The organism is Bradyrhizobium sp. LTSP849 (assembly GCF_000938255.1).
Lineage (GTDB): Bacteria > Pseudomonadota > Alphaproteobacteria > Rhizobiales > Xanthobacteraceae > Bradyrhizobium.
On record NZ_JYMR01000038.1, the window covers coordinates 1 to 112,667 of the forward strand.

Below are 112,667 nucleotides of genomic sequence, written 5' to 3' on the forward strand. Positions count from 1 at the left end.
GCGAGGGCTTTGCTTAATTGGCCGTGCGGGAGTGAGGCTCGATGTGGGGCATTTTTTTGTGTGGCCTCGGATGGCGAGCGAACGCAGACGGCCTTGTTTTCGTGGCCGATCGATGGCGTTGGGCTACGGCAGTCACGCCACACCTCCCGCGGGACACAGCACCGCCCATCGTTTGAGGTTCATGGCCAAGCAGAGAAGACGCAGATGGGTATGGTTGCGTGCCAAGCCCAGATAGCGAGCGCGCGCCCAGCCGTAAACGCCCTTGAGGCGCGCAAAGACCTGCTCGACCGGCGCGCGGCGGCGTCCCACGGCGTCGTTGAAGCGCTTCTTCCGCTCGGTCAGGGGATGATGCTTGTTGGGCCGGAACATCAGCCGCGGCTTGATGCCCCGGGCAGCCAGCCCGGCGCGGCGCTCGTGCTTGTCATAGGCCTGGTCGGCGTAGACCGCCTTCTCGTCGCCGCTGATCAATTCATCGGCCGGCACCGTATCGTTGACCGCAGCGTCGGTCAGCTTACTGCGACGGATGATCGCCGAGCACTGGTCGACACCGACATGCGCCTTGTAGCCGAAGTATCGCTTGCCACCCTTCTTGGTCCATCGCGCATCCGCATCGCGCTCGCTGTTGACCAGCTTGCTCGGCGCGCGCCCGTCTGGGCCGGGCGGCAGCGGGTCCTTTGGCGGCTTCGGCGGCTTCACCGCCGCCGGGATCAGGCTGGCGTCGATCAATGTGCCTCGACGCAGCACCAGCCCGCGCGCGTCGATCTGGCGCAGCATCTCGGCAAACAGCGTCTCGTCCAGACCGGCCTGCTGCAAAGCTTCGCGGAAGCGCCAGATCGTCGTATGGTCGGGCGTCTCGTCGCCCAGCGCAAAGCCGCAGAAGTCGCGGAAAGAGGCCCGGTCATCGAGCGCTTCTTCCAGTTCCGGATCGGACAGCCCGTACCATTGCTGCAACAGCACAGCCTTGAACATCACCAGCCGAGGATAGGCCGGCGCGCCACGCTCAGGTTCCGGAAGGCCGCACAGCACGCGCTCCACAGCCCCCCAATCGACCAGTTCGCAAATCCGCCTCAGCACCGCACCGCCTTTCCCACGCCGCGACGCCAGCGCATCTGCGAAGCTCGGTTGCCCAACCTGCCGATATGCCATCCCAAGACCCTCTTCAGATCTCTCTTAGTGAATCGCAGATTCGCGATTTGTGCAAAGCCCTCGCTTGCGGGAGAGGTCGGCGCGTTGCGCCGGGTGAGGGCTTTGTCCTCTTGGGGAGTCTTACTGCGGCGACACCCCCTCCCCAGCCCTCCCCCGCAAGCGGGAGAGGGAGCGCACCCTTGTCCTGGCGACGATTGAATCCAGTCTCATCACGCTCCATCACGCCCATTCACCACGCCCAAAATTCCTGATCCGGGCCCTCGCGAATTCGGCTATTGAAGAGCGCGGCAATCGTTCTGCCCTTCCTCCCGAGCATTCCGCGAAATCGATCCGTCTCGCCGGAGCGTGGTCCGATGCAGCTTTATCTTCCGATTGCCGATCTGCCGGTCAACGTGTTCCTGGTGCTGGCGATGGGCGCCGCGGTCGGCTTCGTCTCCGGCATGTTCGGGATCGGCGGCGGATTTCTGATGACGCCGCTGCTGATCTTCATCGGCATCACGCCGGCGGTCGCGGTCGCGTCCGTTGCGAGCCATATCGCGGCCTCGTCCTTCTCCGGCGCGCTGTCCTATTGGCGACGGCGCGCGATCGATCCGGCGCTGGCGAGCGTGCTGTTGTGTGGCGGGGTGACCGGCACGGCGCTGGGCGTGTGGACATTCACGCAGCTCCGCGCACTCGGCCAGCTCGATTTGATGATTGCGCTGTCCTACGTGGTCCTGCTCGGCACGGTCGGCAGCCTGATGTTCTCCGAGGGCCTGCGCGCGCTGATGCGAACCCGCCGTGGCGCCATTCCGCCACGGCGCACGCACAACTGGATCCACGGACTGCCGCTGAAAATGCGGTTCAAGCGCTCGAAGATCTATCTGTCGGTGATTCCCGTCGTGATCGTCGGCCTCGTGATCGGCTTCATCGGCGCCATCATGGGCATCGGTGGCGGCTTCATCCTGGTGCCGATCATGATCTATCTGCTGCGGGTGCCGACCTCGACGGTGATTGGAACCTCGATGGTCCTGACGCTGGTCACGATGCTGTTCGCGACCCTGCTGCATGCCGTGACCAATCACCTGGTCGATGCCGTGCTGGCGCTGATCCTGATGGTCGGCGGCGTCACCGGCGCGCAGTTCGGCGCGCGCGCGGGCCAGAAAATCCGCGGCGAGCAGTTGCGGCTGCTGCTGGGCCTGCTGATCCTCTCGGTCGGCATCCGCTTCGCGGTCGAGCTGGTGATCCGGCCCGAGGATCTCTTCACCATCCGCGAGATGGGAGCGAGCGGATGATGCGCGCGCTGTTAGCGGCTCTCCTCGTCCTGCTGTTCGGCTCCGCCGCGCGGGCCGAACGGCTGATCGTGTCGGTCTCCAACCACCGCGTCACGGTGACGCCGAACTATTCCGGCGAGGAGCTGGTGCTGTTCGGCTCGGTGGAGAAGGACGCCACGACACCCGCGGACCGCTCGAGCTATGACCTCGTGGTCACCGTGATGGGCCCGCGCGCCGACATGGTGACGCGGCGAAAGGAGCGCACCTTCGGGATCTGGATCAATACCGACTACCGGCAGTTCTTGCAGGTCCCGAGCTATCTCGCGCTGTTCGCCAACCGTCCGTTCGACCGCATCACCTCGCCCGAGATCGCGCGGCGGCAGCAGATCGGTCTCAACAACGTGTTGCTGACCCAACGCGTCAGCGGCGATTTTGCCGACGTGGTGCCGAACGACGCGTTCCGCTCCGCCTTCATCCGGCTGCGCACCCAGCGCGGACTCTACCGCGAAGATGCGAGTGCAGTGACGTTCTTGACGCCAACACTGTTCCGCACCGGCATTCCGCTGCCGGCGGAGGTGCCGATCGGCACCTATGAGGTCGAGATCAAGCTGTTCGCGAATGGCGCGTTCGTCGGCAAGACCGCGACGACATTCGAGATCGTCAAGGTCGGCTTCGAGCAATTCGTCGCGACGACCGCGCGGCAGAACGGACTGGTCTACGGACTCGTCACGGCGGCGATGGCGTTGATGACGGGGTGGATGGCGTCGATCGTGTTTCGGAAGGATTGAGGGAGCTCCACTCGCCCCTCTCGTCATCGCCCGGCTTGACCGGGCGATCCAGTATCCAGAGGCTTGCGTTGGAGGGCTCGCTCTCACCATTTCCGCCGCGGCGTACTGGATGCCCGCCTTCGCGGGGCATGACAGCTGAGGCTACGGCGCCTCCACCACCGTCGGCACGCCCGGCTCCAGCAATCGCAGCCGCGGCCCGAAGCCCAGCACGTCAAACGTCTTGCGCAGATCCTCGCTGTTCTGGCGGAAATGCGCCCAGCCTTCGGTGTGCAGGGGCACGATCATCGCATCGGGAAAGGCGCGCGCGGTCTCGATGGTGTCGTTGGTGTCCATGGTGAGATGGAACGGCCCGCGCGTTTGCGCAGCACCTGCGAACGGCAGCACCACGCCGCATTTGAAGCGGCGCGCGACTTCGGCGACGCCGTCGAACCAGGTGGTGTCGCCGCTGATATAGACCGGGCGCGTGTCCTTGCGGCTCGACGCCACCACGAAGCCGATGACGTCACCTGACAACGGCTCGATGCCGGCCGGGCCGTGGCGCGCGGGCGTTGCGGTGATCGTCAGCGCATTGCCGTCTCGGTCTTTGACGTGGGCGGTGGCCCAGGGCGGGAGGCCCTCGACATGGCCGCCGAGGCGCTTGGCGCCGGCCTCCGTCGTCAGCACACGCTTCGCGTGTTTGAGAAACTCGCGACCGGAATTGTCGAGATTGTCCGAATGCTGGTCGTGGCTGAGCAGGACCGCATCGATCGGACCGATCGCGTCAGCTTTCAACGCGGGCCCGATCGTCTTCTCCAGCTTCACGTGCGGCAGCTCATAGGCACCGGGCGCATCGAACGTCGGGTCGGTGAGCAGGCGAAAGCCGTCGATCTCGATCAGCGCGGTGGGACCGCCGATCAGGGTGATGGAAATGGGCATGATCAACTCCTCTTAAGAGATCGATTTGGCGGGCCGCGTCACCAGATAGATGCCGAGCGCGACCGGGATGATGCCGAGCAGATCGCGCGCCTCGACATGCTCGCCGAGCACGAGGAAGGCGAACAGCATGCCGAGCGGCGGCATGACGAAATGATAGGCACTTGCCGTGGTCGCGCCACACACTTTCAGGAGATGAAACCAGAGCCAATAGGCCAGGATCGAACCGCCAAGCACGAGGAAGGCGAAGGCGCCGATCAGGCCTGGTGTGACATCGATCGCATGGACGTCGGCGAAGGTGAGCGCAACCGGTGTCAGCACGATTCCGGCGGCGAGGTTCTGCACGCCATTGCCGATCCACAGAGAGCCCTTCGGCGCGAGCAGCTTGAATAGGATGGTGCCGGCGACGATGGAGGCGAGCGAAGCCAGCGTGAACAGGATGCCGTGCAATGAGTCGGTGCCGACCGACAGGCGGTGCCAAACAATCGCCGTCACGCCGATGATGCCGAGCAGGAGGCCGCTCGCCTTGCGCCAGGTCATGCCTTCGCCCAGCAGCAGGGCTGCGAGCGCGGCCGTGAAAACTGGATTGGCCGAGACGATCAGGCCACCGAGGCCGGCGGAGACCGATTGCAGGCCGGTGTAGCCGAGCCCGAGATAGAGCGCGTTGTTGGCAATCCCGAGCACGGCAAAGATCGCGGCATCACGCCACGACAGCGACCAGTCGCCGCGAATCAGCGTGGCACCGAGGATCAGGATGCCTGCGAGCGAGAAGCGCGCGGCGAGCAGGATCAGCGGCGGGCAATGGGTGACGCCGATCTTGCCGGCGACGAAGGCGTAGCTCCAGAGCAGGCAGAACACACCGATAGCGAGCGGCAGCGTGTTAAAGCGGCTGCGGGGAGCGGGAAGCGAGGTGGCGAGCGACATGAGGGCATTCTCCTGAGCCTTCGATCTAGTGACCCGGCTTGCCATTTGGAAATTAAATGATTAACTCACCACCAGTGGATTTTCGAATGGAGGCGCCCATGCTCGATCTGGAGCTCCTGCGCAGCTTCGTCTCGGTGGTCGATGCCGGCGGCTTCACCCGCGCCGGCGAACGCGTCCACCGCACGCAATCGACCGTCAGTCAGCAGATCAAGCGGCTGGAAGAGGATGTCGGCCAGGTGCTGCTGCATCGTGACGGCAAGGACGTGCGCCCGACCGAGGCCGGCGAGCGGCTGCTGTCTTATGCGCGGCGGCTGCTCACGCTCGCCGAGGAGGCGCGCGACGTGCTGCGCGAACCCGACAGCGAAGGCGCGATCCGGCTCGGCATTCCCGAGGATTTTGCCGCGTATCAACTGGCGAAACTGCTGGGGACGTTCGCGCGTTCGCATCCGGGCCTGCGGCTCGATGTGCGCGCCGACCAGAGCAAGAACCTCGCCCGCGATCTCGAGCGCGGCGAGCTCGACCTTGCGCTTTACAAGCGTGGGGCGGGCGAGAAGGGCGCGATTGCGGTGTGGCCCGAGCAGGTGCATTGGGTCACCAGCAAGAGCCATCCGATCCACGCGGATGTCGCCTCCGTGCCGCTGATCGGTTTTCCGCTCGGCTGTCTCTACCGCGCCGGCGCCATCCACGCGCTGGAAAGCGCGGGGCGCATTTGGCACATGTCCTACACCTCATCGAGCCTCGCCGGCATCCAGGCCGCGGTCGCCGCCGGCATGGGTCTGAGCATTCTGTCGGAGATGTCGATCCAGGCCGATCACCGCGTGCTGACGGCGAAGGATGGATTTGCGCCGATCAACCGGACGGAGGTGGCGCTGATGGCTGCGCCGGGCGCCAGCCCCGCAACGCTGCGGCTTGCGGATCGGCTCGCTGAGTTTTGCGATGATGTGCAGGCGAAGGCGGCGTAGTCGCCACTAGCTCGGTCTGTTCCCTCCCCCCTTGCGGGGGAGGGCTAGGGAGAGGGGTGCCACACAGGGACTCTCTCGATTCAAGCGAATGTCCGGCCGCCTAACGCGCACCTTTTCCTTGGCTACCCCTCTCCCCCGCCCTCCCCCGCAAGGGGGGAGGGAGCGCAGTTGTGCGAGCAGCCCGCAGCGCGCCTCTTCAATAACACCGCGACGCGGCGATCGCGTGCACGCGGCGGTCGCCGAGGAGATGCGCGACAAAACCGTTCTTCGGAAAGATTTTTGCGAACGCCGCGTCGCGGATGCTGAGACCGCCGGCATAGGCGCCGAAGGCTGGCATCACGGCGCGTTCGCCGTCACTGGCAAAACACCGCCGTTCCATCGAACGGCCGCGCGTGGAAACGCGTGCCTTGGGATGAAGATGGCCGGCGATCTCGCCGTGCGCGCCGGTCGGCTCGTGGCGGAAGGTGATCGGACCGATCGCGACTTCGTCGGCGACAGTGCCGCCGAGATCGCGCGGCAATGCCGGATCGTGATTGCCCGAGATCCAGATCCAGTCGCGCCCCGACTGGAGTGCGGCCACGGCAGCGCGATCCTCCGCCGTCAGGCGTCCATGCGCGGTGCGATCATGAAAACTGTCGCCGAGCGCGATGACGGTGCGCGGATCATGGCGGGAGATGACAGCAGCAAGCCGACTGAGCGTCGCGATGGTATCGTAAGGCGGCAGCAACACGCCGCGAGTGGCGAAGCTGGACCCTTTTTCCAGGTGCAAATCGGAGACGATGAGCAGGCGCTGTTCCTCCCAGAACAAAGCGCCGGAGAGATCGGCCGCGAACGTCACGCTGCTGATGCTGACCCTCGAAACGCGCATGTCCTCATCATCTCCTGAAACCAGCGCGCCTGCCGTCACGTTCTATCCTGCTATCCCATCGCCTCTTTGACCAGCTCGTCGGCGGCCTCCGCCAGCAGCTCATCGCCAGCTTCGCCATAAACTGACTCGCGGCCGATTTCCAGCATCACGGGGACGGCGAGCGGGGAGACGTGGTCGAGTTCCCGATGCGTGATGCGGCCCTGGATGCGCGTGAGCATGTCGCTGAGGCGGCGCAGATCGAGCAGGCCGGTCGCGGCATCGGCGCGGGCGGCGCGCAACAACACGTGATCGGCCTGGTGTTTGCGCAGGACATCGTAGACGAGATCGGTCGAGAACAGCACCTGGCGGCGGCTCTTCTCCTCGCCGGTATGGCGGCGCGCGATCAGGCCGGAGATGATCGCGCAATTGCGGAACGTGCGCTTCATCAGCGCCGACTCGGCGAGCCAGGCTTCGAGGTCGTCGCCGAGCATATCAGGATCGAACAGCACGTTGAGGTCGAGCTTGCCGTTCCGGATCATGAACGACATGTCGCCGAGCCCCCAGATCGCGACCGCATATTCGTTGGCGACGAAGCCGAGCGGCCGGGCGCGGGCGCGCTCCAGCCGGCGCGTCAAGAGCATGCCGAGCGTCTGGTGCGCAAGGCGCCCCTCGAAGGGATAGCAGACGATGTAATGCTTGTTGGCGCGCGGAAAGCTTTCGACCAGGAGCTCGCGCACCGCCGGCACGCGCGAGACGTCCCTTTGCAGCGACAGCCAGTCGCGCACCTGCTCCGGCAGCGCATGCCAGGCGCGGCCGTCATCGAGCAGGCGACGCACGCGTTCGGCGAGATAGGTCGAGAGCGGAAACTTGCCGCCCATGTACGACGGCACCTTCGGGTCCTTGTCGTTGGCGCGCGAGACGTAGACCTGGTCCTCGACCAAAGCCTCGTAACGCACCACCTCGCCGCCGAACACGAAGGTGTCGGCGGGCGAGAGGCCCTCGATGAAAGCTTCCTCGATCTCGCCGAGCAATCGCCCGCCGCGCGCGATCACCCCGGTTGAGCCGCCTGCCTTTCCTTGGCCGCCGCCGCGCGAGCGCACCAGCCGCACCTTCAGCATATCGTCCTCAACGATGGTGCCGACATTCATGCGGTAGCTCTGCCGCACCTTTGGATTGGCGACGCGCCAGCGGCCCCGCTTGTCCTGCTTGATGCGGGCGAAACGCTCATAGGTTTTCAGCGCATAGCCGCCGGTGGCGACGAAATCGACGACGTCGTCGAAATCCTGCCGCGTGAGATCGGCATAGGGCGCGGCGGTGCGGACCTCGTCATAAAGCTCGTCGGAGAGAAACGGCTCGCCGCAGGCGCAGCCGAGCACGTGCTGGGCCAGCACGTCGAGGGCGCCGGTACGGAGCGGCGGCGTGTCCTGCGCATTCTCGGCAATCGCATCGATCGCAACGCTGCACTCCAGCACCTCGAAACGGTTGGCGGGCACCAGCACCGCACGCGAAGCTTCATCAAGGCGGTGATTGGCGCGACCGATGCGCTGCATCAGCCGCGAAGATCCCTTCGGCGCGCCGATATTGACGACGAGATCGACGTCGCCCCAGTCGACGCCGAGATCGAGCGAGGAGGTGCAGACCACGCCCCGCAATTTGCCTGCCGACATCGCATCCTCAACCTTGCGGCGTTGGGCGACATCGAGCGAGCCGTGATGCAGCGCGATCGCAAGGTTGTCGTCGTTCATGCGCCAGAGATCCTGGAACAGCATCTCGGCCTGGCTGCGGGTGTTGACGAAGACGAGCGTGGTCCTGTTGGCCTTGATCAGCTCATAGATTTCGGGAAGCGCATGGCGCGCACTGTGACCGGCCCAGGGCAGCCGCTCGCGCGTATCAAGCATCTCGACCAGCGGCGGTGCCGCGCCGCCGGCAATGACGATGTCGGCTGATTCCGCTTTGTCCTTCGGCTGCGGCACCAGGAAGCGGGCCAGCGATTCCGGCTCGGCCACCGTCGCCGACAATCCGATCGCGCGCATCCGCGGTGCCAGCCGCCACAGCCGCGCGAGGCCCAGCGAGAGAAGATCGCCGCGCTTGGATGTCACCAGCGCGTGCAGCTCGTCGAGCACGATGCGCTTGAGCGAAGAGAACAGGAACGGCGCATCGTCGGAGGAGAGCAACAGCGCGAGCTGCTCGGGCGTCGTCAGCAGAATGTCCGGCGGATAGCGCCGCTGCCGCTGCCGCCGCGACGTCGGCGTATCGCCGGTGCGGGTCTCGATCTTGACCGGCAGCCCCATCTCGGCGACCGGCCGCTCCAGATTGCGCGCGATGTCGACGGCGAGTGCTTTCAGCGGCGAGATGTAGAGGGTGTGCAGGCCGCCACTGCGTTGCAGGGCACGGCCGGTGGAGACCACGGATTTCGCGGGTGCTGTGGGCGCGGAGCTCAACTCCACCAGCGTCGGTAAAAATCCCGCCAGCGTCTTGCCGGCGCCGGTCGGCGCGATCAGCAGCGCGCTAGCGTCCTCGCGCGCCTTCTCCAGCAGCGCCAATTGATGCGTGCGCGGCGACCAGCCACGGGCCGCAAACCATTCCTGGAAGCGGTCGGGCAGCAGCGCTGGCCTCTCGGCCGAGATTTTGAGGATGCGGGGCGGCACGGCATCACAGGTAAGCCGTGGGGGTGGGTTCGTCGAGGGGGTGGGCACGGCGCGATGCGCCTTTGCCCACCCTACGGCGCTCCCCGCCCTACTCCGTCACCGGCTTGTCGGAGACCTGCCAGTCCTTGCCGTTGAAGGTTGAGATGAACAACGTCTTCATCGGGGTGTAGTCGTCGGGCGTATAGTTGTAGTCGACGCCGTCGAGGAAGAACGGCGAGTGGAAGCCGTTGAGGTTCGCGGCCTGCTTCAGCACGTTCTCCCGCGTAAGCTCGTCGCCGCAGCGGCGCAAGATCTCGCCCATTGTCACCGCCTGGCCGTAACCGGCATAGGCGATGGTGTTGTCGGGATCGATGTTCGGCAGGTAATTCTTGCGCAGCGTATCGAATGCGACCACATCCTTGTCATTCTCCCAGGGGCCGGGCCCGGCATCCTTGGAATAACGGATCGCGACGATCCCGACGGCGTTCTCGAGGCCGGCGGCGTTGAGGATGGACTTCCCGGTCGAGCCGGCCGACAGCAGTTGCAACGGCTTCCAGCCGAGCTCGGCGACCTTGCGGATCGACTGCGACGTCGCCTTGCCGGTCGAGATGTTGTAGAAGACGTCGGCGCCCGACTTCGAGAGATTGATGAGCTGGGAATCGACGGTCGGATCGGTCAGATCGTAGGTCTGCTCCATGATCACCTGCGCGGTGCCGCCGGCATCGGCCAGCACCTTCTTGAACGGACCGAGGAAGTCGCGGCCGAAATCGTCGTTCTGGTAGAGAATGCCGACCTTGGCGTTCGGCTTCACGCTGAGGACGTGCCGCGCCAGGATGCGCGCTTCGGTCGGATAAAGCGGCAAACCCGCCATCGTCCATTTGAACTCTTTCGGATTGTTCCACTTCGACGCGCCGGTGTTGAGCAGGAGCTGCGGCACACCCTTGGAATTGAGATATTTGTGTACGGCCGTCTGCGGCGCGGTGCCGAGCGAACCATACAGCGCCAGCACTTCCTCCTGCTCGACCAGGCGACGCGTCGCCTCGACGCATTTCGGTGCGCTGTAGGCGTCGTCCATGGTGAGGAACTTGACCTTGCGTCCGTTGATGCCGCCCTTCTCGTTCAGCATCTGGAAATAGGCCTCGCCGACGCGCCCCAACACGCCATAGAGCGAGCCGGGGCCGGAATGCGGCACGGTCTGCCCGATCTTGATCTCGGTATCGCTGGCGCCCGCATCGTATTTCTTCTCCGCGGCCCGGACGTAAGGCGCGGGCAGGACGGATGCAGCGATGGCGGCGAGCGCGGCGGCGCTGACATCGCGCCGCGATGGATTCTTCGTCATTTTTTGTTTCTCCCTGGTGCGCGCATTGTGCTGACATCGCCGCACGGCTCGCAAGTGGGAAGTCGTCGCTTTGCGACGCAATGACGCCTGAATCGCCCCGGGGCTAGCGCCTAGACTCAAGTTTTCTCGGCGACCACGACGAGGCCGCGCACCGGCTCGTTGTTCTCGATGCGCGGCGATGCCGACTCCAATGTCAGAAGCTTGAGTCCGGCCTTCGTCATGGTGCCGCGCACATATTCCGCGGAATGGGCATAGCGCAGCCCTTCGCCGAGAACGATTCCACCGCCGTCGTGCGTCTCCAGCGTGAAGGCGAGCACGCCACCGGGCGCGAGCACGCGCTTGGCCTCAGTCAGCACCGGCGCGAGATCGGAGAGATAGACGAATGCATCCGCCGCGACGACGATGTCCGCGCTCGCGTCAGTCTTGCCGCGCAGGCCTTCGATCATGTCGGCAACTTCAAGCTCGGCGTAGAGGCCTGAGGCGCGCGCCTGCTTGATCATGCCAGGCGACAGATCAATGCCGGTGAAATGATCGACCTGCTTTGCGAAGGCAGCGGCCGCGAGCCCGGTGCCGCAGCCGAGATCGATGGCGCGCTTGAACAGAGCCGGCTTCTTCGCGCTGACGCGCGCAGCCACCACCGCCTTGAAGATCAGGGACGGGGCGCGGTAGTCGAGATCGTTGATCAGCACATGCTCGAAGCGCGGCGCATATTGATCGAACAGTGCCTGCACATAGGCCTTGGGCATCTCGGACAATTGCGCGTCGCCGAGCCGTATCAGATGCAAATGGGCGCCGTGCTGGTCGTCGGGATCGGACTCGCGCGATTTTCGAAACGCCGCGATGGCCATGTCGCGCTCGCCGAGCTGGCTGCGGATTTCGCCGAGCGTGAACCAGGCGGAGGTGAAATCGGGTGCGAGCTCGAGCGCCTGCTCCAGCAGGTCGGCCGCGGCGGGCAGATCGCCCTTGAGCTGGAGGTCGCGCGCGAACTCGAAACGGCGGTCGGCCATGAGATCGCCGGAGGAGTGGAACAGGCGCAAGGGCATTGGAGAACCAGGGAGGGAAGCGGGCGGATGACTCGAAGACGCGATGGCGCAACCTATATAACAGGCATGCGTCCGCAAGACATCCTGCTGCCAGTCGCGAGCGGCCTGTGCTGCAAGCCCGGCGGCTTCCATATCGACCCCGTCCGTCCCGTGGAGCGGGCCGTGATCACCCACGGCCATTCCGACCATGCCCGCGCCGGCCACGGCGCGGTGCTGGCGACGCAGGAAACGCTGGACATGATGCGGCTGCGCTATGGCGAGAATTTTGCCGGGACGACGCAGGCGATCCGCTATGGCGAGGAGATCCGGCTCGGCGACGTCAGCGTCAAGTTTCACCCGGCCGGCCATGTGCTGGGCTCGGCGCAGGTCGCCGTAACAGCCAAGGATATTAGCATCGTCGCCTCCGGCGACTATAAGGACGCGCCAGACCCGACCTGCACGCCGTTCGAGCTCGTCCCCTGCGACGTCTTCATCACCGAGGCCACCTTCGGCCTGCCGGTGTTTCGGCACGGCGATGCCGCCAACGAGGTGAAAAAGCTGCTCGCCTCCGTCGCGCTGTTTCCGGAGCGCGCGCATCTCGTCGGCGCCTATTCGCTTGGCAAGGCCCAGCGCGTGATCGCGCTGCTGCGGCAGGCCGGCTACGATGCGCCGATCTACCTGCATGGCGCGATGGAGAAGATCACGCAGTACTATCAGAGCCGCGGCATCGCGCTTGGCGAGCTGCGGCCGGTGATGGGCGTGAAGAAGGCGGCGCTCGCCGGCACCATCACGCTCGCGCCGCCGTCTGCGACATCCGATCTCTGGACCCGGCGCTTTCCCGATCCCATCACCGCCTTCGCCTCCGGCTGGATGCGCGTGCGCGCCCGCGCGCGGCAGCGCGGCATCGAATTGCCGCTGGTGATCTCGGATCATGCCGACTGGGACGGCCTCACCGCGACCATCACTGCTACCGGCGCCGGCGAGATCTGGGTGACCCACGGTCAGGAAGATGCGCTGGCGCATTGGTGCCAAAGCAAGGGCTTGCGGGCAAAGCCGCTCGATCTCGTCGGCTATGGCGACGAGGGAGAGAGCGAGACGCCGCTTCAAGACGAGGCCGAGGCATGAACCGCTTCGCCGAATTGCTGGACCGCCTCGCCTACGAGCCCGGCCGCAACAACAAGCTGCGGCTGATCACCGGCTATTTCCGCGAGGTCGGCGATCCCGATCGCGGTTATGCGCTGGCCGCGCTGACCGGCGCACTCAGCTTCAAGCACGCCAAGCCGGCGCTGATCCGGGATTTGATCGCGTCGCGGACTGATCCAGTGCTGTTCGGGCTGTCCTATGACTATGTCGGCGACCTCTCGGAGACGGTCGCGCTGATGTGGCCGAGGCGGGTGCCTCGTCATGACGAGTCTTTTCCGGGCCACCCCTCTCCCCCGCCCTCCCCCGCAAGGGGGGAGGGAGCGCAGTTGCGCGTGCAGCGGCAGACGAGATCGACGACTGATCGTGATTCCGCGAGTGATGGGGGCACAACTCTCTCCGTTCCCTCCCCCCTTGCGGGGGAGGGGCAGGGAGAGGGGTACCGCGGGCGAGATGCTGATGAGTCCACCCACTCTCGCAACCACAACAACCCGCCTCCCCCAACCCTTACCGAGGTCGTCACCACACTCCGCACCCTCGGCAAGACCGAGCTGCCAAAACAACTCGAACGCTGGCTCGACGAACTCGATGAGACCGGCCGCTGGGCGCTGCTCAAACTCGTCACCGGCGCACTGCGGATCGGCATCTCGGCGCGGCTGGCGAAGACCGCGGCCGCGGCGCTCGGCGACAAGGATCCGCATGAGGTCGAGCTGATCTGGCCCGGCCTCAGCCCGCCCTATCTCGACCTGTTCGCGTGGCTCGAAGGGCGCGGCGAAAAGCCCGTCAATCGCGATCCCGCGCCATTCCGTCCCGTGATGCTGGCACATGCCATCGAGGACACCGACTTCCAAAACCTCGATCCCGCCGATTACGTCGCCGAATGGAAATGGGACGGCATCCGCGTGCAGGCGGTTGCGGGCCGCGACGAGCACGACAAAATCACGGCGCGGCTCTATTCGCGCACCGGCGAGGACATCACGGGAAGCTTTCCGGACCTGGTGCCGTCGTTGCGCCTGCCCGGTGCGATTGACGGCGAGCTTTTGATCCTGCGCGAAGGCCGCGTGCAGAGTTTCAACGTTCTCCAGCAACGGCTCAACCGCAAGATCGTCTCACCGAAGCTGATCAAGGAATTCCCGATCCATCTGCGCGCCTATGATCTGCTCGGCGACGATGCGAACGATCTGCGCGAATTGCCGTTCGTCGAGCGGCGCGAACGGCTGGAGATGTTTGTCAAGAAGCTCGACGATCCCCGCATTGATCTCTCGCCCACCGTCCCCTTCGAAAGCTGGGATGCGCTGACCGCCGCACGCGCCGATCCCGCAAGTGCCGGCGCCGGCGAAGATGCCGATGCGGTCGAAGGCGTGATGCTGAAGCGACGCGATGCGCCATACCTGCCGGGACGGCCGAAGGGCCAGTGGTGGAAGTGGAAGCGCGATCCGCACATCATCGACGCCGTGCTGATGTATGCGCAGCGCGGCCACGGCAAGCGCTCGTCCTTCTATTCCGATTACACCTTTGGTGTCTGGACCGCGGGTGAAAGTGGCGACGAACTGGTCCCGGTCGGCAAGGCCTATTTTGGCTTCACCGACGAGGAGCTTTTGCAGATCGACCGCTTCGTCCGCCGCAACACTACGGAAAAATTCGGTCCCGTCCGACATGTCGTGCACGAGGCGGACAAGGGGCTGGTGCTGGAAGTCGCCTTCGAGGGCCTTCAACGCTCACCGCGGCACAAATCCGGCGTCGCCATGCGCTTCCCCCGCATCAGCCGCTTACGCTGGGACAAGCCGCCGCGGGAGGCCGATCGGCTGGAAACGCTGGAAAAGATGCTGAAGGGGGAGACGGCTGAGGTCGAGGCGTGATGGCTCGATGACGGCCACGACGTCGGTGCGCACCCTCTCCCGCAAGCTTGCGGGAGAGGGGTCTCCGCATTGGGAATCCCCAAGAGGAGAGAACCCTCACCCGCGCCTTCGGCGCGACCTCTCCCGCAAGCGGGAGAGGTTGCAGCCAGCCCGCGGCATATGCTTGCCAGAATTAAAATCCCGTAAGCCGATTGACGCCCCGTTGCGGGTTCCCCATGTGCCTCGCCGTGCCCTATAATGGGGTCGAATCCGCCTGAGGAGTTTGAGATGGTCCAAGACGTCAGAGATTTGCCGGCCGGCCGCAGCGATGGCCTGAACCGCTTTCTCGGCGGCTCGCCGCTGGCGGTCGCGTTTCGCCTGGTCCTGCTCTCGATCCTGGTCGGCGTCGTCTTGGCGGCGGTCGGCTTCGATCCCTGGAACATCATCTACAGCATACGCCTGCTGTTCCAGCGGTTGTGGGATCTCGGCTTCGATACCGTCAACTGGCTGTGGCGCTACTTCCTGCTCGGCGCGGTCATCGTGATCCCGATCTGGCTGCTGATGCGCGTCTTCGGCACGCCGCGGCGCTAACCCCTCACGGAGCCAAGCAGCCGATGCAATTGCGCTTTGTCGGCTGCGGCGACGCCTTCGGCTCGGGCGGCAGGTTCAATACCTGCTTCCACGTGTCGGGGCGCGACGCCAATTTCCTGATCGATTGCGGCGCCTCTTCGCTCCCGGCACTGAAGCGGCTCGAGATCGAGCGCGACGCCATCGACCTGATCCTGATCACGCATTTCCATGGCGACCATTTTGCCGGGCTGCCCTTCTTCCTGATCGAGGCGCAGTTTGCGCGGCGGACGCGGCCGCTCACGATCGCCGGCCCGCAAGGCATCGAGGCTCGGCTGCGTGAGGTGATGGAGGCGCTGTTCGAGCACTCCACCAAGCGGAAGCGCGGTTTTGACCTCTCCGTCGTCGAGCTCGCACCGGAGCAAAGCCAGAGCTTCGGCGCGGTGACGGTGACGCCCTACCCGGTCGTGCACGGCGAATCCGGTGGTCCCTTTCTCGGCTATCGCGTCGAGGCCGAAGGCCGCATCCTCGCCTACAGCGCCGATACCGAATGGACGGAGACGCTCATTCCGCTGGCGCATGGCGCCGACCTTTTCATTGCAGAAGCCTACATGTACGAGAAGGTGGTCAAGAACCATCTCAGCCTGAAGACCTTGGAACAGCATTTGCCCGAGATCGGCGCCAAGCGCCTCGTCCTCACCCATATGAGCGACGATGTGCTGTCGCGCCTCGACGATATCCCGCACCTCGCCGCCGAAGACGGCATGGTGCTGGTGTTCTGACATGCACGCGCCCGTTCATCCCAAGATCGGCTCCCGCCAGGTGTTCGCCATCGCCGGTCCCGCGATGATCGCGAACCTGACCACGCCACTGATCGGCGTGGTCTCGACCACCGCGATCGGACGGCTCGACGATGCCGCACTGCTCGGCGGCGTCGCGATGGCCTCGGTGATCTTCGACTGCCTGTTCTGGCTGTTCGGTTTCCTGCGCATGAGCACGCTCGCCTTCACCGCGCAGGCGCTCGGCGCCGGCGAGGCGCGCGAGCTGACCGCGATCCTGGTGCGCGGCTTCATCGTCGCGGGCCTGATCGGCGCCGCGCTGATCGCACTGCAATTGCCGCTGACCGCCGTGCTGTTCGACCTGATGGGCGGCAGCGCGGGCGTCACGCGCGCCGCCAAAACCTATTTCATGATCCGGATCTGGTCGTCGCCGCTGGTCTTGGCCAATTATGTCATCCTCGGCTGGCTGGTCGGCCAGGCCCGCGCCAATCCGGCGCTGCTGCTTCAGATCGTCATCAACCTCATCAACACGGCGGCGACCCTGGTGCTCGTGCTGGTCTACGACACCGGCATTGCCGGTGCGGCGATCGCTGCGCTGCTGTCGGAGACGATCGGCTTCGTGCTCGGCGTGATCGTCTGCCGGCGCTATGCCGAGGGCGGCTTCGCAGTCCCGCGTGCGACGTTGTTCGACCGCGAGAAGCTGATGCGGATGCTGGCGGTGAACTCCGACATCATGATCCGCACCGCAGCGTTGATCGCCGTATTTCTGTTCTTCACCGCCAAGGGCGCGCGCGCCGGCGACGTCACGCTGGCCGCGAACTCCGTGCTCAACAATTTCCTGCTGGTCAGCGCGTTCTTCCTCGATGGCCTTGCCAATGCGGCGCAGCAGCTCTGCGGCCGCACCTTTGGCGCGCGCGACGCCAAAGGTTTTGCCGATTCGATGCGGCTAGTGTTGCTGTGGGGGCTGGGCTTCGCGCTGGTCGTCTCGGTGCTGTTCGCCCTGTTCGGCCCCGCACTGATCAATGTCATGACCGCAAGCGAAGACGTCCGCGGGGCCGCGCGCGACTTCCTGGTGTTCATCGTGCTCGCGCCTGTGCCCGGCGTGTTCGCCTTCGGCTTCGACGGCATCTATGTCGGCGCGACCTGGGCGCGCGAGATGCGCAATTTGATGCTGGCTTCGCTCGCGATCTTCCTGGGGGTGTGGTGGGCACTGCAATCGTTCGGCAATGCCGGACTGTGGTGGGCGTTGATCGCGTTCTATGTCGCGCGCGGCGGCTTGCAGGGCGCGCGCTATCCGGCGCTGTTTCGGGCGACGTTTCCGAAAATCTAACGATCGTGTCCCGGACGCGCTGCAGCCGTAGCCCGGATGCAGCGCAGCGTAATCCGGGGCCTTTGAGCTCGCAGCCAGATTCCCGGATTGCGCTGCGCTCCATCCGGGCTACGCGACGGTGCCTTACATCCCCGGCCAGTCTTCCGCCGTCAGTGTCGCCGCATCCGCGCCGACGATCTCCGACAGCGAATCCCGGCCCGTGCGCAGCAGCGTCGAGGTGAGGTCGCGCTTGATCTCCTCGACCAAGCCGAGGCCCTTGTAGACCAGCGACGAATAGAGCTGGATCAGGCTGGCACCAGCGCGGATTTTTGTCAGCGCTGCACCACCGGAGTCCACACCACCAACGCCGATCAGCGGGAATGCGCCCTCGACGCGCACATAGGTCTCCGCGACCATCCGCGTCGACAGGCGGAGCAACGGCCGCCCGGACAGGCCGCCCTGCTCCTTGGCGCGCATTTCCTCGCGCAGCGTGTTCGGCCGCGCGATCGTCGTGTTCGACACGATCATGCCGTCGACCCGGCGCGAGCGCGCGACCTGCACGACGTCGTCAAGCTGAGCCAGGCTGAGGTCCGGTGCGATCTTCAGCAGCACCGGCGTGTCGCCGGCCTTCTGGCGCACCCGCTCGCGCGCGTCGATCACCTTTGCCAGGAGATCGTCGAGCAGCGCGCCTTCCTGCAAGTTACGCAGGCCCGGCGTGTTCGGCGAGGAGACGTTGACGGTGAAATAGCTCGCGACCGGCGCAAAGGTCTCGATCAGCTTGACGTAATCGGCGACGCGATCCGGCGAATCCTTGTTGGCGCCGACATTGACGCCGACGAGGCCGCCGTGCTGCGCGCGCGCGGCAAGCCGGCGCAACGCGACATCCGCGCCGTCATTGTTGAAGCCCATGCGGTTGATGACGGCCTCGTCGCGCTCGAGCCGGAACAGCCGCGGCCGCGGATTGCCGCTCTGAGGTTTTGGCGTCACCGAGCCGATCTCGACGAAGCCGAAGCCGAGCCGCAGCAGCGCGTCGGGCACCTCGGCGCTCTTGTCGAAGCCCGCGGCCATGCCGATCGGATTGGGAAAATTGAGCCCGAACGCGCGCACCGCGAGCTTGGGATCGTCGGGTCGCGGCTTGCCCGGCGGCAGGAAACGCAGGCCCTGGATCGCGAGGCGATGCGCATCCTCCGGATCGAGCCAGCGCAGCACCGGCAGCGAAAAGGCGTCAAAGGCGCGGATCACGGCACAAGCTCCGGAATGTCGTGACCGCCATCGGAGCGCATGTTGAGGTTCGTCACCGAAATCACCGCGCCGAGATCGAGCTCGCCATAGAGATGCGGGAACAGCTCCTCATTGCGCGAGCGCTCCCAGCGCAGGCCGGCTCCAAGCGCCTCGTCGTCGACCTCGACCAGGAATAGCGCGCGCTGCCCGAAAAAATGCTTTCGCAGGGTCTCGGGAACCTGGGGCGCAGTCGAGAAATGGATGAAACCGTCGCGCGCATCGTCGGCGCTGCCCCGGTAGACACCCTGCCGTTCCGCTTCGCGCCAGGCCGAGGCCGGACAGATTTTGTAGATCTTGACCACCGCTTGCGGAGCCCTTTGAGTCTCTTGGGGTTTTTCGTCTCTCGCGGGTCTTAAAACCCGGCGCGACCGTAAAGGCGGCCCCTTCCGAACTCAAGCGTTAGAGCCTATTCCGTTCCGATGAAATCGGAACGGGGCTCTAAATTCCCGTTTTGACGCGTTTTCTTGACGCGAACCGGCATCCACTTCGCTTGAAAACGCCCGCACCTATCGCCCCTTGCACGGAAAACGGAAAACCGGTTGATTTGAGGATAGTTTTCCTGAGTTGCGACGGGCTGGACCTTCCATGGTCAGGCAGGCCAAAGCGCAGAGGATGCTCTCTCACGACCAGATCTGGGTCGCGCTGGATCGGCTGGCGGAGCGTGCCGGCCTGTCGCCGTCCGGGCTCGCCAAGCGCGCCGGGCTCGATCCCACCACCTTCAACAAGTCCAAGCGGGTTACCTCCGACGGCCGCGAGCGCTGGCCCTCGACGGAATCGATCGCGAAGGCGCTGGCGGCGGCCGATTCGTCCATGGAGACCTTTGTGAGGCTGATCGGCGACGGCGCAGGCGATGGCCGCTCGGTGCCGCTGCTAGGCTTCGCGCTGGCCGGCGCCAGCGGCGCGTTCGACGAGTCCGGCTTTCCGTCCGGCAAGGGCTGGACTGAAGTCGCGCTTCCCACCGCCGAGGACAGCCACACCTTTGCGCTGGCGATCTCCGGCGATGCGCTTCAGCCGGCCTATCGCGACGGCGACGTCATCCTGGTGTCGCCGGGCACACCGATCCGCAAGGGCGATCGCGTGGTGGTGAAGACCAGAGCTGGCGAGGTGACGGTCGCGACGCTGAAGCGCCGCACCGCGAAGGCGTTGGAGTTGCAGCCGCTGGGTGCGACGCAGGCCGAGCGGACGATGGCGGTGAGTGAGGTGGCGTGGGTGGCGCGGATTGTTTGGGCGAGCCAGTGAGCTTGCTCCGCTGTCATTCCCCGCGAAAGCGGGGAATCCAGTACGCCGCGGCGTCTCGATTCAATCTCAGCCGCCTCTGGAATACTGGATCGTCCGCCTTCGCGGACGATGACAGTGAGGATGCGGCTACGCACTCCTTGCCAGTGCGCCGTCGATCATGTTCACCGCGTTCTGCACGCCATACACCGCAACAAACGAGCCGAAGCGCGGGCCTTTCTCCTGACCGAGCAGCACCTGGTAGAGCATGTTGAACCAGTCCAGCGTCACGCCGGGCCGGCCATCCTTGCCCTTCTTGACCTGGTCGAGGAACGGCTCGCGGCGGCCGATCTCGTAGACGACATTTTGGATGTCTTCGGCCGAGGATTCCTGCGGCAGCTGCGACAGCGCGTCGCGCAGATCCTGCAACGCGGCGCGCTCAACATCGGTCGGTTGGCGGAACTGCTTCGTCGGCGCCACGAAGTCGCGATAATAGTTGATGGCATAGCCGACCATCGCATCGAGTTTCGGATGCGTCTGCGGCGACACGCCGGAACGGTAGCGGCCGATGAATCCCCACAGCGTCTCGGCATTCTCCGCATTCGACGACGACACCAGCGTCAAGAGCAGCTGGAACGTCACAGGCATGTCGGCCTTCGGCGGATGGCCGCTATGGATGTGCCAGACGGGATTGCCGAGCTGCTGCTTGCCATCCTGCTTGGCAAAGCCGTCGCTGAACTGCTGATAGTCGTCGACGTTGCGCGGGATGACGTCGAAATACAGCCGCTTCGCCGCCTTCGGCTCGCGGTACATGAACAGCGACAGCGATTCCGGCGAGGCGTAGCGCAGCCATTCGTCGATGGTGAGGCCGTTGCCCTTCGACTTCGAGATCTTCTGGCCCTTCTCGTCGAGGAAGAGCTCGTAGTTGAAGCCTTCGGGCGGCGTGGCGCCGAGCGCCCTCGCGATCGCACCGGACAGCTTCACCGAATCGATCAGGTCCTTGCCGGCCATCTCGTAGTCGACGCCGAGCGCGACCCAGCGCATCGCCCAGTCGGCCTTCCACTGGCATTTTACATTTCCGCCTGTGACGGGCGTTTCGACTTCCTCGCCGCTGTCGGGATCGACATAGGTGATCGTGCCCGCGTTCACGTCGCGGCGGATCATCGGCACCTGGAGCACGACACCCGTGGTCTTGCTGATCGGCAGGAACGGCGAATAGGTCGCGCGGCGATCGGGACCGAGCGTCGGCAGAATGATCGCCATGACCTGATCGTAGGCCGCGAGCATTTTCAGCAGCGTCGCGTCAAAGCGGCCTGACTTGTAATAGTCGGTCGAGCTCGCGAACTCGTAGTCGAAGCCGAAATGATCCAGAAACGCGCGCAGGCGCGCGTTATTGGCGGCGCCGAACGAGGGATATTCGTTCGAGAACGGGTCAGGCACGGCGGTGAGCGGACGCCCGAGATATTGCGCCAGCATATCCTTGTTCGGCACGTTGTCCGGCACCTTGCGGAAGCCGTCCATGTCGTCGGAGAAGGCGAGCAGTCGCGTCTTGATCCTGTCCTCGGTGAGCACGCGGAAGGCATGGCGCACCATCGAGGTGCGCGAGACCTCGCCGAAGGTGCCGATATGCGGCAGGCCGGACGGGCCATAGCCGGTCTCGAACAGCACCTCGTCCTTCGGGCTCTTCTTCAGCCGCGCGACAATGGCCTTCGCCTGCTCGAACGGCCAGGCGTTGGATTGTTCGGCGAGCGCACGAAGATCGCTCGGGCTCATGCTGGGATCGATAGCAGACATCAAGGGGCCTCCGGGCCGCGGAAAATAGCGATTTCCGGGCAGAATGCAAAAGGTGCTGGGCAACTATTGCGGAATCGTAGGGTGGGCAAAGCGAAGCGTGCCCACCACTTCAAAGATGGTGGGCACGGCGCTGACGCGCCTTTGCCCACCCTACGGCAGCTCGCTCCCCGACGACGGGGAGAGGCGAAGAAGCTAAAACGGGCTCACCGAAAAATAGCGCAGCCACAGATCGGTGTAGCGGCCTTTTTCCCAGACGCGGAACATTGCCCAGTTCAGGGCCTGGCGCAGCACGTCGTTGCCCTTGCGGACAGCGATGCCGATACCCTCGCCGAAGAAGCGGCTCTCGACGAAGGGGCCGCCGGAGAAGGCGCAGCAATCGCCGGAATCCGTGCCGTTGATCCAGAACGCGAGCGAGATGGCGTCGCCGAAGATGAAGTCGACCTCGCCCTTGCGTAGAGCGGCGCGCATGGCATCGTCATTGGGATAGCCGTGCAGCTCGGCGTCGGTGAACATTGCCTTGAGATACGCCTCGTGTGCGGAGCCCGCGATGACGCCGACCTTCTTGCCCTCGAGCAATTCGGGACGGATCTCCGGCATCACCGCGTCCTTGCGCGAGGCGAAGCGCGCCGGCACGCGATAGTAGGGATCGGTGAAGTCGACACGCGCGCGGAGCTGCGGGCTCACCGCCATCGAGGCGATGATGGCGTCGCCCCGGTTCGAGGCAAGCGCGTCGACCAGCGTCTCGAAGCGGCGCATCTGCACGGTGCAGGTGACCTTGATCTCCTCGCAGAGCGCGCGGGCGAAATCGACGTTGAAGCCGGCCGGATTGCCGTCGGCGCCGGTATAGTTGAACGGCGGATAGTCGGTCTCGGTCAGGAAGCGGATCACGGTCAGGCGCGACAGGTCCGGCCGCTCCGGACGCCGCCGCGGGTCCCAGAAGCCGGGCACCGCCTGCGGGGCGGCTTGAGGGGCCACCTGAGGCGTGGCTTGCGGCGCCGCCGGAGGCTGCTTGGCCGGGATCTGCGCTTTCGCGCACGGCACGACCGCCAGCAGGCAAGCACTGACGACCAGCCCCGTCAGGAGGCCACAAGCGGATTTGGACGATTTTGCCTGTCGCGACGGGGCCATCGGCGGGAAATGAACGAATTTCATTGGGATCGGAGGGCCTTATAGACCATCCGGCCGGGAACGCGAGCGCCGATTGCGGTTAACCAGGGAGTTCAGAGATACCGCTTCAGCTCGGTCGCGGCCTCTTCCGGGCTCCGCTTCAGGTTGAACGGCGAGACGAAGCGGGCGTCGCGGTCCATCAAATAGATCAGCGCGGTGTGGTCCATGGTGTAGTCGCCGTCCTTCATCGGGACCTTCTTGGCATAGACCCGATAGGAGGTGATCACCTTGGCGGTCTCGGCGGGATCGCCGCTGAGGCCTTCGAGATGCGGGTCGAAGCTCGACAAATAGTCCTTCATTGTTGCCGGCGTATCGCGCTCGGGATCGACCGAGATGAAGACGGCGTTGACCTTGTCGGCATCCTTGCCCATCGCGCGCAACACTTCCGAGATCTCGAACAGCGAGGTCGGGCAGACGTCGGGGCAGTGGGTGTAGCCAAAGAAGATCAGCGTCGGCTTGCCCTTGAGGTCCTTGTCGGTGACGGCCTTGCCGTTCTGGTCGGTGAGCTGGAACGGGCCGCCGATCGCGGCGGGCTGCGCCACTTTGCTGACCCCGCCCATGGCCCAGAACAGCACAAGCAGACCGACGACGAGGCTTGCGGCGAAGGCGGTCGCGATCACCAGCGGACGGGCGGTGGAGTTCATGAGCGGAAAATTTCCTGTCGCGGGTCAGAAGCAGGCGGCAAAGCCGGTCCTGATCATTTCGAAGAACACCTGGCTGCCGTAGTGGAACCAGAGCGCGAGCGCGCCGATCACGGCGAGCACGCCGACGCCTGCGCCGGCCAACAGCAGCACGGACGGCATCCGGCCGGCAGTGGGCGAATTGTCCTGTATCGGATGGGCGGGGTGCAGTGGTTGAACCATGACAATGATCGGAGCGAAGGCCCCGGTTCCCTGCCTTTCAGATAGGCTTTGGGCCGCCTGCGGGCAAGGCGCCGCTGGCGGGCCAAAGGGATCCCGTCATGCTGAGGATGTCAGTGAAGGAGCTGGCCCCGGGCGGACTCAAGCTGTTCCGCTTGCGGGAGAGACCCGCGCGACGGCTTGAGCGCCGAGGCCTGCGCATCGAGGTAGCAGGGCTTGTACATCGACTGGAGCTGCCTGCCCTTCAGGAACAGCATGTGCGGGGTGAGACCGCCGCGCTGGTTGATCCAGCGTTTCACCTGCGAGGGATACATCGCGTAGAGCATCTGGGTCGCCTCGGCATTGGTCACGGCGCGGCCGTTGGTGCCGAAATCCCAGGCCGCATGGAAGCCGAGCGTCGCGTGCGAGGTGACGCAGATGCGGTCGTGAGGAATGGCGCCGAGGACGATGGTGCAGGCCGAGGCGCAGAGACCGTCGATGATGACGGTGTCGCCGGACTGGCGCAGGTCCTGGTATTTGTCGACGTAGGTCCCGATCCGGCCACCGCGGTCATCCGCAATCCGGACCACGGCGTGAGAAGCCCCCATACAGGCGATCAGAACAACCGCCGTAAGCAACCCCGTCAGAAGCTTCATTATCCCCCGCCCCAGTCGAAATTCGAATCTGCGTCTCAGGTGGTGATGCGCCGCTAGCGTCTGTCGTAACCAAGGTTTTGTCTAGGCGCGCCGGCTCGCTCAAAACAAATTCAAATCCAGTGTTGCGTCCGCGCTGCACTTCACAGCCCTTGGCAGCCCTTGGTCCCAAGCCTCGGTCCCAAACTGGAACAAGTTAACGATGTCTTACGCGACAAGCCCTTGATCTCAGTTGCAACCGCTGGCTTCAATCCGGACAACTACAGGGGGGAACTTATGGAGGGGGGAATACATGGCTGAGCAGGCGGACGTCATCGTTGTCGGCGCAGGACTATCGGGACTGGTGGCCGCGACCGAGCTCGCGGACGCCGGCAAGCGCGTCATCGTGGTCGACCAGGAGGGCGAGCAGTCGCTCGGCGGCCAGGCGTTCTGGTCGTTCGGCGGATTGTTTCTGGTCAATTCGCCGGAGCAGCGCCGGCTTGGCATCAAGGACTCCTTCGAGCTCGCGATGCAGGACTGGCTCGGCACTGCCGGCTTCGACCGCGACGATGACTTCTGGCCACGCAAATGGGCTGAGGCCTATGTGGCGTTCGCGGCCGGCGAGAAACGCGACTGGCTGCGCGCGATGGGCCATCGCATATTCCCCGTGGTCGGCTGGGCCGAGCGCGGCGGCTATGACGCGATGGGCCACGGCAATTCGGTGCCGCGCTTTCACGTCACCTGGGGCACCGGGCCCGGCATCGTCGAGCCGTTCGAGCGCCGCGCGCGCGAAGCCGCCAAGAGCGGCCGGCTGATCTTCAAATTCCGCCACCGCGTCGATGCGCTCTCCATCACCAACGGCACCGTGGATGGCGTCAGCGGCGCCATTCTCGCGCCCGACGATGCCGAGCGCGGCAAGAGCTCGTCGCGCAATGTGCTTGGCGAGTTTGCGCTGAAGGCGCAGGCCGTGATCGTCGCCTCCGGCGGCATCGGCGGCAATCATGATCTGGTGCGGCAAAACTGGCCGAAGCGGCTCGGCGCGCCGCCAAAGTTCATGATCTCCGGCGTGCCCGAACATGTCGACGGGCGCATGATCGGCATCACGGAAAAGGCCGGCGCGCGGCTGATCAACCGCGACCGCATGTGGCATTATGTCGAGGGCATCCAGAACTGGTCGCCGATCTGGCCGCGCCACGGCATCCGCATTCTGCCCGGCCCGTCCTCGATGTGGTTCGACGCCACCGGCGCGCGGCTGCCGGCGCCGCTGTTTCCCGGCTCCGACACGCTCGGCCAGCTCCAATACATCATGTCGACCGGCTATGATTATTCCTGGTTCATCCTGACCCAGAGCATCATCAAGAAAGAGTTTGCGTTGTCGGGCTCGGAGCAGAATCCCGATCTCACGGGCAAGAGCTGGCGCATGACCTTGCGCCGCGCCATTAACAAGGGCGCGCCGGCGCCGGTCGAGGCGTTCAAGCGCCATGGTGTCGACTTCATCGTGCGCGACAAGATCGAGGACCTTGTTGCGGAGATGAACAAGCTCGCCGGCAACGACCTGCTGAGGCTTGATGAGGTGAGGATGCAGATCGAAGCGCGCGACCGCGAGATCGCCAATCCCTACGTCAAGGACGCGCAGGTGATGAACATCCACAATGCGCGGCGCTATATCGGCGACAGACTGATCCGCACCGCGTCCCCGCACCGCATCCTCGATCCCGCGCAGGGGCCGCTGATCGCAGTCAAGCTCAACATCCTCACCCGCAAGACGCTCGGCGGCTTCGAGACCGACCTCGACTCGCGCGTGTTCGGCGAGGAAGGCCGGATCATCCCTGGGCTCTATGCGGTCGGCGAAGCCGCGGGCTTCGGCGGCGGCGGCGTGCACGGTTATCGCTCGCTCGAGGGCACCTTCCTCGGCGGCTGCCTGTTCTCCGGCCGCAATGCCGGCCGCGCGGCAGCGAAAGCGGTGGGATAAATCATGCGGTGGTGGATGCGCCTCGGAATAATCGTCGCGGGGCTATTCGCCGCAGCGCCGACATCCGCCGACACGATCGAGATCGACGGCGCAAAGCGCTCGTATGTCGTGCAACTGCCGCCGGCACGGCCCGCACCGCTCGTGATCGTGCTGCACGGCAAGACCCAGCGTGGCGCCGACATGATCACGCGGACCGCATGGCCGCTGATCGCCAAGCGCGACGGCTTCGCGGTCGTCTATCCCGATGGGCTGAACAATGCCTGGGCCGATGCGCGGCCCGAGGAGCGACGCGCCAGCCGCGGCCCGCCGGAGGGCACCGATGACGTCGCCTTCATCGCCAAGCTGGTCGAGAAGCTGGTGGCCGACGGGACTGCGGACGCAAAGCGCGTCTATGTCACCGGCATCTCCAATGGCGGCGCCATGACCATGACGCTCGTCTGTGCGCGCGCCGACCTGTTTGCAGCCGGGGCGAGCGCGGTCATGAACCTCACCGACGAATCGGCTGCGGCCTGCCATCCGTCGCGGCCGCTGCCGATGCTGATGATGAACGGCACGGTCGATCCGCTGATCCCCTACGACGGTGGCCGCGGCGCGAGCTATTTTGCCGCCGATGGATTCTGGTCGACCACAAAGACACTGGCGTTCTGGCGCAACATCAATGGTTGCGACGCAAACGATGCGGCGGTGACCGATCTCCCCGACAAGAACCCCGCGGACCAGTCCACGGTCACGCGAATTTCCTCGCATTGCCCGACCGGGCATGACGTCGTGCTCTATCGCGTCAACAATGGCGGACACCGCATGCCGGGGCTGTTTCCCGACGCGCATTTCCCGAAACTCGCCGCCAGCCTGCTCGGCCCCCAGAACGGCGACATCGACGGCGCCGAGACGATCTGGGCGTTCTTCAACCAGTTTCCGTGAAGCGCCACGCCTGCATAGCCGGCGACGCATGCGTGCCGGGCAACGCATGCGTGCCGGGGGTGGCACAGCAGAAGCCGCTGCGCTAGACAGGGCCGCCATTTACAGGAGATCCCAATGAGCATTCAGCGTTTTGAAACCGGCCCGCGCATGAGCCAGGTCGTCGTGCACGGCAACACCGTCTATCTCGCAGGTGTCGTCGCCAACAACGCCGCCGGCGAAAGCGTGACCAAGCAGACCCAGGACATTCTGGCGACGATCGACGGCCATCTCGCCAAGGCCGGCACCGACAAGTCGAAGCTGCTGTCGGCCACGATCTACATCACCGACATGAAGACGTTCCAGGAAATGAACGCGGTGTGGGACGGCTGGGTGTCGGCCGGCAACACCCCGGCCCGCGCCACCGTCGAAGCCAAGCTCGCGGCGGCGCAATACACTGTCGAGATCATGGTGACGGCGGCGAAGTAATCTTCGCGAAAATATTCACGCGCGCTGATGACCTCAGAGGTAATCGATCGGCGCGCGTGAACCTTCGATAGTCACGGTCAGCCGAACCAACGGCACCATCGAAGGAGAGCATCATGACCGACCCCATCACCATCGCCCGCCGCTATATCGATCTCTGGAACGAGCGCGCGGCAAATCGCCGCCGCGAATTGCTCACCGAGAACTGGACCGCGGATGCGAGCTACGTCGATCCCCTGATGAACGGCGACGGCCATGACGGCGTCGATGCGCTGATCGCCGGCGTGCAGCAGCGTTTTCCCGAGTTCAAATTCAAGCTGATCGGCGAGCCCAATGGCTACGGCGACAATGTGCGTTTTTCCTGGGGCCTCGGCCCTGAGGGTGTCGACAGCCCGATCAAGGGCACCGATTTCGCCGTGCTGAAGGATGGGCGGATCAAAAGCATCACGGGGTTTCTGGATCAGGTTCCCGCGGGGGTGTGAGAACCGAGCAAGCGGCCTCAAACTCCGTCGTCGTCCCGGCGAAGGCCGGGACCCATACCGCGTGATTTCTCGATTGCGAGCGGTGGGAGTACCGAACGACTGGTCTTCGTCAAATTACTCCCTGTGGTTATGGGTCCCGGCCTTCGCCGGGACGACACCTTTGATTAGGCGCTTGCTCGGCTTATTCAGCCACCAACCGATACGCGACCTTCGCATTCACGCCAAACGCTTTGTCGCGCACGTTCGCTCCGAGCTTTGTCAGGCACGCCTCCAGCGCACTCTTGATCTCGCCGTAACTGCCCGCGAGCAAACAAACCGGCCAATCCGAGCCGAAGATCAGGCGATCCTCGCCAAAGCACTTCGCCACATGCGCGACGAATGGAAACAGCCGTTCCGCATCCCAATCATTCCATTTGGCTTCGGTCGCCAGCCCCGAGATCTTGCACCAGACATTGCCGCGGGCCGCGAGTGCGGCGATGCGATCGGCCCATTCCGTACTCCAGCCATCGGCGATCGGCGGTTTTGCGGCATGGTCGAGGACGAAGCGTGCTTGGGGAAAGGCTTTTGCGGTCGCGATCGCGGCCGGCAGCTCGCGGGTGCGGACGAGGAAGTCGTAGGCGAGATCGCGGGTGAACACTGCCTCGAAGCCGCGCTGGACATCCGTGCGCAACAGCCAGTCGGGATCGGGCTCGTCGTGAACCTGGTGGCGAATGCCGACGAGCTTTTCGCCGCCCGGCAGGGCTCGCAGGCGGTCGAGCGTGTCGCCAAGCGAGCCGCTGGTCAGATCGACCCAACCGACCACACCAATCACGAAGGGCGTTGCATGCGCGATCCGCAAAAACTCCTCGGTCTCCTCCAGTGCGGAGCGGCATTGCACCACGATGCTTGCGTCGATGCCGTTCGCTTTCAACAGTGGAGCGAGATCGGCGGAGCCGAAGGCGCGGCGGATCGGCGTGAGTTCAGGCGCATCCATCCAGGGATAGTCGGCGCGCGCGGGATCCCAGAAATGCTGGTGGCCGTCGATGATCATGGCTCACGCTCCGCCGGGCAGCGGCGCCCGCGCGTCGACGAGTTTTCGCGCACGCAGCTCCTGCCAGAACGCCGGCGGCACCACCTTCTCCGACATCGCGATGTTGTCGGCGACCTCGGCGGCGTTGCGCGCGCCCATCACAGCGACGGTCACGGCCGGATGGGCCATGCAGAACTGGAGCGCGGCCGCCTTCAGCTCGGTGCCGTGCTTGCGGCAGAGCTCGTCGAGCGCGAGCGCGCGCGCAACGAGCACCGCATCGGCGTCCTGATAGTTGAACTTTGCGCCCGTATGCGGATTGGCAAGGATACCGCTGTTGTAGATGCCGCCGAGCAGGATGCCGATGTTCTTCTCGCGGCAGACCGGAAACAGTGCGTCCAGCGCGCCCTGGTCGAGCAGCGTGTAGCGGCCGGCGAGCAGGAAGCAATCGACCGGCACGGCCTCCGCGAAGCGCACAAGCATTTCCGACTGGTTCATGCCTGCGCCGATCGCCTTGACCGTGCCGTCGGCACGCAGGCGCTGGAGCGCGCGGAAGGCGCCGGCAACGGCGTCGTCATAGTGATCGTCGGGATCGTGCACGAGCAGGACATCGACACGATCGAGCCCGAGGCGGACCAGGCTCTCCTCGACCGAGCGCATCACGCCGTCATAGCTGAAGTCGAACACCGGCCGCTCGCGCGACGTGCCCTTGTAGTGGTCGTCCTCGGCGGCAGCGCCGTCAGGCGCTCGCAGCAGGCGACCGACCTTGGTCGAGATGGCGTAGGATTCGCGCGGCTGTCGCCGCAAGAAAGCGCCCAGCCGCCGTTCCGCCAGGCCAAAGCCATAGAGCGGCGCGGTGTCGTAGAAGCGGATGCCGGCCGACCAGCCCTGCGCGATGGTCGACTCCGCATCGGCATCGCTGACCGGTGCGAACAGACCGCCGAGCGGCGCGGAACCGAGACCGATTGAGGTGACGTCGAGTGAGCCGAGCCGCGATCGTTTCATTCCCATTCCTTCCAGAAGCCAGTGTCTCTCCCGCCTGCGAACGCCGCAAGCGGGAGAGAGCATAGGAGTGTGGGGCTGGCGACACTCCTATTTCAACATCTGCTATTTCAACATCTGCGCGACGTTGTCCTTGGTCACGAGATCGAGGCCGGTGTAGACGATCTCCGGCACCTTCTCGCCCTTCTTGATGGCGAGCAGCGTGTCCATCGCCTTCTCGCCCATCTCGAACGGACGCTGGCCGACCAGCGCATTGGCATAGCCGTCGCGCAGCAGCTCGAGCTGCATCTTCAGCGTATCGGCGACGACGAGGGTGAACTTACCGCTGTCGATGTCCTTCTTGGACCTGGAGGCAAAGGCCTTGAAGCCCTCGGGCGCGAACATCGGCCAGCCGCCGACAGGGACGATTGCGGCGAGGTCGGGCGTCGCGGTGCGCACGTCGGTCATCTGCTGAACCGCGAGCGCGGGATCGTCATTGCAGAAGGTCGGAGAGCCCGCGACCTCGGTCCATTTCGATCCCTTCAGCGCCTCGCGGACGCCATCGACGCGCTCGGCGAGGTTCTTTGCGCCCGGGCCGCCCGAGACCATGGCGTATTTGCCGCCGTCGGGCCGGAGCTTGAGCAATTGCTTGCCGAGCGCGACGCCGAACTCCTTGTTGTTGGTGCCGATGTAGGCGATGCGTTTGGAGCCCGGCGCGTCAGCGTCAAACGTGATGACGGGGATGCCGGCCGCAGTTGCCGCCTCGATCGTCTTGGTCATGGCTGCGACGTCGGCGACCGAGATCGCAAGCCCGTCGACCTTCTGGGTGACGAAGTCCTGGATGATCTGCGCCTGTGTGGCCGGCTCATGCTCGACCGGCCCCTTGTAGATGCACTCGATATTGCCAAGCTCCTTGGCGCGCTTCTGGCAGCCATCGCGCGCAAAGTCGAAGAACGGGTTGTTCATCGCCTTGGGCACGATCACGAAGCGGTAGTTCGCGGCCAACGCCGGCGTCGCCATCATCGCGACGGCGATGCCGGCAAGAAGAATTTTCCTCATTGTGTCCTCCACCCTTTTTCTGACGCCTATCCTCTCAGGATCGTCCGGGAAGCGGATAGGCGACATTTTCGTTGCCATCCCGAAACGACGTCACGTCAAATCATCCGCGAGCGAATACGGTCGACCAGCACCGCCAGGATGATGATCACGCCCACCAGCGTCTGCTGCCAGTAGGAGCTGACCTGCGCGAGCACCAGGCCGTTGCGGATGACCTCGAGCAACACACAGCCGACGATGGCGCCGAGCGGACCGCCGATGCCGCCGGCCAGATTGGCGCCGCCGATCACGGCGGCCGCGATCACGTTGAGCTCGTAGGATGTCGCCATGTTGGCCGGCGCCGATCCCAGCCAGCCGGAGATGATGATGCCCTGGAGCCCTGCGGCCAGCGCGCAGATCACATAGACCTCGATCTTCACCCGCACGACCGGGATGCCAGTCAGCTCGGCCGCTTTCTCGTTACCGCCGAGCGCGAAGACATGACGGCCGAAGGCGCTGTGGTGCAGGACCACGGCCATGACGAGCGCGAGGATCACGAGATAGATGAAGGGCGAGGGCACGCCGAGTACGTCACCCGAGGTGAGTGCATAGAAATAATCGGCATCCGGGCCGCCCGGAAAACTGCCGCGGCCGTTGGAGACGACATAGCCGAGACCGCGCACGATCGAGAGCATGCCGAGCGTGGTGACGAACGGCGACAGTCCCAGCACGGCGATGCAGAAGCCGTTGACGAGGCCGGCGATCAGCGCGACGCCGAGGCCCGCCACGACCGAGACTAGCAGGATCAGCCCCGGCACATTGGCCAGCACGGTCTTGCCGTCGGCCGCCATATGCACGAACAGCGATGCGCCGAGCCCGCCGGGCGTCGACAGCTCGGTCATGACCATCGAGGTGATCATGGCCGAGAAGCACATCATCGAGCCGACCGAGAGGTCGATGCCGCCGGTGATGATGACGAAGGTGACGCCAAGGGTGGCGATGGCGATGAAGGAAAAGTTCTTCGCCACGTTCTGCATATTGCCTTCGGTGAAGAAATACGGACTGGCGAAATGCATGATCACCAGCAGCACCGCCAGCGCCACAAGCACATAGCCGGTCTGGGAAGCGAAGATGCCGCGCTGCCACCATTTGATCTTGCCGACGTTCGAGAAGCTGACCGGGGATTCCAAGGGCATGGCCATTACGCCGCCTCCTTCGCGCCGGTGATGAGGGCGGTAACCTCCTCAGGTGACGTCGTGTCGATCGGTTTGTCGGCCCGCTTCTCGCCGCGGCGCATGACGATCACGCGGTCGCACACCGCGAACACGTCGGGCATGCGGTGCGAGATCAGCATCACCGCGACGCCCTGCTCCTTCAGCCGATGAATCAGGCCGAGCACTTGCTCGACCTGGCGGACCGAGATCGCGGCCGTCGGCTCGTCCATCATCACCAGTCTCGCGTTGGAGAGCCGGGTGCGCGCGATCGCGACCGCCTGGCGCTGGCCGCCCGACATCTGCTTGACGAGATCATCGGGCCGCGTCTCCGAGCGTAGCTCGCCGAACAATTCCAGCGCACGCGCGGCCATCGCCTTGTGATCGAGCAAGGCAATGGGTCCGAACTTGCGCTTCAGCTCGCGGCCGAGAAACACGTTGGCCGCCGCCGTCAGATTGTCGGCGAGCGCAAGGTCCTGGTAGACGACCTCGATGCCGACCGCGCGGGCGTCGATCGGCCGGTTGAAATGGACCGCGCTGCCGGCAAAGCGGATCTCGCCATGGGTGGGGCGGAAATTGCCGGCGATGATCTTGACCAGCGTCGACTTGCCCGCGCCGTTGTCGCCCATCAGGCCGACCACCTCGCCCGGAAGCACCTGCATGTCGACACCATGCAGTGCGCGGATTGCGCCGAACTCCTTGCCGATGCCGGAGAGTTCGAGGACCGGTGTTGCGTCAGCACTTGCCATCAGCGACCTCGCTCAGACGTAGCGGTTGACGAGTGATTCCAGATATTCCTGTCGGCCCGAGCGCGGCTGCGGGTCGAAGCCGGGGCTCAGCGCCCGATCGGCGAGATCGGCGAGCGAGCGCTGACCGCCGAGAATGGCCCGGCCCTCAGCGCCGGCCCATCCCTCATAGCGCTCGACGAGCGGCGCGCTGAGAGCACCGGCATCGTGCATGTCAGCGGCGGCGAGGAACGCCCGCGCACAGGCGTCCATCGAGCCGACATGGGCATGGATCAAATCGTCGGGATCGATCGACTGGCGGCGGATCTTGGCGTCGAAATTGAGTCCACCCGAGGTGAAGCCGCCGCGGTTCAGGAGTTCGTGGAACACCAGCGCCAGTTCAGGCACGTTCATCGCGAACTGGTCGGTGTCCCAGCCCAGCAGATCGTCGCCGCGGTTGATGTCGAGCGAGCCGAACACGCCGAGCGCCTCGGCGAGCGCGACCTCGTGATGGAAGGAATGGCCGGCAAGGATGGCGTGGTTTTGCTCGATGTTGAGCTTGACGTCCTTGAGCAGATCGTAGCGCGCCAGGAAGCCGTAGCAAGTCGCGACGTCGAAATCATATTGGTGCTTGGTCGGCTCCTTCGGCTTCGGCTCAATCAGGATCGGGCCCTTGAAGCCGATCTTGTGCTTGTGCTCGACGGCGAGCGACACGAAGCGGCCGAGCTGGTCGAGCTCGCGCTTGAGGTCGGTGTTGAGCAGGGTCTCATAGCCCTCGCGCCCGCCCCACAGCACATAGTTCTGGCCGCCGAGCCGGTGCGTCACCTCCAGCGCGGCACGGACCTGGCCGGCGGCATAGGTGAAGATCTCGGGGTCCGGATTGGTCGCGGCGCCCGCCATGTAGCGGCGATGCGTGAACAGATTGGCGGTGCCCCAGAGCAGACGGACTTTGCCCGATGCCATCTTCGCTTCGAAGAGATCGGCGATCGCGTTGAGATTGGCGACGGATTCGCTGAGCGAAGCGCCTTCCGGCGCGGCGTCGACATCGTGGAAGGTGAAGAAGGGCACGTCCAGCAAACGGAACAGCTCGAAGGCGACATCGGCCTTGGCGCGTGCCATCGCCATCGCATCGGAGCCATGGTGCCAGGGGCGCAGAAAGGTTTCGCCGCCGAAGGGGTCGCCGCCCGGCCAGCACAGGGAATGCCAGTAGCAGACCGCAAAGCGCAGATGGTCCTCCAGCCTGCGACCGTGAACCATGCGGTCCTTGTCGTACCAGCGGAAGGCAAGCGTGTTTCCTGCATCCTTGCCGGCAAAGGCGACGGGTGCGCTTGCATCGAAGAATTTGACTGGCGCGTTCACTTAAAGACTCTCCTTCAACGCGGGATAAAGCTCGCGCCACCGGCGATAGGCCTTGTCATAGGCGGAGGCGATGGATGCGCGGGGCACGAAACTCGCGAGCCGCCGCGGACGGATGCAGACCTGCGCCGGGCTCTCGCCGGTGACCGCAAGCCGGCCGAGCCGCGCGGCGCCGAGCGCCGCGCCGACCTCGCCTTCCTCGACGCGGTGCACGGGAATGCCGAGCACGTCGGCACAGATCTGCGCCCATAGCGGCGAGCGCGAGCCGCCGCCGACGAGATCGACTTCAGCGATCGGCCCGCTCGCCGCGCTCAGCGCCGCCAGATTGTCGCGCGCGGCGAAGGCGACGCCTTCGAGCACGGCCTGGACCATCTGGCCGCGCCCGGTCGACCCGCGCAGGCCGACAAAGGCGCCGCTCGCGGCAGCATCGTTGTGCGGCGTGCGCTCGCCATCGAGATAGGGCAGGAATTTGATCGGGCTCGGGCCATCGACGCGATCGCCAAGCGGCGCCAGCAGCGCCGCCGCAGGCGTCTCCATCACGCCGGCAAGCCAGGCGAGCGAGGCCGCCGCCGACAGCATGACGCCCATCTGGTGCCACAGGCCGGGCAGCGCGTGGCAGAACGCATGCACGGCCGAGGCCGGCGCCGGCGCAAAGCGATCGGTGACGCGGAACACCACACCTGAGGTTCCCAGTGACAGAAACGCATCGCCGGGCGCGATCGCGCCAAGCCCGATCGCGCTCGCCGCGCAATCACCGGCGCCGCCGGCGACCACGACATTCTTCGCCATGCCCCAGCGCTGCGCGATGTCCGGCGCCAGCACCGCACTGGCCTCGCTGCCTTCGACGAGGCGCGGCATGTGATGGAGATCGAGCCCGGTGGCATTGAGCAGCTCCGCCGACCAGCGGCGCTGGCCGACATCGAGCCACAGCGTGCCGGCGGCGTCGGACATGTCCTCGACCATCTCGCCGGTGAGGCGGTAGCGGACATAGGCCTTCGGCAGCAGCACTTTTGCAACGCGTTCGAAGACGTCCGGCTCGTGCCGTGCGACCCACATCAGTTTCGGCGCGGTGAAGCCGGGCATCGCCAGATTGCCGGCGATGGCATGCAGTGACGGACAGCGCCGCTCGAGCTCGCCACATTCGGCCTGCGAGCGCCCGTCATTCCAGAGGATCGCGGGCCGCAGCGGCCGCCCGTCCACACCTAACAGCGTCGCACCATGCATCTGGCCGGATAGCCCGATGCCGCGCACCTGCGCGACCTCGGGCGGATGACGGCTCGCGAGATCATCGACCGCGCCGATCCCCGCGTCGACCCAGGCGTCAGGATCCTGCTCGGACCACAACGGCGCGGGATGCGACAGCGCAAGCTCGCGGGCCGCCGTCGCGACGATCGCGCCGGCTTCGCTCACGAGCACCGCCTTCACACCGGACGTGCCGATGTCCATTCCGAGATACACGCCGTCCTCCCTTGCTGTCGCGGCTGGCGATCTCCGTCGCCTGTTCCGCGGGCCGTTCCTACAAATCAACCCTGCCGCTACGGCAGATTGTCCCGCATCACGATGTCGATCCTGATCTTCTCCTGTTCGCGCAAGATCGGCTCGCCGCGGGCGAGCGCGAGCAGCACGCGCACGGCGGCGCGCGCCTCATGTCCCGGATTCTGCGAGATCGCGGCATCCATCACGCCCTGCAACAACAGCCGGCGCGTCAGTGCGGTGACGTCGTGGGCGACGAACACCACCTGCTTGTCGCGGCCGGCCTCGCTCAACGCATTGGCAACGCCTTGTGTGCCGGCACCAACGTTATAAAGGCCGACAATGTCAGCATGCCTGCCGAACAGCCGCGCCAGAAGCTGCTCGGAACGGGCGTCCTCGTCGCGCCCTTCCAGCACCGGCAGCACGGCAAGGTTGGGACATTCCGAGGCCATCACCTGGTTGAAGCCGAAAATGCGCTCGGCATGGTCGCGCAGGCCCTGCGAGCCGGCGACGATCGCGACCTTGCCGGACCTTTGGCCGACCAACCGCCCGACCAGTGCGCCGGCGGTGCGGCCGGCTGCGATGTTGTCGATGCCGACATAATGGTGGCGGCGCGACGACGGCACGTCCGAGACCAGCGTCACCACCTTGGTGCCGGCGTCGACGAGATCGTCGATCGCGGCGCGAACGCCGGGATGGTCGAGCGCCACCACGGCAACGCCGTCGTAGTCTTCCGACAAGGCCTCCAGCGAGGCGGCAAGCACGGACGGATCGAACACGTCGGTTGCGATCATCTCGACATTGAGGCGGCGGGTTGCAAGCCAGGCCGACATCTCGCCGAGATAGGCCTCAATCTGCTGCATAAATGGATTCGGCCCCGAGGGCATCACGAAGGCGAAGCGGCGGGCGCGGCCGCGCGCCAGCTCGGCGGCCGCCACATGCGGCTGGAACGCGTTGCGCGCGATCGTCTCCTTGACACGGCGAACCGTATCCGGCCGCACGCCGGGGCGGTTGTGCAGGACGCGGTCCACCGTCGCGAGGCTGACGCCGGCCTGGCGGGCGATGTCCTTCAGCGTCAGTGCAGCGGCGGTGAGAGCGTCCTCGGCCATCGCTGAAGGCTAGCAGAGGTGTTTTGAGGTACGCAACTCATTTTGAGGGGCAAGGGGAGGAATGACGACATTTTCGAGCCGCGGTTGCACCGGGGCCCCGGGCCTCAGCCGCCAGTCAGATCAAGCGTCAGGAACAGGCTGTTGCGATCCTCGGCATACCCCTCGAACGGGCCGCAAAGCACAAAACCGTGCGCCTGGTAGAGCGCGTGCGCGGGTTTAAAATAGTCCCATGAGCCGGTCTCGAGGCTGAGCCGCTTCAGGCCGCGCGCGCGACCCTCGGCAATGATGTGGCGGAGCATCTCGCCGCCGAAACCACGCCGTCGCGTGGTTTGCAGCGTGTGCATCGACTTCACCTCGCCATGCGCAGCCGAGAGCGTCTTCAGCGCACCGGTGGCGACCAGTGTCTCGCCGTCCCAGCCGGTCCAGAACGCGACGTCGCTCGCACGAAGCCCGGCGAGATCGAGCGCATGCGCACTGCCCGGCGCGGTCTGCGCCCGCGCAGCCTTGACGTGATGATCGAGCAGCGCGACGACGCGCGGATCAAAGGTGTCGCCGGTGCGGATCTGCATCGTCACGGCCTCACCTCGCTCGCAAGCCGTTTCTGCATCAGGACCAGATTGAGCCAGCGGCCGAACTTGCAGCCGACCTCCGGCATGCGGCCGACCTCGGCAAAACCGAGCGAGGCATGCAAGCCAATCGAGCCGGTGTTGGCGGCCTCGATGGCGGCGATCATCGTATGCTTGTTCATGGCGGTGGCACGCTCGATCAGCGCGGCGACGAGGCTGCGGCCAATGCCCGCCCTGTGGTGCCGCTCGTCGACATAGACGGAGTTTTCCACGGTGTGGCGATAGCCGGGCCACGGGCGGAAATCGCCGAACGAGGCGAAGCCGACGACATCCCTGCCCTTCATCGCAACCAGGATGGGATAGCCGGCCTGTTGTCTTGCGCGTATCCACTCGCGTCGGGAGTCGAGATCGACCGCGCCGTCAGTCCAGACCGCCGTGGTGTTGAGCGCGGCGTAATTGTAGATGGCGAGGATGTCTCCGGCGTCCTCCAGCGTGGCGTCCCGCACGATCAGCGACATCACATTTTCCCGTAAGAGGTGCCGCGCCGCGTGATGACGACGTAGCGCGAATCCTGTTTGGTTTCGTTCTCGAAGGTCACGGAGCGCATGACATCGAAGTCGAGACAGTCGCCTTCCCGCAAGCGCACCGCCTTGGCGTCGATATGCACGCAGACCGCGCCCTCCAGCATCAGCAGCTGCTGGGTGAAGGCGTTGCGGCCCCAGGGGCTGTAGGACACGCGTGCGCCGGCCGGCAGATCGACGACGATGATCTCGATCCCGCTCGCCGCATCGGCCGGCGAGGCATGACGCCGCCGGTAACCGCTGTCGGGATCGCGCCATTGCGGCTGGTCGGCAAGCCGCGTCAGCCGCTCCGGCGGCTTCTCCGACAGTGCGACGACGTCGCTGAGCGAGACATCGAGCGCCGAACAGAGCTTGTTGAGCAGCGCCGCCGTGGCACTGCTCTGCGCCCGCTCCACCCGCCCGATCATGGCCCGGCTGACACCGGAGCGCGCCGCAAGTTCGTTCAGGGTCATGCCGGCCTGCGTCCTCAGCGTCTTCAATCGGCGACCGATCGCGCGGTCGAGTTTCTGCTGGTCCATGGTCTTCATCCGAATTGCCCGACACGAGGACCGCACCCGCCGGGGCGACAAAAATCTTAAGCCGGACGGGCCGCGCGTGCCGGGGGTGATTGTCTAATATATTAGAATCTTTGCGGAGCCCATAAGGCCGATTAAGATGCGCCCAACCAGATGACCGGGAGGCGATGACATGAGCGGGCCGACGCAGCGGACGATCAAGGCCAACGGCATTACCCTCAACGTCGCCGAACAGGGCAAGGGACCTATGGTGCTGCTCTGCCACGGCTTTCCGGAAGGCTGGTATTCCTGGCGTCATCAGCTCGAGGCGCTGGCTGCGGCCGGCTACCACGCCGTCGCGCCCGACATGCGCGGCTACGGCAAGAGCGACCGGCCCGAGGCGATCGACCAGTACACGATCCTTCACATGGTCGGCGATCTCGTCGGCGTGCTCGACGCCTTCGAGGCGAAGGACGCCGTCATCGTCGGCCATGATTGGGGTGCAACGATCGCCTGGCACACGGCGCGTCTGCGGCCCGATCGTTTCCGCGCCGCCGCCATCCTCAGCGTACCCTATCGCCCACGAAGTCCGGTACGGCCGACCAGCGTCATGCCGCAGAATGCGGATGCGCAGTTCTATCAGCTGTACTTCCAGGAACCGGGTGCTGCCGAGGCGGAGTTCGAACGGGATCCGCGGGCGACACTCGGCGCCATGCTGTTTGGCGGTTCCGGCGAAGGAGCGGCGGCGATCCGCGCCAATGCTGAGCGTCAGGGGCGGACCGCTGGCGTCGGCATGGTCTCGCGCAAGGACGGCATGTTGCCAAAGGTGCCGGTGCCACTGCCATCATGGCTGAACGCCGCCGATCTCGACTATTACGGCGCCGAGTTCGCCCGCAGCGGCTTTCGCGGGCCGCTCAACTACTACCGCAACATCGATCGCAACTGGGAGCTGATGGGCGCCTTCGAGGGCGTGAAGGTGGTCGTGCCTTCGCTCTACATCGCCGGCGACCAGGACATGGTCATCGCCTTCCCCGGCGCCGCCGAGCACATCGCCAACATGAAGCAGCTTGTGCCGCAACTGCGCGAGATCAAGATGCTGCCGGGCTGCGGACACTGGACGCAGCAGGAGCGGCCGGCGGAGGTGAACGCTGCGGTCGTGGAGTTTTTGCGGAGCTTGTCGGGTTAGCCGCACGGCTTAGTCACGTGCCGTCTCCCAAGTACTTTCGCTCGTAGTTCCTTGTTCGATCGTCCGCTTGGAAGGCATAGCAGACGCGTCGAAATAGCCAGTCCAGCTTTCTCCATTGCGGCTCGCCAAGCGGCTTGGTGATCTCACGGCGCAGAGCTCTTATTATGGATATGCCTGCTTGGCGCTCGTCTATGACCTTACTCGTCCCCACTCTTTCCTGCTGCACTCGCCAATTCAGTAGAAACAGAGGGGTGAAGGGGTCGATGAAAGTCAGACCATCTTCTGTTGCCATGAAGGGAGGCAGCACTCCAAAAGTATCGCCGATGTCTGGATCGAGAATGATCCGGGGATAAATTGCTCGTTGGCTTTCAAGTTCATAGGCCCTGTTGAGCGCTGGTCCGAAGACGACAAGGTCATCATGGACTAGATCACCAATCGTTATGGCCCCTCGAATGAGAAGGCCCGACCACGAGGCGATCACTTGCATGTAGCCCAATCTGAAGAGGAGCAGATGAAAGTTTGGCCCCTCAACTGGTTCGGAGATTATGACGTTGTCTGAGAAGCTTGTGATCTGTGTCTTGAAGCCTCGGTTTTGAATTTGCGAGCCGCTGAGAAGGGACCAGCCGGTGACGGCCGCCTTGAGGGCGAGGATTTTATCAGGATCATCGCCGGCCTCCGCAATCTTTTGACGCCATCCCAGCACATCGTAGAACGCTACAAACTTTCGTTCGTACGACACCGGTCGCATTGTTTGAACCGTGAGCTTTTGTACCTGACGATCAATGTTGTCTTTTCCCCTCCTCATCCCGAACCCACCCTTCTTGGCCTTCGTTGCAGGCGAACGCGCCAGATTCTGCCCTATCCAAATCCTGACTCGTCGTCCCGTGGAGCACCCACCTTAAAGATGGGAATCGGACCATGTATGATATGAGGAAAGCTGGACGGCGAAGGAAGGCAAACCCTCGCATACAGTTTGGAGAGCAGGGTTCTCTCTAACAGGAGCCCAGCTTGTCGATGCGCTTTTGATGGCGGCCGCCCTCGAATGCCGTGCTCAGGAACTCTTCGACGCATTCTTTCGCCACCGCCTCGCCGATCATCCGTCCGCCCATCGCCAAGACATTCGCGTCATTGTGCTGGCGGCACAGCCGCGCGCCCGTGACATCATGGACGAGCGCGCAACGAATATGCGCATGGCGGTTGGCCGCGATCGAGATGCCGATGCCTGATCCGCAGATCAGAATGCCACGTGCGGCCTTGCCGTCCCTGATGGCGTCGGCGAGCTTACCGGCGAAATCGGGATAGTCGACGGACTCGGCGCTATCAGTGCCCAAGTCCAGCCACGCGACATCGGGCAGAGCGACTTTCAGGGCTTCCTTGAGGGCAAAGCCCCCGTGATCACAGGCAATGGCGACGGTATCGAGCACTTCCATGCCCTCAGGATGCACTATGCAGGGATTTGGAGCGGGCGAAGGGAATCGAACCCTCGTATGCAGCTTGGGAAGCTGCCGTTCTACCATTGAACTACGCCCGCGGATGCGCAGTAGCCGACGCCTGCCCTGATTAGCCGAGACGGCGTCCGGCGCCAAGCGCTTTGGCGCGCCCGGCCGGACGGTTGTTAACGTCCTGGTAAGATTCCAGGTGCGCCGGATTGTGGCAGTGTTATGATCTTGTGTCTGGGGAGAAACCTGCACTGAGTGGGGCGTGTGCATGGTGGGGCGTAGCTACGCGATATTCGACACGGCCATAGGCCGGTGCGGCGTCGTCTGGAGCAGTTCCGGCGTCGTGGCCGTGCAATTGCCGGAGGCGCGGGAGATCGACACCCGACGCCGGATCTTTCAGGTCCATCCCGAGGCGCGCGAGCAGCCGCTTCCGCTCAATGCCGAGCTTGCGATCGAGGGCATCGCAACGTTGCTGCAAGGCAGCGATCCCGACTTTTCCGACGTCAGCCTCGATGCCAGCGGCGTGCCCGCCTTCAACCGGCGGGTCTATGAGTACGCCTGCACGATTCCGCGCGGGGAGACCCGCACCTATCTTGAGATCGCCAAGGCATTGGGCGCTTCCGGCGCCGCGCATTCGGTGGCGCAGGCGATCTCGCGAAATCCCTATATGCTCATCGTGCCCTGCCACCGAGTGCTGGAGGCCGGCAGCTATGCCGACCGGATCTCGCCTTATGGCGGGGTGATCTCCAAGCGGCGATTGCTCTCGCTGGAGGGCGCGCATCCCATCGCCAGCAAGACCCTGTTCGAGGTGCTGCTGCCCGTTGCTCCGCCGCGCTCCCCCACCTAGATAGGTGGCATGGATGCGATCAGGCTGCTGACCACTCAGTCGATGACAGTCTCCGAGTTTCGCTGCGATGCGGGACCGGGCGACGAGCCGTTTGCCGAATGTCGCCTGGGTCACTCCATCGCCTATGTCCGCTCGGGAAGCTTTGGTTGCCATTGCCGCGCCGGCTTCTTCGAGCTGGTGGCGGGCTCGCTGCTGGTCGGCGCCCCCGGCGACGAATACACCTGCACGCATGAGCATGTCAGCGGCGACGTCTGCCTGTCGTTCTTCTTCAGCGAGGATCTCGTCGATGCCCTGGGCGGGCGCCGCGAGCTCTGGCAGGTCGGCGCGACGCCGCCGCTCCCCGAGCTCATGGTGCTCGGCGAGCTTGCGCAAGCGGCAGCAGATGGCAACAGCGATCTCGGCCTCGACGAGGTCGGCCAGATTTTTGCGGGCCGCTTTGTCGATGTGGTCTCGGGCAAGCCGCGCAAGCGGCCTGCGCCCACCGCGCGCGATCGCCGCCGCGCGGTCGAGGGCGCATTGTGGATCGACGAGAATTCGCCTGCCGAGATCGACCTCGAACAGGCCGCGCGGCAGGCGGACCTGAGCCCGTTCCATTTCCTGCGGCTGTTCTCGAATGTGCTCGGCGTCACCCCGCATCAATATCTGGTGCGCTCGCGGCTGCGGCATGCGGCGCGGCTGCTCGCTGACGACGACATCGCGATCACCGATATCGCCTACGACGTTGGCTTCGGCGACCTCTCCAACTTCGTCCGCACGTTTCATCGCGCCGCCGGCGTGTCGCCGACGAAGTTCCGGCAAGCCTCAAAGGGCAAGCGCAAGATTCTCCAAGAGCATCTCACCCTCAACTGACTAGGTTCGTCTCCGGCGCGCGCCACCACACAGGCGCGCATTGCAAATGGAGACGATCATGTACGACCACATCGGACTGCGCGTTGCCGACCTCGACGCCGCCACGCGCTTCTACACCGCGGCGCTGGCGCCGCTCGGCTACGTCCTGTGTTCGAGCGGCGATGGCTATGCCGGCTTCGGACCGAAGGACGCGCCGGCGCTCTGGCTGCATCTGAACAAGGGACGCAAAGCCGACGGCGCGCACATCGCGTTTCGCGCCGGGGATCATGACGCGGTGAAGGCATTTCACAGCGAAGGCCTGAAGAGCGGTGGCCGCGACAATGGCGGCGCAGGGCCGCGCAAGGATTACAGCCCGACCTACTACGCGGCGTTTTTGATCGATCCCGATGGCAACAATGTCGAGGCGGTTTGTGTGTGAGGCTCGCCACGCGCGCGAATTCGTAGGGTGGGCAAAGCGACTTGTCCGCCGTAGCTCGGAGAGCGAAGGCGGAAGCGTGCCCACCAATCGCACGCGACAATGTCGATGAATGGTGGGCACGGCGCTTTGCGCCTTTGCCCACCCTACTCACTCAATCAAGGACACTTCCTCCATGGCCTCCATACACAACGACGTTCCCCTCAACACACCCGCGGACAAAGTCTGGGACGCGGTGCGTGACTTCGGCGCGCTGCACGAGCGGCTGGCGCCGGGCTTCGTCACCGCCTGCACGCTCGACGGCGATGCCCGCGTCGTCACCTTCGCCAACGGCTCGGTGGCGCGCGAGGTGCTGGTCGATTGCGATGATGCGCGGCAGCGGCTGGTCTATGCGATCAACAGCGAGCGCTTGAAGCACTACAGCGCCTCGGTTCAGGTGATTGCCGAGGGCAAGGCAAGCTGCCGCCTGGTCTGGATCATAGACATGCTGCCGAACGAGCTTGCGCCTTACGTCCAGGAGCAGACCAAGGAGGCGGTGATCGCCATGCACAAGGCATTTCCGCCGGCCGCTACGTGATCTTCCTCACAGAGTGCTGCCCGCATCGGCCGTAACCATGCCGGCGTGCGTCCCGTTGGCTCCGCCCTCCCGGCTGAGCCACGCACGCGAGGAGCATGCCATGAGAGGTGCAGCAAAGTTGATCTGCCAGGCAGCCGCCGTGCTGCTGCTGTTTTCGGTCGCGAGCACGCCGGCGAAGGCGCAGTTTCTCGGCGGCGGCGGTGCCGGCGGCGGGGACATGATGACCCAGATGGCGCCGATGCTGGAGATGATGAAGGCGAAGATGGGCAAGCGCCGCTTCGCCGCGCTGATCCAGACCATGGGCCCCATGATGGAGAACGGCGGTGGCGGCCTCGGTGGCATGATGGGTGGCGGCGGCCTTGGCGGCATGATGGGCGGCATGGGCGGCGGAGACATGATGAGCATGCTCAGCAGCCCCGCGGCCGGCCAGATGATGGCGATGCTCCCGCAAATGATGAGCATGGCCAATTTCGGCGGCGGAGGCGGCCATCGCCGCCACAAGCATCACTAGAGCGTTTTCGAGCGAAGTGGATACCGGTTCGCGTAAAGAAAACGCGTCAAAACAAGAATCCAGAGTCCCGTTCCGATTCGATCGGAACGGACTCTAGTCAGCGGCTGCCGACAAGACCGGCCTGATCGACGGTTTGCTTTCGCGCGGACCCCAGCGCGTCAGCACCACGCTGGAGCATGACAGCAGCCCGAGCAAGACCATCGAGCTCGCGGCCAGCCAGAAGAAGTTTTGCGCGGTGGCGTCATGCGTCGACAGCCACCAGCCGGTCGCCGCGATGTAGATCAGCCGCGCGGTCTGCGCCAGCACCGGCCCGATCACCTTGGCCGCGCCTTGCGACGAGAAGTACATCGTCGAGGCAAGGCCGATGAAGGCGTAGAACGGCGCCACCGTCGACAGATATTGATGGCTGGTCGCACGCACCGTGGCGCTGTCGGTAAAAATATTGACCCAGAGATCGGGGAACAGCGCGACGAGGCAGGCGGGCGCGCCGACCGCGACGAATGCGGACGCACCTGCGATCCAGGCAATGCGCCGGGCGCGCGCGATGCGGCCGGCGCCGACCGCCATACCGATCATCGGCACCGAGGCGATGCCGAACGAGAACGCGATCGAGGTCAGCAAAAATTCCAGCCGCGCGCCGATGCCGTAGCCGGCGAGGATCGCGGTGCCGAACTTTGCCAGCATGTGGGTGAAGATCGAGATCGTCAGCACCGATTGCAGCGGCGAGAAGCAGGCGATGGCGCCGACCTTCAGGATATCGAAGAACATCGCCCACTGAATGCGAAGCCCGCGCAGCTTCGGCACGACACGCGCGCGGCCGGAGAACAGGTACCAGCCCATCACGCAGATATTCATGGAATAGGCGATCAGCGAACCGGCAGCGACACCGCGCATGCCGAACTGCGGCACGGGCCCGAGCCCCAGGCCCAGCGTGCCGCCAAGCACGACCTGCCAGACCGCGGAATTGAGGATCAACAGCGACGGCAGCTTCATGTTGCCGGTACCGCGCAACACGCCCGCCATGGTGTTGAGCAGCCAGGGCAGCACCGCGCCACCGAAAAATACCTGCGTGTAGGCAACCGCATGCGCCAGCACATTGCCGCGACCGCCGAGCATCTCGAGCACCGCTGGTCCGAAGATCAGCATGCCCAGCATGAAGACCACGCCGAAGGTGATGCCGATCAGCAGCGCATGTGCCGCGAGCGTGCCGGCGCGTTCGCGATCGCCGGCGCCGAGCGCACGTGCGATGGAGGAGGCCACCGCGCCGCCCATGGCGCCGCCCGACATCGTCATGGTCAGGATCACTGTCGGAAACACCAGCGCCATCGCGGCCAGCGCTTCCACGCCGAGACGTCCGATATACGAGGTCTCCGCGATCACCACGCAGGTGCCGGCCGACAGCGCGACCACATTGGGCCAGGCGAGGCCAAGCAGCGTGCGCAGGATCGGTCCGTCGGTCAGCGCGCTCCTCAGGGGGCGCAGAAGCGGCGGCAACGGACGTTCTTGCTCATCGACCGGGATTTCGGCGATGTCGGACATTTCCTCTCCCGGGCACGAGCGCCGTTTGCGGCGCGGCAATGAGTAAGTGTGCCAATAAATTTGTTCGCGCACAGGGCGCAGCGAGGGCTTGTTAGCACGGCGCGCAGCGATTCCTCCTGCGCCACGTGCAGGAGTGCCCTGCGGCAGCGCATTTCAGTGGTGGAATTACCCGATGGTCCAGACCAGCGGCGAACGGCCGCCTGCCGTCGGGCACAGGTGCACACCGATATGCCGCCCGCATCCCGCAGCGAGGCCCTCGAACAATCCCTCCAGCACCTTGGCGCAGGCGCGGTGATAGTCGGGGACGTCGTCCATCAGCTTCCAGCTCTGCTGGCGAATTTCGAACGTACCTTCGGATTGTGTCCTCTGGGCCGCATCATCCTGCGCGGCGAACAGCGCGTTGAGGAATGACGCGAACTCGCTTGCGCCGCCACGGCTCATCGACAGCGCGGCCGCGACCTCGTCAAAGTATTGCATGCCGATCAGCTTGCCGGTGAGATGCAGGAGATAGCCGGCATCCTCCGGCCCGAACAGCTGCACCATCACGGGCGCGGCGGTGCGCACATATTCCATCGCGTAGTTGCGATAGGCTTTTTCCAGCCGCGGTTTTGGCCAGCTCGACACAGGCAATGCCGGTGCCGTCTTCGCATCGAACAGCGGCGCTTCCAGATGCCGCGCGAAGACGAGGCGTTGGTCCAGCTCGAGCGGATGGTCGTACTGATGGTAATAGCCTTCGAGCCCGTCCTGGCCGTCGACGCTCTGCTTGGTGCAGACGAAGCCGAGCCTGAGATCGCCGAGCGCGACGCCATTGTTGGCGTGCCAGCCGCGCAGCATCGCGCGCGAGACTTCGCCGGGCACGCCGCAGATCGCGGTGCCCTTCCAGATCCAGCGCGGCGGCGGATAGCGGATCCAGGCCTTGGTGTCGCTCTCATACATGTACTCGACATGCACGCCGCCGATCCAATTGGAGAGATAGTGATATTGCGCAGCCGCGACGGCGGGCGGCAGATGGCTGAGCCCGAGCTTCTCGAGCCCTGGCAGAAAACGCTCTTGCTGCTGACGGCGAAACACGCGGAAGACGAACTCGGCCGCATCCGCCGTGCCGCGCCGCGTGACGACGGTGAGGATCAGGCCCGTGAAGTAAGCATGATAGAGATCGGCGACCGCGCGCCAGCGCTTCCATTGGGCTTCCTGCGCGGAGTCAGCTGCGGCGGTCATATTCGCTCCCGGCTTATTGTTTTGCCGGAGTGTGTCATTGCGAATGGGGCGGCGCAACCAACCACACATTGGCTGTCATCGCCCGGCGAAGACCGGGCGATCCAGTATCCCAGAGGCGGTTGTGATTGAGCCGAGAGGCCGCGGCGTACTGGATTCCCCGCCTACGCGGGGAATGACAGTGGAGGATGTAGCTACACCCGGAAATGCTTGCTCAGCTTCAGGCCCTGCGCCTGATAGTTGGAGCCGATGCGCTGGCCGTACATGGCGTCGGGACGCGCCAGCATCTTCTCGTAAACGAGGCGGCCGACGATCTGGCCGTGCTCGAGGATGAAGGGCACTTCGCGCGAGCGCACTTCGAGCACGGCGCGCGAGCCCTGCCCGCCGGCACCGGCATAGCCGAAGCCGGGATCGAAGAAGCCGGCATAATGCACGCGGAATTCGCCGACCAGCGGATCGAATGGCACCATCTCCGCGGCGTAGTCGGGCGGCACCTGCACGGCCTCTTTCGAGGCAAGGATATAGAACTCGCCGGGATCGAGGATCAGGCTGCCGTCGGGACGTGCGGAGATCGGCTCCCAGAAGTCTTGCACCGAATAGCCCGAGCGACGATCGACGTCGATGACACCGGTGTGGCGCTTGGCGCGGTAGCCGACGAAGCCAGACCCCTTCTCGCCGGAGAGATCGACGGAGACGGCGACGCCGCCGGAGAGATCGGCATCGTCGATATCGACGAGACGCTCGGACGCATGCAACGCGTCGAGCTCGTCGGCATTGAGGATGGCGTCGCCGGTGCGGAAGCGCACCTGCGACAGCCGCGAACCTTCACTGACCAGTACCGGAAATGTCTTCGGGCTGATCTCGGCATAAAGCGGGCCGTGATAGCCTGCGCCGATCATGTCGAAACGACGCGTGCCGTCGGCGATCACGCGGGTGAAGACGTCGAGCCGGCCGGTGGAGCTCTTCGGGTTTGCGGCCGCAACGATCTCCGGCGGCAGCGCCAGGCTTTCCAGCAGCGGCACGATGTAGACGCAGTTGGTCTCCAGCACCGCGCCGTCACTGAGGCTGAACTCATGCAGCTTCAATTCGTCGATGCGCTCGGCGACGGTGGCACCGGGGCCGGGCAGGAAACTCGCGCGCACGCGATAGGCGATGTCGCCGAGGCGAAGGTCGAGGCTCGCGGGCTGGATCTGGCTCTCGACGAAGTCGTAGGCAGGCAGGATGAGGCCCGCCTCCGCCATCGCCGCGATCATGCGGTCGGGCAGGATACCATTGGCGTCGGCGGCGACCGTGAACGTCAAACTTGGGTCCTCGTCAGGGGGCAAATGTATCCGGACATGCGGAAAATACAGCCTTTTACGGCTATCCGATGGACGCCTTGACGAAAAGGGCATTGCGGAATATGAGCATGACTTATCCCGTGGTGATTTGAGCCGGCCGGCTTGCAGCCACGTTAAATAAGTCGCTAAACAGGCCGGGGACCTCTGTGATCCCGGCCCGTGGAGATATCCAGGCCGGTTTTTTTGTGACCATTTTCGATGGTCACGCAGGAGGTCCTATGTCGAAGTCCCCGGCGTCCACCGCCCACTACCGCCCCGAAACCCGTCTGGTCCATTCCGGCACCCTGCGCTCGCAATTTGGCGAGACGTCGGAGGCGCTGTTCCTGACCCAGGGCTATGTCTACAACAGCGCCGAGGAGTGCGAGGCGCGGTTCAAGGGCGAGGACCCCGGCTTCATCTATTCGCGCTACTCCAACCCAACCATCGCGATGTTCGAGCGCCGCATGATCGAGCTCGAAGGCGCCGAAGCCGCCCGCTCGGCCGCGACCGGCATGGCCGCGGTGACGACCGCGATCCTCGCGCCGCTGAAAGCCGGCGATCACGTGGTGGCGTCCCGTGCGCTGTTCGGCTCGTGCCTTTACGTCATTCAGGACCTGCTGCCGCGCTACGGCATCGAGACCACGCTGGTCGACGGCTTCGATCTCGACCAGTGGCAGCGCGCGCTGAAGCCGAACACCAAGACATTCTTCCTGGAGAGCCCGACCAACCCGACGCTCGACGTGCTCGACATTCCCGCGATTGCCGAGATCGCGCATAGCGGCGGCGCGCGGCTCGTCGTCGACAATGTGTTCGCGACGCCGATCTGGCAGAGCCCGCTCGCGCTCGGCGCCGATGTCGTCGTCTATTCCGCGACCAAGCACATCGACGGTCAGGGCCGCTGTCTCGGCGGCATCATCCTGTCGTCGGAAGCCTTCATTGCCGAGCACATCCACAATTTCATGCGCCAGACCGGCCCGTCGATCTCGCCGTTCAACGCCTGGGTTTTGCTCAAGGGCCTGGAGACGCTCGGCGTGCGCGTGCGCGCGCAGACCGAGACCGCGGCGCGCATCGCCGACGTGCTGGCGAGCCACCCAAAAGTTTCGCGGCTGATCTATCCCGGCCGCGCCGATCATCCGCAGGCAGCGCTCGTGAAGAAGCAGATGCGCGGCGGCTCGACGCTGGTCGGCTTCGAGGTCAAGGGCGGCAAGCAGGGCGCGTTCCGCGTGCTGAACGAGCTCAAGCTTGCGAAGATCTCGAACAATCTCGGCGACGCCAAGAGCCTGGTGACGCATCCGGCAACGACGACGCATCAGCGCCTGAAGCCCGAGGATCGCGCAGCGCTCGGCATCAGCGAGGGCTTCATCCGCTTCTCGGCGGGGCTCGAGCATGCCGATGATCTGATCGAGGATCTGACTGCGGCGCTGGAGAAGGCGTAGCCACGATATCGGAATCGTAGGGTGGGCAAAGCGAAGCGTGCCCACCATTCACGATCTCGATGTCGATAGATGGTGGGCACGGCGCTCTGCGCCTTTGCCCACCCTACGACATCACATCGGCCGATAGGTCCGCACGTCCGCGGGGACGTTCACGCCGAGCTTGATCTGGCCGACCGAGCGGATGATGTCGTCGCCCAAAAGCTGGGCGAAGCAGGCATAGCCCCAATCGTTCATGTGCAGGCCGTCGGCGATGACGAAGCTCTCGACCGGGATCGCCTGCTTCTCGTGCCAGTCGCGCATCACCTCGAAGCGCGGGAAGATGCCGACGTGACGGAGCTCGGCGACCTTGCCGAGCAGCTTCACCATCTTGCTGGCGCTTTCGGCGCGCTGCGTCACCTGCGGCGAATATTGCGGATCGACCAGCACGACGTCGGCGCCGCCGGCGGCCTGGATGCGCGAGATGCCGTCCTCGACCATCTTGGCGGTATCGCCGGGATCGAGGTTGCGCAGCACGGCATTGGTGCCGACCTGCCAGATCACGAGATCCGGATGCACGTCGATCACCTCGTTCTGGAGACGCTTCATCATCTCGGGCGCGTCCTCGCCGCCGACGCCGGCATTGATGACGGTGATGCTGGCGGTCGGATATTGCCGGCGCAGCTGCGCGGCGAGACGGTTCGGATAGTTGAAGTCAGGCGAGCTCGCGCCATAACCTGCGGTCGACGACGAGCCGAACGCGACGATCAAGACGGGCTGGCCGGCGACGAGCTTGTTCGCGACATGCGGCAGCGAGCCCATCGCTTTCGCGCCGCCCTTCGGCGACAGGCAAGGCACGCGGCTAAAAATGTCGCCCGCGGATTTCGCGACCTGCTTCACCTTGTCGATGGCGCGCGTCGTGAGGCCACGCTGCTCGGCGGGCGGATGGGTGGCCGCAACGGTGGTCTGGGACGGCGAGGATGCAGGAGCGGGATCAGCCGTCTGTGTGGGCGCGGGCGATGCCTGCGCGGTTTGTGCGTAAGCGGGTACCTGCGGCGTCAACATCAGCAGCGCCGCCGCTGCGAACGCAGCCAGCCATGCCGTCAGGCAAAAAGGGCGGAGAGAACTCATTAACGCTAGACCTCAATTTTGCTGCTGGGCCGGGCCCAGATGGGCAGCGTCGATCACAAACTGTGCCAACGCGCGGCCAAGGCAATCATGGACCTGTTTCGCCAGTTCAGGGCCGCGGGACGGGCTGAACAGGTCGAACTGACCCTGATCATTCCATTGCCGCATGATCGCGAAACGGTCGAACAGCGGGACATCATGCTCCTGCGCCACCACCCGCATATTGTCGAGATAGGGCGGCGCCGAGATCATGGTTTCGGTACGCGGGCTGTATTGCAAATTCATCAAGACGACGTCAGCCCCTGCATTTTGCAACGCAGCAACCCCATCGGTCACCGCGCCGCGAAAATCGTCGGGATCGATGGATCGGATAGCATCCACGGTCCCGGTCTGCCAGATGACCAAAGTAGGTGTTTTTGCTTCCATCAGCTTAACGAAGGTGGTGGCGGCCTCCTCCGCGGTTTTCTTGCTCTGTATTTCTACGGAGACGTGCACCGCCTCCGCAGGTGGCAGCTTTTCCTTCAAAATTGCCTGCATCCGCGCCGGATAGGAAGCCTCCTCCGAGGCTGGAATGGTCGTTGAACGGCTGCCGACGACCAGGATTTCAAGTGGTTTGCCGGCCTTGACGGCATCGGCGACCTTGTGGAGCTGGCTTTCGGTGGTGAGCAGATAGGACGGCAATTCGCAGGCTGCAGGAGCCGCAGGCGCAGCATCGCCCGCGCGCGCCGGGGGCGCGGCGAGGTTACCGCACAGCAGGATCAGGCTCAGGAGAACCTTCGCCTTCATCAGCCCCCTCCCGCCATATCGGCGCTGCCGACGGCGTTTTTGGTTTTCGAACCGCTCTTGTCAGCCACCCGCTTATACCACGAAATCACCCAGGCTACGGCCCACATGATCAGGATTCCGGAGAGACTAATCAGCGCATGCATGCCCGGGCCGCCCGAGACCTCAGCGAGGATGAAATGGCCGGCGAAGGCCAGGAAGACGCCGAGGCAGAAGATCTCGAGGGAATGCTGGCCGCACAGGATCAGCGGCCGCAGCAAGGGCGATTTCAGGCCCGGCCAGTCCCGCGGCAGGAAGCGCACGGTGAGCGCGGCCAGCGCCAGGAAATGCGTGAAGCGCAGCACGTCCAGGTCGGTCTTGTCGATCGGATACATCCATTGCTCGAGTAGCTTCGGCATGAGATGGCCGAGTTGCGGCACGTACCAGGTCAGCGTCACGTAGAACGCCGCGACCAGATAGGCGATCGATATCCACATCGTCACGGGCGACACCAGAATGCGCGACATGCGTCGCGCACCCCCGAGCGCGCACCATGCCCCAAACACGAAAAGCAATTGCCAGGCCAGAGGATTGAACGCCCAGAAGCCGTTCGGATAGGCGGACAGGTACAGATCGTATTCCCAGGTGACGGCGTAGAGCAGGACCGAGAAGCCGAGCGTGACGTCCGGCTTCCACTTCATCGACCACAGGATCAAGGGCAGCGCCAGCATCAGCACGATGTAGAGCGGCAGCACGTCCATGTTGACGGGACGAAAGCGCAGCAGCAGCGCCTGCACGATGGTGACGTCTGGCTGCTTGAGGAAATCCATGATGCCCATCTCTTCGGTGTAGAGCGGGTTCTCGAAGCTGGTGGCGACGTAGGAGATCTCGGCGAGGAATATCGTGAACAGGAAGACGTGGGCGACATAGATCTGCCAGACCCGGCGCAGGATGCGCGCGGTGGCGATGACGACGCCGGACTCCAGCATCGCGCGGCCATAGACGAAGGCGGCGGTGTAGCCGGAGATGAAGATGAATATCTCGGTGGCGTCGCTGAAGCCGTAATTGCGGATCGTGAACCAGGTCAGGAGATTCGGCGGCAGATGGTCGATGAAGATCAGCCACAGCGCCAGGCCGCGGAACAGATCGAGCCGGAGCTCACGCTCGCCGATGACGGGCAGCGTGATGGCCGGCGCGGCCGTGCGCGGCCTTGCGTCCACGGGCTTGGCATCCACAGGCTTGGCACCCGCGGTTCCCGCGATCGTCGATCCCGTCACTTGATCGGCAATGGTCATCGGGGCCCAAAAACCCTTCCGCAAATCGCGACGTTTGAGGAGTGTAGCGGTCCAGTCGCCGCCTCGCAAAGCGGCCGGATCACATCAGGGTGTATTTCCCTGGAGGTGTCCTTCCCTGTCAATTCTGGCGGGACGATGTCGCGAAAGCTGCCTGCGGCGTTTGGTTCCCGGCCGGGATTTCGTTATGATGGCAACCATGTACCGCGCCGTGACCCGCCAGATCGAAGTGACCGTCGAGCCGAACTTTGTTCCGGAGCAGTCGTCGGCCGACCGCTCGCGCTATTTCTGGTCCTACACCATCGTCATCACCAATTCCGGCGACGAGACCGTGCAGCTCAAGACGCGGCACTGGATCGTCACCGACGCCACCGGCCGGCAGCAGGAGACCAAGGGCGAAGGCGTGGTCGGCGAGCAGCCGACCTTGGCCCCCGGCGAGCGCTTCGAATATACCTCCGGCGTCCCGCTCTCGACCGCGTCGGGCTTCATGACCGGCCGCTACCAGATGGTCAGCGAAAGCGGCGAACGCTTCGAGATCGACGTGCCGACGTTCTCGCTAGACAGCCCGGATAATAAGAGGGTGTTGAACTAGCCTGGCTGTCATTCCCCGCGAAGGCGGGGAATCCAGTACGCCGCGGCCTATCAGCTCGATCACTGCCGTCTCGGAGGACTGGATCGCCCGATCAAGTCGGGCGATGACACCGAGTGCGTGGCGCGCAATGACGGAGGATGGATAGGCGTCTACGCATCCTCCACGCCCGCTTCTTGCGGTGTGAATCCGTACACCGAGCTACAGAATTCGCAGGTCACCACGACCTTGTCGTCCTTGACCATCGCGGCGCGGTCGTCGGGCGAGAAGCTCTGCAGCATGGCGGCAACGGCATCGCGCGAGCAGGAGCATTGCGCTTTCAACGATAGCGGATTGAACACGCGCACGCCGCGTTCGTGGAACAGGCGGTAGAGCAGCCGCTCGCCCGAGAGATCGGGATCGATCAGCTCGACGTCCTCGACGGTCTCGATCAGCGAGCGTGCCTCGACCCAGGCATCGTCCTCGGCGACAGCGTGCACCTCGACGCCTTCCGGCGCATCGCCGGGATGCAGATCGGCCTGCCGCGCGCGCTCCGGCGCCTTCGGCAAGAACTGCATCAGCATGCCGCCGGCGCGCCAGCGATGCTTGCCGCCGTCGCTCGAGCGCCACTCCTCGCCGACCGCGAGGCGGACGCGCGTCGGGATCTGCTCGGAGCGCAGGAAATATTCGTGGGCGGCGTCTTCCAGGCTGCCACCGTCGAGCGCAACCAAGCCCTGATAGCGGCTCATGTCGGGACCCTGGTCGATGGTCATGGCGAGATGGCCGTGGCCGAGCAGCGTGCCGGAATCCTTGGCATCCCCGAGGCGCGACGCGTCGTAGCGGGCATAGGCGCGCAAGCGATCCGGCGCATTGTAGTCCACCACCAGGAACGACACCGGGCCGTCGGTCTGGGCCTGGAGGATGAAGCGGCCCTCGAATTTCAGCGCCGAGCCGAGCAGCGTCGTCAGCACGATGGCCTCGCCGAGCAGCTTGCCGACCGGCGCGGGATAATCGTGCCGGGTCAGGATCTCGTCGAGCGCCGGGCCAAGCCGCACCAGCCGCCCGCGCACATCGAGCGCGTCGACCTCGTAAGGCAGCACGGCGTCATCGATCGGAATCGCCGATGGCGCGCGAACCGGGCCCTCGAGCCCGGTATTCATGTCAGGGGATTGGGAAACCATGGCGCATTATCTGGGGTCGGAGGGTAAAAATGGAAGGGGGGTGCGGGGTGGGATGTTCCGGACGTAGTTTCGATTGCACAACGATACCGCAAATTCGGTGTCGTCCCGGCCTAGTGCGCAATTGCGCACGGGGCCGGGACCCATAGCCACAGGAAGCAGTTTGGCGAAGGCTGTTAGCCTCCACCAGCAAGCCACAAGAGAGATCACGCGGTATGGGTCCCGGCCCCCGTGCGCAATTGCGCACTAGGCCGGGACGACAGAGACCTACTTCACCGCGTCGAAGCACCAGGCCAAAATACCCTTCTGCGCGTGCAGGCGGTTTTCGGCCTCGTCGAACACGACCGATTGCGGGCCGTCGATCACCTCGTCGGTGACCTCCTCGCCGCGATGCGCGGGCAGGCAGTGCATGAACAGTGCATCGGGCTTGGCGAGCGACATCAGTTTCGCATTGACCTGGTAGGGCTTGAGCACGTTGTGGCGGTGCTCGCCTTCCTTGTCGCCCATCGACACCCAGGTGTCGGTGACGACGCAATCGGCGCCGCTCACGGCCGCTTCCGCATCGGTGCCGAGCACGATCGGCGCGCCGGTGGCCTTGATCCAGTCGCGCATCACTTTTTTCGGCGCGAGCTCCGGGGGCGTCGCGACATTGAGCTGGAATTTGAAGCGCTCGGCCGCATGGGCCCAGGACGCCAGAACGTTGTTGTCGTCGCCGGTCCAGGCCACGGTCTTGCCTTCGATCGAGCCGCGATGTTCCTCATAAGTCATGAGATCGGCCATCACCTGGCAGGGATGCGAGCGCCGCGTCAGGCCGTTGATGACGGGCACGGTGGCGTTCGCCGCGAGCTCGAGCAGCGCGTCGTGGTTGAGGATGCGGATCATGATAGCGTCGACATAGCGCGACAGCACGCGCGCGGTGTCGGCGATGGTCTCGCCGCGGCCGAGCTGCATCTCCGCGCCGGTGAGCATGATGGGCTCACCGCCGAGCTGGCGCATGGCGACGTCGAACGACACCCGCGTCCGCGTCGACGGACGCTCGAAGATCATCGCCAGCGTCTTGCCTTCGAGCGGCTTGACCGGCTGATGCGCCTTCTGCTTCGCCTTCATGGCGGAAGAGGCGGCGAGCATGCTCTTGAGCTCCGACAACGGGAGCTCATCGATGTCGAGGAAGTGTTTTGGCGTCTTGCTCATCAGCCTGCCGCCCGCTTGCTCTGACTGGCCGAGATCGCGGCGCAGGCGCGTTCAAGCCGCGAAACGCCGTCCTCGATCTCCGCTTCGGTCACGATCAAGGGCGGCAGGAAGCGCACGACGTTGTCGCCGGCGCCGACGGTGAGCAGCTTTTCGTCGCGCAATGCCGCAACCAGATCGCCCGAGGGCACCACGGCCTTGATGCCGATCAGAAGCCCCTCGCCGCGCACTTCGCTGACGACATCGGGATAACGATCGATCACGGAGGCGAGCTTTTGCTTCAAGAGGAGCGACATCTTCTGCACGTGGTCGAAAAAGCCGGGCTTGAGCATGACGTCGAGCACCGCATTTGCCGCGGAGACTGCGAGCGGATTGCCGCCGAAGGTCGAACCGTGCGAGCCGGGCGTCATGCCGGAGGCCGCTTCCGCGGTCGCAAGGCAGGCACCGATCGGAAAACCGCCGCCGAGCGCCTTGGCCAGCGACATCACGTCCGGCGTGATGCCGAAACGGCGATGCGCAAACAGATCACCGGTGCGGCCCATGCCGGTCTGCACCTCGTCGAACGCCAGCAACAGGCCCTTCTCGTCACAGAGCTGGCGCAACGCGCGATAGAATGCCGGCGGCGCCGAGCGCACGCCACCCTCGCCCTGGAGCGGCTCGATCAGGATGCCGGCGGTCTGCGGGCCGATCGCCTTCTTCACGGCGTCGAGGTCGCCATGCGGGACCTGGTCGAAACCGTCCATCGGCGGGCCGAACCCTTCGAGATATTTTGCCGAGCCGGTGGCCGCCAGCGTTGCGAGCGTGCGGCCATGGAAGGCGCCCTCGAAGGTGATGATGCGATAGCGCTCGGGATGGCCCTTGGCGGCGTGATGGTGGCGGACGAGCTTGATCACGCATTCCAGCGCCTCGGCGCCGGAATTGCAGAAGAACACGAAGTCCGCAAAGCTCTCGTTGCAGAGACGCGCGGCCAGCCGCTCGCCGTCCGGGCTCTGGAACAGGTTCGACATGTGCCAGAGCTTAGTGGCCTGCTCCTGCAACGCCTTGACCAGCGCGGGATGGGCATGGCCGAGCGCATTCACCGCCACGCCCGAGGTGAAATCGAGATAGCGATCGCCATTGGTCGCGATCAGCCAAGAGCCCTCGCCGCGCTCAAAACCGATGTCGGCCCTGGCGAAAACGGGGAGCAAATGCGGCGCGGCGCTGTTGGTCATGACGCTCTCTTGGATGTTTCAGACGGCCTGAACGCGCGTTGCGCAGCGCGTCATTTGGTCCGGAAAACGAAACGTGCCGCCTTTTAAGGGCGGCACGCGTGACTATCTTATGCCTGGCACCACGGGTGTCAATGCCGCCCGGAAAGCCTCGCGAAACGCTGAATCCGTAGTCTTGCGGTGCCGAATTTGCGGATTTTGGCCACGGAACATGTGGAAGCGAGTCGGCGGACTCTTGCGCGTGAGTCACGCCATATTGTAGCGTTTGGTTTGTCAGATACGACATCTCGTGCAGCGGTTCTGATCTCTAAGTCCTCTTGTACCGGCGTAAACGTTCGGGCGCGTCTTCGTGCCCGGCGAGCCTTAAGGGATTCTGACGGCACGGGTTTTTCGAGACTTAGCATTCGTTGTGCGCCCCAGGATGGCTGGCGCGCGGCGAAGGAAAGGGTGCAATGACGGTTTTGACTTGGTCCGACGATCGCGTCGAGCAGTTGAAAAAGCTCTGGGAGGCCGGATTGTCGGCCAGCCAGATCGCGGCCGAGCTCGGCAACGTGACCCGCAACGCCGTGATCGGCAAGGTGCACAGGCTTGGCCTGTCGGGCCGCGCCAAGAGCCCGTCGTCGGCTGCTCCGCGGCCGCGCAAGGCGCGTCCCGCGCAGCACATGATGCGGGTGAGCCGGCCGATTGCGCGCGGCAACACCGCGCTGGCGCAGGCCTTCGAGGTCGAGGTCGAGGCTGAACCGGTCACCTACGACAACGTGGTGCCGATGAGCCAGCGGCTGTCGCTGCTTGAATTGAACGAGGCAACCTGCCACTGGCCGGTCGGAGATCCCTCGAGCCCGGATTTCTTCTTCTGCGGCGGCAAGGCGCTTTCCGGCCTGCCCTATTGCGCCCAGCACTCGCGGGTCGCCTACCAGCCGGCGTCGGATCGCCGCCGTGCGCCGGTGAAGCCGGGTCCGCGCTGAGTTAGTCGATTTAGCTGGTTGCTAACGGCTGCCGTCACATGATGACGGCGCAACAAATTCAGTGTCGTCCCGGCGAAGGCCGGGACCCATACTCCGAGAACGCAGTTATTGCGCGAGAGGGCGACTCCGAGTCTTCGCCAAACCACACCCTGTGGTTATGGGTCCCGGCCTTCGCCGGGACGACATCGGAGATGGTCGCGGCGGTTAACAAACTAACCGCAGAAACCTACGCCTGCTCCGCCTTCGCAAAACGATCGTCCAGCGCATAGCCGGCGCCGCGCACGGTGCGGATCGGGTCCTGCTCGCGGCCGAGATTGAGCAGCTTGCGCAGGCGGCCGATATGCACGTCGACGGTGCGCTCGTCGATGTAGATGTCGCGGCCCCAGACGCTGTCGAGCAGCTGCTCGCGCGAGAACACCCGGCCCGGATGCTCCAGGAAGAACTCCAGCAGGCGATATTCGGTCGGACCGAGATCGATCGGACGGCCCGAACGCGCCACGCGGCGTTTTTCACGGTCGAGCTCGATGTCGCCAAAAGCGAGCACCGTGGCGAGCCGCTCGGGGCTTGCGCGCCGCAGCAGACCCTTCACGCGCGCCAACAGCTCGGGCACCGAGAACGGCTTGACGATGTAATCGTCGGCGCCGGTCGCCAGTCCCCGCACCCGCTCGCTCTCCTCGCCGCGCGCGGTGAGCATGATGATCGGGAGCTGCTTGGTGTCGGACCGCGCACGAAGCCGCCGGCACAGCTCGATGCCGGAGAGGCCCGGCAGCATCCAGTCGAGCACAATCAGATCGGGGATGTGCTCCTTGAGACGGGTGTCGGCGTCGTCGCCGCGCATCACCGTCTCGACGTCATAGCCGTCGCCTTCGAGGTTGTAGCGCAGGAGCTCGGTGAGAGCTTCCTCGTCTTCAACAACCATAATGCGTGCGCCCATGGGGTCGTCGCTCCTTAAGTCTTCAGGTGTTAGGAACCGTCGTGGCGAAGGTCGTCATGTCGCCCTTTGGGCGCTTGTCGGTCATCGCCTGACCTTCGATCATGTAGAACACGGTCTCGGCGATGTTGGTGGCGTGATCGCCGATCCGCTCGATGTTCTTGGCGCAGAACATCAAATGGATGCAGAACGAAATGTTGCGCGGATCTTCCATCATGTAGGTGAGGAGCTCGCGGAACAGCGAGGTGCAGATGGCGTCGACTTCCTCGTCGCCCTTCCACACCGCCATCGCCGCCGGCAAATCATGCGCGGCATAGGCGTCCAGCACCGACTTGACCTGCTGCTGCACCAGATCGGTCATGTGCTCGAGGCCGCGGAACAGCTTGAGCGGATGAAAATCCGTCTCCAGCGCCGCGACGCGCTTGCCCATGTTCTTGGCGAGGTCGCCGATGCGCTCGAGATCGGTCGCAACGCGCATGGCGCCGACGATCTCGCGCAGATCGACCGCCATCGGCTGGCGGCGGGCGATGGTGAGCACCGCGCGCTCCTCGATGCGCTTCTGGAGCGCGTCGAGCTCAACGTCGGTGATGACGACGCGCTGGCCGAGCGCGACGTCGCGGCGGATCAGCGCGTCGACGGAATCGACGATCATGCGCTCGGCAATCCCGCCCATCTCGGCAACCAGGCGCGTAAGTTCCTGGAGGTCGGTGTCGAAGGCCTTTGCGGTATGTTCAGAACCCATGTCCCGTCTCCTCAGCCGAACCGGCCGGTGATGTAATCCTGCGTGCGCCGATCAGTCGGCGACGTGAAGATCTTGCTGGTGTCGTCGAACTCGATCAGCTCGCCGAGATACATGAAGGCGGTCTTGTCGGAGACGCGGGCCGCCTGCTGCATGTTGTGGGTGACGATCGCTATCGTGTAACTCTCGGACAATTCCTGGATCAGCTCCTCGACCTTGGCGGTCGAGATCGGGTCGAGTGCCGAGCAGGGCTCGTCGAACAGGATCACCTCGGGCCGCACCGCGACGGTGCGGGCGATGCAGAGGCGCTGCTGCTGGCCGCCGGAGAGCGACAGGCCAGACGCGTTGAGCTTGTCCTTGACTTCGTTCCACAGCGCGCCGCCACGCAGCGCCTTCTCGACGCGGCCGTCCATCTCGGACTTCGATATCTTTTCATAGAGACGGATACCGAAGGCGATATTCTCATAGATCGTCATCGGGAACGGCGTCGGCTTCTGGAACACCATGCCGACGCGCGCGCGGAGCAGATTGAGGTCGAGCTTGGGGTCGAGAATGTTGGTCTGGTCGAGCATGAGCTGACCGGTGACGCGCTGGCCCGGATAGAGGTCGTACATCCGGTTGAAGATGCGCAGCAGGGTCGACTTGCCGCAGCCCGACGGGCCGATGAACGCCGTGACGCGGTTGGCACCGAGCGTCAAGTTGATGTTCTTCAACGCGTGGTGCTCGCCATAATAGAAGTTGAGGTTGCGCACCGTCACCTTGGGGGGCGCCTCGGGCAGCACCGGCGCCTGGGGCAGGCCGCCGGCCGCGCTCATCGAAACGGAAAGATCACTCATTTTGCGGTCCTCTCGGCGCCAAGGATGCGCGCACCAATATTCAGGGCAAGAACGGTCAGGGTGATGAGCAGCGCCCCGCTCCAGGCCAGCTGCTTCCAGTAGGCGTATGGGCTCTGCACGAAGTTGTTGATGGTGACCGGCAGGTTCGCCATCGTCTTGTTCAGGCTCAGGCTGAAGAACTGATTCGACAGCGCGGTGAACAGCAGCGGCGCGGTCTCGCCGGCGACGCGGGCGGTGGCGAGCAGCACGCCGGTGATGAGACCGGAACGCGCGGAACGATAAGCGATCCGCTTGATCACCAGCGAGCGCGGCAGGCCGAGCGCCGAGGCCGCCTCACGCAGCGCGTTCGGCACCAGCAGCAGCATGTCCTCGGTCGTGCGCAGCACCACCGGGATCACGATCACGGCGAGCGCGAGACAGCCGGCGAACGCCGAGAAGCCGCGCATCGGCACCACCACCGCGCCATAGATGAAGAGACCGATGATGATCGAGGGCGCCGAGAGCAGGATGTCGTTGATGAAGCGGATCACCGAGGTCAGGCGGTCGTTGCGGCCGTATTCGGCGAGATAGGTGCCGGCGAACATGCCGAGCGGCGCGCCGATGCCGACGCCGATCACGGTCATGATCAGCGAGCCGACGATGGCGTTGAGCAGGCCGCCCTCGTTCGATCCGGGCGGCGGCGTGTTCTCGGTGAAGAGCTGGAAATTGAGTCCGGCCAAGCCGTTGTAGAGCAGCGTGATCAGGATCAGCGCGAGCCAGGTGACGCCAAAGGCCGCGGCAGCGAAGCAGAGACCGCGAATGACGATGTCCTTGCGGCGGCGGCGTGAATAGATCGGGTTCATGGCGTTAATTCCCCGCCTTCTTTTCCAGCCGCATCAGCATCAGCCGCGCCGCTGCGAGCACGAAGAACGTCAGCACGAACAGCAGCAGGCCGAGCAGGATCAGGCCGGACTGGTGCAGGCCGTCGCTCTCGGCGAATTCGGATGCGATCGCCGCCGAGATCGTGGTGCCGGGGGCGAAGATCGAGGACGAGATGCGAAACGAGTTGCCGATGATGAAGGTCACCGCCATGGTTTCGCCGAGCGCGCGGCCCAGCGCCAGCATGACGCCGCCGATGACGCCGACGCGGGTGTAGGGGATGACCACGCTGCGGACGACTTCCCAGGTGGTGCAGCCGACGCCGTAGGCGGCCTCTTTCAGAACCGGAGGCACCGTCTTGAACACGTCGACCGAGATCGAGGTGATGAAGGGCAGCACCATGATCGCGAGGATCAGGCCGGCATTGAACAGGCTGAGATAGGACGGCGGGCCGGCGAAGATCGCACCGAGCACGGGGATGCCGTCAAATATCTTGATCATAAAGGGCTGGAAGCTGTTGGCCAGAAACGGGCCAAGCACGAAGAAGCCCCACATACCGTAGATGATCGAGGGAATGCCGGCGAGCAGCTCGATCGCCATGCCGATCGGGCGGCGCAGCCATTGCGGGCAGAGCTCGGTCAGGAAGATCGCAATGCCGAGACCAACCGGAATGGCGATCAGCATCGCGATGAAGGAGGTGACGAGTGTGCCGTACATCGGACCAAGCGCGCCGAGCACGGGCGGATCGGCCGACGGCGCCCAGCGCTGCGTCCACAGGAAGGCGAAGCCGTATTCCTTCATCGCTGGAAAGGCGCCGACGATCAGCGACAGGATGATGCCGCCGAGGATGAGAAGCACCGAAATCGCGCTAAGCCGCGTGATCCAGTAGAAGGTGACGTCACCGAGCTTGAACGCGCTCAAGGCCTTGGCGCGATCATATGGTCCGGCGTCGTCGACGATATCGCTCTGAACGGCCATCTCTGCCACGCCGATCCCCTGTACCAAATTATATACTTGTTGTTGGCCTCGTGCCCCGGATGCAGCGCGACGCTGATCCGGGGCCTCGTTCTTGTGGGTCCCGGCTCAGCGGTACAGCATTTTCATGCTGCGCCGCGTCCGGGACACGAGCGTCGTTGACTTAGCTCTTGATGTCGGCAGCCCAGGTCTTCTCGATCAGCTGGACGACGCTGTCGGGCATCGGGATGTAGTCGAGCTCTTCAGCCGCTTTGCCGCCGTTCTTGAAGGCCCAGCGGAAGAACTTGATGGCTTCCTGCGAGGACGCCTTGTCGGTCGCATCCTTGTGCATGAGGATGAAGGTCGCCGCCGTGATCGGCCAGGACTTGTCGCCGGGCTGGTCGGTCAGGATGACATAGTAGCCCGGAGCCTTGGCCCAGTCGGCGTTGGAGGCGGCCGCCTGGAAGGCTTCGACCGTCGGCTGCACCGTCTTGCCGCCCTTGTTGACGAGGGCGGTGTAGGTCAGCTTGTTCTGCTTGGCGTAGGCATACTCGACATAGCCGATCGAGTTCTTGGTCTGGCTGATGTTGCCGGAGACGCCCTCGTTGCCCTTGGCGCCGACGCCGACCGGCCACTCGACGGCCGTACCCTCACCGACCTTGCTCTTCCAGTCCGCGCTGGCCTTGGCGAGATAGTTGGTGAAGTTGAAGGTGGTGCCCGAACCGTCGGAGCGGCGGACCACGGTGATCGCCTCGGACGGCAGCTTCAGGTTCGGATTGAGCTTCTTGATGGCCGGATCATCCCACTTGGTGATCTTGCCGAGATAGACGCTGGCCAGCGTCTCGCCGTCGAACACCAGCTCGCCGGCCTTGATGCCCTCGATGTTGACGACGGGAACGATGGCGCCCATCACCATCGGCCACTGTGCGAGGCCGTCCTTCTCGAGCTGCTCGGCCTTGAGCGGGGCATCGGTCGCGCCGAAAGTCACGGTCTTGGCCTGGATCTGCTTGATGCCGCCGCCGGAACCGATCGACTGGTAGTTCAGACCGTTGCCGGTCTCCTTCTTGTAGGCGTCAGCCCACTTGGAATAGATCGGGAACGGGAACGTTGCGCCCGCACCTGTGATATCGGCAGCGAAGGCCGACGTCGATGCGGCGACCAAGCCAGCAGCGACGATAGTTTTGATGAAATTCATGCTGGTCTCCATACAGGGGAGCGAAGCGCATTCGCGCCCGATCGCGCTCCCCGTCCCGCCCCTTTAGGAGCAGTCGGCTGTGCTTTTACGAAGGTTTCGTGACAGTCGGATGACAGACTTAACCAACTGAAATTGCTATAATTTCAAGCGGAAGTCGGAGGCTTGGCCTGGGGGAAACAGGCGGTGAAAGTGGCGCCCTGTTTGGGCACGCTTTCGATCAAAAGCCGGCCGCGATGGCGGTTAAGGATATGTTTCACCAGCGATAAACCGAGCCCGGTCCCGCCCTGTGAGCGGCTGTCGCCGACGTCTACCCGGTAAAAGCGCTCGGTCAGCCGCGGCAGGTGCTCGGGTGCGATGCCGGGGCCGAAATCGCGCACCAGGACCCGGATTTCCTGAGTTCCGTCGGTCGCCGGGTTCGCGGTCAGCGACACGATAACGCGCCCGCCGGAAGCGCCGTATTTGAGGGCATTCTCGATCAGGTTCTCGAACAGGCGGAGCAACTCCTCGCGGTCGCCCGCGATCATCACCGGCGCCTGCGGCAAGTGGATCTCGACATCGACCTGGCGCTCGCGCGCAAGCGGCTCGAGCCCGTCGGCGACCTGGAGGATGATCGGCAGCAGATCGACCAGCGTATCCGGCCGCACATGGGCCGACAGCTCTACCCGCGACAGCGACAGCAAATCGTCGATCAGGCGCGCCATGCGGGTGGCCTGGTTGTGCATGATGCCGAGGAAGCGCTCGCGCGCCTTGGGATCGTCCTTGGCCTGGCCCTGGAGCGTATCGATGAAGCCCGACAGCGCCGCGAGCGGCGTGCGCAATTCATGGCTGGCATTGGCGACGAAGTCGGCCCGCATCTCCTCGACCCGGCGCAGCGGCGTCTGGTCGTGGAAGGTCATCAGCATGCATTTGTCGGCGCCGCCGAAGGTGGTCGGTACCGGCACCGGCGTAATGGTCAGTTCCATCCAGCGGTCGACCGGCACATGGTCGAGATAGGTCGTGCGCCGCGGTTCGGAGGTCGCAATCGACTCGCGCAACGCCGTGATGATCTCAGGCGAACGCAGCGCGAACTGGGCGAGCTCGTTCCTGCGCAGCGCCGGCGCAAGCTGGGCGGCGGCGGCATTGAGATGGATGACGCGGCCGGCGCGGTCGAGCAGCACCGCCGGATCCGGCATGCCGGCAACGACTGCGGCCACTGCTGCGCCCTCGACCGGATTGACGCGGCGGGTGTCCTCACGCGAAGCAGAGGTATCATGCAGCCGCCAGGGGATCAGCGCCGCGGCCGCGATGCAGAGGAACACCGTCGCCGCCCGCATCACCGACAATTCGCCGAGCGAAACCACCACCGACAGCGCCAGCGCCGCGGCGATCAGGATGATGGTCGAGTGCCGCAGCCGGTCGGACCAGGGCTGGGCGGAGGGAGACGATGGGGCGTCAATCGCCATCGGGGCGGGCTTCTCCTAAAGGCTTGCGCCGGTGCTCAGGCGCCGCTGTCGCTACGCTTTCGCACATAGGCGGCTTCAGGCGGCGGCCCTGGATCGAGCTTGAGCGCGGCCTGTTGCAGGCGTTTCGATCGGGCGCCAATTATAACTTCGCGAAACGTCAGCAAGATTACAGATATGACGAAGGGGGAAAGATAATAGAGCACCCGGAACAGCAGCATGCCGCCCAAGAGTTCCTCGCGGTCCATCTGCCAGAGGCCAACCAGCATGGCGGCGTCGAACACGCCGAGCCCACCGGGCGAATGGCTGGCGAAGCCGAGCAGCGTCGCCGAGACGAAGATGACTGCGACCACGACGAAGCCGAGATTGGGCTCGTCGGGGACCAGCACGTACATCGCGAGCGCGCAGAAGCCGAGATCAATGATGCCGATGGCGATCTGGAGCAGCGTCAGCGGCCCACCCGGCAGCACCACAGTCCAGGGACCGCGCCCGACCACACGCGGCTGGGTCCAGACCCAGACCACATAGCCGACCAGCGCTGCGAGGATCATCATCGCCAGCGTCCGGTTCAGCCAGGGCGGAAGCATGTCGATCGCGGCGGCCGCCTCCGGATGGTAGGAGATGCCGAGGCCAAGCACGGCGGCATTGCCGAGCCAGAAGGTCAGGCCGGCGAGGAAGCAGATTTTTGCGACGTCGATCGCGTTCAGACTATAGGCCGAGTAGATGCGATAGCGCACCGCACCGCCGGTGAAGACGCTGGCACCGACATTGTGGCCGATCGAATAGCTGGTGAAGGCCGCGAGCGCATTGATGCGATAGGGCACGTGGGCATGGCCGATCGCGCGCACGGCAAACAGATCATAGAAGGTCAGCGTGAAATAGCCCGCGGCCACGAACAGCGCGGCCATCGCAATCTGGCTCGGCTCGGTGCTCTTGATCGCTTCGATCACCTCGTTCATGTCGATGCCGCGCAGCATGTGGTAGAGCACATAGCAAGCGATACCGATGACCGCGACGCTGATCACAACTCCAAGCTTATGCAGGATTTGCTTCTGGCGCAGAAACGACATCGCCCTGCGTATGGCTTCCAGCATCTAGACCTCGAACAACGCTTCAGCGGCCAGGGTGGCCGGCGAACAGGCGGACGACGCACAGGCACTCAACGAACCCTCGCCGCCGGCTCCGGCATCGCGCATGCCCCCCACCCCTCCACTAGCGCGTTTTCGGGCGGAGTGGAATTCGCCAATACGAACAAAATCACGTGCCTTCAATATTTTAGGCAGGTTTGCGGGCTCAAGATGCACGGTTTGGCGCTTTCGGTGGCAGGTTCGACGGCAGGACTGACGCGAATCTCCACGGCAATCCTGCGCAGGGGCCGTGAAGTTTTGATGATTTCGGCCGCTCAATGTTCCGTCGCGCCTTAAGCCGATCTCAATCTATGGGCCACGACAGCCTATTGAAAGAGGAGGCGATCCAATCGTTCCAGACGGATTTTCCGATTTCTGCAGCGAAAGCAGCGCGCCTTTGGGCAGTCCGAAAAACTCAGGCGGCCGGCTGGCTCCGCGACACCACCCGGTCGCGCAGCCAGGCGCCGATGGTGCAGCCGACGAGGTAGCAGGCGAACATGGTCAGGCCGAGGTCGAGCCAGTAGCCGAAGCGGCCGGGGACGACATGCGCGAAGGAGGCCGCGACCAGGCCTGCGACCAGCACCGCCAGCCAGCGCGCGGTCACCTTCGAGGTGCCGTTGCCGCGTTGGACCACCGAGATCCAGCCCATGCAAAAGCCGAGCAGCAGCGCGCCGATCAGCCAGCCCATATGAAACGAGACGAGATAGGGCATCGTCACCTCACCAGAAATTCGATGCGGCGATTTTGCGCCTTGCCGTCGTCACTGTCGTTGCCGGCGACGGGCTGGGTGCTGCCATAGCCGACCGCGGTGAAGCGGTTGGCGGGCAGGCCGGCCTTGACCAGATAGTCGATCACCGCCTGCGCGCGCTTCTCGGAGAGCGCCTGGTTGAAGGCATCCTCGCCGTCGGAATCGGTGTGGCCTGCGACCTCGATATTGGTGGTGGGGCAGCGCAGCGCGGTCTCGATCAGATGATCGAGAATGCCGGCGGAATCAGGATCGATGTCGGCGCGCTTGGACTCGAAGCGGATCTTGCCCTTGGCGAGCAGCTCCGAGAACAATTGCTGGCAGACGGTGCCGTCGACCGGCCCCGCCGCAGGCTTCACCGTGATCTCCGGCTTGTACTGCCAGTTTTTTGGAAAGTCCTTGCCCAGGCCTGCGCGGATGTCGTTCGCGGCGCCTTCATACAGCGCATCACCCGACAGCTTCACCTCGCGATCGGACACGACGAGCGTACCGGTCGACAGCCGCGACAGCGCCCCGAGCGCTGCGACCACGGCGGTGTTGAAGGCGCCGGGCGCACCGACGCTGGCCTTGAGATTGTCGACGACCTTCTCGTTGAAGAATTTTCGCGACGCACCGGTCGCGATGGTGGCGTGGACATTGTTGTCGGGCACGTAGCCGGTCAGTGTCACGGTGGCTGCGACCGGATCCTTGTAGGCCTGGAAGATGTAGGGCGGGGCCTTGATCTCGTTGGCGGCGATCGAAAAGCCTTCGGGCAGGTTTTTGAGCGCAGCCGCGATCGCCTCGCGGCCGCCGATATCGCGCGCCATGCCGGACAGATTGATCTTGGTGTCGGAGATCGTGATCTTGCCGTCCTTCAGCTTGCCGATCTGGTCGAGCAGCAGCGTGGCGGCGGCCTCGAAACGCGGCGGCGCACCGCGCGCCAGGCCCATCTGATCGGCCACCTCGACGCCACCGAGCTCCTTGCGCGCCGCCTCGGTCAGGCGGGCCTTCATCGACGGCAGAGGTGCGGAGCCCGACAGCGTGACCCGCACGACGTCACGCTCGGCGTTCCAGACGAATGGCTTGGCCTCCGCGACCAGGCGGGTCCCGTCGTCAACCAGACGCACGCCGGGAACATTCTCGACCGCCATGACCGCGTCCCGCCGCCCCTCCTCGGAGAAGGCATCGGCCGCCAGGCTGATGTCGCGGCCGTCGACGGCGATCCGGGTCTTGTCCAGAACGGTGTCCTTGAGCGCGGCGGCGCTGCGGGCCGAAAGGTCGGCCTCGACCGGCAAGGTGTTATTCCAGGCCGCAAATCCCCACATGACGGCCAGGGGGATCAGCCCCGGCCACCATTTACTTGCCCACCTGAAAAGCTTGCGCATTCGACGACCCGAACTCTGGAACCGGAGACAAAACAAACCCTTGGCGGGCTGTCAAACCGGAAATGGTGCCCTTCCGAAGGCCATGTGTGCGCAATTGGAATAACTTTTTCTTCAAGGGTCACACCCTAAGTTGAGGGCGGAATGCCCAGGGGTCGGCCAGCCGGTCATGAAACAACTCCGTAACAACGTCATCCGCGCCGGGCTGGGAGCACTCTATTTCAGCGGGGCGCACCATTTGCTGCGCCCGCTTCTGTCGGGCGTCGGCGCCATTTTCATGTTGCACCACGTGCGGCCGGCCCGTGAGGGCGCGTTCCAGCCGAACCGGCATCTCGAAGTCACCCCCGACTTCCTGCGTGCGACCCTGTGCCATTTGCGCTCGCGCGAGATCGACATCGTCGGCATGGATGAGCTGCACGAACGGCTGGTGCAGGGCCGGTTCAACCGCCGCTTCGCCGCCTTCACCCTCGACGACGGCTATCGTGACAATCGTGATCATGCCCTGCCAGTGCTGCGCGAATTTGACGCGCCCGCAACCGTCTATGTCGCCAGCGATTTCGCCGAGGGCACCGGACGGCTGTGGTGGGCCGCGCTGGAGGCCGTGATCGCCAGGACCGAGCAGGTCGACGTGCAGATCGGCAATTCCGCGCTGCGGATCGATGCGACGACGCCAGCCGCAAAACAGGTCGCGTTCGACCGCCTGCACGATTGGCTGCGCGCGCTGCCGGGCGAGCACGATCTGACGCGCGAGATCGAGGCGCTCTGCACGAAATACGATGTCGACATGGCCGCGCTGTGCCGCAGTCTCTGCCTGTCCTGGGATGAGGTGAAGCTGTTGGCCGCCGATCCGCTGGTCACAATCGGCGCCCACACCATCAGCCATTGCAACCTCGCCAGGCAGAGCGAGGAGATCGCCGCGCAGGAGATGGCGGTGAGCCGCGTGCGGATCGAGCACGCGCTGGAGCGCCCCGTGCTGCACTTCGCCTATCCCTATGGCGACCGCGAGGCCGCCGGGATGCGCGAATTCGCGCTGGCCGCATCCGCCGGCTTCAAGACCGCAGTGACGACGCGGCCCGGCATGCTGTTCGCCGAGAACGCCGGCCACATGACCGCGCTGCCGCGGATCTCGCTCAACGGCAACTACCAGGATGCGCGGATTCTGCCGGTGCTGACGTCGGGGGCCGCAACCGCAATGTGGAACGGCTTTCGCCGGTTTGCTGCGGCTTAAGCTCAGTCGTCGTCCTGGCTTTCGCCAGGACGACACCGAGATTGACTCCCCTCCCCACGGCGCTCAAAACGTCGCCAAACCAAGGGAGGCACTATGTTCAACGATCTGTTTTCGCTCAAAGGCCGCGTCGCGCTGGTGACCGGCGGATCGCGCGGCATCGGCAAGATGATCGCGGCAGGCTTCCTCGCGCAGGGCGCGGCCAAGGTCTACATCACCGCGCGCAAGGCCGGGCCGTGCGAGGCCACGGCGAAAGAGCTGTCAGCCCAATATGACGGAGAGTGCATCGCGCTGCCGATCGACATCTCGACCGTCGAGGGCTGCGACAGGCTGGCTGGCGAAATCATCAAGCTGGAGCCGAAGCTCGACATCCTCGTCAACAATGCGGGTACGGCCTGGGGCGCGGAGTTCGACGAATTCCCGGAGAGCGGCTGGGACAAGGTGATGGACCTCAACGTCAAGTCGCTGTTCTTCCTGACCAAGGCGCTGGCGAAACCGCTGCGCGCGGCGGCTTCGCTCGAGCGGCCCGCCAAGGTCATCAACATCGCCTCGGTCGACGGCATCTTCGTCAATCCGAGCGAGACCTATTCCTACGCCGCCAGCAAAGCCGCCGTGATCCATCTGACGCGGCGCATGGCGACGAAACTGATCAAGGACAACATCAATGTCACCGCGATTGCGCCGGGCGCGTTCAAGTCGGACATGAACCGGGCCGCGCGCGACCACTCAGACGACGTCGCCAAGCGCATTCCGGCGCAGCGCATCGGCACCGACGAGGACATGGCGGGGGTGGCGATCTATCTCGCCTCGCGCGCGGGGGATTACGTGGTCGGCAACACCATCGCGGTGGATGGCGGCGTGGTGTACGCCAATGCCGGGTTGGAGATTGCGGGGTAGGCCCTCGCCTCACACTCCGCTGTCATGCCCCGGCTTGACCGGGGCATCAAGTACGCCGCGGCTTCTCGTTTTGTCTCTGCCGCCTCTGGAATACTGGATCACCCGCTTTCGCGGGTGATGGCAGTCTTCGTGTTGTAAGAGCGTACGCCCCTGACCGTTACGACTCGATCTTCACGTACTCGAAATCACCCGGCTTGTTGTCGATGCCGACTTTCGGCGGCGAGATCCAGGAGGCGAACTTGGCGGCCTCGGTGACGGGCTGCATCAGCGAGGTGATGAAGTCGCCGTCGGCAGTCGAGGGCAGCCAGTCATCCTTGCGCTGGGCCCAGGTGGCGTCGTCGATCAGAAGACCATCCGGCGTCGCGTGGATGCCCTTGAACTCGCCGATGTGGCGGTGGAAGGCGACGTTGGGCAGCTTGAGCTGGAAGTCGTAGCCCGCGGTCGAGATCACCTTGTTCCAGCGCAGCATGCCCTTGACGCAATCCTGGCTGTAATCGTCGCGCAGGCGCATGTTGAGCGCGGTCAGCGCCGGCTCATCGACCAGCTTGATCTCGCCGTCGATAAATTTGAGCACCGGATAGGTGGCGTTCTTGAGCTGATGATCGTCCTCGATCTGGGTCTCGTGATAGCGGCCCTTGATGCCGGTGTTGAAGGCGTTGGCCGCGTTGGTCGAGACTTCCGAGCCAAAGAGATCTAGCGACAAGGTATAGTGCAGGTTCAGCTTCTTCTGGATCGTTGGCAGGTCGATCACGCCGAGCGCGCGGACTTTCGCAATGTCGGTGGGATCCGTGATGCCGGCTTCCTTCATCGCATCGCAGGTGCGCTGCACGACGCGGGTGATGCCGGTCTCGCCAACGAACATGTGGTGCGCTTCTTCCGTCAGCATGAAGCGGCAGGTGCGCGACAACGGATCGAAGCCCGACTGCGCCAGCGAGTGCAACTGCATCTTGCCGTCACGGTCGGTGAAGTAGGTGAACATGAAGAAGGACAGCCAGTCCGGCGTCGCCTCGTTGAAGGCGCCGAGCATGCGCGGCGAATCTGCGTCACCGGAGCGGCGGCGCAACAAATCGTCCGCTTCCTCGCGGCCGTCGCGGCCGAAATATTTCTGGAGCAGGTACACCATCGCCCAGAGATGGCGGCCTTCCTCGACATTGACCTGGAACAGATTGCGCATGTCGTAGAGCGAGGGCGCGGTCTTGCCGAGGTGGCGCTGCTGCTCGACGGAGGCGGGCTCGGTGTCGCCCTGGATCACGATCAGACGACGTAGCATGGCGCGATATTCGCCGGGGACTTCCTGCCAGGCCGGCTCGCCAAAATGCTCGCCGAACGGCACCACACGGTTCTCTTCCTGCGGCGCAAGTAGAATGCCCCAGCGATAATCGGGCATGCGGACATAATCGAACTTGGCCCAGCCGCGCGGATCGACCGAGTAAGCGGTGCGCAGATAAACCAGCGATTCCTGGAAGCCCTCCGGCCCCATGTCGCTCCACCAGTCCATATAGCCGGGATGCCAGCCCTCCAGGGCTTTGAGCACCTGGCGGTCTTCGGCGAGATTCACGTTGTTCGGAATCTTGGTCGAGTAGTCGACGTTCATGATGTTCATGCTCATGGCCGTGCTTCTCCCTAAACTCTTGTCATATCGAATTTCGGCTTCTGGCCGCTGCCGTAGCGGCGCAGCGCGCCTTCCTCGCCGACGGCATTCGGGCGCTGGAAGATCCAGTTCTGCCATGCGGTCAGCCGTGAAAAGATTTTCGATTCCATCGTCTCCGGACCTACGAAGCGCAGGCTCGCTTCCATGCCGGTGAGGCTGTCGGGCGAGAAGCTGGCGCGCTCCTCGAGGAACACGCGGACCTCGTCGTCCCAGTCGATGTCGTCGAGCGCGAAGGTGATGAGGCCAAGCTCTTCGGCCGCCTCGGCGTCGAGGCTGGTACCGACGGTGTCTTCGGCGCGGTTCACATCGGACGGATCGGCCTGGAAGCGCGATTGCAGCCGCGTCAGGCCATGGCTCATCGGATACGGGCCAAAATTCATGGCCGAAAGCTCGATCGACGGCGGCGGACGGTTGTCGCCCTGGCGCGTGCCGATCAGCATGTAGGAGCGGTCGGCGGCGAAGACGAACTCGGCGAGCGTGCCGACAAAGCAGGAGCCGGGCTCGACCAGCGTCACCAGCGTGCGCGAGGTGACGTCAATGCGCTTCAACACGCGCTTCCAGTAGTGGCGGATCTCGTTGACCAGCCAGTGCGCCTTGTTGGCTTCGAGGAAGGCGTCGGACGCCAGCACATGGGCGCGGTCGCCATGGCTCTTGAACACCAGCATGGCGATCTCGAGCTCGTTGATGCGCAGATGCAGGATGGCGTCATCGAGCTCGCGCGCCACTTGCAACGGCCAGAACGACGCGCCTTGCGCCATCATGCCGACGATGTCGGCGGGCGGTGCAGCCTCGGGCGCCTTGATCGAGATGGTGGCGATGCGCGCGGTGCGATCGATGTCGACGGTGACGAAACCATAGCGGATGCTGGTCTCGTCGATGATGCGCTTGAGCGGCGTCAACGCGACGCCCTTGCCGGAGCCGTTGCGCTTGGAACTGGCCGCAAACTCCTTGGCGCGCTCGACGACCTTGGCTTCCAGCTTCGAATTCGGCGCGATCTCGTCGACGAGGCGCCACTGCACGGCGCGCTTGCCCTTCACGCCTTCCTCGATGGTGCAGAAGAAGTCGGCGTGGTCGCGGCGCACCTTGCGCTTGTCGACGACACGGGTCAGCCCGCCGGTGCCCGGCAGCACCGCGAGCAATGGCACTTCGGGCAGAGCGACAGCAGACGCGCCGTCATCGGCGAGGATGATGTGGTCGGTCGCAAGCGCGAGCTCATAGCCGCCGCCGGCGGCCGAGCCGTTCACCACCGTGATGAAACGCTGGCCGGAATTCTCGGAGGAATCTTCCATGCCGTTGCGGGTCTCGTTGGTGAATTTGCAGAAGTTCACCTTGTGGGCATGGGTCGAGCCGGCAAGCATGCGGATGTTGGCGCCGGCGCAGAACACGCGGTTCTTGGCCGAGCGCATCACCACCACCTTCACCTCGGGATGCTCGAAGCGCAGCCGCTGGACCACGTCCGCGAGCTCAATATCGACGCCGAGGTCGTAGGAATTGAGCTTGAGCAAATAGCCCTCGAACAGGCCACCATTCTCGTCGACATCCATGGTCAGCGTCGCGACGTCACCGTCGACCGCGAGCTTCCAGTGCCGATAGCGGGACGGCTCGGTCTGGAAATCGATGAATGTCGCACCGCCTGCGAGGCGCCGATCTTCCCCGGCCATGGGCCACCCTTGAGTTCGTCTTGGTTTTACCGTTAGATGCACAATAGTGCATATTTTTGAACGCGTCTAGTCCTTAACTGCCAATACATGCACTTTGTTTCATGGCACCTACTGGGACCGCACGATCGCGCTGAGCGCAATCCAGTCCGCCTTGGTGAGCTCGGCCCGGCCGAGCTTGGCCTGGAGCAACGCCGTCAGTGCCGGGACCGGAAAGCTCTCGACAAAGCCGTCGCCCGCGGCCGCAACCTTGCGCGAGCTCAACGCCCGCAGCTCCCCGAGCGCCTCTCCGAACATGCGCGCGGCCGAATGCGCCTTCTGCATGCGCAGCCGCAAATTCGCATTGGCGATGTGGATACAGGCGCGCAGCAGGATGCGCTCGCGGCCGTTTTGCGGTGCGGCGGCCCACACCGCTTCCAGCACCTCCTGCGCTTCCCAGGAATAGCCGCGATCGTTCAGCGCGAGCCCGTAACGCAGCGCCGGATGGCGCGCCGGCACATAGCCGCGGAAGACCGGGGGCACCAGCGCCTTGGCAAGAGCGAGCGTCTCGTAATCGGCATCTAGCCCCGCGGCCTCGCCAGGCACATAGGCCCATTGCGGCCATGGCAACGGGCCGTGCACATTCGGTGGCACACTCATAGAAGATGTGCCTCCGCAAAATCATGCGGCGCGCACCCCGAGTCCCTGATCGTCGCGCAGGGCCGCCTTTGCAAATTGCTCAATCGCGTCAAGCGTCGCCGCCGGCGCTTCACGATGCGGGGAATGTCCCGCGCCTGAAATGACTTTCAAATCTACTGGGCAGTAACACTCTTCCTGCGCGATCTCGACCTGACGCAGTGTCCCATATTGGTCGTCCACACCTTGCAGGACCATGACAGGAACGCGGATGTAGGCCAGATATTCCGAGATATCCCAGTCGCGGAATTTCGGGTCGAGCCAGGCGCGGTTCCAGCCATAGAAGGCGTTGTCGACATCCTTGTGCCAGCGCCCGAGTTTTGCCTTGAGGTCCGTGGTCTCGTAGGTGGTCTTGATCGCGGCGATCGAGGCCACCGAAATGTCCTCGACGATGAAGTGCGGTGCCATCAGCACGAGGCCTTGCAGACGGTGATCCTGATGCGCCCCGGCATAGATGGTCGCGATCGAGGCGCCATCGGAATGGCCGAGCAGCAGGCCGCGCCTGAAGGAAATCGCGTCGAGCAGCTTCGGCAGCACATCCAGCGCCTCGCGCTGCATGTAGTCGAGCGGCCGCGGCAGCGTTGCAGGACTCGACTGGCCATAGCCCGCGCGCGAATAGACAAAGATGCCGGCGCCGGTCGCCTCTCGAAGTTTTTCCGGGAAGTCGCTCCACAGCCCGACCGAACCGAGGCCTTCATGCAGCATCACGATGGTCGGCGCATCCGATGATTGCGGCGCGAGCCATTTGTATTCCAGGCTGGCGCCGTTGATGGTGAGGAAGCCTGTGGGGGTGAGATTGGTCATGCTGTCACTCTGCTTTTCAGCCTTGTCGAACGTGGGACGTCATCACGCGCCACTCGCTCAGTCGTTCCCTTCCCCCTTGCGGGGGAGGGCTAGGGAGAGGGGTGCCACACGGGGACTCCCAGTGTGGCGGAGAACGTCTGGCGCACGACAACAAACACCACTTCCTGGGCTACCCCTCTCCCCCGCCCTCCCCCGCAAGGGGGGAGGGAGCTCAGTGGAGTTGGCCGTGGCAGCGCGAGTCATACGCCACGCAGTCACACTTAGTTCGCCCCGTCGCGCAGCTTGAAGCGCTGGATCTTCCCTGTCGCCGTCTTCGGCAGCGACTCCACCACGTCGATCCAGCGCGGGTATTTCCACGGGCCGATCTTCTGTTTGACGTGATCCTTCAGCATCTCCTGCAAGTCCGTCGTCTTCACGCCTGGACGCAGCACGACGAAGGCCTTCGGCTTCATCAGGCCTTCCGGATCGGCCTCGGGTACGACGGCGGCCTCGAGCACGGCAGGATGCGTGATCAGCGCGCTCTCGACCTCGAACGGCGAGACCCAGATGCCGGAAACCTTGAACATGTCGTCGGCGCGGCCGCAGAAGGTGTAGCGGCCCTCGGTGTCACGGATATATTTGTCGCCGGTGCGAGTCCACGGTCCCTCAAACGTGCGGCGGCTCTTGTGGCGCTGGTTCCAGTAGCCCTCGCCGGCGGAGGGCGCATCGACCAGCAGCTCGCCGACCTCGCCGTCGGCCACATCCAGGCCCGCCTCGTTGACGAGCCGCACCGCATAGCCCGGCACCGGCTTGCCGGAAGAACCGTATTTGATGTCGCCGGGCGCATTCGACAGGAAGATGTGCAGCAGCTCGGTCGAGCCGACGCCGTCGAGAATGTCGACGCCGAAGCGCGATTTCCAGCTATTGCCGACGGATTCCGGTAGCGCTTCGCCGGCCGAGGTACAGATGCGCAGGCTCTTCCCGCCACGCTCGGCCTTCATCGTCTCGTCGTTGAGCATCGCCGCGAACAGCGTCGGCACGCCATAGAAGATCGACGGATTGTAGCGATTCATCAGGTCGAACATCCGCGCCGGCGTCGGACGCTCGCTGTTCAAAATCGTGGTGGCGCCGACCGACATCGGGAAGGTCAGCGCATTGCCGAGGCCATAGGCGAAGAACAGTTTTGCAGCAGAAAGGCCGATATCGTTCTCGCTGATGCCGAGCACCTGGCTGGCATAGGTGTCGGCGGTGGCCTGCAAATTCGAATGCAGATGCCGTACGCCCTTGGGCATGCCGGTCGAGCCTGACGAATACAGCCAGAATGCCGGCTCGTCGGGATGCGTTGCGGCGGTCGTGAACTGATCGCTCTCGCGCGCGAGTTCTTCGGTGAGCTGTTTGTGGCCGTTGGTCTTGCCGCCGGACACCACGACATGCTCGAGATCCGGCATGCGGCCGACCACGTCCTTGATGACGGGATAGAGCGCCTCGGACACGAACAGCACCCGCGCGCGGCAATCGGCGAGGATGTAGGCGTATTGATCCGCGGTCAGCAGCGTGTTGAGCGGCACCGGCAAAATGCCGGCGCGGATCGCCCCCAAAAACACGATCGGGAAGTCGACCGTATCCAGCATGATCATCGCCACGCGCTCTTCGCGGCGGACGCCGAGACGGCGCAGCATGTTGGCGGTGCGCCGCGTCTGTTGCTGGAGCTCGCCATAGGTGAGCCGCGAGACGGTGTCGTCGAAAACGAGCTTGTCGGCGCGACCCTCCTCGACATTGCGGTCGAGCAGCCAGGTCACCGCGTTATAGGATCCCTCGCTCACGGACCTCTCCCCCGAATTTAGAATTATAATTCATAGAAAGACACCGCATCGGCTTGCTGTCAATGCTATCAGGCATTATGTTTCCATTTAAACGCGCCGCAGGACCTTCTTTAGGGAAGGCATCCGCTAAAGAAGGCTCATGACCGAAAGTCCCGACGCCGAATCCCGCTTTCTCGAACAGCTCGGCCAGCGCGTGCGCACCATGCGCGCGCTGCGCGGCATGTCGCGAAAAGTGCTCGCCAAGGTATCGGGAATTTCGGAGCGCTACATCGCGCAGCTCGAGAGCGGCAAAGGCAACGTCTCCATCGTGCTGTTGCGCCGCGTCTCGGACGCGATGGGCGCGCATCTGGAAGATTTGCTGCCCTCAGTCGACCCGACGCCGGACTGGCAGATGTTTCGCGATCTCCTGCGCAAGGCGACGCCCGCCCAGATCGCGCAGGCCAAGGATCTGCTCGCCGGCGGCAGCGCGTCGGCGCCACGGCGCGCGCCGTTCTGCGGCATCGCGCTGATCGGCCTGCGCGGCGCCGGCAAATCGACACTTGGGCGGATGCTGGCGAAGAAGGTCGGCTGGAGTTTTGTCGAGCTCAACAAGGAAGTCGAGCAGCAGAACGGCCTCTCGGTCGCCGAGATCATCGCGCTCTACGGCCAGGAGGGCTTTCGCCGTATGGAGCAGGCCGCGCTGCAACAGCTGCTGGCGCGCAACGAGCTGATGGTGCTGGCGACCGGCGGCGGCATCGTCTCGGAGCCTTTGACCTTCGACCAGATCCTGTCGTCGTTCTACACGATCTGGCTGAAGGCTGAGCCCGAAGAGCACATGGCCCGCGTGCGCCGTCAGGGCGATCTGCGTCCGATGGCCGACGATCGCTCCGCAATGGCGGAGCTGCGCAACATTTTGCTCAGCCGCGAGCCGCTGTATTCGCGCGCGACGGCGGTGGTGGATACGGCAGGGCTGTCGGTCGACGCCGCAGCCGCGCGGCTGATCGATGCGGTGCGACCCGTGCTCCAAAACGAGGCGCGCAGCTTTGGGCTGCGCAGCGTAGCGCTATAGGCTGGGCCGCGGAATGACCGACAGCGACGTCGCGATCTCCATGTTCGAGCGGATCGGCGGAAGTGCCACGATCGACCGGCTGGTCGACCGCTTCTACGACCGCATGGACACGCTGCCGGAGGCGAAGGTCATCCGCGCCATGCATGCCGACGACCTCGGCCTGATCAGGGACGTGCTGAAACGCTATCTCAGCGAATGGACCGGCGGCCCGAAACTCTACTCCGTCGAAAAGGGCCATCCGCGGCTGCGGCAGCGGCACATCGGCTTTGCTATCGGCGATGCGGAGCGTGACGCGTGGCTGCTGTGCATGCGCGGCGCGCTTGAGGAGACGGTGACGGATGCGGCCGCGCGACAGGATCTTGATCGCGCACTGTCCGGCCTCGCCGACTGGATGCGCAACCGGTAGTGATGTCTCCACCAGTCGTAGCCCGGATGAGCGGAGCGACATCCGGGATTCTTCGCGAGAGTTGTCCCGGGTATCGCTTCGCTCACCCGGGCTACAAGAGCTACAAGAGTTGCGACCGCACCGACTCTGCACCCGCGCGCAGCAGCGGCAAAAATCGATCGATCAACTCCTGCTCCGGTACCCGGTCGACATGGGCGCCCATGTTGATGGCGGCAACGATCACGTCGTCGTAGCGACGCACGGGGACGGAGATCGAGCGGAAATGCGGCTCGGCCTCGCGATCGACCAGCGAGTAGCCTTGCGCTCGGTCGGCAGCGATGCGTGCGAACAGCGCCTTGGGATCGGTCACCGTCTGCGGCGTCAGCTCTTCGCGTTTCATCGTCTTCAGGCGCGCGGCCAGCTCGGCATCATCAAGCTGGCCGAGCATGGCGCGGCCGACCGAGGTGCAGAAGGCCGGCAGCCGGTAGCCGATTTCGAGCCCGCCTGAAAACATCCGCGCCGGGCTGCTGCGCGCGATGAACACGACCTCATCACCGTCGAGCACCGCGAGCGAGGAGATTTCGTTGGCCGCAGTCGCGACGCGATCGAGCACCGGTTGCAGGACCGTGACGAGTTGATTGGACCGCAGATACGACGCCGCGAGGGTCAGCACATGCGGTGTCAGCGAGAACAGCTTGCCGTCGCCACTGACGAAACCGCCGCGCTGGAGCGTGAACAGCATGCGCCGCGCAGTGGCGCGCGGGAGATCGGCGGCGCGGGCGAGATCGCTCAGCGTCATTGGGCCCCGGGTGGCGCCGAAGCACTGAAGCAGTCGCAGGCCACGATCGAGACTTTCGACCCAATCCGTCGCGCGCTCGTCGGTGTCACTCCGCTTCAGCTTGGGCATGGGCTCGGGATAGTCCTGCAAAATAATGCTTGCTGCCGATCCCAAGCATGGCATAATTCGCCCATTCGTTCAATAGGCGAACAAACGCCACTCCACAAAGGATGCACTCGCCATGATGAGCCAGGAGCAGAACGACCTCATCACCCGCACCGGGCCGAAGGACCCCTGCGGGAAGTTGATGCGGAGCTATTGGCAGCCGGCGGCGCTGGTCGATGAGCTGGAAGGCGCGCGGCCGATCCGTCCGGTCAAACTGCTCGGCGAGAATTTGGTGCTGTTCCGCGACGAGGCCGGACGCTACGGCCTGATCGATCGCCAGTGCTCGCATCGCGGCGCCGACCTCGCCTTCGGGCGGCTCGAGCATGGCGGCCTGCGCTGCGCTTTCCATGGCTGGCTGTTCGACGCGACCGGCCAGTGCATTGAGACGCCGGCCGAGCCGAAGGACTCAAAGCTCTGCCAGAACATCCGCCAGCGCTCCTATCCCGTGGTGGAGAAGAGCGGCATCCTCTGGACCTATCTCGGCGAAGGTGAGCCGCCGGCATTCCCGGAGCTCGACTGCTTCGTCGCGCCTAGCACGCACACTTTTTCGTTCAAGGGCCACATGGCCTGCAACTGGCTTCAGGCCCTCGAAGTCGGCATCGATCCCGCGCACGCCTCCTATCTGCATCGCTTCTTCGAGGACGAGGATACATCCACGGCCTACGGCAAGCAGTTTCGCGGCGCCTCCGCCGGCTCTGACCTGCCGATGACAATGATCCTGCGCGAATACGATCGGCCCATCATCAATGTCGAGCACACCGAATACGGGCTGCGGCTGATCGCGCTGCGCGAGATCGACGAGGAGCGCACCCATGTGCGCGTCACCAACCAGCTGTTCCCGCACGGCTTCGTCATCCCCATGAGCACGGAGATGACGATCACGCAGTGGCACGTGCCGGTCGACGACGAGAACTGCTATTGGTACGCGATCTTCACCAGCTATTCGAACCCGGTCGATAAAAAGAAGATGCGCGACCAGCGACTCGAGCTCTACGAGCTGCCCGATTACAAATCGCGCAAGAACAACAGCAACGATTACGGCTTCGATCCGCACGAGCAGCAGACCGCGACCTATACCGGCATGGGAAGCGACATCAACGTCCACGACCAATGGGCGGTGGAATCGATGGGGGCGATCCAGGACCGCACCAAGGAGCATCTCGGCACGAGCGACAAGGCGATCGTGCAATATCGCCGCCTGCTGCGGCAGGAGATCGAGAAGGTCTCGGGCGGCGAGAAGCCGATGCTGTTTCTCGACGAGGCCAACGCGCGCAGCATCCAGGGGCCGGCGACCATGGACGGCATCGGGCCGACGCGCGGCTGGGAGACCTACTGGATGGAAGTCGACGTCAAGCGCCGCCGCGGCGCGCCCTGGACCGCGCCGGTGCCGAAGGAAATCGCGGACAATGTGCATCGGCTGACGGCGGCGGAGTGACGATGCCGTTCGCCGCCGGCGGGTCGCGACAGCGGCTCCACATTCTCCGCTGTCATGCCCCGCGAAGGCGGGGCATCCAGTACGCCGCGGCCTTTCGTGGATACGTTGCCGTCTCTGGAATACTGGATCGTCCGCCTTCGCGGACGATGACAGCGTGGGCTATGCTCTCACCGAGCGAGAAGGAGCCATCGAAGTGACTTTCGTCGCGCGTCATGCGCTGTGGTCGGATGAGCAGAAGGACGCGGCACTGCGCATGCGCCGCATCGTCGAGGAGAAGAACCTCGAAGTCATCCGCCTCGCCTTCCCCGACCAGCACGGCATCTTGCGCGGCAAGACCATCATCGCCTCCGAGGCGATCGCCTCGCTGGAGAGCGGCTGCTCCATCACCACGACCATGTTCGCCAAGGACACCTCGCACCGCACGGTGTTTCCGGTGTTCACATCGGGCGGCGGCTTCGGCATGAAGGAGATGGAGGGCGCGGCCGACGTGCTGATGGTCGCCGACCCCAGCACGTTTCGTGTGCTGCCGTGGGCGCCGGCGACGGGCTGGGTGCTGTGCGATCTCTATTTCAACAACGGCCGTCCCGTGCCGTTCGCGACGCGCGGGCTCTATCGCAAGGCACTCGATGAGCTCGGAAGCCGCGGCTACGATTTCGTCGCTGGGCTCGAGGTCGAATTCCACATCTTCAAGCTCGACGACGCGCATATGCGACCCGAGGATGCCGGCCAGCCCGGCACACCGCCCTCGGTGAGCCTGCTCAGCCACGGTTATCAATATCTGACCGAGCAGCGCTTCGATCAGATGGAGCCGGTGCTAGAGATTCTTCGTCGCGACATCCTGGCGCTCGGGTTGCCCTTGCGCTCGGTCGAGGTCGAGTTCGGACCGAGCCAATGCGAATTCACCTTCGCGCCGAAAAAGGGCCTGGAGCCCGCCGACAACATGGTGCTGTTTCGCAGCGCCGTAAAGCAGATCGCGCGCCGCCACGGCTATCACGCCACCTTCATGTGCCGGCCGAAGCTGCCGAACCTGGTCGCGAGCGGCTGGCATTTGCATCAATCGATCGTCTCACGCGTGAGCGGTGAGAACCAGTTCATCGCGCAGGAAAGCGGCGAGCCGCTCAGCCAGTTCGGCCGCTCTTATCTCGCCGGCCTGCTCGACCACGCCCGTGCGGCGACCGTGTTCACGACGCCAACCATCAACGGCTACAAGCGATATCGTTCCTATTCGCTGGCGCCGGACCGCGCGATCTGGGGCCGCGACAATCGCGGCGTGATGATCCGTGTCCTCAGCGGCGCCGGCGATGCCGCGACGCGCCTGGAAAATCGCGTCGGCGAGCCCGCGGCCAATCCCTATCTCTACATGGCTTCGCAGATCCTCGCCGGGCTCGACGGCGTCGACCGCAAGCTCGACCCCGGTCCGTCCGCCGACACGCCCTACGAGAGCGACGCACCGCTATTGCCCAAGTCGCTGCGCGACGCGGTCAGCGCGCTCAAGGACGATCCGTTCTTTCGCGAAAAGTTCGGCGCCGAGTTCGTGGACTATTACACTCACATCAAGAACGCCGAGATCGACCGCTTCCTGGCCGAAGTGACGGATTGGGAACATCGCGAATATTTCGAGATGTTCTGAGCACGCTCCGTTATGCCGCCTTGGGCTTCTGCCTGAGGTAGAGGTAGGTCGGCAGAAGACCAAGCGCGATGATCGCGACCATCACCCACCAGCCGCGTTGGAATGCCACGAGGCGCTCCGGCAACGATGCCGGTGTGCCGATGATGGCCACGAAGATCGCGACTCCCACCGCAAGTGAGGCCTGACGGATCATGTTGATGACGCCGGAGCCCGTCGCGAATGACGAGGGCGGTAATCCGGCAGCACTGACGCCCATCAATGTCGGGAAGGTCAAGCCGACGCCAATGCCGGTCGGGATCATGCCCATGATCACGAACGCCATGTGCGGCTCAGGACCGATCAGAGTTGCCCAGGCGACCAGACCTGCCGCGAAGATGACGATGCCGGCCGTGACGACGGGCGCGGCGCCGAAGCGCGCGATCAGCCGTCCTGCGAACAGCCGCGAGGTGATCGGCACCATCAGCGGCCCCGGCGCAATCGCAAGTCCCGTCTGCAACGCCGACCATCCCCACGCGGTCTGCTCCCACAGGGCAACCGAAAGCAGCATGGCGCCGAAGGCCGCCGAATAGGGCGCCATCACCAAGGCAGCCCCGGTGAATTGGCGGACGCGAAACAGCGCCGGATCGACAAATGGATTTTCCAGGCGAAGGCAGCGCCAGACAAACAAGCCGAGCAGGATCGTGGCGGCAGCGAAGCTGTAGCCGATGGCCGGCGCGCGCAGTCCCCAGTCACTGACCTTCACGATGGCGAAGACGAGCGCGCCGATTCCGCCGGTCACCAGCACGGCGTCGAGGAATTTCGGGCGGGGCGCATCATGCCCCTCGATCTCCGGAAGCTTCCACCAGCCGATCACCATGGCCGCGAGGCCGATCGGGACATTGACGAAGAATATCCAGCGCCAGTTGACGGTAACGAGCACACCACCGACGACGGGCCCGAGCGCCGCGGCGAGGCCGCCGATCGCTGTCCAGGTCCGCACCGCGCTGCCGCGCTTCTCCGGCGCGAACACCGCCAGCAGCAATCCGAGCGATGTCGGCGTCATCAGCGCCGCGCCCGCGGCCTGGACAATACGAAACGCGGTGAGCATCCCGACATTGTTGGCGGCGGCGCACGCTGCGGACGCCACGGTGAAGAGGCCGACACCGAGCAGGAAGCTGAGATTTCGGCGGTGACGTTCGGCCAGCCGTCCGAAGAACACCAGCAGCGCCGCATAGGCGATCGCGTAGCCGTTCAGGACCCACGACATGTCGTCGAGCGAGGCGTCCTTGAAGTCTCGCCCGATATTGGGAAGCGCGACGTTGACGATGAAGAGGTCGAGATTGGCAAGGCAAATGCCGACGCACACGATCGCCAGCACGACGTTCGGCGAAGCTAACGGACGGGGCTTAGGCGACAGCGAGAGATCATCGAGCGGCACGGCGCGGGCGAAGGCGCCGCGTTCAATACTGTTCATTGGTTATGCCTTTTCGTGATGCAATTCGTGTCGCTCGGGAATCAGCGACTGATCGCCGGCGATGCCAACCAGCACGTTTCGCAACCCGGCCGCAGCGCGCCTGCCGAATCCATCTTCGAATTTCTCCTGCGCCGCGAGCCAGAGCGGCCGCGCATCGGCAAGACGCGCACGCCCTGTCCGAGTCAGCTTGACCCGGCGGCTTCGGCGATCAGTCTCATCGCGCTCCAGTGTGACCAGACCGTCACGCTGGAGGGGACGCAGGTTCTGGCCGATGGTCGACTGGTCCATGACCAGCGCATCGGCGAGGTCGCCGATCGAAGGCGCGGCATCTCCGCGGCGATGGATCTCGGTCAGGAGCGCGTATTGGGTGGAACGAAGCCCCGAAGGCTCCAGCGCCGCATCGTAGAACAGCGTCATGTGGCGCGACGCCTTGCGCAACGCCACGCAATTGCAACGATTACGCTCCATCACAGGCAGATCTTGGTCAGCCATGACGCCCCCGTTATCGGGATATCCCGATATACAAATAGAGGGATATCCCGGTATTCTTGGGGCGTCAACCCGCGGGATGCTTTCCGGCCGCGGCGAGCGCGTGTCTCACACGCCTGTGATGCGACTTCGTCCGGCCTGTTCCGACGACATCACTCCATCCCTGACGAAGCCGTTTTCCCCGCGGATCGAAAAACGCCGGAAAGATACGAGGCCTATTGTTGGCTTCAATGATCAACAATGGAGTTCGGTCATGTTGGGTCAATTGTTCAGTCTGATCTATCGCCTGTCCTGCCGGACCACCCTGATCGAAATCGGCGTGCACCGCCTCGCCCGTTAGCGATTGGCGATACGATTTAGGTAAGACGGACTGACGAGATAACGGGCGTTTCCATGCGCAAGCTGGTCCTGATCGCAGTGATATCGCTGCTCGCAACACAAGCCGATGCCGGCGGTCCGCGGGGCCTGAGCCTGGCGGGGACCAATGCAAGCCAGCCGGCGACACAGCCGGTCGCAGCGCCAGCGCCACAGGTCACACAGCCTCCGGCGGCAACACCGCCAGCAGATGTCCAGACAGCGACCACCGCACCCGCTTCGACTCCGCCGGCAACAATAGCGCCAGCCGCATCTGCTCGGGCTGCAATGCCCGCCCAGTCCACCGCAGCACCGGCTATCAAGACGACCGAGACGGCCAAGCCAAAGCACCGCCAGCCGTCTACCGAGGCGCGCGTGATCCGCGAGCTGCATCGGCATGGGATTTATTGGTAATTGGTTGTCACGCGTTCTCCCCAGCGTCGTCCCGGCGAAGGCCGGGACCCATAACCACAGGGAGTGGTTTGGCGAAGACCGCCAGTTATCTCATCACAGCGCGGTACTGCTATCGAATCATCACCGATGGATCACGCGGTATGGGTCCCGGCCTGCGCCGGGACGACACTGATTGTGAGGCGACAGCAAGCCGTCGCTCGCCGCTAAATCCCCAAATACTTATGCTGCAAATCCGGCTCGGCCATCAGCTGGTCCGACGTACCGCTCCACACCGTTTTGCCGCGCTCGATGATGGTGTGGCGGTCGCAGATGCGGGCGAGGTGGTCGACGTTCTTGTCGACGACCAGGATCGACTGTCCCCGGCTCTTCAGCATCGAGAGACAATTCCAGATCTCTTCTCGGATCAGCGGCGCGAGGCCTTCGGTCGCCTCGTCCAGGATCAGGAGTTTTGGGTTGGTCATCAGCGCGCGGCCGATCGCCAGCATCTGCTGCTCGCCGCCGGAGAGCTGGTTGCCCATGTTCGAGGCTCGCTCGGCAAGCCGAGGGAACAGCGCATAGATCGCGGCCAGCGTCCAGGGATTGGCGCTGTTGAAGCGATCGGCGGCGGCCGCGACCAGATTTTCGCGCACGGTGAGGTTCGGGAAAATCTGGCGTCCCTCAGGGACCAAGCCGACACCGAGCTTCGCGATCCGATACGACGGAAACTGCCGCACCTCGGCACCCGCAAAACGGATGCTGCCCGCGCGCGCCGGCGTCAGGCCCATGATGGAGCGGATGGTGGTGGTCTTGCCCATGCCGTTGCGGCCCATGAGTGAAACCATCTCGCCCGGCTTGATCGACAGCGACAGGCCGAACAGCACCTGGGAGAGGCCGTAGCAGGTCTCGATGCCTTCGACGTCGAGCAGCGTGTCAGCCATCACCTTTTCAGACATGGTGCGTCACCACATGCTGGTCGCCGAGATAGGCGCGCTTGACGTCGTCGTTCGCGCGGATCGCGGCCGGATCACCGGAGGCAATGACGCGGCCATAGACCAGCACCGAGATGCGGTCAGCGAGCGCGAACACCGCCGGCATGTCGTGCTCGACTAGCACGATCGAGACTTCTTTACGCAGCTCCTGGAGCAATTGCACCATGCGCTGGGATTCAGTGACGCCGAGGCCCGCCATCGGCTCATCGAGCAGCAGCAATTTCGGCTTGCTGGCGAGAGCGACCGCAAGCTCGATCTGGCGACGCTCGCCATGGCTGAGCCGGGACACCAGGACATCGGCGCGGTGCAGCAGGCCGACGCGATCGAGCGCGGCATGCGCGGCATCGCGCAGGCCCTTCTCCTTCCGTGCGTTGGCAAAGAAGCGGAAGGAGTGGCCTGCATGCGCCTGGGCCGCGAGCGCAACATTGTCGGCGGCGGTGAAGTCGGGCAGCAGCGAGGTGATCTGGAACGAACGGGCCAATCCCAGCGCGCAGCGGCGATAGGCCGGCAGATAGGTGATGTCGCGGCCACCGAGCGAAACGCTGCCGGAATGCGGCTCGAGATGGCCAGTGAGCTGGCTGATCAGCGTGGTCTTGCCGGCGCCGTTCGGGCCGATGATGGCGTGCAGCTCGCCCGCCGCAACATCGAGCGAGACGTTGTCCGTGGCGGTGATGCCGCCGAAGCGACGCACCAGCTTTTCGACGCGAAGCAGCGGTTCAGCCACGGTTGAGCCTCCCGAGCAGGCCCATGATACCGCCGCGGCCGAACAGCACGATCAGCAACAACAGCGGCCCCATGATCAGCGCCCAATATTCGGTGAGCTGCGACAAGAACTCTTCCAGCAGCAGATACACCACCGCGCCCATCACCGGGCCGAACAGCGTCCCCATGCCGCCGAGGATCACCATCACCATGAGGTCGCCGGAGCGGGTCCAGTACATCACCGCCGGGCTGATGAAATCGGTGTTGTTGGCCAGCAGCGCACCCGCAAGGCCGCACATCATGCCGGAGATGACAAAGCAGACCAGCTGGTAGCGTTTTGCCGGAAAGCCGATCGCCTGCATGCGCTGCTCGTTGGAGCGCAGGCCCTGCACCACGAGGCCGAAGCGTGAATTGACGATGCGCCAGATCAGGAAGACGACACCGAACAGGCAGGCGAGGCAGAGATAGTAGAACTGCGTGCGATTGCCGAGATTAATCAGGCCGGAAAAGTCGCTGCGCTTGTAGACGGTGAGGCCGTCGTCGCCGCCATAGCGCGCCAGCCCCGAGGCGACGTAATAGGCCATCTGCGCGAAGGCGAGTGTGATCATGATGAAATAGACGCCGCGGGTGCGCAATGAGAGCGCGCCGATCACCAGCGCGTACAGCGCAGAGGCTGCGAGCGCGACCGGAAACTGGATGAAGCCGGAGCCGATGCCTTCCTGCGCTAACATGCCGACGGCGTAGCCGCCGATGCCGAGATAGGCGGCGTGGCCAAAGCTCATCATGCCGCCATAGCCCATCATGAGGTTGAGGCTCGCCGCCGCCAGCGCCAGGATGACGACGCGGGTGAACAGCGTCAGGATGAAGATGTTGCCCGAGAGCTGCGAATAGAGCGGCAGCAGCACGAGGCCGGCCAGCATCAGGGCCGTGACGGCCTTGCTCACAGTGAAAGCTTTCATCGACGGTTGGCCGGAAACAGCCCCTCCGGCCGCACCACCAGCACGATCGCCATCAACAGATAGATCAGCATGGACGACAGCGCGGGCGCGGCGGTGGAAGCTGCGGCGCCGCTCAGCACCTGCCGCAGCAAATTGGGCAGGAAGGCGCGGCCGAGCGTGTCGATCATGCCGACGAAGATCGCGGCGAGGAAGGCGCCGCGGATCGAGCCGATGCCGCCGATCACGATGATGACGAAGGCGAGGATCAGGATGTTCTCGCCCATGCCGATCTGTACAGTGAGGATCGGCGCCTGCATCAACCCGGCAAGGCCGGCGAGCGCGGCACCGAGGCCGAACACCAGCGTGTAGAGCAGCTTGATGTTGATTCCGAGCGCCCCGATCATCTCGCGGTTGGAGGCGCCGGCCCGGATCAGCATACCGATGCGGGTGCGCATCACGCCGAGGTAAAGCAGCAGCGCCACCAGCAGCGCCACCACGATGATGGCGAGGCGATAGGCGGGGTAGTGAATGCCGGGCAGGATCGGCACCGGCACCGTGAGCCAGGCCGGCAGCGGCAGCGCCAGGCCCGCAGGACCCCAGATCAGCCGCACGGCTTCATTGAAGAACAGGATCAGGCCGAAGGTCGCGAGCACGTGGTCGAGATGGTCGCGGCCGTAGAGGTGCCGCAGTGCGCTCATCTCGAGCACGATGCCGAGCACCAGCGTCGCGCCGAGCGCCAGCAGCGAACCGAGCAGGAAGCTGCCGGTCCAGGCTGCGAAGGTCGCGGCGAAATAGGCGCCCATCATGTAGAGCGAGCCGTGCGCGAGGTTGACGAGATCCATGATCCCGAACACCAGCGTCAGGCCGGCGGCGAGCAGGAACAGAAGCAGGCCGAACTGCAATCCGTTCAAGAACTGTTCGACGACGAGCAGCATCAAAACTCTTTCAGGCGCACGCGGAATCGCGCCGATGTTCGAACACAGTCGCCATCAGTGAAAGAGCTCCCCCTGCCTGTTCAAGGCCGAAAAATGGGTAAAGGCAGTATCGTTCCGAGGCAAGAGCGATTCCGCGCCAGACATGCACTTTGTTGCATCCCAGCGCTTGCGGTCGACCCCGCCCTCTCTGCGCCCTTGCAAGAAGGCTGCCGCGCGGGATGGGTCAACCTGCCGCACCTAAACGATCACCCTCCCCCCGTTGCCGGGGAAAGGGTGCAGACTTCTTCGGAATGAAATGAAGGGTACGTCTAGTGCGACGTCACCTGGTGGGGAAGATCATCGGGCTCGCCGAGCTCGGTGTTTGCCGTCGAGGCCTCCAGCGCTGCCATCCGGAACAGATAGGCAAGCGTTGCCAGTCCGGTGTCTTCCGCCATCTGCGCAAGCTCAAGCGCCATGTCGGACATGTAGCCGAGATTCTCGTCCTTGGTTTGCGCCATGATCTGGCCGTCCCGCATCATGTTCGACATCTCATGCGCTCTTTCGTTGGGCGGCGGAAAGGCCGCAGAGGTTGGCAAGGGCGATACAGTCGAGACGCGGTCCGTCCTGCTGGATGACATTCTTCATCCCGATGCGGTCGCGCACGATCTCGAGCGACTCCTGACGGACCTCGATGGTTGCGGCCATCGTCCAGGAGTCCTGGATCAGCGCAGGCAATCCCAGCGGCGTGACGACGAAGCCGATCTCCTGGAAGCGCGGCAGCCACCATGTCTCCATCACGAGGCAAAGGCGCTCGATACCTTGATCGAGACAGAACTCCTGCGCCGCCGCCATCAGTTGCAGGTTGAACGCGCCGTCGCGACGCTCGCGCGACACGAAGAAGCGCGACCACTCCCAGATCAGCGGATCGACGGGGCAGCCCCGTACCGCGGCAAGGTGGGGGAAGACCTCGCTCATCATCGTCGGCTTGGTGGTTGGATACAGGCGGTAGCCACCAAGCACGCGGCGGTTTTCGAGCGCCAGCAGGTAGATCGCGTCCTCATTGTCGTAGACGTCAATCTCGCGGCCGTCGGGCTTGCGCAGCGCCTCCCATTTCCGCTCTTCGACGAAAATCTCGTGACGCATCCGGAAATGTTGCTCGATGACGTCTTCGTAGAGATGCCGGTTAGCGGCAGAAATGACATGAATCATGAATTCCCCCATGGCTTGAAATGGGGGCAGCCTCAGCGAAAAAGGCCAAACCGACTATTGGGAAATTTCCCAATAGGCGATGATTTCAGGGATTGATGATTCTTTGGCGGATCGCGATCGCGACCGCATGCGTCCGGTTGACGGCACCAAGCTTGCGCGCGGCGGTTGCGAGATGCTCTTCCGCGGTGCGCTGCGTGATGTTCAATATCTCGCCGATCTCCCAGGCGGACTTGCCTTGCGACGCCCAGGCGATCACCTCGCGCTCGCGCGGGGTGAGGCGTGCCAACGGATGCGGGGCCGGAGCGAGCAGACGGCGGATGTGGTCGAAGCCGTACATCGCGATCAGGTGCAGTGCCGGCTTGCTGCGGGCATTGAGATCGAGATGGACGCCACCGAGCGAGACGCCGGCCTCATAGCCGGTCAAGCCGTGGATCGGCACGACGAAACCGCGCGACATGCGGAAATCGGCAGCGCGCCGCATCACCTCGACCGCACCCGGCTCGAGCTCTGCGTCGTAAGGCGCCTCCGACCATTCGAACGGATTTACCGTGTGCCGGCACTTGCGGATCACGGGATCGACGCGGTCGTAGCTCTTTTCGGTATAGAGGTTGAACCACTCGGCCGGCCACTTCTTGGCCAGCACCATCTGGGAAAAGCGTTGATCGGGATTCGGCAGGCCCGTCACGATGATATGCTCGAAGCCGTAACGGCCGAACGTCATCGCAAGCGCATCCATCGCGTCCGGAACCTTGCCATAGGCTCCGAGCCCTTCGATGAAGTCCAGCGCTTCCCGGCCATAATCGACGGCGGACATCGGTGCGTTCCCTGCCCCTCGCCGTTCCGTATAGCACGTCTTTGGGGGCTGCCTCAATTCACCCGCTTCGGTATTTTCCCGGTGTGCCGCTGGCTCCGCAGATTCAATCTACTTGTGGAGGAAGTGACGTCAAGTTACACCTAAGGCGTCTAGAGCGGGAAAGCCACGATGGAAGACGAGAACATCGCCCTCAACAGCGTGCTCGGCCTGGAATTGAATCGCGTGTTTTTCGCCGTCCGCGATACGGCAAACAAGCAGAAGATCATCGAGTTCGCGCGCGACGTGCTGCAAGGCGAGCGCGAGGAGCAGCCGGGCAGCGTGTCTCCGGATGGACCGGCGAGCTAGAACGCAGTCGCAGCAAACACAACGCCGCGCTCAGGCGCCGTTATCTCTCCTGAACACGGTCTCTCCTGAACGCGCCGCTTTGGCCAATACAGTCCGCCCGCGAAGTCAGGTTTCCGTCTCCCGTTCACATCAACAGGCATTTGCCGCTGGATGACCGCGCGCTGCTCGTGAGATGATCGCTGCCACGATCGTCTTTCGGGAAGTTCAGCACATGATGACGCTGCGCCAGGTTGAAGTGATCCGTGCCGTGATGGTGACGGGCACCATTGGCGGCGCGGCGAAACTCTTGAACGTGTCGGCGCCGGGCATCAGCCGCCTGGTCAAATACACCGAACGCTCGCTCGGCATCCGCTTCTTCCAGCGTCAGAACGGACGCTACTTCCCGACGCCGGAAGCCGAGAACATTTTTGAGCAGATCAACGGCGTCTACAAGAAGGTCGACGACCTCTCCGAGATCATATCCAAGATCGGCCGCGGCGGTCTCTCGGAACTGCGCATCGGTTCGGTGCCCAGCATCTCGCAGGTGATGGTGCCGCGCGCGATCGAGCGCGTCCGCCGCCGCTATCCGGATCTCGGCATCGACATCAACATCCTCAAGCTCGAGGAGGCCATCGACTATCTCCTGCTCGGCCGCGGCGAGTGCGTGGCGATGAGCTACCGGTTAGAGCATTCCGGGCTCGACTTCATGCCGCTCGCTTCGGGCGAGCTGTATTGCATCGTGCCGCCCGGCCACGAGCTCGCCGGCCGCAAGCAGGTCTCGGCCGCCGAGATCACGCGCTATCCGCTGATCGGCATCGATCCCAACGACCCCTACGGCCGGATCATGGCCGAGATCTTTGCGCGCCACCGGCTCGACTACAACATCACCATCCGCGCCCGCTTCGGCACCACGGTCTGCGCGCTGGTGAAGGCCGGCCTCGGCATCGCCATCATCGACCAATTCACGGTGGCCCATGGCGGCTACCCCGGGATCGAGCTGTTGAAGATCACCGAGCCGACCCGGTTCGACACCTACATTGCGGTCAAGCGCGGCGCGCCATTGTCGCTCCATGTCGAGTATTTCATCGAATCCCTGCGCGCCGAGATGCGCGCGGTCGAGCCGTCCCGCGGCAACGGCAAGGCCGTCTCAGGACGCGGACGCAAGAAATAACATTATGTTAGGTTTACCAGATAAATGGATAATTGTGTTAGGCGGGGGAAAGACTATCGTCCCACTTCGAAAACCCCTTGGAATTGCGCGAATTTCGCGGCTAATGGCCGGAAATCAGTGCACTTCACCAGGCGATAGTGGATCATGTCAAAGCGCGGACCTGCCGCATCCCAGAAGCTCCTGACCGGCCTGATCGGCGCGCCGATCGCGCATTCCGCCTCCCCCGCCATGCATGAGCGTGCCGCTGAGGCCCTTGGCTTGCGCGGTCACTACCAGCTTATCGAGGTCGCCGGTGCTGACGCGGCCGGGCTCGGCATGATGCTGGAGGGCGTGCGGCGATTAGGCTTTGCCGGCGTCAACGTCACCTTTCCCTACAAGGAAGCGGTGGTCCCTCTGCTCGACGAGCTGGCGCCAGCTGCGGCCGCTATGGGGGCGGTCAACACCGTCGTCGTCAAGGACGGTCGCCTGATTGGCCACAACACCGACACGACGGGCTTTGCGCACGCCGTCACGCCGCTGCTGGCGCCCACCGGAAATGCGGTTGCCGTGATCGGCACCGGCGGCGTCGGCAAGGCGATCGCCTTTGCGCTGGCGAGCCTGAAGGTGGCCGACATCCGCATCTTCGACAGTGAACCGGTGCGGGCCGAAAGACTCGCCGCGCTGCTCGCCAAACAGGGTGGCGCCAGGGTGGCCACGAGCGTCGAGGACGCGCTCGACGGTGCAACCGGCCTCGTCAACGGCACGCCGGTCGGCATGCTCCCGAACCGGGAAACGCCGGTCGCGCCGGCGCTGCTGCGTGAAAACCTGTGGGTTGCGGACGCCGTCTACTCGCCGCTGATCACGCCGCTGCTGGCGGCCGCCCAAGCCAAGGGCGCACGGATCATGACCGGGCGCGAGCTTGCAATCTACCAGGCCGCAGACGCCTTCGAACTGTTCACGGGCCTTGCCCCATCGACGGAAGTCATGGGAGAGGCATTCGACGAGGTGATGGCGGCACGAAGCGCAGCCTATCACGCAGCGTAACGGAAGCGGCCGGACACAAGGCCGCGGGCACGATCAAAGTCAATAAATGGGAGGAGAGACCATGAAATCCACACTACTGGCAGGCGCATTGCTTGCCTTCGCCGCGGCAACAAGCGCACACGCGCAGGCGATCAAGCTCGCCGACGTCGCCGAATTATCAGGGGGCGGCGCCACCGTCGGCACCAACTGGAAGAACGGCATCGACCTCGCGATCGAGGAGATCAACGCCAAGGGCGGCGTGCTCGGCCGCAAGTTCGAAGTCACCCACGCCGACTCGCAGTCCAACCCGGGCGTCGCGCGCGCGCAGGTGCAGAAGGCGCTCGACGCCGAGCCCTATGTGCTGCTCGGGCCCGGCTATTCCGGCTCGGTGAAGGTCACCGCGCCGCTCGCGGCCGAAGCCGGCATCGCACAGATCATGGGTGGCGAAGCCGCCGAACTGACGCAAGCCGGAAACAAATTCCTGTTCCGCACTTCGTTCGGCCAGCAATCCTCGATGCCGAAAGTGGCAAAGTACATCCACGACGAGATGAAGGCGAAGTCGGTCGCGGTGGTCTGGGTCAACAACGACTTTGGCCGCGGCGGACGCGACGTCGTGGTCAAGGAGCTCGACCGGCTCGGCTCCAAGGTGGTCGCCGACCTCTCCACTGAAGCGGGCCAGGCCGATTTCGCCGCCGATGTCGGCAAGATCAAGGCCGCCAATCCCGATGCCGTCTTCGTCTATCTCAACGAAGAAGAGAGCGCGCGAATCCTGAAGGAGCTGAAGCGCCAGGGCGTCACCGCGCCGCTGATGGGCGAGACCACGCTGATCGGCCAGAAGGTGATCGAGCTCGCGGGCGACGCCGCCAACGGCGCGCGCGGCCATGTCGGCCTCACCACCGACGCGCCGGTCGACCTGATCAAGGCGTTCCGCGACAAGTTTGCCAAGAAGTACAACTACGTGCCGGACCATAACGGCCTGAAGGGCTACCTCGCCGTCTACATGGTGAAAGCCACCACCGAGAAGATGGGCAAGGTCGATTCCAAGGCATTCGCCGACGCGCTGCACGGCCTGACCATCAAGGCAGCGGATGAGCCGGGCATCTTGATGGACGTCACCTTCAGCGACACCGGCGACATCGATCGCCAGAGTTTTCTGGTCGAAGTGGTCGAAGGTAAGCAGGTGGTGAAGCAGGTGCTGCCGAAGGTGCAGTGAGGGGCTTCGCCTCTCCCCGCACACGGGGAGAGGAAAGAGGGGAAAATGTCCAATCTGTTGGATCTTCTGGTCGCGGGACTTGCCACTGGCGCGATCTATGCGCTGGTCGCGGTCGGCTTCACGCTGCTGTGGCAGACCTCGCAGACCATCAATTTTGCGCAAGGCGAGTTCGTGATGCTGCCGGCGTTTCTGATGCTGGCAGCGATGCATGCCGGCGCGCCGTTCTGGCTCGCGATCATTCTCGGCATTTTGCTCTCGATGATCCTGCTCGGCCTCGCCTTCAAGATGCTGCTGGTCGATCCGATGATGCGCCATGGTGTGCTGCCGCTGGCGATCGCAACGATGGCGCTCGCCATCGGCATCAAGGAAGCCGTGAAGCAGTTCTTCAGCGCCGAAGCCTCGCCTTTCCCCTCAATCGTGCCGACCGGCGACATCTCGATCCTCGGCCATATTGTCTCGCTGCAAAGCATCAGCGTGCTCGCCCTCGCCATCCTCGCCGTGCTCGGTCTGACCACGCTGCTGAACCGCACCTCGCTCGGCCACCAGATGCAGGCAGCGGCGCAAAACCCGACGGTTGCGCGCATCATCGGCGTGCCGGTCGAGCGGATGATCTTGCTGACCTTCCTGATCAACGCCTTCCTGGTGGCGCTGGCCTCACTGCTGATCACGCCGATCTATCTGGCAAAATTCTCCTCCGGCGAGGTGCTGGGCCAGGCCGCTTTCATCGCGGCGATCGTCGGTGGCTTCAACCAGGTGCGCGGCGCAATCGCCGGCGGCCTGCTGATCGGCGTACTTGATAATCTCGCGGCATCCTACGTCTCGACGCAGTATCGCGCGGCGGTGCCGCTGATCTTCCTGATCCTCGTCATCCTGTTCCGGCCGCAGGGCCTGCTCGGCCGCGCCGAGGAGCGCACGGTATGAGTGGTCTCGGCAAATCCCTGAAGATCGCGCTCGGGCTCGCCGTCATTGCCGGCCTGATCATCGTGCCCATGAACTTCAACCGCTACGGCCTGTTCATCCTGAGCCAGTGGGCCGTGATGACGATTGCCGCGATGGGGTTGAACCTCACGCTCGGCTATGCCGGTCAGGTCTCGCTGGCGCAAGGCGCCTTCGTCGGCATCGGCGCTTATGCAGCGGCCATCATGACCACGCATGGCTGGCCGCTGCCTGTCGCAATCCTGGTCGCGATTATCTTGAGCTTCGCGGTCGGCTGGGTGCTCGGCTATCCCGCGCTACGCGTGCAGCACCATTACCTTGCCTTCGTCACGCTGGCCTTCTCGACGCTGGCCTTCCTGGTGTTCCGCAACGAGAGCTGGCTCACCGGCGGCATTTACGGCATCTCCAACATTCCGCGGCCGCACTTTTTTGGGATTCCGACCAACAAGCCGCTGCCGTTCTACTATGTCTGCCTCGGATCGCTCGCGATCGTGTCAGTGGCGGTGTGGTGGCTGATCCGCTCACCCTGGGGCCGCGCCTTCATGGCGCTGCGCGAAAATCCGCTGCGCGCACAGTCGCTCGGCGTCGACACAAGGCGCTACACGCTGATGGCGTTCGCGATCGGCTCGGCCCTCGGCGGCGTCGCCGGCGCCCTCTATGCCCCGCTGACGCAATATATCGATCCCGTGCCGTTCAACCTGTCGCTCTCGCTCGACCTGCTGATGATGGTGATCGTCGGTGGTGCCGGCTTCTTCCTCGGTCCGTTCCTCGGGGCGATGATCGCAGTGCTGCTGCCGGAATGGCTGCGCTTCACGGAAGGGTATTATCTGATGCTCTACGCGGTCGCGGTGATGCTGCTCCTGATCTGGTCGCCGACAGGCATCCTGGGAATCCTCGACCGCTATCTCGCCGAGCGCCGCACCAAGGCCGCATCCGCACTGCGCGCCGTCGCAAAGTCCCGGCTGGAGACGGCGCAATGAGCGCGGTCCTCGAGGTCACCGACATCAAGAAGAGCTTTGGCGGCATCACCGCGGTCGACGGCGTCTCCTTCGACGTCCGCGAGGGCGAGATCCTCGGCCTGATCGGGCCGAACGGTTGCGGCAAGTCGACCCTGTTCAACTGCATCCTCGGCCAGCTCACGCCGACCGGCGGCGAGGTCAAGCTCGACGGCAAGGTCGTGACGGGCCTGCGCCCGGCCGAGCTCAACAAGCTCGGGGTCAGCCGCACCTTCCAGCTCTTGCAGGTGTTTCCAAAGCTCTCGGTGCGCGAGAACCTGATCCTCGCTGGGCAAGAGCATCAGGGCAACATGGCCTCGCGCCTGGTCGGCCGCTCCGATGCCGGGCTGACGGAAACCGCCAACCAGATGATCGGCTTCTTCAAGCTCGATCACCTCGCCGCCGAGCCCGCGGGTGGCCTGTCCTATGGACAGCAGAAGCTGCTCGACGCCGCCATGGCCTTCATGGGTGGACCTCGCCTGGTGCTGCTCGACGAGCCTGCCGGCGGCGTCAATCCATCGATGCTGTCGGACCTGAAAGAGCGCCTGGTCGCGATCAACCGCGAGAAGAACGCCACCTTCGTCGTGATCGAGCACAACATGGAGTTCGTGATGTCGCTGTGCTCGCGCGTGATGGTGATGGCCGAAGGCAAGGTGCTGGCGATGGGGCGGCCGGACGAGGTCCGCAAGAACCCCGCCGTGATCGAAGCCTATCTTGGACATTAGGGAGCGAGCCATGAGCGACGCGATCCTCTCGGTTCACAATCTCGTCGGCGGCTACGGCAAGATGACGATTCTGAACGGCACGACCTTCGCCGTGCCGCAGGCCACGATCACCACCATCATCGGCCCGAACGGCGCCGGCAAGTCCACCGTGTTCAAGGCGATCTTCGGCCTGTTGAAGCTGCGCGAGGGCAAGATCAGCTTTGCGGGCCGCGACGTCACGAACTTGAGCCAGCGCGCGCTGCTCAATGCCGGCATCTGCTACGTGCCGCAGGGCCGCAACATCTTTCCCGAGCTGTCGGTCCGTCACAATATCGAGCTTGGCGGCGTCGCCGCCGGAAAGGACATCGACCTACCGACGCGGATCGAGGCCGCGCTCGATTTGTTTCCAGTGCTGCGGCGCAAATCGGCGCAGCAGGCATCGACACTCTCGGGCGGCGAGCAGAAGCAACTCGAGATCGCCCGCTCGCTGCTGCTCGAGCCGAAACTGGTGCTGATCGACGAGCCATCGATCGGCCTGTCGCCACTGATGGTGCAACAGACATTCGACATTCTCAAATCCCTGCGTGACCGCGGCGTCACCATTCTGATGATCGAGCAGAACGCGCGCTCGGCGCTTGAGATCTCCGATTTCGGCATCGTGCTCGAGCTCGGTCAGACCCGCATGTTCGACAAAGCTGAGCGTATTCTGAATGATCCGCGCATCGGGCAATTGTTCCTCGGTGGCGCCATGGAGGAGAGTGCGGCATGAACAAGCACTCGATCGCGACCGTTTCCCTTTCGGGGGCTCTCGACGAAAAGTTGCGCGCCATCGCATCCGCCGGATTCGCGGCAGTCGAGATCTTCGAGAACGATCTGCTGTCGTTCGGCGCAGGCCCGCGCGACATCGCAAAGCTCTGCCGCGATCTCAATCTCGAGATTTGCGCGTTCCAGCCGTTCCGCGATTTCGAGGGCATGCCCGAGCCGCAGCGTTCGCGCAACTTCGCCCGCGCCGAGCGGAAGTTCGATTTGATGCAGGAGCTCGGCACCGACCTGCTGCTGATCTGCTCCAATGTCTCACCTCACTCGCTCGGCGGCATCGACCGCGCTGCAGACGACTTTCGCGAGCTCGGCGACCGCGCGGCCAAACGTAACTTGCGCGTCGGTTATGAGGCGCTGGCCTGGGGACGGCATGTCAACGACTACCGCGACGCCTGGGAGATCGTGCGGCGCGCCGATCATTCGGCGATCGGCGTCATCCTCGACAGTTTTCACGCGCTCGCCCCGGGGTTCCCGGTCCGCGCGATGGCCTCGATACCCGGCAACAAGATCTTTCTGGTGCAGCTTGCCGATGCGCCAAAGCTCGAGCTCGACATCCTGTCGTGGAGCCGGCACTTCCGCTCCTTCCCTGGCCAGGGCGATCTGCCGGTCGGCGAATTCATGCAGGCGATTGCGGCGACCGGCTATGCCGGACCGCTATCGTTGGAGATTTTCAACGACCAGTTCCGCGCCGGCTCGTCCGCGCAGACCGCGGTCGACGGCCTGCGCTCGCTGATCCTGTTGCAGGACCAACTCGCGCCAGATTGGCCAAAACTCGTCGGCGAGCCGCTGGCGCCGAAGGCCAAGAGCGGCGGCACCGGCTTCATCGAGTTCGCCGTCAACGAGACCAAGGCGAGCGAGCTCGCGCACCTGTTCGCGCAACTCGGATTCCGCAGAAGCGGCAAGCACCGCAGCAAGGCGGTGGAGCGCTGGTCGCAGGGCAGGATTGAGCTCGTGATCAATTGCGAGACCGACGGCTTCGCGCATTCGCATTACGTCACGCACGGCCCAGGCGTCTGCGCGATCGCGCTCGATGTCGACAATGCCGGCCTCGCCATGCAGCGGGCCGAGGCCCTGAAGACGCGCACCTTCTATCAGTCGGTCGGGCCGGGCGAGCTGGAAATCCCGGCGATCCACGGCGTCGGCGGTAGCTTGCTGTATTTCCTCGACCAGGCCGGCAAGAACTGGGACACGGATTTCGAGCCCCTCGCGAGCGACGCTGGCGCGGACGCGCTGCTCGCCGTCGATCATATCGCGCAGTCGATGCCCTATGACGAGATGCTGTCCTGGCTGTTGTTCTACACCGGCATCCTCGACCTGACGCGCCTGCCGCAGATGGAGATCGCCGACCCCAGGGGTCTGGTGCAGAGCCAGGCCGTGATCAACGGCGACCAGAGCCTGCGTTTCGTGCTCAACGGCTCCTCCGCCAACCGCACGCTGCCGGCGCGCTTCATTTCGGAGTTTTTCGGCTCAGGCGTGCAGCACATCGCGTTCTCGTGCGAAGATATTTTCGCGACGGTCGCGGCGATGCGCGCGCGTGGTGCGGACTTTCTGGATATCCCCGACAATTACTATGACGACATCGAAGCCAAGTACGACCTGGCTCCCGAACTGATGGCGCAACTGCGCGCCAACCACATCCTCTACGACCGCGAGGGCGACGGCGAGTTCTTCCAGGTCTACACCCATATTTTCGATGAGCGGTTCTTCTTCGAGATCGTCGAGCGGAGGAGCTATCAGGGATTCGGCGCGGCCAATGCCGGCATCAGGCTCGCGGCGCAATCGCGTGAGGTAAGGCCGGTGAGCATGCCGCGGGTGTAGGCTCTATCCCTCTCCCCCTGTGGGAGAGGGTGGCTCGCCGCGAAGCGGCGAGACGGGTGAGGGGTCTCTCTCCGCGTACACACCTCTCGCAGAGAGTTCGCGGAGCCAACCCCTCATCCGGCGCTTCGCGCCACCTTCTCCCGCAAGGAGAGAAGGGGCAGCATGCATCGTGGCAATCAGCTCACTTCATCGTGCACTTGTCGTGAAAGCGATCCTGGTCGTTCTCAACGATCGTCGCGACCGTCTTCAACGCGAGCTGGCCTTCGTCGTCCTTGACCACGTCCTGGAGGTAGAAGCTCTGCACCGGGATGTGGTTGTTGCCGAACTTGAAGGGGCCGCGCAGCGACTTGATGTTGGCCTTTTCCATTTCGGCCTTCATCGCGTCCTTCTTGCTGGTGTCGCCCTTCACCGCGACCACCGCGCTGTTGATGAGCTGGGCCGCGTCATAGGCTTGCGCGCCGTAATAGGTCGGGCGGAGCCCGGTGTACTTCTTGCGATAGTCGGCGACGAAGCGCTTGTTCTGCTCGTTGGGGAGGTCGTTGACCCATTCCTGCGCGCCGGGGACGCCGAGCGCGTTCTCCTTCTGGAGCGGCAGCGACAGCTCGTCGACGGTGAACGCCGTATAAAGCGGCATCGTGCTCTTCAGGCCGGCCTGCGCATATTGATTGAGGAACTGCACGCCGGCGGCACCGGGATAGAACACGAAGATCGACTCCGCGCCGGATGCGCGCGCCTTGGAGAGTTCGGCGGAGAAGTCGAGCTGGCTCGGCCACACCGTGTATTCCTCGCCCTTGATCTCGCCCTTGAACGTGCTCTTGACGCCCGCGAGCATGTCCTTGCCGGCGGCGTAGTTCGGGCCGATCAGGAAGACGCTCTTGACGCCCTTCTGGTTCATGTAGAGGCCCATCGCGGCCGGCGTCTGGTCGTTCTGCCAGGAGGTCGAGAACACGTAGGGCGAACAGAGATCGCCGGCGATCTGCGACGGGCCGGCATTGGCCGAGATCAGGAAGGTCTGCGAGTCAACCGCGGTCTTCAGCGAGGCCAAAAGCACGTTGGACCATATATAGCCGACGATGAAGTCGACCTTGTCTGACTGCACCAGCTTCTCGGTCTTCTGCTTGCCGACGTCCGGCTTCTGTCCGTCGTCCTCGTAGATCACCTCGACCGGCTTGCCGTCCATCTTGCGGCCCATGTGGTCGAGCGCGAGCTCGAACGAGTTGCGCATGTCGTTGCCGATCACGGCGGTCGGGCCGCTGAAGGTCGAGACGAAACCGATCTTGATGGTGTCGCCGGCGAACGCCGGGCTTGCCAGCGCAAGTGCAGCCGCGCCCGCCAGCCAGAATGCTGTCCTCATAACCACTCCCCTCCTCATTTATTGACCCCGGGAACGAGGTGATCGCTGTCCCGGGTCTATCTCTGTCTATCTCTATAGAGCGCAAAATCTGTCGAGCCGCCAATGGCTCAGCGCCCGCCCCTGCACCATATTTCGCCCCAATCGGGGATAGCAAGAAATATAATTCTACTCACTTCGACGAAGCCTGCGGCGCTTTTTCGCGGGGCGTACGATACGCCTCGCCTATTTCACGATTGATGACGGCTATTGGACTGCGGCGCCTTAATCGGCACTTAAATGATAGAGCGAAGCAGCGAGATTTGAGGATGCACCATGGCCGCAACTCCCCATCGCGTCGTTATCGTCGGGGCCGGCTTCGGCGGGCTGGAGACGACCCACTGGCTCGCCGGCAGCCCGGTCGCGATCACGCTGATCGACCGCCGCAACCACCATCTGTTCCAGCCGCTGCTCTACCAGGTGGCGACCGCTTCGCTTGCAACCAGCGAGATCGCCTGGCCGGTCCGCCATCTCATGCGCGACCGGCGCGAGGTGACGACACTGTTTGCGACGGTGAGCGGCGTCGATGCCGACAGGCGCGCGGTGCTGCTCGATGACGGCAGCGAGGTGCCGTACGACACGCTGGTGCTCGCGACCGGCGCACGGCACGCCTATTTCGGCCATGACGAATGGGAGCAGTTCGCGCCCGGCCTGAAGACGCTGGAGGATGCGACCACCCTGCGCCGCCACATCCTGGTGGCGTTCGAGCGCGCCGAGCGCGAGACCGATGCGGCCAAGCGCGCGGCGCGGATGACCTTCGTCATCGTCGGCGCCGGGCCGACTGGTGTTGAGCTTGCCGGCACCATCGCCGAGATGGCGCATGACACCCTGCCGGACGATTTCCGCAACATCGACACGACCAAGGCGCGCGTGGTGCTGATCGAGGCGGGACCGCGCGTGCTCGCGGGCTTTGCCGACGATCTCTCTGCCTATGCGCAAGCCTCTCTCGAGAAGATCGGCGTCGAGGTCGTGCTCGGCCAGGCCGTCACCGAGATCGACCGCGACGGCGTTGTCTATGGTGGACAGCGGCTGAACGCGAAGACCATGATCTGGGCCGCCGGCGTGCGCGCCTCGCCCGCCGCCGAGTGGCTGGGCGCGCCGGCGGATCGCGCCGGACGCGTGCAGGTCGAGGCCGATCTCACCATCCCCGGCCATCCCGAGATCTTTGCGGTCGGTGACACCGTCCTGATCAATGCCTGGGATGGCAAGCCGGTGCCCGGCATCGCGCCCGCTGCCAAGCAGCAGGGCCGGCATGTCGCCGAGACCATCAAGGCCCGCCTGCGGGGAGAGCCGACAGGCCCGTTCCGCTACAAACACTCCGGCAGCCTCGCGCAGATCGGCAAGCGCCTCGCAGTGATCGACTTCGGTCGCATCAAGCTGCGCGGCACGATCGCGTGGTGGATCTGGGGCATCGCCCACATCTACTTCCTGATCGGTCTGCGCCACCGTCTCAGCGTCGCCCTGAGCTGGCTCTGGATCTACGGCCGCAACCAGCGCGCCGCGCGGCTGATCACGCAGGGAAGCAGCAAGGTGGTGGGGTGAGTCTCCTCTCGTTTCCCGGACGCGGCGCGGCATGAAATGACGCGACGCAGAGCCGGGACCCAGAATTGCGGGCCCCGGCTCTGCAGCGCAGCGCTACGCGCCGCACTGCGTCCGGGGCACGAGACTGCGCTATTTCACCAACGCACACCCACCCTCCGCCAACGGCCGAAACGCTTGATCAGCCGGAATCGTCGAAACCAGCTTGTAATAGTCGTACGGATATTTCGACTCCTCCGGCTTCTTCACCTCGAACAGATACATCGGATGCACGACGCGGCCGTCCTGGCGGATTGCGGTGTCGCCGAACAATTTGTCCTTGCCTTTGAACTTCTTCATCTCGGGCACGACGTCCTTCGCGTTGTCGCTGCCGGTCGTGGCCACCGCGTTGAGAAAGGCGAGCGTCGAAGCATAGACGCCGGCCTGGTTGCCGCTCGGCATCTTGCCGTTCATGCCTGGCCGCGCGGCAAATCGCTTGGCAAACGCACGGGTGTCATCGTTCATGTCCCAGTAGAAGGCCTCCATGAGCTGGAGACCTTGCGCGACCTTGATACCCATGCCGTCGACGTCATTGATGAAGAGCAGGAAGGCGACGAGCTTTTGCCCGCCCTGCTGGATGCCGAACTCGGCCGCCTGCTTCACCGCGTTGATGGTGTCGCCGCCCGCATTCGCGAGGCCGATCACCTGCGCTTTCGAGCCCTGCGCCTGCAACAGGAACGAGGCGAAATCGGAGGTGCCGAGCGGATGTTTGCTGGAGCCGAGCACCTTGCCGCCATGCCCCTCGATGTACTTCTGCGCCTCCGCCTCGATGCCCTTGCCCAGCGCATAATCGACCGTGAGGAAATACCAGTCCTTGCCGCCGCGCGACATCATCGCCGCGGCGGTCGTGTTGCCGGTCGCCCAGGCGTCGTTGACCCATTGAATGGTATTGGGCGAGCAGGCCTTGCCGGTGAGATCGGAGCTGGCCGTCGACGATGCCAGGAACGTCATGCGGCTATCGCGCAGAAGCGTGTTGATGGAGAGGCCTACCGCCGAATTCGGGACGTCGACGATGGCGTCGACGCCCTCGACATCGAGCCATTTGCGCGCGATGGCATTGCCGACATCGGCCTTGTTCTGATGGTCGGCATAGACGATTTCGACCTTGATACCCTTGCCGCCACCGTTGAAGTCTTCCGCCGCCATGCGCGCGGCTTCGACCGAGCCCATTCCATTGGTGTCCTGGAAGATGCCGGAGATGTCGTTGAGCACGCCGACCCGCACGACATTGTCCGAGATTTCGGCGCTCGCCGCACCGCTCACGAGGCTTGCGGCCAATGCGAGCGTCCACTTCAGATGTTTCATGATATCCCCTTAAGCCGGCGTGACGGCGACCGGCAGGCTATCGAGCCCGCGCAGCGTGTTGTTGAAGCGGCGCTTCGGCTCACCCGTGATCTCGATCTTCGCGACACGGCGCGCCAATGCTGTGAGCATCGTCTCGCCTTCAAGTCGCGCCACGAGCTGGCCGACGCACATATGGATGCCGGAGCCGTAGCCGACATGGCCGGAGGTGCGGCGGGTGATGTCGTAGCTGTCGGGCTTGTCCCACCTGCGCGGATCGCGATTGGCTGCGGCAAGGAACATCAGCACCTTTTCGCCCTCGCCGATGGTCGCGCCGGAGAGTTCGACATCACGCGTCGTGGTGCGGAAGAAGGTCTGCACCGGGCTTTCGAACCGCACCGCTTCCTCGAAAGCGTTGCGCGCCAGGGTGAGATCGTTGCGCAAGCGTTGCCACTGCTCCGGGAAGCGCGCGAGGCAATAGACGGCCGCACCGATGCCATTGACGGTAGTATCTAGGCCGGCGGAGAGCAGCGAGCGCACCAATAGCGGCGCCTCAGCGGCTGTAATCGCACCCTCGTCGACATGGGCATGGATGCAGGCGCCGATGCCGCCGGGCGTGAGATGATCGCGCTGGCACTGCGCGGTGACATAGGCCTGGTGCGGCGCCGAGCGCGCAATCGCTTCCTGGCGCAACTCGTTCGGCGGGCCGAAGGCGTTGAACACCAGGCTCGCATAGGGAATGAGGTGATCGCGACCCTCCGACTTCAGCCCGAGTGCATCGGGGAAGATCGACAGCGGATAGGCTTCGGCGAGATCCGTGATCGCGTCGAAGCTGCGCTTCTCCAGCAGCACATCGACCCGCTCCTCCGCCGCCGCGGCAAAACGGTCGCGCAACTGCTTCATCACGGTCGGCGACAGCACCTTTGACAGCACGGCGCGGGTGCGTGCGTGCTCGGGTGGATCGGCCTCCAGGATCAGGCTCGGGGGCCGCCACGGCGTCTCCTTCTTGAAGTCACTGAGGCCGACGCCGCGGCTGGAGCAGAAGGTCGCGGGGTCGTTCAGCACAGCATGCACTTCGGCATGACGCGCCACACCATAGACGTTCCATTTGTCGAGATAGACCACCGGCCCCGCCTCGCGCAGCAACTCATGCGTCGGATAGGGATCGGCAAAGAAATTCATCGCGAAGGGATCGACGTCCAGATGCGGGACGCCGGTGACAGGGGAGCCGGGTGCACTCATTGAAGTCCTCCCTCATTTTGATCTTGTGAAAGGGCAGCGCTTGCCCTTAGGTCTTCGGGCACGCCGCGATGAAGAAGCCCGATATGCCGCCTTCGACCAGATCCCGCCAAAAGCCTGCGACCGCTGAGACGGGACCGACGCTCGATCTCGATCGCTACGTCCCGGCCTTCATCACCTTTATCGCCAACAAGCTCTCGAACAGCGCGACCGCGTTCTATCAGCGGCAGTTCGGCGTCAACGTCACGGAATGGCGGATCATGTCGCTGCTGGCGATCGAGCCTGGCATCCCGGCCTCGCGCATTTGCCACGTCATCGGCTTCGACAAAGGCCCGGTGAGCCGCACGCTTGCCGGTCTGGAGAAGCGCGGGCAGGTCTCGATCCGCACCGATCCGAACGACGGCCGCACCCATTCGATCTCGCTGACGGCGCGCGGCCGCGCCACCCATGACAAGGTGATCGTCGCGGCCTTCGAACGCGAGCGGCGGCTGTTGTCGTGCCTGAGCAAGGACGAGCGCGAGGTGCTGATCGATCTGCTGCGCCGGCTGCACGAAAATCTCGGCGCGGTGACGGGCGGCACCGACACCTGACGGATCGCGCGTTGGGCACGATCCTCTGTCGTTCTCTGGCGCGCGCCGGCACTTGCCCGCGGCACTAGTCCTGCCGAGCATTGTTCCCTCCACGATCAAACGCGGCGGTTCCCCCGCCGTCATCCTTGTCCGGAACGGTTCGCATAAATTAGTTGCTTAAGCAACAAAAGAATCAGAGTGCGGCAATACGGCAGAAGTGCTGGCCTAACAACGCGATCGGCTACAGACCGACCCACTCGCTCGACGTATCATCATTCAACCGCAGCACCGCATCCGCACGTCGCGTCAGTACGGCGCGCTGATTGATGTAGCCCTTGTCAGTGATCTCGCCGCCGTCGACCGAGGGCGGTTCGGCAAGCAACAGCGCACGCGTCGGGTGGCCGGAGGAATTGGCGCCCTGCTGCTTCAATTTCGCGAGGCCCTGCGCGATCGCGGTCCGAACCTTGTCGTGACCTAGCACATCCGTCACATCAGCCGTCTCGGGCAGACCGGCAAGGGCGCGGCACGCCGCGATGTTCGGGAATACCAGGAAGCGCACCTCGTCGCTGCCATGGCCGGCCACGACGATGTCCTGCGCAAGCGGTGCGAGAGCGGTAATGCCGGCGACGCGCAGCGTGCCGACGCTGACCCAAGTGCCGGAATTGAGCTTGAAATCCTCGGCGACGCGGCCGTCGAAGAACAGGCCGCGCTCGGGCCGCCCGACATCGGCGAATTTCACGGCATCACCGATGAGGTAGAAACCCTCTTCGTCAAAGGCCTGCTTGGTCAGTTCCGGCGCCTTCCAATAACCGGGCGTAACGTTGGGGCCGCGCACGCGCACCTCCAGCTTGTCACCGGAACTGACGAGCTTCAGTTCAGTACCGGGGATGGGCACGCCGATATTGCCGGAGCGTTCGGCAAGGAAATGGCAGTCGGTTGCCAGCGGCGAGGTCTCGGTCGAGCCCCAGGCCGAGACCATCGGCAGCGCGCGGCCGACAGTATCGACGGACAACTGCTCGAGCGCATCCCAGAGATTCTGCGGCAGCGCGGCGCCGGCATAGAAGGCGAACCTTACCTCGCCGAAGAAGCGGCGGCGCAATTCCTCGTCGCCGCGCAGCGCCGCGATCAGCATGTCGAAGCCGCGCGGCACGTTGAAATAGACTGTCGGCATCACGCTTTTGAGGTTTGCGAGCGAGGTCGCAAACAGGCCGGGCGCAGGCTTGCCGCCGTCGATATAGAGCGAGCCGCCGTTGCGCAGCACGAGGTTGAAATTGTGGTTGGCGCCAAATGTGTGGCTCCAGGGCAGCCAGTCGAGAATGACGAGATCGTCGCGAGCCTGATCGAGGAAGGTCCACGTCTGCGCCTTGGCTTGCTGGCTCGAGGTCAGCATGCGCTGGGTGTTGATCACGGCTTTCGGCGTGCCGGTCGAGCCCGAGGTGAACAGGAATTTTGCAATCGTGTCCGGCGTCACCGTGGCGAAGGCTTTCGCGACGCCGGGAGTTTCGGCCGTTGCTGCGATCGTGCGGAACGCCAGCGCGTCGGCGTCCTCGCCGTTGCCGCTGATGATCTGCGCCCCGTGCAGCGGCTTGATCGCGGCCAGCGCTGCCGCAAATGGCTTGCTCGCGGAGACGTAGATTGCGCCCGGCTCAAGCAGCACGATCATGCTTTTCAGCTTGTCGAAATCCCTGGACATCAGCGAATAAGCCGGCGAGATCGCGGCCGAGGGCACGCCGACATGCTGGGCGGCGAGCGCGAGCAGCGCATGGTCGATGCTGTTGTCGGAGAGGATGACGAGCGGACGCTCGGCACTGAGGCCTTGCGCCAGGATCCACGATGCCGCCGCGCGCACCTGCCGCAGCGCCTGCGCGTAGGTGACAATGGTCCATGGCGCTTCGGCATTGCCGCGCTCGGCAAGGAAGATTTTGTCCGGCGCCTGCCGCGCCCATTGCTCCAGCCAATCGCCGACGCAACGTGCGCTGTCGCGCAAGGGTTCGGGCGAGCGCAACACGATGCTGCCATCGGCGCGATGCTCGGCGACGGTCTTTGGCGTTGCGAACAGGCTTGCAGCGCCACCGCGTGCGGCGGTTGTCATCGGTTTCCTCCTCGCCCGGACGTCCGGATCGACCGCAGCCTCGTTCCGGACTGCTTTGGTCATAATGTTGGGCGGGACAATTGTTGTCGTCAACAACAATCTTCCGTCCGGCCGATGAAGCGGCTACAAGGATCACATGGCAGGAGACGCGACGTGACAGCCACCGCAGCCCGAACTCCCCCGCGCAAGCGCACCACCAACGGCGCGGAGCGGCAACACGATGCGGACGAGATCGGGCTCGACGCACTGGTCGGGCACGCCGGCTACGCGGTGCGGCGCTTCCAGATCTGGATCTTCCAGGACTTCATCAAGACGCTGGGCGACGTCGACATCCGGCCGACGCAATATTCGGTGCTGACGGTGATCGGCGCCAATCCCGGCCTTTCGCAGATGGCAGTGGCCAAGCGCCTCGGCATCGAGCGCGCCCGGCTGGTGCATCTGCTCGACAGCCTGGAGCAGCGCAAACTCGTGAAGCGGATCAAGTCGAAGACGGACCGGCGCTCGCATGCGCTGCACCTCACCGCGCAGGGCGAGACGGCGCTGGCGAAGTTCAAGCGGCTCGCTGACGAGCACGAGCGGCATGTCGAGGCGAAGATCGGCAAGGCGAACAGGGAGCGGTTGCTTCAGATCCTCGCTGGCTTCACCTGATCCCGACTGCCCATGATTTATGCAGATGCCCGTTATGGGGCGCTGGCCCGACGGCCCCCTAGATCACCGAAATATCCCCCAAGCCACTGATCCCACGATAATATCCGAGGCATCCGCCCTGCCCGGTTTCTGTACACAATGGCACATCGCTTGCTTCAAACCGGGTGAGGACAAGTTGCCGGAGTTTTGTCGCCATGAAGGCTGAAATGGGGGCTGAGCAGCCTGAAACGATCGCCGCGATTGTGGCCGCGCATCGCGCGGGCACGGTCACGCCGGCGCAGACCGTCGCGCGAACCTATCGGCGCATCCGCGACCATAACGATCCCGCCGTATTCATCAGCCTGCGCGACGAGAAGGATGCCATCGCGGAAGCCGAAAAGCTCGCCTCGCGTGCGGATGCAGCAAGCCTGCCGCTCTACGGCGTGCCGGTCGCGGTGAAGGACAATATCGACGCACTCGGCTTTCCGACCACGGCAGCCTGCCCAGCCTTCTCGTACACGCCGGCACACGACTCGACCGCGGTGCAACGCCTTCGCGCCGCCGGCGCCATCATCATCGGCAAGACCAATCTCGACCAGTTCGCAACCGGCCTCGTCGGCGTGCGTTCGCCTTACGGCATTCCCAAGAATTCGCTCCGCGAGGATCTCATTCCTGGTGGCTCGAGCTCGGGTTCGGCGACGGCGGTTGGAGCAGGGCTCGTGCCACTGTCGCTCGGCACCGACACCGCAGGCAGCGGCCGTGTGCCCGCAATGCTCAACAACATCGTCGGGCTGAAGCCGAGCCTCGGTATGATCTCGACCGCGGGCCTCGTGCCGGCCTGCCGCACGCTCGACTGCATCTCGGTGTTCGCTTTGACGGTCGACGACGCAACACTCGCGCTATCCGTGATGGCCGGCCCCGACCAGGCCGATCCATTCTCGCGCGACCGGCCGCTCGGCGCGATCACGCCGTTCCCCGCGAAAATCCGCCTCGGCGTGCCACGCAACGGGCAGTTGATCTTCTTCGGCGACAAGAAATCGGAAGCGGCGTACGGCGAGGCGCTGAAGCGCTGGACCGCGCTTGGCGCTGAGCTGGTCGAGTTCGATCTCGAGCCGTTCTACGAGACGGCGCGGCTGCTCTATGAGGGCCCGTGGGTTGCGGAACGCTATCTCGTGATCCGCAATCTGCTCGCGTCCGCACCGGACTCGATCCATCCGGTGACGCGCGAGATCACGGCGGCCGGCGCGCGGCTGACAGCGGCGGAAACCTTCTCCGCGCTCTACCGCTTGCAAGGTCTGCGCAAGATCGTCGAACGTACCTTTACCAATATCGATGTGCTGGTACTGCCGACGGCGCCGACGGCGTATACGACCGCGCAGGTGCTGGCCAATCCGATCGAGCTCAACAGCCGGCTCGGCACTTATACCAACTTTGTGAATCTGCTCGATCTCTGCGGTCTCGCGCTACCGGCTGCGATGCGCGCCGACGGCATTCCATTCGGCATCACGCTGCTGGCGCCGACCGGGCACGATGCGCTGCTTGCCAGCATCGGCCGAGTTTTCCATTCGGACACGAAGCTAACCGTTGGCGCCAAAGGCGTGGCGCAAGCGCCGCTCGCGCCTCTGCCGGCAAGCAGCAGTGACGAAATTCCGATCGCGGTGGTCGGCGCGCATCTCTCCGGCATGGCGCTGAACGGCGAGTTGAAGGCGCTGAACGGGAAGCTAATCGAAGCGACCAAGACCGCGCCGGACTACAAGCTCTATGCGCTCCAGACCACACCGCCGAAGCCCGGCATGCTGCGCGTCGAAGCGGGCAAAGGCGCGTCGATCGAGCTCGAGATCTGGTCGCTGTCGTCGTCGGCGTTCGGCAAGTTCGTCAATGCGATTCCTGCGCCGATGGCGATCGGCACTGTGAAGCTCGCCGACGGCAGAAGCGTGAAGGGGTTTCTCGTCGAACCGGAGGTGCTGGGCGAAGCCCACGACATTACCGACTATGGCGGTTGGCGCGCGTATATGAAGGAAGCCGCGACGACATAGGTACCGTAGGGTGGGCAAAGCGAAGCGTGCCCACCAATTCCAACATCGTCGCGGAGAGATGGTGGGCACGGCGCTTTGCGCCTTTGCCCACCCTACGGCACCGAGTGCGCGCCTACACCGACACCGCGTAGATCTCATATTCCCCGCGCACCAGCTCGATATGCGCGCGCATCGCGGCCGCTGCGCCCAGCTTGTCGCCGCGCATGATGGCGACGACGACGCGGTCGTGCTCGGCTTGCGATTTGGCGAGACGGCCGAGATTGCGGAACTGGGCGCGGCGAAACGGCTGCACCCGCACGCGGGTCGCGAGCGTGATCTCGGCGATGTAGCCGTTCTGCGAGCCGGCATAGATTGCGTTATGGAAGCGCTCGTTGACCTCATGGAAGCGATCGGGATTGCCGGCGTAGCTCAGCACCCGCAGCTCTTCGTGGACTGCTTCCAGGCCGTGGCGTTCAGTGGCGGTCATGCGCTCGGCAGCGAGGCCGGCGCACATCGCCTCGAGCTCCGCCATCGCCTCGAACATGCTCGTCAGCCGCTCGAATGAGGGCTGCGCCACCACTGCGCCGCGATGGGCGCGCGATTCGACCAGGCCGCTCGCGACGAGCTGGCGCAGCGCCTCGCGCACCGGTGTGCGCGACACATTGAAGCGCCGCGCAATGTCAGTCTCGTCGAGCGGCGCGCCGGGGGCCAGGGCGCCCCGCACGATCTCGTCCGCAAGCTGAAGACGCAGTTCCTCGGCGCGCGTGACCTTCTGCACTGACGGCAGTGCGCGGTCGACGCGCGGCACCACCGGCTCGGCCGGCAGTGTTCCCTGCGGAAGATCGTCAAGCGTCATACGATCAGGTCTCTTTCGACTCGTCGATGATGCTGACATGGGCGGCGACGACGCGCCAGCCCTCCGGGAAGCGAATCCAGGTCTGCATCTGCCGGCCGACCCTGCCCGGAGCCGTGTCGCGATAGAACAGAGTGGAGGCCACGGCCGCATCGCGCCCGTAGCTGGTGATCACGGTCTTGGCGGTGCGGCGATTGAGGCCCACCGGCGAGCGGCCGGCCCGGAAGCCCGAGATCGCCTCATAGCCATAGAGGTTCTCGCCAATGCCGTAGCGCAGCGTGCGGGGATCGTTGCGGAAGAGCTCGCCGAGCACGGCGACGTCGTTGGTGATCAGCGCTTGCTCATAGCGATCGAACGCGGCTTTGACTTCCGCAATCACGTCGGGGAGATCGATCTCCATCTCAAAATCCTCTCAAAGTCCCCTTGGCGCGGGCGCGGCGGCGATACCCATTTTTTCCAACGCGTATGCGACGCGCAGCGCGATGTCCTCGCGCCAGGGCGCGGCGATGATCTGCACGCCGATCGGCAGCAGCTCGAGCGGCACCGGGACTGCGACCACCGGCAAGCCAATGAACGAGATCGGCTGGGTGTGGATGCCGATATTGGCGCGCACCGGCAGCTCGACGCCGTCAAGATTGAAGGTGACCTGACCGACTTTTGGCGCGGTGCAGGGCGTTGCCGGCGCGATCAGCACGTCGACCGACTTGAAAATCTCGGCGAACTGCGCGCGATACCAGCGGCGGAATTTTTGCGCGCGATCGACCAGCGGGGCCGGCACCATGGCGCCGGCAATCAACCGGTCGCGCACGGCGGGGTCAAAATCGTTGGGGCGCCTGCGCAGGCGATCGAGATGCAGCGAGGCGCCTTCGGTGGTGCTGATGACGTAAGCCGCTGCACGGGCGCGCGCGGCTTCGGGCACATCAACGATCTGCGTCGCGCCGAGCGCCTTGGCGACACGGCTGACGGCTTCGACAGCTTCCGGAAACACGTTCTTCTGGAAGTAGCCCCCGGCGATCGCGATGCGCAGGTCCGAGACCGGATTGGCGAGCAGCGGCGTCGTCGGTTCGAGACCGCGCGTGGTTGTGCAGGCGGCATCGT

General features: G+C 64.5%; 110 protein-coding genes, 1 tRNA gene and 1 riboswitch (1 of these 112 running past the window's edge). Of the genes, 42 read left to right on the forward strand and 69 right to left on the reverse strand.

Translation table 11 applies throughout. The features are described from left to right. Nucleotides 1-132 precede the first annotated feature (132 nt). Nucleotides 133-1,146 carry an IS5 family transposase gene (locus tag UB31_RS22520; RefSeq protein ID WP_050044708.1) on the reverse strand — a complete coding sequence of 338 codons (1,014 nt, stop codon included), beginning with the start codon at nt 1,144-1,146 and terminating at the stop codon, nt 133-135. Between the two features lie 353 nt (nt 1,147-1,499). On the opposite strand from UB31_RS22520, the gene UB31_RS22525 reads away from it, so the two are divergent. Together UB31_RS22525 and UB31_RS22530 are read left to right on the forward strand one after the other, a co-directional pair. After that, on the forward strand, nt 1,500-2,417 hold the full coding sequence (locus tag UB31_RS22525; protein WP_045005718.1) for a sulfite exporter TauE/SafE family protein: 918 nt from the start codon (nt 1,500-1,502) through the stop codon (nt 2,415-2,417). Beyond that, nucleotides 2,414-3,184 (forward strand): TIGR02186 family protein, encoded by a 771-nt coding sequence (locus tag UB31_RS22530; protein WP_045012454.1) that lies wholly within the window; start codon nt 2,414-2,416, stop codon nt 3,182-3,184. The genes UB31_RS22525 and UB31_RS22530 overlap by 4 nt, the downstream gene beginning before the upstream one ends. Nucleotides 3,185-3,325: 141 nt before the next feature. Here UB31_RS22530 and UB31_RS22535 read toward each other — a convergent pair whose 3' ends face one another. Next, a complete protein-coding gene (locus UB31_RS22535; RefSeq protein ID WP_045012585.1) occupies nt 3,326-4,099 on the reverse strand; it encodes an MBL fold metallo-hydrolase in 774 nt (257 codons plus the stop codon). 12 nt (nt 4,100-4,111) lie between these two features. Continuing rightward, entirely contained in the window at nt 4,112-5,020 is a 909-nt protein-coding gene (locus UB31_RS22540) for a DMT family transporter (protein ID WP_045012455.1), read from the reverse strand. Between the two features lie 98 nt (nt 5,021-5,118). Here UB31_RS22540 and UB31_RS22545 point away from each other — a divergent pair, with 98 nt between their 5' ends. After that, nucleotides 5,119-5,982 carry a LysR family transcriptional regulator gene (locus tag UB31_RS22545; RefSeq protein ID WP_045012586.1) on the forward strand — a complete coding sequence of 288 codons (864 nt, stop codon included), beginning with the start codon at nt 5,119-5,121 and terminating at the stop codon, nt 5,980-5,982. A 196-nt stretch (nt 5,983-6,178) separates the two neighbouring features. Here the strand turns inward: UB31_RS22545 and pdeM are convergent, their stop codons facing one another. The 4 genes from pdeM to UB31_RS22565 all read right to left on the reverse strand — a co-directional run bounded on the left by pdeM (nt 6,179) and on the right by UB31_RS22565 (nt 11,838). After that, nucleotides 6,179-6,850, reverse strand: a complete 672-nt coding sequence (pdeM, locus tag UB31_RS22550) for a ligase-associated DNA damage response endonuclease PdeM (protein WP_045012456.1) — start codon at nt 6,848-6,850, stop codon at nt 6,179-6,181. 50 nt (nt 6,851-6,900) lie between these two features. Continuing rightward, a complete protein-coding gene (locus tag UB31_RS22555) occupies nt 6,901-9,477 on the reverse strand; it encodes a ligase-associated DNA damage response DEXH box helicase (protein WP_045012457.1) in 2,577 nt (858 codons plus the stop codon). Between the two features lie 88 nt (nt 9,478-9,565). Further along, entirely contained in the window at nt 9,566-10,795 is a 1,230-nt protein-coding gene (locus UB31_RS22560) for an ABC transporter substrate-binding protein (protein ID WP_045012458.1), read from the reverse strand. A gap of 116 nt (nt 10,796-10,911) precedes the next feature. Continuing rightward, nucleotides 10,912-11,838, reverse strand: coding sequence for a class I SAM-dependent DNA methyltransferase (locus UB31_RS22565; RefSeq protein ID WP_045012459.1), 927 nt, complete (start codon nt 11,836-11,838; stop codon nt 10,912-10,914). 66 nt (nt 11,839-11,904) lie between these two features. On the opposite strand from UB31_RS22565, the gene UB31_RS22570 reads away from it, so the two are divergent. From UB31_RS22570 to UB31_RS22590, 5 genes are all read left to right on the forward strand, one after another. After that, entirely contained in the window at nt 11,905-12,942 is a 1,038-nt protein-coding gene (locus UB31_RS22570) for a ligase-associated DNA damage response exonuclease (RefSeq protein WP_045012460.1), read from the forward strand. Then, the gene (locus tag UB31_RS22575) at nt 12,939-14,816 is read left to right on the forward strand and encodes a cisplatin damage response ATP-dependent DNA ligase (protein ID WP_045012461.1); all 1,878 of its coding nucleotides are present in this window, start codon (nt 12,939-12,941) and stop codon (nt 14,814-14,816) included. The genes UB31_RS22570 and UB31_RS22575 overlap by 4 nt, the downstream gene beginning before the upstream one ends. A gap of 267 nt (nt 14,817-15,083) precedes the next feature. Next, on the forward strand, nt 15,084-15,386 hold the full coding sequence (locus UB31_RS22580) for a DUF6460 domain-containing protein (protein ID WP_045005807.1): 303 nt from the start codon (nt 15,084-15,086) through the stop codon (nt 15,384-15,386). 23 nt (nt 15,387-15,409) lie between these two features. Then, complete coding sequence (locus UB31_RS22585) at nt 15,410-16,144, forward strand: MBL fold metallo-hydrolase (protein WP_045012462.1); 735 nt, start codon at nt 15,410-15,412, stop codon at nt 16,142-16,144. A gap of 1 nt (nt 16,145) precedes the next feature. Then, nucleotides 16,146-17,471: an MATE family efflux transporter gene (locus UB31_RS22590; RefSeq protein WP_045012463.1), complete on the forward strand. Its 1,326-nt coding sequence runs from the start codon at nt 16,146-16,148 to the stop codon at nt 17,469-17,471. Nucleotides 17,472-17,594: 123 nt separating this feature from the next. On the opposite strand, the gene UB31_RS22595 is transcribed toward UB31_RS22590, so the two are convergent. Further along, complete coding sequence (locus UB31_RS22595; RefSeq protein ID WP_045005730.1) at nt 17,595-18,692, reverse strand: quinone-dependent dihydroorotate dehydrogenase; 1,098 nt, start codon at nt 18,690-18,692, stop codon at nt 17,595-17,597. Further along, nucleotides 18,689-19,033 carry a DUF952 domain-containing protein gene (locus UB31_RS22600; RefSeq protein ID WP_045005731.1) on the reverse strand — a complete coding sequence of 115 codons (345 nt, stop codon included), beginning with the start codon at nt 19,031-19,033 and terminating at the stop codon, nt 18,689-18,691. The genes UB31_RS22595 and UB31_RS22600 overlap by 4 nt, the downstream gene beginning before the upstream one ends. A 283-nt stretch (nt 19,034-19,316) precedes the next feature. Here UB31_RS22600 and UB31_RS22605 point away from each other — a divergent pair, with 283 nt between their 5' ends. After that, nucleotides 19,317-19,970, forward strand: a complete 654-nt coding sequence (locus UB31_RS22605; RefSeq protein ID WP_082078595.1) for a S24 family peptidase — start codon at nt 19,317-19,319, stop codon at nt 19,968-19,970. Between the two features lie 126 nt (nt 19,971-20,096). Here the strand turns inward: UB31_RS22605 and UB31_RS22610 are convergent, their stop codons facing one another. The 5 genes from UB31_RS22610 to UB31_RS22630 all read right to left on the reverse strand — a co-directional run bounded on the left by UB31_RS22610 (nt 20,097) and on the right by UB31_RS22630 (nt 24,402). After that, a complete protein-coding gene (locus UB31_RS22610) occupies nt 20,097-21,740 on the reverse strand; it encodes a lysine--tRNA ligase (RefSeq protein ID WP_045012464.1) in 1,644 nt (547 codons plus the stop codon). Nucleotides 21,741-21,932: 192 nt separating this feature from the next. Further along, the gene (locus tag UB31_RS22615; RefSeq protein WP_045012588.1) at nt 21,933-22,868 is read right to left on the reverse strand and encodes a transporter substrate-binding domain-containing protein; all 936 of its coding nucleotides are present in this window, start codon (nt 22,866-22,868) and stop codon (nt 21,933-21,935) included. A gap of 92 nt (nt 22,869-22,960) precedes the next feature. Continuing rightward, nucleotides 22,961-23,551, reverse strand: coding sequence for an SCO family protein (locus UB31_RS22620; protein ID WP_045012465.1), 591 nt, complete (start codon nt 23,549-23,551; stop codon nt 22,961-22,963). A 24-nt stretch (nt 23,552-23,575) separates the two neighbouring features. Next, on the reverse strand, nt 23,576-23,770 hold the full coding sequence (locus UB31_RS22625) for a hypothetical protein (protein WP_045005737.1): 195 nt from the start codon (nt 23,768-23,770) through the stop codon (nt 23,576-23,578). Between the two features lie 110 nt (nt 23,771-23,880). Then, nucleotides 23,881-24,402, reverse strand: coding sequence for a Clp protease/crotonase-like domain-containing protein (locus UB31_RS22630; protein WP_045012466.1), 522 nt, complete (start codon nt 24,400-24,402; stop codon nt 23,881-23,883). A 289-nt stretch (nt 24,403-24,691) separates the two neighbouring features. Between UB31_RS22630 and UB31_RS22635 the strand changes: the two genes are divergently transcribed. The 4 genes from UB31_RS22635 (at nt 24,692) to UB31_RS22650 (ending at nt 28,215) form a co-directional block, all read left to right on the forward strand. Further along, complete coding sequence (locus UB31_RS22635) at nt 24,692-26,350, forward strand: FAD-binding dehydrogenase (protein WP_045012467.1); 1,659 nt, start codon at nt 24,692-24,694, stop codon at nt 26,348-26,350. A gap of 3 nt (nt 26,351-26,353) precedes the next feature. Next, nucleotides 26,354-27,271, forward strand: a complete 918-nt coding sequence (locus tag UB31_RS22640; RefSeq protein WP_197090848.1) for a CE1 family esterase — start codon at nt 26,354-26,356, stop codon at nt 27,269-27,271. A gap of 114 nt (nt 27,272-27,385) precedes the next feature. Then, entirely contained in the window at nt 27,386-27,736 is a 351-nt protein-coding gene (locus tag UB31_RS22645; protein WP_045012469.1) for a RidA family protein, read from the forward strand. A 113-nt stretch (nt 27,737-27,849) separates the two neighbouring features. After that, complete coding sequence (locus UB31_RS22650) at nt 27,850-28,215, forward strand: nuclear transport factor 2 family protein (protein WP_045012470.1); 366 nt, start codon at nt 27,850-27,852, stop codon at nt 28,213-28,215. Nucleotides 28,216-28,396: 181 nt separating this feature from the next. Here UB31_RS22650 and UB31_RS22655 read toward each other — a convergent pair whose 3' ends face one another. From UB31_RS22655 to UB31_RS22705, 11 genes are all read right to left on the reverse strand, one after another. Continuing rightward, complete coding sequence (locus tag UB31_RS22655) at nt 28,397-29,245, reverse strand: amidohydrolase family protein (protein WP_045012471.1); 849 nt, start codon at nt 29,243-29,245, stop codon at nt 28,397-28,399. Nucleotides 29,246-29,248: 3 nt separating this feature from the next. Next, nucleotides 29,249-30,226, reverse strand: coding sequence for an aldo/keto reductase (locus UB31_RS22660; protein WP_045012472.1), 978 nt, complete (start codon nt 30,224-30,226; stop codon nt 29,249-29,251). A gap of 102 nt (nt 30,227-30,328) precedes the next feature. Next, on the reverse strand, nt 30,329-31,261 hold the full coding sequence (locus UB31_RS22665; protein WP_045005811.1) for a sugar-binding protein: 933 nt from the start codon (nt 31,259-31,261) through the stop codon (nt 30,329-30,331). Nucleotides 31,262-31,356: 95 nt separating this feature from the next. Then, nucleotides 31,357-32,439 carry an ABC transporter permease gene (locus tag UB31_RS22670; protein ID WP_045012473.1) on the reverse strand — a complete coding sequence of 361 codons (1,083 nt, stop codon included), beginning with the start codon at nt 32,437-32,439 and terminating at the stop codon, nt 31,357-31,359. Next, entirely contained in the window at nt 32,439-33,197 is a 759-nt protein-coding gene (locus tag UB31_RS22675; RefSeq protein WP_045005749.1) for an ATP-binding cassette domain-containing protein, read from the reverse strand. Before UB31_RS22675 ends, UB31_RS22670 begins: the two co-directional genes overlap by 1 nt. A 12-nt stretch (nt 33,198-33,209) precedes the next feature. Continuing rightward, the gene (xylA, locus tag UB31_RS22680; RefSeq protein ID WP_045012474.1) at nt 33,210-34,532 is read right to left on the reverse strand and encodes a xylose isomerase; all 1,323 of its coding nucleotides are present in this window, start codon (nt 34,530-34,532) and stop codon (nt 33,210-33,212) included. Beyond that, the gene (gene xylB / locus UB31_RS22685; RefSeq protein WP_045012475.1) at nt 34,533-35,987 is read right to left on the reverse strand and encodes a xylulokinase; all 1,455 of its coding nucleotides are present in this window, start codon (nt 35,985-35,987) and stop codon (nt 34,533-34,535) included. Between the two features lie 77 nt (nt 35,988-36,064). Continuing rightward, complete coding sequence (locus tag UB31_RS22690; RefSeq protein ID WP_045012476.1) at nt 36,065-37,111, reverse strand: LacI family DNA-binding transcriptional regulator; 1,047 nt, start codon at nt 37,109-37,111, stop codon at nt 36,065-36,067. Between the two features lie 104 nt (nt 37,112-37,215). Continuing rightward, entirely contained in the window at nt 37,216-37,680 is a 465-nt protein-coding gene (locus UB31_RS22695) for a GNAT family N-acetyltransferase (protein ID WP_045012477.1), read from the reverse strand. A 2-nt stretch (nt 37,681-37,682) separates the two neighbouring features. Then, nucleotides 37,683-38,195: a GNAT family N-acetyltransferase gene (locus UB31_RS22700; protein WP_082078596.1), complete on the reverse strand. Its 513-nt coding sequence runs from the start codon at nt 38,193-38,195 to the stop codon at nt 37,683-37,685. Beyond that, complete coding sequence (locus tag UB31_RS22705; RefSeq protein WP_045005813.1) at nt 38,195-38,776, reverse strand: helix-turn-helix domain-containing protein; 582 nt, start codon at nt 38,774-38,776, stop codon at nt 38,195-38,197. The genes UB31_RS22700 and UB31_RS22705 overlap by 1 nt, the downstream gene beginning before the upstream one ends. Before the next feature lie 169 nt (nt 38,777-38,945). On the opposite strand from UB31_RS22705, the gene UB31_RS22710 reads away from it, so the two are divergent. Then, entirely contained in the window at nt 38,946-39,938 is a 993-nt protein-coding gene (locus UB31_RS22710; protein WP_045012478.1) for an alpha/beta fold hydrolase, read from the forward strand. 13 nt (nt 39,939-39,951) lie between these two features. Here UB31_RS22710 and UB31_RS22715 read toward each other — a convergent pair whose 3' ends face one another. The 3 genes from UB31_RS22715 to UB31_RS22725 form a co-directional block, all read right to left on the reverse strand. Further along, a complete protein-coding gene (locus UB31_RS22715; protein ID WP_045012479.1) occupies nt 39,952-40,743 on the reverse strand; it encodes a hypothetical protein in 792 nt (263 codons plus the stop codon). A 187-nt stretch (nt 40,744-40,930) separates the two neighbouring features. Then, nucleotides 40,931-41,368: a ribose 5-phosphate isomerase B gene (gene rpiB, locus UB31_RS22720; RefSeq protein ID WP_045012480.1), complete on the reverse strand. Its 438-nt coding sequence runs from the start codon at nt 41,366-41,368 to the stop codon at nt 40,931-40,933. A gap of 27 nt (nt 41,369-41,395) precedes the next feature. After that, a tRNA-Gly gene (locus UB31_RS22725) sits at nt 41,396-41,469 on the reverse strand. 176 nt (nt 41,470-41,645) lie between these two features. On the opposite strand from UB31_RS22725, the gene UB31_RS22730 reads away from it, so the two are divergent. The 5 genes from UB31_RS22730 (at nt 41,646) to UB31_RS22750 (ending at nt 44,576) form a co-directional block, all read left to right on the forward strand. Beyond that, nucleotides 41,646-42,224, forward strand: coding sequence for a methylated-DNA--[protein]-cysteine S-methyltransferase (locus UB31_RS22730; protein WP_045012481.1), 579 nt, complete (start codon nt 41,646-41,648; stop codon nt 42,222-42,224). Nucleotides 42,225-42,233: 9 nt separating this feature from the next. Continuing rightward, nucleotides 42,234-43,073 (forward strand): helix-turn-helix transcriptional regulator, encoded by an 840-nt coding sequence (locus tag UB31_RS22735; protein ID WP_045012482.1) that lies wholly within the window; start codon nt 42,234-42,236, stop codon nt 43,071-43,073. A gap of 58 nt (nt 43,074-43,131) precedes the next feature. Then, nucleotides 43,132-43,491, forward strand: coding sequence for a VOC family protein (locus tag UB31_RS22740; protein WP_045012589.1), 360 nt, complete (start codon nt 43,132-43,134; stop codon nt 43,489-43,491). Between the two features lie 172 nt (nt 43,492-43,663). Then, entirely contained in the window at nt 43,664-44,065 is a 402-nt protein-coding gene (locus UB31_RS22745; protein ID WP_045012483.1) for an SRPBCC family protein, read from the forward strand. Between the two features lie 100 nt (nt 44,066-44,165). Then, on the forward strand, nt 44,166-44,576 hold the full coding sequence (locus UB31_RS22750) for a hypothetical protein (RefSeq protein WP_045012484.1): 411 nt from the start codon (nt 44,166-44,168) through the stop codon (nt 44,574-44,576). Nucleotides 44,577-44,669: 93 nt separating this feature from the next. Here UB31_RS22750 and UB31_RS22755 read toward each other — a convergent pair whose 3' ends face one another. The 3 genes from UB31_RS22755 to UB31_RS22765 form a co-directional block, all read right to left on the reverse strand. Then, nucleotides 44,670-46,115: an MATE family efflux transporter gene (locus UB31_RS22755; protein WP_045012485.1), complete on the reverse strand. Its 1,446-nt coding sequence runs from the start codon at nt 46,113-46,115 to the stop codon at nt 44,670-44,672. A gap of 165 nt (nt 46,116-46,280) precedes the next feature. Then, nucleotides 46,281-47,333, reverse strand: coding sequence for a hypothetical protein (locus tag UB31_RS22760; RefSeq protein ID WP_045012486.1), 1,053 nt, complete (start codon nt 47,331-47,333; stop codon nt 46,281-46,283). Between the two features lie 191 nt (nt 47,334-47,524). Next, nucleotides 47,525-48,631 (reverse strand): 2'-deoxycytidine 5'-triphosphate deaminase, encoded by a 1,107-nt coding sequence (locus UB31_RS22765; RefSeq protein WP_045006086.1) that lies wholly within the window; start codon nt 48,629-48,631, stop codon nt 47,525-47,527. 109 nt (nt 48,632-48,740) lie between these two features. Further along, a riboswitch (SAM riboswitch) is annotated at nt 48,741-48,820 on the forward strand. Between the two features lie 68 nt (nt 48,821-48,888). Between UB31_RS22765 and UB31_RS22770 the strand changes: the two genes are divergently transcribed. Beyond that, nucleotides 48,889-50,085 carry an O-succinylhomoserine sulfhydrylase gene (locus UB31_RS22770; RefSeq protein WP_045012487.1) on the forward strand — a complete coding sequence of 399 codons (1,197 nt, stop codon included), beginning with the start codon at nt 48,889-48,891 and terminating at the stop codon, nt 50,083-50,085. Nucleotides 50,086-50,196: 111 nt separating this feature from the next. Here the strand turns inward: UB31_RS22770 and UB31_RS22775 are convergent, their stop codons facing one another. Genes UB31_RS22775 through UB31_RS22785 form a run of 3 tightly spaced genes read right to left on the reverse strand, consistent with a single transcriptional unit; the run spans nt 50,197 to nt 53,246 of the window. Next, a complete protein-coding gene (locus tag UB31_RS22775) occupies nt 50,197-51,192 on the reverse strand; it encodes an SGNH/GDSL hydrolase family protein (protein ID WP_045012488.1) in 996 nt (331 codons plus the stop codon). 12 nt (nt 51,193-51,204) lie between these two features. Next, nucleotides 51,205-51,975: an SGNH/GDSL hydrolase family protein gene (locus UB31_RS22780; RefSeq protein ID WP_045012489.1), complete on the reverse strand. Its 771-nt coding sequence runs from the start codon at nt 51,973-51,975 to the stop codon at nt 51,205-51,207. After that, nucleotides 51,975-53,246, reverse strand: coding sequence for an OpgC domain-containing protein (locus UB31_RS22785; RefSeq protein WP_045012490.1), 1,272 nt, complete (start codon nt 53,244-53,246; stop codon nt 51,975-51,977). The genes UB31_RS22780 and UB31_RS22785 overlap by 1 nt, the downstream gene beginning before the upstream one ends. A gap of 196 nt (nt 53,247-53,442) precedes the next feature. Between UB31_RS22785 and apaG the strand changes: the two genes are divergently transcribed. Then, nucleotides 53,443-53,835, forward strand: coding sequence for a Co2+/Mg2+ efflux facilitator ApaG/CorD (gene apaG / locus UB31_RS22790; protein WP_045006100.1), 393 nt, complete (start codon nt 53,443-53,445; stop codon nt 53,833-53,835). Between the two features lie 149 nt (nt 53,836-53,984). Here the strand turns inward: apaG and UB31_RS22795 are convergent, their stop codons facing one another. From UB31_RS22795 to UB31_RS22805, 3 genes are all read right to left on the reverse strand, one after another. Then, nucleotides 53,985-54,992: an Hsp33 family molecular chaperone gene (locus UB31_RS22795; protein WP_045012491.1), complete on the reverse strand. Its 1,008-nt coding sequence runs from the start codon at nt 54,990-54,992 to the stop codon at nt 53,985-53,987. Nucleotides 54,993-55,256: 264 nt separating this feature from the next. Then, nucleotides 55,257-56,180 carry an ornithine carbamoyltransferase gene (gene argF / locus UB31_RS22800; protein ID WP_045006080.1) on the reverse strand — a complete coding sequence of 308 codons (924 nt, stop codon included), beginning with the start codon at nt 56,178-56,180 and terminating at the stop codon, nt 55,257-55,259. Then, nucleotides 56,180-57,388, reverse strand: coding sequence for an aspartate aminotransferase family protein (locus UB31_RS22805; protein ID WP_045012492.1), 1,209 nt, complete (start codon nt 57,386-57,388; stop codon nt 56,180-56,182). The genes argF and UB31_RS22805 overlap by 1 nt, the downstream gene beginning before the upstream one ends. A 449-nt stretch (nt 57,389-57,837) precedes the next feature. Between UB31_RS22805 and UB31_RS22810 the strand changes: the two genes are divergently transcribed. Then, nucleotides 57,838-58,350, forward strand: coding sequence for a GcrA family cell cycle regulator (locus tag UB31_RS22810; protein ID WP_045006078.1), 513 nt, complete (start codon nt 57,838-57,840; stop codon nt 58,348-58,350). A 226-nt stretch (nt 58,351-58,576) separates the two neighbouring features. Here UB31_RS22810 and phoB read toward each other — a convergent pair whose 3' ends face one another. From phoB to UB31_RS22860, 10 genes are all read right to left on the reverse strand, one after another. Beyond that, on the reverse strand, nt 58,577-59,284 hold the full coding sequence (gene phoB / locus UB31_RS22815; protein ID WP_027533133.1) for a phosphate regulon transcriptional regulator PhoB: 708 nt from the start codon (nt 59,282-59,284) through the stop codon (nt 58,577-58,579). Nucleotides 59,285-59,306: 22 nt separating this feature from the next. Continuing rightward, complete coding sequence (gene phoU / locus UB31_RS22820) at nt 59,307-60,023, reverse strand: phosphate signaling complex protein PhoU (protein WP_045006077.1); 717 nt, start codon at nt 60,021-60,023, stop codon at nt 59,307-59,309. An 11-nt stretch (nt 60,024-60,034) separates the two neighbouring features. After that, nucleotides 60,035-60,856, reverse strand: a complete 822-nt coding sequence (gene pstB / locus UB31_RS22825) for a phosphate ABC transporter ATP-binding protein PstB (protein WP_045006076.1) — start codon at nt 60,854-60,856, stop codon at nt 60,035-60,037. Then, the gene (pstA, locus tag UB31_RS22830) at nt 60,853-61,698 is read right to left on the reverse strand and encodes a phosphate ABC transporter permease PstA (protein ID WP_045006075.1); all 846 of its coding nucleotides are present in this window, start codon (nt 61,696-61,698) and stop codon (nt 60,853-60,855) included. The genes pstB and pstA overlap by 4 nt, the downstream gene beginning before the upstream one ends. Before the next feature lie 4 nt (nt 61,699-61,702). Beyond that, entirely contained in the window at nt 61,703-62,692 is a 990-nt protein-coding gene (pstC, locus tag UB31_RS22835) for a phosphate ABC transporter permease subunit PstC (protein WP_045006074.1), read from the reverse strand. Nucleotides 62,693-62,852: 160 nt separating this feature from the next. Next, entirely contained in the window at nt 62,853-63,863 is a 1,011-nt protein-coding gene (gene pstS / locus UB31_RS22840) for a phosphate ABC transporter substrate-binding protein PstS (RefSeq protein WP_045012590.1), read from the reverse strand. 143 nt (nt 63,864-64,006) lie between these two features. Further along, nucleotides 64,007-65,305, reverse strand: coding sequence for an ATP-binding protein (locus tag UB31_RS22845; RefSeq protein WP_045012493.1), 1,299 nt, complete (start codon nt 65,303-65,305; stop codon nt 64,007-64,009). A 35-nt stretch (nt 65,306-65,340) separates the two neighbouring features. Continuing rightward, a complete protein-coding gene (locus tag UB31_RS22850) occupies nt 65,341-66,396 on the reverse strand; it encodes a putative bifunctional lysylphosphatidylglycerol flippase/synthetase (protein ID WP_045006072.1) in 1,056 nt (351 codons plus the stop codon). 448 nt (nt 66,397-66,844) lie between these two features. Continuing rightward, nucleotides 66,845-67,141 carry a hypothetical protein gene (locus tag UB31_RS22855; protein ID WP_045006071.1) on the reverse strand — a complete coding sequence of 99 codons (297 nt, stop codon included), beginning with the start codon at nt 67,139-67,141 and terminating at the stop codon, nt 66,845-66,847. Between the two features lie 2 nt (nt 67,142-67,143). Beyond that, a complete protein-coding gene (locus UB31_RS22860) occupies nt 67,144-68,538 on the reverse strand; it encodes an OmpA family protein (protein WP_045012494.1) in 1,395 nt (464 codons plus the stop codon). A gap of 166 nt (nt 68,539-68,704) precedes the next feature. On the opposite strand from UB31_RS22860, the gene UB31_RS22865 reads away from it, so the two are divergent. Both UB31_RS22865 and UB31_RS22870 read left to right on the forward strand, forming a co-directional pair. Then, nucleotides 68,705-69,763, forward strand: a complete 1,059-nt coding sequence (locus tag UB31_RS22865; RefSeq protein WP_045012495.1) for a polysaccharide deacetylase family protein — start codon at nt 68,705-68,707, stop codon at nt 69,761-69,763. 93 nt (nt 69,764-69,856) lie between these two features. After that, nucleotides 69,857-70,657: an SDR family oxidoreductase gene (locus UB31_RS22870; RefSeq protein WP_045006068.1), complete on the forward strand. Its 801-nt coding sequence runs from the start codon at nt 69,857-69,859 to the stop codon at nt 70,655-70,657. Nucleotides 70,658-70,814: 157 nt separating this feature from the next. On the opposite strand, the gene boxB is transcribed toward UB31_RS22870, so the two are convergent. The 5 genes from boxB to UB31_RS22895 form a co-directional block, all read right to left on the reverse strand. Then, nucleotides 70,815-72,266: a benzoyl-CoA 2,3-epoxidase subunit BoxB gene (gene boxB, locus UB31_RS22875; protein ID WP_045012496.1), complete on the reverse strand. Its 1,452-nt coding sequence runs from the start codon at nt 72,264-72,266 to the stop codon at nt 70,815-70,817. 14 nt (nt 72,267-72,280) lie between these two features. Continuing rightward, entirely contained in the window at nt 72,281-73,969 is a 1,689-nt protein-coding gene (boxC, locus tag UB31_RS22880) for a 2,3-epoxybenzoyl-CoA dihydrolase (protein WP_045012497.1), read from the reverse strand. A 108-nt stretch (nt 73,970-74,077) separates the two neighbouring features. Beyond that, nucleotides 74,078-74,605, reverse strand: coding sequence for a DUF309 domain-containing protein (locus tag UB31_RS22885; RefSeq protein ID WP_045012498.1), 528 nt, complete (start codon nt 74,603-74,605; stop codon nt 74,078-74,080). Between the two features lie 21 nt (nt 74,606-74,626). After that, a complete protein-coding gene (locus tag UB31_RS22890; RefSeq protein WP_045012499.1) occupies nt 74,627-75,445 on the reverse strand; it encodes an alpha/beta fold hydrolase in 819 nt (272 codons plus the stop codon). Between the two features lie 260 nt (nt 75,446-75,705). Next, complete coding sequence (locus UB31_RS22895) at nt 75,706-77,247, reverse strand: benzoate-CoA ligase family protein (protein WP_045012500.1); 1,542 nt, start codon at nt 77,245-77,247, stop codon at nt 75,706-75,708. Nucleotides 77,248-77,386: 139 nt separating this feature from the next. Here UB31_RS22895 and UB31_RS22900 point away from each other — a divergent pair, with 139 nt between their 5' ends. After that, the gene (locus UB31_RS22900; RefSeq protein ID WP_045006062.1) at nt 77,387-78,295 is read left to right on the forward strand and encodes a helix-turn-helix transcriptional regulator; all 909 of its coding nucleotides are present in this window, start codon (nt 77,387-77,389) and stop codon (nt 78,293-78,295) included. 13 nt (nt 78,296-78,308) lie between these two features. After that, nucleotides 78,309-78,701 (forward strand): group II truncated hemoglobin, encoded by a 393-nt coding sequence (locus tag UB31_RS22905; protein ID WP_045012501.1) that lies wholly within the window; start codon nt 78,309-78,311, stop codon nt 78,699-78,701. Between the two features lie 100 nt (nt 78,702-78,801). Here UB31_RS22905 and UB31_RS22910 read toward each other — a convergent pair whose 3' ends face one another. Continuing rightward, nucleotides 78,802-79,587: an IclR family transcriptional regulator domain-containing protein gene (locus tag UB31_RS22910; protein WP_045012591.1), complete on the reverse strand. Its 786-nt coding sequence runs from the start codon at nt 79,585-79,587 to the stop codon at nt 78,802-78,804. Nucleotides 79,588-79,699: 112 nt separating this feature from the next. Here UB31_RS22910 and UB31_RS22915 point away from each other — a divergent pair, with 112 nt between their 5' ends. Together UB31_RS22915 and UB31_RS22920 are read left to right on the forward strand one after the other, a co-directional pair. Then, nucleotides 79,700-81,058 carry an aromatic ring-hydroxylating dioxygenase subunit alpha gene (locus UB31_RS22915; RefSeq protein ID WP_045012502.1) on the forward strand — a complete coding sequence of 453 codons (1,359 nt, stop codon included), beginning with the start codon at nt 79,700-79,702 and terminating at the stop codon, nt 81,056-81,058. Nucleotides 81,059-81,251: 193 nt separating this feature from the next. Further along, entirely contained in the window at nt 81,252-82,688 is a 1,437-nt protein-coding gene (locus UB31_RS22920; RefSeq protein ID WP_045012592.1) for a glutamine synthetase family protein, read from the forward strand. A gap of 10 nt (nt 82,689-82,698) precedes the next feature. On the opposite strand, the gene UB31_RS22925 is transcribed toward UB31_RS22920, so the two are convergent. Then, nucleotides 82,699-84,141, reverse strand: coding sequence for an MFS transporter (locus UB31_RS22925; protein WP_050044818.1), 1,443 nt, complete (start codon nt 84,139-84,141; stop codon nt 82,699-82,701). Between the two features lie 3 nt (nt 84,142-84,144). Beyond that, a complete protein-coding gene (locus UB31_RS22930; RefSeq protein WP_045012503.1) occupies nt 84,145-84,633 on the reverse strand; it encodes a MarR family winged helix-turn-helix transcriptional regulator in 489 nt (162 codons plus the stop codon). A gap of 76 nt (nt 84,634-84,709) precedes the next feature. Between UB31_RS22930 and UB31_RS41610 the strand changes: the two genes are divergently transcribed. Continuing rightward, nucleotides 84,710-84,970, forward strand: a complete 261-nt coding sequence (locus UB31_RS41610; protein ID WP_156175506.1) for a hypothetical protein — start codon at nt 84,710-84,712, stop codon at nt 84,968-84,970. 631 nt (nt 84,971-85,601) lie between these two features. On the opposite strand, the gene UB31_RS22940 is transcribed toward UB31_RS41610, so the two are convergent. The 7 genes from UB31_RS22940 to UB31_RS22970 form a co-directional block, all read right to left on the reverse strand. After that, complete coding sequence (locus UB31_RS22940; protein ID WP_045006056.1) at nt 85,602-86,330, reverse strand: ABC transporter ATP-binding protein; 729 nt, start codon at nt 86,328-86,330, stop codon at nt 85,602-85,604. Further along, nucleotides 86,323-87,090, reverse strand: a complete 768-nt coding sequence (locus UB31_RS22945; RefSeq protein WP_045006055.1) for an ABC transporter ATP-binding protein — start codon at nt 87,088-87,090, stop codon at nt 86,323-86,325. The genes UB31_RS22940 and UB31_RS22945 overlap by 8 nt, the downstream gene beginning before the upstream one ends. Further along, the gene (locus tag UB31_RS22950; protein WP_045012505.1) at nt 87,083-88,027 is read right to left on the reverse strand and encodes a branched-chain amino acid ABC transporter permease; all 945 of its coding nucleotides are present in this window, start codon (nt 88,025-88,027) and stop codon (nt 87,083-87,085) included. The genes UB31_RS22945 and UB31_RS22950 overlap by 8 nt, the downstream gene beginning before the upstream one ends. Continuing rightward, nucleotides 88,024-88,941, reverse strand: a complete 918-nt coding sequence (locus tag UB31_RS22955; RefSeq protein WP_045012506.1) for a branched-chain amino acid ABC transporter permease — start codon at nt 88,939-88,941, stop codon at nt 88,024-88,026. Before UB31_RS22955 ends, UB31_RS22950 begins: the two co-directional genes overlap by 4 nt. Before the next feature lie 308 nt (nt 88,942-89,249). Continuing rightward, on the reverse strand, nt 89,250-89,468 hold the full coding sequence (locus UB31_RS22960; RefSeq protein WP_045006052.1) for a hypothetical protein: 219 nt from the start codon (nt 89,466-89,468) through the stop codon (nt 89,250-89,252). 1 nt (nt 89,469) lies between these two features. Beyond that, complete coding sequence (locus UB31_RS22965) at nt 89,470-90,129, reverse strand: acyl-homoserine-lactone synthase (RefSeq protein ID WP_045012507.1); 660 nt, start codon at nt 90,127-90,129, stop codon at nt 89,470-89,472. A gap of 85 nt (nt 90,130-90,214) precedes the next feature. Continuing rightward, nucleotides 90,215-90,943, reverse strand: a complete 729-nt coding sequence (locus UB31_RS22970; RefSeq protein WP_045006050.1) for a LuxR family transcriptional regulator — start codon at nt 90,941-90,943, stop codon at nt 90,215-90,217. 168 nt (nt 90,944-91,111) lie between these two features. Between UB31_RS22970 and UB31_RS41615 the strand changes: the two genes are divergently transcribed. The 9 genes from UB31_RS41615 (at nt 91,112) to UB31_RS23010 (ending at nt 99,925) form a co-directional block, all read left to right on the forward strand. Next, nucleotides 91,112-91,288: a hypothetical protein gene (locus UB31_RS41615; RefSeq protein WP_156175508.1), complete on the forward strand. Its 177-nt coding sequence runs from the start codon at nt 91,112-91,114 to the stop codon at nt 91,286-91,288. 211 nt (nt 91,289-91,499) lie between these two features. Then, nucleotides 91,500-92,438, forward strand: a complete 939-nt coding sequence (locus UB31_RS22975) for a LysR family transcriptional regulator (protein ID WP_045012594.1) — start codon at nt 91,500-91,502, stop codon at nt 92,436-92,438. 144 nt (nt 92,439-92,582) lie between these two features. Continuing rightward, on the forward strand, nt 92,583-93,461 hold the full coding sequence (locus UB31_RS22980; protein WP_045012508.1) for a shikimate dehydrogenase: 879 nt from the start codon (nt 92,583-92,585) through the stop codon (nt 93,459-93,461). Nucleotides 93,462-93,522: 61 nt separating this feature from the next. Next, nucleotides 93,523-94,653 (forward strand): ABC transporter substrate-binding protein, encoded by a 1,131-nt coding sequence (locus UB31_RS22985; RefSeq protein ID WP_045012509.1) that lies wholly within the window; start codon nt 93,523-93,525, stop codon nt 94,651-94,653. Between the two features lie 45 nt (nt 94,654-94,698). Continuing rightward, nucleotides 94,699-95,574, forward strand: a complete 876-nt coding sequence (locus UB31_RS22990; RefSeq protein ID WP_045006047.1) for a branched-chain amino acid ABC transporter permease — start codon at nt 94,699-94,701, stop codon at nt 95,572-95,574. Continuing rightward, complete coding sequence (locus UB31_RS22995) at nt 95,571-96,569, forward strand: branched-chain amino acid ABC transporter permease (RefSeq protein ID WP_045006046.1); 999 nt, start codon at nt 95,571-95,573, stop codon at nt 96,567-96,569. The genes UB31_RS22990 and UB31_RS22995 overlap by 4 nt, the downstream gene beginning before the upstream one ends. Beyond that, nucleotides 96,566-97,309 (forward strand): ABC transporter ATP-binding protein, encoded by a 744-nt coding sequence (locus tag UB31_RS23000; RefSeq protein WP_045012510.1) that lies wholly within the window; start codon nt 96,566-96,568, stop codon nt 97,307-97,309. The genes UB31_RS22995 and UB31_RS23000 overlap by 4 nt, the downstream gene beginning before the upstream one ends. 10 nt (nt 97,310-97,319) lie before the next feature. Next, nucleotides 97,320-98,057 (forward strand): ABC transporter ATP-binding protein, encoded by a 738-nt coding sequence (locus UB31_RS23005; RefSeq protein ID WP_045012511.1) that lies wholly within the window; start codon nt 97,320-97,322, stop codon nt 98,055-98,057. After that, on the forward strand, nt 98,054-99,925 hold the full coding sequence (locus UB31_RS23010; protein ID WP_045012512.1) for a bifunctional sugar phosphate isomerase/epimerase/4-hydroxyphenylpyruvate dioxygenase family protein: 1,872 nt from the start codon (nt 98,054-98,056) through the stop codon (nt 99,923-99,925). The genes UB31_RS23005 and UB31_RS23010 overlap by 4 nt, the downstream gene beginning before the upstream one ends. A 181-nt stretch (nt 99,926-100,106) precedes the next feature. Here the strand turns inward: UB31_RS23010 and UB31_RS23015 are convergent, their stop codons facing one another. After that, nucleotides 100,107-101,279, reverse strand: coding sequence for an ABC transporter substrate-binding protein (locus UB31_RS23015; protein WP_045012513.1), 1,173 nt, complete (start codon nt 101,277-101,279; stop codon nt 100,107-100,109). A gap of 312 nt (nt 101,280-101,591) precedes the next feature. On the opposite strand from UB31_RS23015, the gene UB31_RS23020 reads away from it, so the two are divergent. Then, nucleotides 101,592-102,857, forward strand: coding sequence for an NAD(P)/FAD-dependent oxidoreductase (locus UB31_RS23020; RefSeq protein ID WP_045012514.1), 1,266 nt, complete (start codon nt 101,592-101,594; stop codon nt 102,855-102,857). A 129-nt stretch (nt 102,858-102,986) separates the two neighbouring features. Here UB31_RS23020 and UB31_RS23025 read toward each other — a convergent pair whose 3' ends face one another. Both UB31_RS23025 and UB31_RS23030 read right to left on the reverse strand, forming a co-directional pair. Then, entirely contained in the window at nt 102,987-104,198 is a 1,212-nt protein-coding gene (locus tag UB31_RS23025; RefSeq protein ID WP_045012515.1) for an ABC transporter substrate-binding protein, read from the reverse strand. A 9-nt stretch (nt 104,199-104,207) separates the two neighbouring features. Continuing rightward, entirely contained in the window at nt 104,208-105,416 is a 1,209-nt protein-coding gene (locus UB31_RS23030; RefSeq protein ID WP_045012516.1) for a cytochrome P450, read from the reverse strand. A gap of 83 nt (nt 105,417-105,499) precedes the next feature. On the opposite strand from UB31_RS23030, the gene UB31_RS23035 reads away from it, so the two are divergent. After that, on the forward strand, nt 105,500-106,003 hold the full coding sequence (locus tag UB31_RS23035; protein WP_045012517.1) for a MarR family winged helix-turn-helix transcriptional regulator: 504 nt from the start codon (nt 105,500-105,502) through the stop codon (nt 106,001-106,003). Between the two features lie 220 nt (nt 106,004-106,223). Here UB31_RS23035 and UB31_RS23040 read toward each other — a convergent pair whose 3' ends face one another. Next, on the reverse strand, nt 106,224-108,074 hold the full coding sequence (locus UB31_RS23040) for a feruloyl-CoA synthase (RefSeq protein WP_045012595.1): 1,851 nt from the start codon (nt 108,072-108,074) through the stop codon (nt 106,224-106,226). Between the two features lie 153 nt (nt 108,075-108,227). Here UB31_RS23040 and UB31_RS23045 point away from each other — a divergent pair, with 153 nt between their 5' ends. Further along, a complete protein-coding gene (locus UB31_RS23045) occupies nt 108,228-108,722 on the forward strand; it encodes a MarR family winged helix-turn-helix transcriptional regulator (RefSeq protein ID WP_045012518.1) in 495 nt (164 codons plus the stop codon). Nucleotides 108,723-108,928: 206 nt separating this feature from the next. Continuing rightward, on the forward strand, nt 108,929-110,737 hold the full coding sequence (gene atzF, locus UB31_RS23050) for an allophanate hydrolase (protein ID WP_156175517.1): 1,809 nt from the start codon (nt 108,929-108,931) through the stop codon (nt 110,735-110,737). A 112-nt stretch (nt 110,738-110,849) separates the two neighbouring features. Here the strand turns inward: atzF and UB31_RS23055 are convergent, their stop codons facing one another. The 3 genes in view from UB31_RS23055 to UB31_RS23065 are tightly spaced (at most 12 nt apart) and all read right to left on the reverse strand, a layout consistent with a single transcriptional unit that may run on beyond the window. Beyond that, on the reverse strand, nt 110,850-111,572 hold the full coding sequence (locus UB31_RS23055) for a GntR family transcriptional regulator (RefSeq protein ID WP_045005832.1): 723 nt from the start codon (nt 111,570-111,572) through the stop codon (nt 110,850-110,852). A gap of 4 nt (nt 111,573-111,576) precedes the next feature. Next, on the reverse strand, nt 111,577-111,969 hold the full coding sequence (gene hpxZ, locus UB31_RS23060) for an oxalurate catabolism protein HpxZ (protein WP_045012520.1): 393 nt from the start codon (nt 111,967-111,969) through the stop codon (nt 111,577-111,579). 12 nt (nt 111,970-111,981) lie between these two features. After that, nucleotides 111,982-112,667 carry the final stretch of an AtzE family amidohydrolase gene (locus UB31_RS23065; RefSeq protein ID WP_045012521.1) on the reverse strand. The gene runs 712 nt beyond the window's last position, so the window shows 686 of its 1,398 coding nt (coding positions 713-1,398); its start codon lies beyond the right edge, outside the window; it ends in the stop codon at nt 111,982-111,984.

Bases quoted from the DNA above. Each gene is read 5' to 3' on its own strand.
- UB31_RS22710 (WP_045012478.1), top strand. From the start codon at position 38,946: ATGAGCGGGCCGACGCAGCGGACGATCAAGGCCAACGGCATTACCCTC.
- UB31_RS22645 (WP_045012469.1), top strand. From the start codon at position 27,386: ATGAGCATTCAGCGTTTTGAAACCGGCCCGCGCATGAGCCAGGTCGTC.
- UB31_RS22535 (WP_045012585.1), bottom strand. From the start codon at position 4,099: ATGCCCATTTCCATCACCCTGATCGGCGGTCCCACCGCGCTGATCGAG.
- UB31_RS22620 (WP_045012465.1), bottom strand. From the start codon at position 23,551: ATGAACTCCACCGCCCGTCCGCTGGTGATCGCGACCGCCTTCGCCGCA.
- UB31_RS22940 (WP_045006056.1), bottom strand. From the start codon at position 86,330: ATGTCTGAAAAGGTGATGGCTGACACGCTGCTCGACGTCGAAGGCATC.
- UB31_RS22865 (WP_045012495.1), top strand. From the start codon at position 68,705: ATGAAACAACTCCGTAACAACGTCATCCGCGCCGGGCTGGGAGCACTC.
- pstA (WP_045006075.1), bottom strand. From the start codon at position 61,698: ATGAACCCGATCTATTCACGCCGCCGCCGCAAGGACATCGTCATTCGC.
- pstS (WP_045012590.1), bottom strand. From the start codon at position 63,863: ATGAATTTCATCAAAACTATCGTCGCTGCTGGCTTGGTCGCCGCATCG.
- UB31_RS22750 (WP_045012484.1), top strand. From the start codon at position 44,166: ATGAGAGGTGCAGCAAAGTTGATCTGCCAGGCAGCCGCCGTGCTGCTG.
- UB31_RS22760 (WP_045012486.1), bottom strand. From the start codon at position 47,333: ATGACCGCCGCAGCTGACTCCGCGCAGGAAGCCCAATGGAAGCGCTGG.
- UB31_RS23010 (WP_045012512.1), top strand. From the start codon at position 98,054: ATGAACAAGCACTCGATCGCGACCGTTTCCCTTTCGGGGGCTCTCGAC.
- UB31_RS22910 (WP_045012591.1), bottom strand. From the start codon at position 79,587: ATGCCCAAGCTGAAGCGGAGTGACACCGACGAGCGCGCGACGGATTGG.
- UB31_RS23000 (WP_045012510.1), top strand. From the start codon at position 96,566: ATGAGCGCGGTCCTCGAGGTCACCGACATCAAGAAGAGCTTTGGCGGC.
- UB31_RS22715 (WP_045012479.1), bottom strand. From the start codon at position 40,743: ATGAGGAGGGGAAAAGACAACATTGATCGTCAGGTACAAAAGCTCACG.
- UB31_RS23035 (WP_045012517.1), top strand. From the start codon at position 105,500: ATGCCGCCTTCGACCAGATCCCGCCAAAAGCCTGCGACCGCTGAGACG.
- UB31_RS22810 (WP_045006078.1), top strand. From the start codon at position 57,838: ATGACGGTTTTGACTTGGTCCGACGATCGCGTCGAGCAGTTGAAAAAG.
- UB31_RS22570 (WP_045012460.1), top strand. From the start codon at position 11,905: ATGCGTCCGCAAGACATCCTGCTGCCAGTCGCGAGCGGCCTGTGCTGC.
- UB31_RS22700 (WP_082078596.1), bottom strand. From the start codon at position 38,195: ATGTCGCTGATCGTGCGGGACGCCACGCTGGAGGACGCCGGAGACATC.
- UB31_RS22650 (WP_045012470.1), top strand. From the start codon at position 27,850: ATGACCGACCCCATCACCATCGCCCGCCGCTATATCGATCTCTGGAAC.
- UB31_RS22955 (WP_045012506.1), bottom strand. From the start codon at position 88,941: ATGCTGCTCGTCGTCGAACAGTTCTTGAACGGATTGCAGTTCGGCCTG.
- UB31_RS22745 (WP_045012483.1), top strand. From the start codon at position 43,664: ATGGCCTCCATACACAACGACGTTCCCCTCAACACACCCGCGGACAAA.
- UB31_RS22950 (WP_045012505.1), bottom strand. From the start codon at position 88,027: ATGAAAGCTTTCACTGTGAGCAAGGCCGTCACGGCCCTGATGCTGGCC.
- UB31_RS22975 (WP_045012594.1), top strand. From the start codon at position 91,500: ATGATGACGCTGCGCCAGGTTGAAGTGATCCGTGCCGTGATGGTGACG.
- boxB (WP_045012496.1), bottom strand. From the start codon at position 72,266: ATGAGCATGAACATCATGAACGTCGACTACTCGACCAAGATTCCGAAC.
- UB31_RS22520 (WP_050044708.1), bottom strand. From the start codon at position 1,146: ATGGCATATCGGCAGGTTGGGCAACCGAGCTTCGCAGATGCGCTGGCG.
- UB31_RS22665 (WP_045005811.1), bottom strand. From the start codon at position 31,261: ATGAGGAAAATTCTTCTTGCCGGCATCGCCGTCGCGATGATGGCGACG.
- UB31_RS22870 (WP_045006068.1), top strand. From the start codon at position 69,857: ATGTTCAACGATCTGTTTTCGCTCAAAGGCCGCGTCGCGCTGGTGACC.
- UB31_RS22850 (WP_045006072.1), bottom strand. From the start codon at position 66,396: ATGCTGGAAGCCATACGCAGGGCGATGTCGTTTCTGCGCCAGAAGCAA.
- UB31_RS22695 (WP_045012477.1), bottom strand. From the start codon at position 37,680: ATGCAGATCCGCACCGGCGACACCTTTGATCCGCGCGTCGTCGCGCTG.
- UB31_RS22585 (WP_045012462.1), top strand. From the start codon at position 15,410: ATGCAATTGCGCTTTGTCGGCTGCGGCGACGCCTTCGGCTCGGGCGGC.
- phoU (WP_045006077.1), bottom strand. From the start codon at position 60,023: ATGGGTTCTGAACATACCGCAAAGGCCTTCGACACCGACCTCCAGGAA.
- UB31_RS22855 (WP_045006071.1), bottom strand. From the start codon at position 67,141: ATGCCCTATCTCGTCTCGTTTCATATGGGCTGGCTGATCGGCGCGCTG.
- pstB (WP_045006076.1), bottom strand. From the start codon at position 60,856: ATGAGTGATCTTTCCGTTTCGATGAGCGCGGCCGGCGGCCTGCCCCAG.
- UB31_RS23015 (WP_045012513.1), bottom strand. From the start codon at position 101,279: ATGAGGACAGCATTCTGGCTGGCGGGCGCGGCTGCACTTGCGCTGGCA.
- UB31_RS22755 (WP_045012485.1), bottom strand. From the start codon at position 46,115: ATGTCCGACATCGCCGAAATCCCGGTCGATGAGCAAGAACGTCCGTTG.
- UB31_RS22610 (WP_045012464.1), bottom strand. From the start codon at position 21,740: ATGTCTGCTATCGATCCCAGCATGAGCCCGAGCGATCTTCGTGCGCTC.
- UB31_RS22905 (WP_045012501.1), top strand. From the start codon at position 78,309: ATGACCGACAGCGACGTCGCGATCTCCATGTTCGAGCGGATCGGCGGA.
- UB31_RS22655 (WP_045012471.1), bottom strand. From the start codon at position 29,245: ATGATCATCGACGGCCACCAGCATTTCTGGGATCCCGCGCGCGCCGAC.
- apaG (WP_045006100.1), top strand. From the start codon at position 53,443: ATGTACCGCGCCGTGACCCGCCAGATCGAAGTGACCGTCGAGCCGAAC.
- UB31_RS22995 (WP_045006046.1), top strand. From the start codon at position 95,571: ATGAGTGGTCTCGGCAAATCCCTGAAGATCGCGCTCGGGCTCGCCGTC.
- UB31_RS22705 (WP_045005813.1), bottom strand. From the start codon at position 38,776: ATGGACCAGCAGAAACTCGACCGCGCGATCGGTCGCCGATTGAAGACG.
- UB31_RS22575 (WP_045012461.1), top strand. From the start codon at position 12,939: ATGAACCGCTTCGCCGAATTGCTGGACCGCCTCGCCTACGAGCCCGGC.
- UB31_RS22675 (WP_045005749.1), bottom strand. From the start codon at position 33,197: ATGGCAAGTGCTGACGCAACACCGGTCCTCGAACTCTCCGGCATCGGC.
- UB31_RS22625 (WP_045005737.1), bottom strand. From the start codon at position 23,770: ATGGTTCAACCACTGCACCCCGCCCATCCGATACAGGACAATTCGCCC.
- UB31_RS22640 (WP_197090848.1), top strand. From the start codon at position 26,354: ATGCGGTGGTGGATGCGCCTCGGAATAATCGTCGCGGGGCTATTCGCC.
- UB31_RS22780 (WP_045012489.1), bottom strand. From the start codon at position 51,975: ATGAAGGCGAAGGTTCTCCTGAGCCTGATCCTGCTGTGCGGTAACCTC.
- UB31_RS22615 (WP_045012588.1), bottom strand. From the start codon at position 22,868: ATGGCCCCGTCGCGACAGGCAAAATCGTCCAAATCCGCTTGTGGCCTC.
- UB31_RS22690 (WP_045012476.1), bottom strand. From the start codon at position 37,111: ATGGCCGAGGACGCTCTCACCGCCGCTGCACTGACGCTGAAGGACATC.
- UB31_RS22915 (WP_045012502.1), top strand. From the start codon at position 79,700: ATGATGAGCCAGGAGCAGAACGACCTCATCACCCGCACCGGGCCGAAG.
- UB31_RS22540 (WP_045012455.1), bottom strand. From the start codon at position 5,020: ATGTCGCTCGCCACCTCGCTTCCCGCTCCCCGCAGCCGCTTTAACACG.
- UB31_RS22670 (WP_045012473.1), bottom strand. From the start codon at position 32,439: ATGGCCATGCCCTTGGAATCCCCGGTCAGCTTCTCGAACGTCGGCAAG.
- UB31_RS23055 (WP_045005832.1), bottom strand. From the start codon at position 111,572: ATGACGCTTGACGATCTTCCGCAGGGAACACTGCCGGCCGAGCCGGTG.
- hpxZ (WP_045012520.1), bottom strand. From the start codon at position 111,969: ATGGAGATCGATCTCCCCGACGTGATTGCGGAAGTCAAAGCCGCGTTC.
- UB31_RS22525 (WP_045005718.1), top strand. From the start codon at position 1,500: ATGCAGCTTTATCTTCCGATTGCCGATCTGCCGGTCAACGTGTTCCTG.
- UB31_RS22990 (WP_045006047.1), top strand. From the start codon at position 94,699: ATGTCCAATCTGTTGGATCTTCTGGTCGCGGGACTTGCCACTGGCGCG.
- UB31_RS22560 (WP_045012458.1), bottom strand. From the start codon at position 10,795: ATGACGAAGAATCCATCGCGGCGCGATGTCAGCGCCGCCGCGCTCGCC.
- UB31_RS22805 (WP_045012492.1), bottom strand. From the start codon at position 57,388: ATGACCAACAGCGCCGCGCCGCATTTGCTCCCCGTTTTCGCCAGGGCC.
- UB31_RS22925 (WP_050044818.1), bottom strand. From the start codon at position 84,141: ATGAACAGTATTGAACGCGGCGCCTTCGCCCGCGCCGTGCCGCTCGAT.
- UB31_RS22795 (WP_045012491.1), bottom strand. From the start codon at position 54,992: ATGGTTTCCCAATCCCCTGACATGAATACCGGGCTCGAGGGCCCGGTT.
- UB31_RS22605 (WP_082078595.1), top strand. From the start codon at position 19,317: ATGGTCAGGCAGGCCAAAGCGCAGAGGATGCTCTCTCACGACCAGATC.
- UB31_RS22970 (WP_045006050.1), bottom strand. From the start codon at position 90,943: ATGTCCGCCGTCGATTATGGCCGGGAAGCGCTGGACTTCATCGAAGGG.
- UB31_RS22530 (WP_045012454.1), top strand. From the start codon at position 2,414: ATGATGCGCGCGCTGTTAGCGGCTCTCCTCGTCCTGCTGTTCGGCTCC.
- UB31_RS23040 (WP_045012595.1), bottom strand. From the start codon at position 108,074: ATGACAACCGCCGCACGCGGTGGCGCTGCAAGCCTGTTCGCAACGCCA.
- UB31_RS41615 (WP_156175508.1), top strand. From the start codon at position 91,112: ATGGAAGACGAGAACATCGCCCTCAACAGCGTGCTCGGCCTGGAATTG.
- UB31_RS22580 (WP_045005807.1), top strand. From the start codon at position 15,084: ATGGTCCAAGACGTCAGAGATTTGCCGGCCGGCCGCAGCGATGGCCTG.
- UB31_RS23005 (WP_045012511.1), top strand. From the start codon at position 97,320: ATGAGCGACGCGATCCTCTCGGTTCACAATCTCGTCGGCGGCTACGGC.
- UB31_RS22930 (WP_045012503.1), bottom strand. From the start codon at position 84,633: ATGGCTGACCAAGATCTGCCTGTGATGGAGCGTAATCGTTGCAATTGC.
- argF (WP_045006080.1), bottom strand. From the start codon at position 56,180: ATGAGCAAGACGCCAAAACACTTCCTCGACATCGATGAGCTCCCGTTG.
- UB31_RS22960 (WP_045006052.1), bottom strand. From the start codon at position 89,468: ATGTCGAACATGATGCGGGACGGCCAGATCATGGCGCAAACCAAGGAC.
- UB31_RS22775 (WP_045012488.1), bottom strand. From the start codon at position 51,192: ATGAGTTCTCTCCGCCCTTTTTGCCTGACGGCATGGCTGGCTGCGTTC.
- UB31_RS22770 (WP_045012487.1), top strand. From the start codon at position 48,889: ATGTCGAAGTCCCCGGCGTCCACCGCCCACTACCGCCCCGAAACCCGT.
- UB31_RS22565 (WP_045012459.1), bottom strand. From the start codon at position 11,838: ATGCCCTTGCGCCTGTTCCACTCCTCCGGCGATCTCATGGCCGACCGC.
- UB31_RS23020 (WP_045012514.1), top strand. From the start codon at position 101,592: ATGGCCGCAACTCCCCATCGCGTCGTTATCGTCGGGGCCGGCTTCGGC.
- pdeM (WP_045012456.1), bottom strand. From the start codon at position 6,850: ATGCGCGTTTCGAGGGTCAGCATCAGCAGCGTGACGTTCGCGGCCGAT.
- UB31_RS22885 (WP_045012498.1), bottom strand. From the start codon at position 74,605: ATGAGTGTGCCACCGAATGTGCACGGCCCGTTGCCATGGCCGCAATGG.
- rpiB (WP_045012480.1), bottom strand. From the start codon at position 41,368: ATGGAAGTGCTCGATACCGTCGCCATTGCCTGTGATCACGGGGGCTTT.
- pstC (WP_045006074.1), bottom strand. From the start codon at position 62,692: ATGGCCGTTCAGAGCGATATCGTCGACGACGCCGGACCATATGATCGC.
- UB31_RS22985 (WP_045012509.1), top strand. From the start codon at position 93,523: ATGAAATCCACACTACTGGCAGGCGCATTGCTTGCCTTCGCCGCGGCA.
- UB31_RS41610 (WP_156175506.1), top strand. From the start codon at position 84,710: ATGCTTTCCGGCCGCGGCGAGCGCGTGTCTCACACGCCTGTGATGCGA.
- UB31_RS23030 (WP_045012516.1), bottom strand. From the start codon at position 105,416: ATGAGTGCACCCGGCTCCCCTGTCACCGGCGTCCCGCATCTGGACGTC.
- UB31_RS22740 (WP_045012589.1), top strand. From the start codon at position 43,132: ATGTACGACCACATCGGACTGCGCGTTGCCGACCTCGACGCCGCCACG.
- UB31_RS22735 (WP_045012482.1), top strand. From the start codon at position 42,234: ATGGATGCGATCAGGCTGCTGACCACTCAGTCGATGACAGTCTCCGAG.
- UB31_RS22660 (WP_045012472.1), bottom strand. From the start codon at position 30,226: ATGAAACGATCGCGGCTCGGCTCACTCGACGTCACCTCAATCGGTCTC.
- UB31_RS22900 (WP_045006062.1), top strand. From the start codon at position 77,387: ATGACCGAAAGTCCCGACGCCGAATCCCGCTTTCTCGAACAGCTCGGC.
- UB31_RS22545 (WP_045012586.1), top strand. From the start codon at position 5,119: ATGCTCGATCTGGAGCTCCTGCGCAGCTTCGTCTCGGTGGTCGATGCC.
- UB31_RS22845 (WP_045012493.1), bottom strand. From the start codon at position 65,305: ATGGCGATTGACGCCCCATCGTCTCCCTCCGCCCAGCCCTGGTCCGAC.
- atzF (WP_156175517.1), top strand. From the start codon at position 108,929: ATGGGGGCTGAGCAGCCTGAAACGATCGCCGCGATTGTGGCCGCGCAT.
- UB31_RS22785 (WP_045012490.1), bottom strand. From the start codon at position 53,246: ATGACCATTGCCGATCAAGTGACGGGATCGACGATCGCGGGAACCGCG.
- UB31_RS22860 (WP_045012494.1), bottom strand. From the start codon at position 68,538: ATGCGCAAGCTTTTCAGGTGGGCAAGTAAATGGTGGCCGGGGCTGATC.
- phoB (WP_027533133.1), bottom strand. From the start codon at position 59,284: ATGGGCGCACGCATTATGGTTGTTGAAGACGAGGAAGCTCTCACCGAG.
- UB31_RS22965 (WP_045012507.1), bottom strand. From the start codon at position 90,129: ATGATTCATGTCATTTCTGCCGCTAACCGGCATCTCTACGAAGACGTC.
- UB31_RS22890 (WP_045012499.1), bottom strand. From the start codon at position 75,445: ATGACCAATCTCACCCCCACAGGCTTCCTCACCATCAACGGCGCCAGC.
- UB31_RS22635 (WP_045012467.1), top strand. From the start codon at position 24,692: ATGGCTGAGCAGGCGGACGTCATCGTTGTCGGCGCAGGACTATCGGGA.
- UB31_RS23025 (WP_045012515.1), bottom strand. From the start codon at position 104,198: ATGAAACATCTGAAGTGGACGCTCGCATTGGCCGCAAGCCTCGTGAGC.
- UB31_RS22590 (WP_045012463.1), top strand. From the start codon at position 16,146: ATGCACGCGCCCGTTCATCCCAAGATCGGCTCCCGCCAGGTGTTCGCC.
- UB31_RS22980 (WP_045012508.1), top strand. From the start codon at position 92,583: ATGTCAAAGCGCGGACCTGCCGCATCCCAGAAGCTCCTGACCGGCCTG.
- UB31_RS22730 (WP_045012481.1), top strand. From the start codon at position 41,646: ATGGTGGGGCGTAGCTACGCGATATTCGACACGGCCATAGGCCGGTGC.
- UB31_RS22630 (WP_045012466.1), bottom strand. From the start codon at position 24,402: ATGAAGCTTCTGACGGGGTTGCTTACGGCGGTTGTTCTGATCGCCTGT.
- boxC (WP_045012497.1), bottom strand. From the start codon at position 73,969: ATGGCCGGGGAAGATCGGCGCCTCGCAGGCGGTGCGACATTCATCGAT.